Origin of the sequence: Salinivibrio siamensis (assembly GCF_001996005.1) — a bacterium.
GTDB lineage: Bacteria > Pseudomonadota > Gammaproteobacteria > Enterobacterales > Vibrionaceae > Salinivibrio > Salinivibrio siamensis.
This window is the reverse complement of record NZ_MUFB01000006.1, coordinates 1-115,343: the sequence shown is the minus strand read 5'-3', so window position 1 is coordinate 115,343 and position 115,343 is coordinate 1. Positions and strand designations below refer to the sequence as shown.

Sequence of the window (115,343 nt, the reverse complement as noted above, 5' to 3'; positions counted from 1 at the left end):
TTTGGTGCCTTCTTCTGAGATTGGCTTAATGCCTACACCGCACTGCTCAGGGAAACGGATTTTGTTGGCACCCATTTCTTCACGCAGGAACTTAATCACTTTATCCGCTTCGGCCGTGCCGGCTTTAAACTCAACACCCGCGTAGATGTCTTCTGAGTTTTCGCGGAAGATCACCATGTCAGTATCTTCTGGCTTTTTCAGTGGGCTAGGAACGCCAGTGAAGTAACGTACCGGACGCGCACAAATGTAGAGGTCGAGTTCTTGACGAAGCGCCACGTTCAATGAGCGAATACCACCGCCAACTGGGGTCGTCAGTGGCCCTTTGATTGCCACTTTGTATTCGCGGATAAAGTCGAGGGTTTCAGCTGGCAGCCACTGATCGTCACCATATACCTTGGTGGACTTCTCACCGGTGTAGATTTCCATCCATGAAATCTTACGCTCACCGTTATAGGCTTTAGCAACAGCTGCATCAACAACTTTGATCATTGCAGGGCTAACATCCATCCCGATGCCATCCCCTTCAATGTAAGGGATCACAGGGTGGTTAGGGACTACCAGTTTTGTGCCGTCGAGTGTGATCTTCTGACCTTCCGCCGGTACAACTACTTTACTTTCCATTTTAATCTCCTAGCGTCCATTTGTTATCTTTGTGTAAGATGCGAGTCGAGGATACTCGAATTCATACAACACGCCAAACAGATTATTACGTGTATAATACGGAAGTCTCATTTGCCGTTTAATCTATTTGACAGCCCTCATGCCATATAAAGCCCGCCCCCAGCCAGCGTCAAAGGCTGTTTCAAACACCCAAGCTCCATCGGCCAAGGGTGGAAAGGCTCCCCGAGCGGCCGCCCTCGCCACAAAAGTGATACTTGTTAACAAACCTTATAACATGTTGACCCAGTTTAGTGGCGAACCAGGCGACAGTACATTGGCCGACATTGTATCGGTGAAAGATGTGTACCCGGCCGGTCGACTTGATAAAGATAGCGAAGGCTTGCTGGTGCTCACCAATAACGGGGCTTTACAAGCCAGACTCACCCAGCCTTCATCCAAGTCGCCCAAAACCTATTGGGTACAAGTCGAAGGCGAGCCTAGCGATGAAGCAATTCAGGCGCTCTGTAACGGTGTCAAACTGAAAGATGGTCTCACCCTGCCCGCCGATGTCACCAAAATGGCACCACCCGCCGTTTGGGAACGCCACCCTCCGGTGCGTTATCGCGCTAACATTCCCACCACTTGGTTAAAGGTGGTACTGCAAGAAGGGCGAAACCGGCAAGTACGCCGCATGACCGCGCATATCGGCCACCCGACGCTGCGCTTGATTCGTGCCCAACTCGGCCCATGGCAGCTGGATGATTTGCAACCGGGCCAGTGGCGTGAGGTCGCTCCGCCGAAAGGCTTCGAGCAGTTCACTCCTAAACCCAAAGGCGCAAAAGGGAAAGCACCGCGTGGGCGCACTCGCTCGTCCAAGCGCGCACCGTCGAAGAAACGAGATAAGCGCTAGGAATACCTGAACATACCATCGTCCGATTTTCGCACACAGACCCTCCGCGCCAAGGATGGCGCGGCGGAGCCCCCAGGGATGGGTATACGGCGTGTCTGCGTGCGGGAGTCGGTCGATAAACCTAAGGGGTTCACAAGTCTTTGCGCGGCACCCAATCACAAATACTTACCCCCATTGATAGCAATAGTATTAATATAAGCTGCATCGGTCGCAGGCCACGCGACCATCTACCCACTCATCTACTCACTTTGGATAACGGCTAACATGTGAGCCCTATCACATCTGTATCCGGCGATTTGATTCTGTTAAACTCAGCGTCCGTTTATTGATAGCAGCATTTGTGATCACCATGTCAGATAACAGCAGCAAAAAAGTGATTGTCGGAATGTCCGGCGGTGTTGATTCCTCCGTTTCTGCCTACTTGTTGAAACAACAGGGTTATCAGGTAGAAGGCCTGTTTATGAAAAACTGGGAAGAGGATGACAACGAGGAGTATTGCTCTGCTGCAGAAGACTTGGCTGATGCGCAAGATGTGTGTGACAAGCTTGGCATCGAGCTCCACACCATTAACTTTGCCGCTGAGTACTGGGACAACGTCTTCGAGCACTTTCTAACCGAATACAAAGCGGGTCGTACGCCCAACCCTGACATTCTTTGCAACAAAGAAATTAAATTTAAGGCGTTTCTCGAGTTTGCCGACGAGGTGTTGGATGCCGATTATATTGCCATGGGGCATTATGTCCGTCGCACCTTCCCCGAAAACGGTGAAAAAGCGCAAATGCTGCGCGGCCTTGATAGCAACAAAGATCAGAGCTACTTCCTCTATACCCTCAGCCACGATCAGGTGGCACGAAGCCTGTTCCCTGTGGGCGATTTAGAAAAACCGCAGGTACGCCAAATTGCGGAAGAGCAAGGCTTGGTGACGGCGAAGAAAAAAGATTCAACCGGCATTTGCTTTATCGGCGAGCGTAAGTTTACTGACTTTTTATCACAGTATTTACCCGCGCAGCCCGGCCCTATCGAAACCACTGAGGGCGACGTCATTGGTGAACACCAAGGTTTGATGTACCACACCTTGGGTCAGCGCAAAGGCTTAGGGATTGGTGGCTTAAAGGGGGGCAACGGTAGTGAAGCCCCTTGGTATGTGGTCGATAAAGATGTCGCGCGTAATGTACTGCTCGTCGGTCAAGGCCATGATCATCCTCGACTCTATTCAGAAGGGCTCATCGCGGCGCAATTGCACTGGGTCGATCGTGAGATTGTGACCGAGACCCGCCGTTGCACGGTAAAAACCCGATACCGTCAACACGATATATCGTGTACTATCACGCCCGTTGATGATGATACAGTGAAAGTTATCTTCGACGAGCCGCAAATTGCGGTAACGCCGGGGCAATCCGCTGTCTTTTACGATGGCGATGTGTGCCTAGGCGGTGGCATTATCGAGCAACGTATTTAAGGAGCCGTGATCAGTGGCAGAGACGATTTATGATCGCACCCTGGCTTTTGCCAGCATTTGTCAGGCAGCAAAACTGGTGCAAGACGTATCTCGAAATGGGTATTGTGACCAAGACGCGTTAAATACGAGCCTGAGTAGCATTATCATCACTAACCCCTCTTCTACCCTAGACGTCTTTCGTGGAGAAGTGGGGAATGTCACCGGTGGCGGTGAGTCAGGCCTTCATGTTGGTTTAGAAACCCTCATTGGCCAACTCGATAATAGCCGCAACGGTAGCGAAACCATGCGCTACCTGATTAATTTGTTGGCGCTGGAGCGTAAACTGTCCAGCCGCCGTGATGCCATGGCACAACTGGGCGATCGCATTGAAACGATTGAGCGTCAAGTAAGCCATTTTGATTTGCTTGATGAGCAAATGATCAGCAATCTCGCCAGCATTTATCTCGACGTGATCAGCCCTCTAGGACCGCGCATTCAAGTGTCTGGTGACCCACAACATTTACAGCAAACTGGCGTGCAACACCGTGTGCGTGCCATCTTGCTTTCCGGTATCCGCAGTGCTGTCCTATGGCGTCAAGTAGGCGGTAAGCGCCGGCACCTTATCTTTGGTCGCAAACAAATGGTTGAGCAGGCCAAACTCATTCTAGCCCGAAGCTAATCAGATTGAACTCAGGAGACAAAAAATGGAACTGTCAGCGCTGACTGCTGTTTCACCGGTCGATGGCCGATACGGTACGAAAACGATTGCGTTGCGATCGATTTTTAGTGAATTTGGATTGCTTAAATACCGCACCATCGTGGAAATCCGTTGGCTGCAAAAACTGGCAGCGACAGACAGCATCGCAGAAGTGCCTGTTTTTAGTCATGACGCCAATGCCCAACTCGACCGCATTGCTGCTGAGTTTGATGAACAAGATGCCGCACGTATCAAAGAGATTGAGCGCACCACCAATCATGATGTCAAAGCCGTTGAGTATTTTCTAAAAGAAAAGATTGCCGATAACGCAGAACTCAACGCAGTCAGTGAATTCATTCACTTTGCCTGCACCTCTGAAGACATTAATAACCTGTCGCATGCACTGATGCTAAAAGAAGCACGCGATACGGTAATTTTACCAGAAATGCAACGTCTGGCGGACGCCGTCAAAGACCTGTCGCAACAATTCCGCGACGTACCCATGCTTTCACGTACCCACGGTCAGCCTGCGTCTCCATCGACCATGGGTAAAGAGATGGCAAACGTGGCGTACCGCATGGCACGCCAAATCAAACAGGTTCAAAGTAGCGAAATCCTAGGTAAGATCAACGGCGCTGTGGGTAATTACAATGCGCACTTGTCCGCTTACCCCGACATTGATTGGCACGCTTACAGCGAAGCCTTTGTGACCTCATTAGGTATTGACTGGAATCCGTACACCACTCAAATCGAGCCACATGACTATATTGCCGAGCTATTTGACGCGGTCGCACGTTTTAACACCATTTTGATCGACTTTGATCGTGATATCTGGGGCTATATCGCACTGGGTCACTTTAAGCAAAAAACCATTGCCGGCGAAATTGGTTCATCGACCATGCCACATAAAGTGAACCCGATTGATTTTGAAAACTCGGAAGGTAACCTCGGCCTGGCCAATGCCATTTTCTCTCACCTAGGGCAAAAGTTGCCGATTTCTCGTTGGCAGCGTGATCTCACCGACTCCACCGTATTACGCAACCTCGGTGTGGGTGTGGGCTACACCCTGATTGCTTATGCATCGACCCTTAAAGGGATCAGCAAGCTAGAAGTCAACCAGGCCGCACTCGAGGCGGAACTGGATCAAAACTGGGAAGTCCTTGCCGAGCCAATTCAAACCGTGATGCGTCGTTATGGGATAGAAAAGCCCTACGAGAAGCTGAAAGAGCTGACACGTGGCAAACGGGTTGATGGCGAAGGGATGCGTACCTTTGTTGATAGTCTTGATTTGCCTGAGCACGAGAAAGCACGCCTCAAGCAAATGACACCCGCCAATTATATTGGTGATGCGGTCAAGCTCACTGACAAACTGTAAGCAAAATGTGTCCAATGCTCACGGCCTCCATAATGGGGGCCGTTTTTTATCCCACTCGCACCACCCTGCTCGTCACGTTATACTGCCGCAAATTTCGTAAACTAAGTCGTTATGTATCAGTTTCAGTTCTCGCTCGCCGAATTTATGGCCGCACATTGGCATCAAAGCCCAACCGTTATCCGCCAAGGGTTAGCCAATTTTAACGATCCCATTGAGCCTGAAGAAGTCGCAGGACTCGCGATGGAAGAAGACATTGACTCACGTCTCGTGACCCAAGCCAATGGCCAATGGCAAGTCGCGAACGGCCCTTTCGAGCACTTCGATGATTTCCCAGCGACGCATGCGCAACTGGTGGTACAAGCCGCTAACCACTGGCACCCAGGCGTGCGTGATCTCGCTGAGGCATTTACCTCGCTACCACAGTGGCTATTTGATGATGTCATGGTGTGTTATTCCCAGCCTCAGGGCGGCGTTGGGCCTCATATTGATCAGTATGATGTGTTTATTGTGCAAGGCCAAGGGCGTCGCCGTTGGCGTGTGGGGCCAAAAGGTGATTACCAAGAAGCTAACTTAGACACCGGGCTCAAGCAGATCACCGGCTTTGACGCCATTATCGATGTGGAGCTAGAACCAGGCGATATTCTTTATATCCCGCCAGGCTTTCCACACGAAGGCGATACCCTTGAGCCCTCGCTCAGCTACTCGGTTGGCTATCGCTCACCAAAAGCCCGAGAGCTACTGAGCAGTTATGCTGACCAAGTGATTGTCGACGAAGCCGGAGACAATCATTTCCATTGGCCTGCCATGCCAGCGCAAGCCGATGCGCCTGCGGCATTGGATCCACAACATCTCGCGCAAATGAACGAGATGATGATGGCACTCATGCACGACGAGACCCGCAAAAAGCGCTGGATTGGCGAGTTTCTCTCTCAAGCCCGGCATGAGCTCGACTTACTCAGCCCCGATCCACAGTGGCAACCGGATAGTCTCAAAGCCGCGATGCAAGACGGGCTTTGTCTGGAAAAACTCAGTGGGTTGCGTGCGTTTTATCACCCAGATCAGCCTGAAATGATTTTTATGCTGGGTGAAAGCTTTGATTTACCCACAGGATGTGAGTCACTCACCCCAGCGTTATGCAATCAACGCTTTATTGATTGGGAAATCCTCGGCGATGCCGCCGACCATAGCCTGTTTTGGCCGATGCTGACGCTGTGGGTCAATCGCGGCTACTGGTATCCCCTCGAGGAAGCGCCAGAGTAACCGCGCATCACCAAGATTAGACTTTAAACTGGGCCGTTAGGGCACGCTGACGGCCAGCCAGCGCCTCCAATTGGCTGGCAATACTCGCCGCCGATTCGGCATGCGACAAGAGTTCATCGCTGCGTTCACGAATATGGGTCACGTTTTGCGTCACATCGCCTGATACCGCGCTTTGTTGCTCCGCCGCCGCGCTAATTTCACTGTTAAGCCCCATCATGTCTTGCATCGCGGTACGAATCTGGTCCAAGCTCGCCACCGTCTCTTGCACCTTTTCAGCGGTGTCATCCGCTAACTGATTCCCTTCATGAATCGCTGCTACCACTGACTCTGCCCCCGACTGCAACGAATCAATCACGGTACGGATCTGGGTGATTGACTGGTTAGTACGCTGTGACAGTTCACGGACTTCGTCAGCGACCACCGCAAACCCGCGCCCTTGCTCACCCGCACGCGCCGCTTCAATCGCCGCATTTAACGCAAGTAAGTTGGTTTGCTCTGACATGGTGTCAATCACCGTCAGGATCTCGGTGATATCCTGACTACTCTTTTGTAAGGTTTGCGCATCGTGGGTCGCGCCATTCAGCGTCTCCACCAAACGCGTCATCGCTTGCGACGAACCAGTCACAATTTTTTCACCCTTCTCCGTCGCTGTATTCACCGCGGTGGCCGCAGTTAGCGCCGATTCGGTATGACTGGCAACCTGTGAGGCAGTTTGCGTCATCTCTTCGGATGCTGTCGCCACTGCATCCAAGCTTGATACTTGTTCACGGCTACCATCTCGGGTTTGCACGGCCACGCGTGCGGCTTCTTTGGCTGTATGTTCCGCTTCTTCAACGCTATTAATCACATTCGCCATAATAGGCTGAAGCTTATCGAGGAAGCGGTTAAAGCGCCCCGCCAGTACCCCAATTTCATCACGATTTTTAAGCTGGATACGCTGCGTGAGATCGCCATCGCCGTCGGCAATCTCTGCCAATCGTTCCGCCAGTAGCTTCAGGGGTTTAACGATTTGGCGCGCCGCTAATCCGGCGATAACCAAGGCAAGCAGGGTTGCCACAACCCCTAAGCTACGTTCTGTCCACGCGGCTTGACTGCGTTGCGCGGTAATTTGTTGGCTTAATTGGTTTGCCTCAGAGAGCAAGACATCTTCCGGCAAGGTGATAAGGGCTCCCCACGTGGTGCCTGGCAAGGCAATCGGCACGTAGGTCATCAACTGGCTTTTTTGCCATACAGTCTGTGGCTGTCCCTGCGTCAGCCAGGAGCTCATCGCATCAGGGCTGGTGGGTAAATCGTCGACAGTGCCACCGCTCACTTGGGCGTTATCAGACGCCACTAAACGGCCACCTTGGCTCAATACACTGACATTGCCGGCACCGTCAAACAGGGCGTTATCTGCCTGTGCGATCACTGACTGTAACCCGCCAAGCGCAATATCAATGCCTAGTACCCCCAGCACTTGTCCGTCGCGCATCAGTGGTGAGGAAATGGTGACACTCAGGCTACTGCCCGCTTGTTTGGGCGCAGATACGCAAGCTGCGCCTTGGTTCAATGGGCACTGATACCAATGATTCGCCGCTTGCCCATTGCCATTTTTATTGCCGTTGTTAATTTGCTTCTCGCTCAGCACGGTACCTTGCAGCTCGCCATCCCGCTTTTGCCAGCGGCTGGCAAAACGCCCTGCGGCATTCGCGCCCCGTTCTGTATCGAGCTGATAAAAGTCATCTTCTTGGTCAAGCGCATTGGGTTTAAACACCACGAACGCAGCTTGAACCGTATCGAAGTTCTCCACTGAGCGACGCACCAGCTCATTGATTGAGCCGCGAAGTTCGCCACTGTCGGTAAAGTTTTGCTCAGCGTTATACTGTAGGTACACCACACTTTGCGCCAGCATTTGCGCGCGGTACACCGCTTCATCTAAAGAACGCTGAACATGGGTCGCTTGAACTTGAGCTTGACTGGTCGCAAGACGTTGAGCAGCGCTACGCAGCGTTTGGGTACTCGCCTGACCGACCGTTTGCTGAAACTGGTTATTGACGTAGGTTGAGAAGGTTAATAACGTCACCGCGGTCACAGCAACGCACAAACTGGTCACGAGGGTGACCTTCCATTGAATTGAGAGGGATCGCATGACAGCTCCTTTGTCACTCTATCGACAGCCACCACTGCTATCGATTCTCATCCTTGAAACACGCATTTAACAGTAACAAAAAAGCGCAGGAAATAAACCTGCGCTTTTCATATTATTGCGTTTTTTACGATGACAAAAAACGTCGCTTATCTGTCTTTTGGATCCAAGGCATCACGAAGCCCATCGCCGACATAGTTAAAACAGAACAATGTCATGACCATAAAGGCGGCAGGGAACAGTAGCTGCCAAATCGCAATTTCCATCGTTTGCGAGCCTTCTTGTAGTAAGGCGCCCCAACTGGTCATTGGCTCTTGTACACCTAAGCCCAAGAAACTCAAGAAAGACTCAAACAAGATCATGTTCGGCACTAGTAAGGTCGAGTAAACCGCAACAATCCCAAGTACGTTTGGCACGATGTGGCGCGTAATGATATGGCGCGTGCTCACCCCTGAAACGTGCGCGGCTTCGACAAACTCTTTGCTGCGTAAGCTGAGTGTTTGACCGCGCACAATACGTGCCATGTCTAGCCAAGCAATACAGCCAATGGCCACGAAGATCAGCACGATATTACGGCCAAAGAAGGTTACCAATACAATCACGAAGAACATGAACGGAATCGATTGGAGGATTTCCACCAAGCGCATCATCACCGCATCGGTGCGGCCGCCAATAAAACCTGATGTGGCACCATATAAGGTACCAATCAAGACGGCGACAAAGGCGCCCATGACGCCTACCATGATCGATATACGCCCGCCCATCATGGTGCGAGTAAAGAGATCTCGGCCTAACGCATCGGTACCAAACCAATGTCCGTCTACGCCCAATGAAGGCGCCGCATGAATGGCATACCAATCGGTCGCGTCATACGCGTAGGCACTGATATACGGCCCAAGGATCACGCTCAAACCAATCAATACCAGAATCACCAAGCTCGCCATCGCGGCACGGTTACGTTTAAAACGAATCGCCGCATCCTGCCAAAGGCTACGCCCCTTGACATCGACTTCTTCAGCAAAGTTTTCGAGGGCGTCAATGTTTTCTTTTTTCGTCAGCATCATGTCACCCCTAGTAACGAATCTTAGGATCGATATACGCCAGCAGGATATCGACGATCGCGTTGAAAAGAATGGTCAGCGTACCGATCAAAATGGTACAGCCAAGCACTAATGAATAATCACGGTTAAACGCGGCGTTCACAAACAGCTTACCGATACCAGGCAAGCCGAAAATGGTTTCGATCACCACCGACCCAGTAATAATGCCCACAAACGCGGGTCCCATGTAGGACACAACCGGTAGCATCGCAGGCTTGAGCGCATGTTTAACAATAATCTTAGGGTAACTGAGCCCTTTGGCACGCGCGGTGCGAATAAAGTTACTGTTTAGGGTTTCGATCATGCTACCGCGGGTCACACGCGCAAATGTGGCCACATACAGCAAGGACATACCGATCATTGGCAACACCATGAATTGCCAACCACCGCCTTGCCAGCCACCGGCGGGGAACCAACCAAGATTAATGGCGAAGATATAAATCAGCACTGGCGCGAGCACAAAGGATGGCATCACCACCCCTAACATCGCCGTGGACATGATGGTGTAGTCAATCCAGGTGTTTTGTTTGAGCGCAGCAATGGTGCCAATCGTGACCCCAAAAATCAGCGTAAAGATAAACGCCAACGCACCGATTTGTGCCGATACAGGAAATGCGTCAGCAATCAGCTCATTCACCGTAAAATCAATGTATTTAAACGATGGACCAAAATCCCCTTGTAGGATATTGCCCAAATAGGTGGTGTATTGCTCAAACACAGGCTTATCCAAGCCGTATTTGGCATTAATATTTTCCATTACGGCAGGGGGCAATGGACGTTCGCTTGAAAAAGGGTTGCCTGGCGCAAACCGCATCAAGAAAAAAGAGATAGTAATTAAGACCAACAACGTTGGAATAGCTTCCAAAAGGCGCTTGGCGATAAATTTCAACATAACTGTACCGTTTCGTTTTGAGCCTCACAGCGTCCGCTACCTAGGCTATACCTACATAACGACAACCAGCCAAGGGAACCGCGTGGTGCGGCTCCCTTATCAGCTGTGAATCAGGCGTTACTCAGCCTTGATATAAAGATCTTTTGAGTAGATCTTCTCTTCGGCGTTATTGGCAGGGAAGCCACCGACTTGTGGACTAAGCAGACGCGCTTTTACATACTGGTAAATCGGCGCAATCGGCATGTCTTTTGCCATCTGGGCTTCCGCATCCAAGTACAGTTGTGTGCGCTTGTCGTCGTCTGTGGTGGTCATGGCGTTTTCCATGATCGCATCATAAGCTTGGCTATCATAATGCACACCACCTGATGAGTTGGAGCTACGCATCAAGCTGAGGAAGGTAGACGCTTCATTGTAGTCACCACACCAACCGGCGCGCGCGACATCAAAATTACCTTCATCTTTGGTGCTCAGGTAGGTTTTCCACTCTTGGTTATTAAGTGCAACATCCACACCCAGCTTGTCTTTCCACATTTGACCGATTGCGACGGCCAGCTTTTTGTGGTTTTCGCTGGTGTTATAAAGCAGTGAGAAGTCGAGCGGGTTGTCTTCACCGAACCCAGCTTCTTTGAGCAGACGCTTGGCCTCCGCATCACGCTCTTCTTGTGTCATCTTGGCGTACGCTGGCAGCTCAGGATCAAATCCAGCGGTAATTTCAGGCGTCAAGAAATACGCGGGCTTTTGCCCTTGACCCAGTAGCGCATCGGTAATCACGTTACGGTCAATCGCATAAGACAAGGCTTTACGCACACGAACATCATTAAAGGGTTCACGCTTGGTATTAAAGATGTAGTAGTAGCTACACAGGTTACCCACGATAGACAAATCTTCTGGGTGCTCGTTTTTCAGGCGACGGAAATGCTCGTTCGGGATCTCATACGTCATGTCAATTTCGCCGGCCAAGTAGCGGTTCATTTCTGCGACTTGGTTTTCAATCGGCAAATAGGTCACTTTATCGAGCGTGGTATTTTCATTGTCCCAATATTGGTCGTTACGGGTTAACTCAATGCGCTCATTAATCACCCAGTTGTCCACGACATAGGCGCCATTACCCACGAAGTTCTCAGGTTTGGTCCATTGGTCACCATGTTTTTCCACCGTTTCTTTGTGTACCGGCTTCATGGTGGTGTGACCCATCATCTTCACAAGATAAGGCACCGCGGTATCTAACGTTACCTGAAGGGTGTGATCGTCCAGCGCTTCAACGCCCAATGTGTCTTTATCTTTGTCACCTTTAATAATGGCTTTGGCATTCTCCATGTGGGTGTAGCCTAGGTACCAAGAGTAAGGTGACGCTGTCATCGGATCAGCCACACGCTTAAAGCTGTACTCAAAATCTTGCGCAGTAACAGGATCACCGTTAGACCATTTGGCGTCTTCACGGAGATAAAAGGTAAACACCTTGTTGTCTTCGTTTTCCCAACGCAAAGCGACACCAGGGATAACATTGCCGTCTGCATCCTGGTTGACCAAGCCTTCTAGCAGGTCACGAATAACATGCGACTCAGGCACGCCTTGAGTTTTATGCGGATCCAACGACGCCACTTCGGCACCGTTACCACGCACGAGCTCTTGCTCTGCCGCCAGTTGCGGCTCGCCTGTCGCGGACTCGGCTTGTTGTTTGGTTTCAGGGTTGGATTGAGAGGTCTGTTTTTGCTCTGGTTCGCTGCATCCTGCTAGAGCCAGAGAAAGGCCAGCGCCCATAAAGAGGGTTCGGGTGATCGTGTTTAGCTTCATCGTGTAACTCCATAACAATCGCTATTGCATCCATGACAATCGACGCCACGTGGCGGGGGAATCCGTTTTGCACAATCTAAAAAGATGTACTACGCCTCGCTGCGCGATTAGAGGCAAAACATTACCAAGCAACGCTGTGTTTTGCCATAAATCTGAAGTATTTTGCCATAGAATGAGATTAAAAACTCATCTTTCACTACTTAAAAGTCGCATAAAGGAATTTTAAGCTGGTAAGACGAGGCCGCGTTAGCGCTTTATTCACCACAAGAAACAAAATACGGAACAAATTGCTATTTATACTGAATCTGGGGGCATTGGCACTAATGCTGAACTAGCTTGCGGTCGAAAAAACACACAAGCCTCTCTCTATCTTCGCAATCTCAGTGACTTTGACTGCCAATATGCGTCAAATGTTACTTAATTGTAAAGCCGATACTAAACGTTATTTGTCAAAAAAACTCAACAGAAACACATGCACGTGATGTCAGACAGCTATCACGGTCACAAAATCTGAATTGAATAAGCGGTAATGGTGTCTGTCAGAGGAAACGCTCACCGCGAATAGATGCGAGGATCAGGCACGGATGTCGAACGGAGGGAGAACGGAGGGAGAACGGAGGGAGAACGTAGAAACGGCTGCTTCGGTAGGCTTGAGTGGTGATAATGTCGCAACAAAGCCAGCTTCGCAGGCTGGCTTTGTTCTATAAACCACTATTTTTTGGCATCGTCGGGACTAAAAATGGGGCCACTATCGGATGAACGATCACTGGCCTGATCGCGCAGAACACGGTTGTCCTCACGTGCTTTTTCCATTTCTGGCATGACCTCGTTAAGCATTTCTTTGATTTTCTTGTTGCTATAGCGCTTGTGTTTCATTGTGTCCTCCTGAACTCATCAGTATTTGGCACAGTCACTCGCGGAACAACGACCGAGTCCACTCGGCTGTTACGCCAGTACAAACCGCTTGTGCAATTTTTAAGCTACACCTTCATCGTCAATAAAGCAAAATATTGCCGAAAAGGCACGCCAAACATCTTCGCCTCCACAACATCTCGACGTCTCAACCCAGAGCCATAGCGGATATCGGCCCGCTCTTGCCTTAGTTTAATAACATTTGCTGATAATAAGCGGCTGTTTAGACGAAATACCAATATTGACGCTTTTTTAAACAAACGATGTTGTTATTCGGCGCTCTATCCCCCATCATTGTGTTGTTGATGAGCTGTTCCCGATCATCAACCTAATTTTTCTTCCGACAAGAGAGTAAAAAGCAAGACTATGAGACCACAAAGCTCAACCTCGCGCCCTTTATGCGCACGCGTTCGCCATGGTTACAACCCAAATAAAGGAAAAAAACCACAGGTTAACCGCTAACGCGGTGTTGATGTTAAAAACACCTCTTTAATAGCCTCCAAATGGAGGCTATTTTTTTGTCTTTATATCGCGATGCTGACGACGAATCAGGGCGTAATCCTACTCACGGGCGACCGCAAAGCGAGCAAGTTAGCGTTTGCACAATGCGTTATCGCGAGCGGATTTGCGTTGCAAATTGCGAGTTCTCGCCCTCAAGCGCTACGCAATCGCGACATCACGATGCCGAACCGCTGGTATACGGGCGTTTCAAAAAGTAGGCACCCCTTTTGCAATATCTAGATTACTAGACCAACGCCATTGCTTGTCAGGGGGTGTCACATGGGACAATCCACACCAATTTTGTTTAATGATCGTCACATCTTGCCCGGGGGCCGGATACCTCTTCGGATCCCAGCAGGCGACTCGTTAGACACACTCGTATTCGCGTTAAAGCATGGACTCCCTATCGGAGTGTGTATGGCAGAAACACAAGCCCAGCGCTCTCACGTGGATATTGGCACCTTTATTGAAATTGAGGACTATACCCGAAGCCAAGAAGATGGCTGCTTAGTGATCACGGCACGGGGAACCGCACGCTTTGCGATTCATGCGTTTAACCAGCAGCACAACCAAATCTTGTTTGCCTCGGTCAACGCATTACCTCGGTGGCCTGATTGCCACGTCGACAAACAAAGCGAGCCTCTCGTGGAGCGCTTACAGTCGATGTTTGAGCGCTACCCTGAACTACAACAAATGCACCGAGAGACCGAGTTCTCCAATTTGGCGTGGTTATGCCAGCGCTGGTTAGAGCTGCTGCCGCTCCCCACCGGGGAAAAACAACAGTTAATGGCGAACAGCTCCTGTGTCGCCACACGGGATTATCTGTTGAGCATGATGCAAGATCCCCATTAAACCGTTTTTATTGCTGCCTTGCTATTTGCCCTTTTTATACATTTGCTTGATTGGGCGAGGTAACGCGACGCGTTACCTCTTTTTTTACCTTCACCCTTTTGTCCCACTTTCCTGACTTGCTCACACTTTACTGCTCTGGTAAATACCTAGTCGCTTGAGCTTCAGGTAAACTAGGCACATTGATTTTTTCTCAGGAAACGACGCAATGATCCAACAGGTTTCAGATCAGCATTCACAACGTATCGTCGCGATCGGTGGCGGGCATGGTCTGGGGCGCGTCTTATCGGCATTGGGAATATATGGTGAGCAGGTAACAGGCATTGTTACCACAACCGATAACGGGGGATCCACTGGCCGTATCCGTGCATGCCAAGGGGGGATAGCCTGGGGCGACATTCGTAACTGCCTCAACCAATTAATCACCGAGCCCTCGGTCGGCTCCATGCTGTTTGAATWTCGCTTTAAAGGGAAAGGTGAGCTGAACGGGCATAATTTGGGCAACCTGATCCTTACGGCACTGGATAACCTCTCAGTCCGTCCGCTTGAAGCCATCCAACTTATTCGCGATCTGCTAGATATCCGCCCTAATTTACTGCCGATGTCCGAGCACCCTGCTGAGCTTGCCGCGTTAACGCCAGAGGGTGAGACGGTGTCGGGAGAAACACATATTGATGAGCTAAGCGCTCCCCCGACGCGTCTCTTTTTGTCCCCAACCGTCCCCGCGACCCGCGAAGCCATTGAGGCTATCGAGCAGGCTGACTTGATTTTGCTCGGCCCTGGCAGTTTTTTAACCAGTGTAATGCCGCCGCTGCTCGTCCCCGAACTCAGCCGTGCGTTGAAACATACACAGGCCAAACTGGCGTTTATTAGAAACCTTGGCAAGGAAATCGGGCCGGCGGGTGACATGTCATTAGCCACTATGCTTGCTTGGTGCGAGCGTGCAATGGGTGGGAAAGAAATCGATATTGTGATCGGAGAACAAAACGCGTCGCAGCTCGCCACACGTTACCAACAAAAAGAGGCCAGCTTGGCCTCCTCAAATCATCATTGGCGTCATGACAGGGATAAACTACGTCAAGCTGTTGATGAAGTTTTGCTCGACGGCCATTTCTCGGTAGGTAGAGGCCGTTCCTCGTAACATCTCGGTCAGCTCATCTAAATGATGTGTCATCCACTCCTGTTGCCCTTGCTTGACGCGTGATTCACACTCACGCGCCATCTCGGCCAGATCATCCGCCCCAAAACTGGCAGCACTGCTTTTGATCGCATGGCTGATCTCGCGAACTTGCTCGATCGATGGCGAACCAGACAATTGAGAATGGTATTGGGATAGCTCGTCGCTAAATACAGTGAGCAAAACCGTCACCGTATCCTCGCCTACTTCTGATTTCAGTCGACGTAATGTTTCAGTATTTACTGTGGTGGCCATACATCCATTCCTATCATTCATGCGCCGCAGATTTTTGCCAAGCTTGTAGTTTTCGGTACAAGGTTGAAGGGCTAACTTCAAGTAACCCCGCCGCTTGCGGGATATTGCCATTACACACGTCGATCGCGACTTCAATAGCACGTTTTTCCGTTTTCCATAATGGTTCTATATCGGCTTTCATCACCACTGGCGATGCTGGCTTGACGGGCTCGTGAGTTGCTGATGCGCTGTTCGCCGCTTCCGATCGCGTGTTATCCCCTGTAGATGCAATTTCAGCACCAGAAACGCGAGCGACTGGCGATGGTAGCATCTCTTTGCTGACTTCTTCGCCGTTATGCAACACCACTATGTTACGGATCACGTTTTGCAGCTGCCGAACATTGCCTGGCCAGTCGTATCGAAGGAGCTGAGTGGTCACTTCGTCACTAAAACGACAAAAATCTTTGCCTTCTTCAGCGGAAAACAGCGCGAGTAAGGCGTTGGCAATGGCGATCACATCGTCTCCACGCTCTCTTAAAGGCGGCAGCTCGAGTGGAATAACGTGCAAGCGGTAGTAGAGATCTTCCCGGAATTTCCCCTGCTGTACTTGGAGCCAGGGATCGCGGTTAGTGGCACAGACAAACCGGACATCCACCGACTTTACTTGCGAGGAGCCGACTTTTTGAAAACTCCCCGTTTGAATGAAACGTAGCAGTTTGGATTGCAAATCCATATCCATTTCGCAAATTTCATCCAAGAATAAGGTGCCACCATTGGCCATTTCTGCGGCCCCTTCACGCTCAGACGCAGCGCCAGTAAAGGCTCCTTTCACATGACCAAATAACTCACTTTCAATCAAATCTTTCGGGATAGCCGCGCAATTCAGTGCAATAATTGGCTTGTTACTTCGCGTACTGGCAGCATGAATCGCTTCCGCGCATACCTCTTTACCGGTCCCGCTTTCACCGGTAATAAACACCGTGGCTTTACTGGGCGCAGCCGATTCGATCACACGGTACACCGCCTGCATCGGCAGACTGCGACCAATAAACCCGTGGTATTCACTTTCCTGTTTGGTCGCTTTCCCGGATGACTCGGCTTGGGTTTGAGCGACTTATTGACCGTGACACGCAACTGATCGGCTTCACAAGGCTTGATCAAAAAGTCATTGGCACCATGACGCATGGCATCGACAGCGGCATCAATCGAGCCATGAGCGGTCATAATAATCACGGGTAAATCGGGCGCGACTGCGCGCACTTTGGCAAGCACATCAATGCCCGACATATCCGGCAGGCGTAGATCTAAGATCATCAGTGCTAACTGATCGCCTTCTTGCTCGAAAAAAGCCATCGCATCCTGACCCGTCCCTACAATGGTGACATCCACATCTAAGGGGTTAAGGTAGGATTTATATAACGCCGCCACCGACGCCGTATCTTCCACCATCAATATTCGTTTACTGGGTGATAGTGCTGGCATGTATCCTCCAAGAATCGCATCGCGGCGTGTAGCGATAACTCACTCAGTTGCACGAGCGTATGCGAAATGCGTTGCATTATGCAATTGTGCCCTCATTGTAGCTGGGCGAGTCCGTTAAAACCACACGTTTTGTCGATGTAATGGCTATCTTTTATTTTTGGCACGCCAAATGCATCTATTCCAGTGACCCTCAGGGGTCACCTAGCCAACTGACGTTGTTTGTGAGTTTTCACTCACTGAAACACTGTAGCCAACCTGTCATTTAGGTTGGCTTTTTTTTACTTCACGCGGTGCTTTTTCATCCCATTAGCTGTTTACAATAAACTGCTCGCGCAGCGCTTGTAACTGATCTCGCAATTGTGCCGCGGTTTCAAACTCAAGGTTCTGCGCTGCCTCAAACATCTGACTTTCCAGTTTTTTGATTTCAGCATCAATTTGTTGTGGTGACTTCAACGCATAGTCCGCATCAGGCTCGGCAACGGCACGCAACGATTTGACTGCTGGTTTCGCGCTTTTACCCCGTTTACCCGTGCCTATCTCCATCACGTCCATCACTTTCTTATTGAGTTTCTGTGGCGTGATACCATGCGCCTCATTATGTGCAATTTGCTTCGCCCGGCGTCGCTCCGTTTCATCAATGGCGCGTTTCATCGACTTGGTGATCGAATCGCCATATAAAATCGCTTTACCGTGAAGGTTACGTGCTGCACGGCCAATGGTTTGAATTAATGAACGTTCAGAGCGCAAAAAGCCTTCTTTATCCGCATCCAAAATCGCGACCAAAGACACCTCAGGCATATCTAACCCTTCACGAAGCAAGTTAATCCCGACCAAGACATCAAACTCACCAAGACGGAGATCCCGAATAATTTCCATGCGCTCCACCGTATCAATATCAGAATGAAGGTAACGCACTCGCACATCATGCTCTTGCATGTATTCGGTTAAGTCTTCTGCCATACGCTTGGTCAAGGTCGTCACCAGCACGCGCTCGTCTCGCTCACGACGAGCACGTACCTCAGAGAGCAAGTCATCCACTTGAGTCGCGACCGGACGCACTTCTATTTCAGGATCAATAAGCCCCGTTGGACGCACCACTTGATCAATGATATCCGCGCCCGATTTCTCAGCTTCATAGTTACCCGGCGTGGCGGAAACATACACGGTTTGTGGCGCGAGTGCCTCAAACTCATCAAATTTTAGCGGTCGGTTATCCAACGCTGAAGGCAGCCGAAACCCATAGTCCACCAAGGTCTCTTTACGCGAGCGATCGCCTTTGTACATGGCACCAATTTGCGACACGGTGACGTGCGACTCGTCGATGATCAACAGTCCATCGGCGGGTAAATAATCAAACAAGGTCGGTGGTGGTTCGCCTTCTGCACGACCACTCAAATAACGCGAGTAGTTTTCGATACCCGAGCAATAGCCCAGCTCATTCATCATCTCAATATCAAACTGCGTTCGCTGTGTGATGCGCTGCTCTTCCAGCAGTTTATTATGCTCAAGCAGTGTTTTTTTACGTGCCGATAGCTCCGTTTTTATCTGCTCCACTGCTTCGAGAATACGCTCTCGTGGGGTGACATAGTGCGTTTTAGGATAGATGGTGCAACGGGGCATGTCTTTGACACTCACCTGCCCCGTTAAGGGATCAAACACGCTAATGGTTTCCACCTCGTCGTCAAACAGCTCCACCCGTATGGCATCTTTGTCCGATTCGGCCGGAAAGATATCGATGACTTCACCGCGAACGCGAAACGTTCCGCGCTCAAAGGCCATATCATTGCGGGTGTACTGTAATTCAGCGAGACGTTGCAAAATGGTACGCTGGTCGAGCAAGTCACCACGACGGATGTGAAGCATCATTTTTAAATATGAATCGGGGTCGCCCAAGCCATATATGGCAGAGACAGAGGCCACAATCACCACATCACGGCGTTCCATCAACGCCTTGGTCGCCGACAAGCGCATCTGCTCGACATGATCATTTATCGATGCATCTTTTTCTATGAAGGTATCCGTCGACGGAACATACGCCTCTGGTTGATAATAATCGTAGTAAGAAACGAAATACTCTACCGCGTTGTCAGGAAAAAACTCGCGCATCTCCCCATAGAGCTGAGCCGCCAAGGTTTTATTAGGTGCCAATATCATCGTCGGGCGATCGAGCTCAGCAATGACATTAGCCATTGTGAACGTTTTCCCCGACCCTGTTACCCCCAGCAACGTTTGATGGGCAAGGCCGGCCTCTAACCCTTCACACAGACGATGGATGGCCTCAGGCTGATCGCCTGATGGCTTAAAAGCAGAATGCAGCGTAAATGTTTTACTCATGAAACTATCCTGTTTGGGGCTGACCACGATGTCCAGCATGGGGCGCTAAAGCGAAACATCTATTGTCCTGACTCGCCCTACGGAGTCAACGATTGCGGTTAACTACTGACAAACCACCAATTGCGATCTTTTTCGTCTTGAGTGCTTGATCTCATGAGGGTGTCTAGGTAACCTATCGTTCCTCTTTTGGCATGCAGTCAATGCATCCAGCCTCTCTAAGCGAAGACAAAGCGCTAAGTAACTATAGTGCTATAAAGATAAAGCCTCTGAATCATGCGTTTTCGCGCACATTTCTACTGAACATTTTCCCTTATGACCTTTTTATCCCCGATACTCAAGGGTTGAATAAATAGCGACCTGTGCACAATCCACGATCGTTTTTTTTTCAAACTTATTGCGTTAAAAAAAACACACCTACTAAAAATCAACACCTTACAGTTATCTCCCTACCTACCATGGCTGCATCAAGCTTGTATAAAATCAGTCATATAGTCAGTTGATCAAGATCCACACACATGGTTATCCACAGAATCTGTGGGTAACCGCTGAGAGCCCTTTCAGAATCGGCTGTGTAAAAAGTCAAGACAAAATTAGCCTCTATGCTCAATCAATCGCCACTGTGATGTTTTTATCATCATCGCTGGCTAGCTTTTCAGCAGTCGATTGAAAAGACAGATTTTATTGCTTCTCATGAGTTGACACCTTTCGAGGTGCTCGCTAACATTCGCCCCGTTCTCAAGGCAATTCCCCCTTAGTTCAGTTGGTAGAACGGCGGACTGTTAATCCGTATGTCGCAGGTTCGAATCCCGCAGGGGGAGCCACTATCTTGAGATAAGATAGACATCGCAAAAGTGAGCACCCGTTCTGCTACGCAGAATATGTCGCAGGACTAGGCGTCCCCGTTAAATCCCGCAGGGGGAGCCACTATCTTGAGACCTCACAGAACACAATAGCGACACGATTCCCCCATAGTTCAGTTGGTAGAACGGCGGACTGTTAATCCGTATGTCACTGGTTCGAGTCCAGTTGGGGGAGCCAATTCTATGTCCGATGGCAAATTTAGTTCTTCAGTCTAATCGTTCCGCAATGCGGAATATGTCACTGGGCTGGGCGCCCCCGTTGAGTCCAGTTGGGGGAGCCAATTCTATGTCCGATGGCAAATTTAGTTCTTCAGTCTAATCGTTCCGCAATGCGGAATATGTCACTGGGCTGGGCGCCCCCAACTAGGCGTTCCCGATGAGCCCAGTTGGGGGAGCCAAATTTATGTCTCTGTTCTCCCTGACCTATCCTACTTTCTCCGTGATCTCATCACACACTCTTACCGTGATCGCACACGCTACGCTGCCACTACCCTTAGAATGAGGTACGTGAGTAAAGCGTCACTAACAGCTTACAGCGAACCAAGCAAAAACCCTGCTTGATGGCGGTTGTTATAGCCGCCTCAAAGGTCGATAATAGGCAGATCACAAAAACATTAAATGATTAAACAGCATGGCTGAGTATTTGTTGCTACTGGTGGGCACGGTATTGGTCAATAACTTCGTACTGGTGGAGTTTTTGGGCCTGTGTCCATTCATGGGCGTATCAAAAAAACTGGAAACAGCAATTGGGATGGGGCTTGCCACAACCTTCGTGTTGACCTTGGCATCAGTGAGCTCGTATCTGGTTGAAACCTATATTCTTATCCCACTTGATCTCGGATACCTCCGCACACTGAGCTTTATCTTGGTGATTGCCGTGGTGGTGCAGTTCACGGAAATGGTGGTGCATAAAACCAGTCCAACACTGCACCGACTACTGGGCGTATTCTTACCTTTGATTACCTCAAACTGTGCGGTACTTGGGGTGGCCTTGCTCAATGTGAAACAACAGCACAGCTTTATCGAATCGATTATTTACGGTTTCGGGGCAGCCAGTGGTTTCTCGCTGGTGCTGGTTTTATTCGCTGCAATGCGCGAGCGCATTGCAGCCGCTGACGTACCCGCGCCTTTCAAAGGCGCGTCAGTGGCAATGATTACCGCTGGATTAATGTCGCTCGCCTTTATGGGCTTTACAGGACTGGTGACTTTATCATGAGTGGAATAGTGATAGCGGTGGTCGTGCTTGCCGCGCTTGCCGCCATATTCGGTGCAATCCTAGGTTTTGCCTCGATTCGCTTCAAAGTGGAGGCGGATCCTATTGTCGATCAAATTGATGCCATTCTGCCGCAAACGCAATGTGGCCAGTGCGGTTACCCTGGCTGTCGCCCCTATGCCGAAGCCATTGCCAATGGCGATGAGATTAACAAATGTCCGCCAGGTGGCCAGCAAACTATTGAAAATCTGGCAGATCTCATGGGCGTAGAAGCCACCGAACTTGCTCATGATGAGGAAAAAAGCATTAAGACAGTCGCCTTCATCCACGAGGAAGATTGTATTGGCTGTACCAAATGCATCCAAGCCTGTCCGGTCGATGCCATTGTGGGTAGCACCAAAGCCATGCATACCGTGATCGAACAAGATTGTACCGGGTGTGATTTATGTGTCGCCCCCTGCCCGACCGACTGTATTGAAATGATCCCCGTTCAAGACACGCCTGAGACTTGGAAATGGCAACTTGAACAAATTCCCGTTGTAGATGTAACCGAGCGTCAGGGAGCACGCGCCTGATGGAAAGCCTGATAGAACAAATCAAACATGGTCAAATATGGGATTTTCATGGGGGGATTCATCCGCCTGAGCACAAAACCCAATCTAATCAGGGGGAAGTTTTACCAAACATCGTCCCTACTGAACTTGTGATACCGTTAAAACAACATATCGGAAGCAAGGGGAAATTGCGCGTTAGCCAAGGTGATCACGTACTCGCTGGTCAGGCGCTTACCGAAACAGATATTCAACAATGTGTGCCTGTACACGCGCCCACTTCTGGGGTAGTAGTTGCAATTGAAGATAGAACTATTGCACACCCTTCGGGCTTATCCGACCGTTGCGTAGTGATTCAGCCCGACGGTAAAGATACGTGGGGACCAAAAACAGCTTTACCCGCATACCGAACTCAACCACCCGAGCAGTTGATCGATCACATTCGCTCCATGGGTATCGCCGGGATGGGAGGTGCAGGCTTTCCAACCGCAAGAAAATTGCAAAGCGGCTTGGCGCGTACGGAAGTACTGATCATCAACGCCGCGGAATGTGAGCCTTATATCACCGCCGACGACCGTCTGATGCAAGACTGCGCAGACGAAATCGTCGCAGGCATACAAATCCTCAATCACATCGTGAAGCCTAAGCTATCCGTGATTGGCATTGAAGATAATAAGCCAGAGGCTATCGCGGCGCTTAAAGCCGCGGTGGAGTCCGTTGATGAGGACATCCTCATCCAAGTGGTGCCTACCAAGTACCCATCTGGCGGTGAAAAACAACTGATTCAAATCATCACCGGTAAAGAAGTCCCCGCCAAAGCTTTTCCCGCTAGTATTGGCGTGCTTATGCAAAACATTGGTACCACGTATGCGATCAAACGTGCTGTGTTAGATGGCGAGCCGCTGATCAAGCGTGTGGTCACTTTGACTGGGAAAACGCTTAAAACCCAGCAAAACCGGTGGGCACTTCTCGGTACGCCAATTGGCGAATTGTTGGCGCATCATGGCTATAAAGCAGAGAAAAAGCTGCCACGGGTGATCATCGGAGGCCCGATGATGGGCTTTACCGTTCCCCACACACAAGTGCCTGTCACCAAAACGACCAACTGTGTGCTGGTGCCCACACGTAAAGAAATTTCCCCAGCCAAGCAAGAAATGGCATGCATTCGTTGCAGTGCCTGTGCCGATGTCTGTCCCGCTCACCTTTTACCTCAGCAATTGCAGTGGTATGCCAAAGATCAGGATTACGACAAGTGCCAAGACTATGATCTCTTCGATTGTATTGAATGCGGCGCCTGTGCCTATGTGTGTCCGAGTGAGATCCCATTGGTTCAATACTATCGCCAGGCCAAAGCGGAAATTCGTGAAATTGAAGCGGAAAAAGAAGCCGCCGAGCGCGCACGTCAGCGCTTTGAAGCCAAAAAAGCGCGCATGGAGCGTGAAAAGCAGGAACGAGAGGAAAAACATCGCAAAGCTGCGGAGCGTCGCAAAAAAGCCGCGCAACAAAACACGGGCTCCGATGATGCACTGAACGCGGCAGTGGAGCGGGTGAAAGCGAAAAAAGCCGCACAAGCGGCATCGAGCGATGTCAAACCTGCCGTCGCGGCTGCGATCGCCCGAGCGAAAGCGAAACAGGCCGAAGCGGCGCAAGCAGGCAGTGATGAGCCAGATAACAGTGAAATGATGAAATTACGCGAAGAGCGTAAACGTCAAGCGCGTGAACGTAAGGCGGCGAAAGACGCGCAAAAAGCCTCAGCAACCGCTGATTCACAGGCAACATCCGACAACACCGACAGTCAAGACGGCAAGAAAGATGCGGTCGCTGCCGCGATTGCCCGTGCCAAAGCACGCAAGGCCGCACAGCAAAGTGATACCAACTCAGAGTCGACACCGGCTGCCGAACAATCATCCGCCTCAGAAGATGCTAAGGCACAAACGGATGACGCTGGCGATAAAAAAGCCGCCGTCGCTGCCGCGGTCGCACGCGCCAAAGCGCGTAAAGCCGCCCAGCAAGGTGATGCCAAGGCACAACCCGATACGGCTGCCGATACGTCATCCGATGCTGCGGACACCGCGTCTGCAGCTGACGAGACTAACGATAAAAAAGCCGCTGTCGCAGCCGCGGTTGCCCGTGCCAAAGCACGTAAAGCCGCACAGCAAGGTGACACCAAGACACAACCTGAGACGGCTGCCAATAAGCCACCCGACAACGCTGCGGACACCGCGTCGGCAACTGACGAGGCTAACGACAAAAAAGCCGCTGTCGCAGCCGCGGTTGCCCGTGCCAAAGCACGCAAGGCCGCACAGCAAAGTCATACCAACTCAGAGTCGACACCGGCTGCCGATACGTCATCCGACGATGCGAACACCGCGTCGGCAACTGACGAGGTTAACGACAAAAAAGCCGCCGTCGCTGCCGCGGTCGCACGCGCCAAAGCGCGTAAAGCGGCAAAACAAACACAAGAAGATAAGGAATAACCCACGTGGCGTTTTTCATTGCAAGTTCACCACACGCCCACAATAAACGCTCTACCAGCCATATCATGCTGACAGTGCTCCTTTGTGCTCTGCCCGGTTTGGCGGCACAGTGGTATTTCTTTGGCTGGGGCGTGCTTGTTCAACTAGCCTTGGCGGTTATCACGGCATGGTCAACCGAAGCGTTGGTCATGCGATTGCGCCGTCGCCCCGTAATGGCTTACCTTCGCGACAACAGCGCCCTCCTCACCGCGTTTTTATTAGCCGTCGCGATCCCACCGATGGCACCTTGGTGGGTGATCGTCATTGGTACCGCGTTTTCTATTATTGTTGCCAAGCATATCTATGGCGGGTTGGGACAGAACCTCTTCAACCCTGCCATGGTTGGCTATGTCGTACTCCTCATCGCTTTTCCGGTGCAAATGACCACTTGGTTGCCGCCGGAGAGCCTCGCCACCCATAGTTTGACCATTACCGATACCCTCGCGGCGATTTTTGGCGGCTATACCTTAGATGGTTTTAGCGTCAACCAGTTACGTATGACTGTGGATGGCGCCACCATGGCAACGCCTCTGGATACCATTAAAACCGCGCTCGCGGGCGGCCAAACCGTCAGTGAAGCCTTGCAGCAGCCCATTTTCTCAGCACTCGGTGGTAAAGGTTGGGCGTGGGTGAACACCCTTTACCTACTCGGTGGYTTGGTGCTTATCCAACGWGGCATTATCAATTGGCATATTCCKGTCGCGGTACTCGCTGCCTTGCTCTCATGTTCACTGCTCGGCCACTTGATCGCGCCTGATCAACTCGCCTCGCCCCTGATTCACTTGTTGTCTGGCGCGACCATGCTCGGGGCGTTTTTTATCGCCACCGACCCGGTGTCAGCCTCCACCACCGACCGTGGCCGCTTATGGTTCGGGGGCCTGATTGGGGTGTTGGTGTATTTAATTCGTACTTGGGGCGGCTACCCAGATGGTGTTGCATTCGCGGTGATCATTGCCAACTTGTGCGTCCCTTTGATTGATTATTACACCAAGCCAAGAACGTATGGGCACGCTAACCGCCGTGCGGAGAAGAAGTCACAGTCATGATTGATACCATAAAAAAACATGGGGGCATTCTCGCTGTTGCTGCCCTCTTGTCGACAGCACTGGTTGCGGTCACTCACGCGCTAACTGAAGATACCATTAAAGAGCAGCAGCAAATCCAATTATCAAAAGCGCTCAACCAGGTGATCCCTGAAAGCAAGCACGATAATGCGCTTCATCAAAGCTGCCGCCTTATCGAAAATAAGGAAGCACTGGGCACCGATGACGCCCAGCCTTTTTATGTTGCCACCTTAAGCGGTGAGGTCAGCGCCGTTGCCATTCAAGCCATCGCGCCTAATGGCTACAATGGTGCCATCAAGGTATTGATTGGCATGGATGCCACCAGCCATCAGGTGCTGGGTGTGCGGGTGCTCGAGCATAACGAAACCCCAGGGCTGGGAGATAAAGTAAGCTTGCGGGTGTCAGATTGGATCCGAAGCTTTAGCGGCAAAACGGTCACCAGCGAGGAGGATACACGTTGGGCGGTCAAAAAAGACGGCGGGCAATTTGATCAATTCACTGGCGCCACCATTACCCCGCGCGCGGTTGTCGGCGCTGTCAAAAAAGCAGCTTGGTTTGTGAGTCAACACCAAGAAGCTCTGATCAACCAACCGGTTAATTGCGGAGGAGCGTCATGAATAGCGCCCACAAAGAGCTAATGAAAAATGGCTTGTGGAGTAATAACCCAGCGTTTGTGCAGCTACTGGGGTTGTGCCCACTGTTGGCGGTATCCGCTACCGTCACCAATGCACTTGGCCTAGGGATCGCGACCTTGGCGGTACTGGTCGGCTCTAATTTAATTGTGTCACTGATTAGGGACTGGGTGCCCAAAGAGGTGCGCATTCCTATTTTCGTGATGGTGATTGCTTCATTGGTTACCTGTGTTCAACTAGTCATGAATGCGTATGCTTACGGCCTTTATCAATCACTGGGGATTTTTATCCCATTGATTGTGACCAACTGTATTATCATCGGCCGTGCCGAAGCCTTTGCCTCCAAAAACCCTGTTGGCTTGTCGGTGAGTGATGGTTTTTGGATGGGCACCGGCATGACCGTCGCCTTGGTGGTGCTCGGCGCTATTCGCGAAATCATCGGCAATGGCACCTTGTTTGACGGCGCCGATCTCTTGCTCGGAGATTGGGCTGCGGCATTGCGGATTGAAATTTTTCAATTCGACACCAAGTTTCTACTAGCGATATTGCCACCCGGCGCGTTCCTCGCGGTCGGCTTTCTGATCGCRTTGAAGAACATCATTGATACRCACCTTGCCAGTAAAACAGAAAAAGACGACAAGCCAGTGATTGAGCGCGCGCGTGTGACGGGTAGTCAATGATCCACAGGATAAGTTAAATGAATAAAGAAAAACGACGACACATTCTGGAGCGCCTGCGCGATAACAACCCAAATCCGCAAACGGAACTCAACTGGTCAACCCCTTTCGAGTTGCTAATCGCGGTGTTACTGTCTGCGCAAGCGACTGATGTGAGTGTCAATAAAGCCACCGATAAACTCTATCCGGTGGCCAACACACCAGAAGGGTTATTGGCACTCGGTGTTGATGGGGTGAAGTCTTATATCAAAAACATCGGTCTGTTTAATTCCAAAGCCGAGAACGTGATTAAAACCTGCCGCGCCTTGATTGAGCAACACAATGGTGAAGTGCCAGAGAGTAGAGAAGCGTTGGAAGCTCTGCCTGGGGTGGGAAGAAAAACCGCTAATGTCGTGCTTAACACGGCGTTTGGCTGGCCAACCATCGCTGTCGATACCCATATTTTTCGCGTGTCTAATCGCACCAAATTTGCGATGGGTAAAAACGTCAATGACGTGGAAGAGAAACTGATCAAGGTGGTGCCTAAGGAATTTAAAGTCGATGTGCACCACTGGCTAATTCTGCATGGACGCTACACCTGCCTAGCACGAAAACCTCGCTGTGGCAGTTGCATCATTGAAGATTTATGTGAGTACAAAGAAAAAGTTTATCCAGATAGCTAACGCCATCGAAGGCGAGCACTGGCAAGCAAAAAAGGAGCAACGTCATGTCAAACGGCAGAATTCTACACACCATGATCCGCGTCGGTGATCTAGACCGTGCTATCAAGTTTTACACCGAAGTAATGGGAATGCGTTTGTTACGCACCAATGAAAACGAGCAGTATAAATATAGCCTCGCGTTTGTCGGCTATACCGATGAATCAGAAGGTGCAGTGATTGAGCTGACCTACAACTGGGGCGAAAGCGAGTACGATCATGGTAACGCCTTTGGCCATATCGCGATCGGTGTGGATGATGTTTACGCGACCTGCGATCAAATTCGTCAAGCGGGCGGCAATATCACCCGCGAGCCAGGCCCCGTCAAAGGCGGTAGCACTGAAATCGCCTTCGTGACTGACCCTGATGGCTACAAATTGGAGCTTATCCAAAACAAAAGTGCCTCTGCGGGTCTGAACGGCTAATACAGCAAGACAGGTCACAAAGAAAAGCCCGGCATCGATCGTATGCCGGGCTTTTTCGTGCTGTCTTGGTTTTATCACCGCATGTGCTTTCTGCGATAACGTCTACGGCTATCGCCTACAACAAGGTTCTTCCCAACGAAATCACTACACGGCGGTTTTTACTGCGTCCAATCGGGTCATCGTTGTCGGCAATCGGGCGACGTTCGCCATAGGCCTCAACGGTAATTCTATCTTCAGGCAACCCCAGCGAGGTGAAGTAGTCGCGCAATTTCTTCGCTCGTCGCTCTGACATTTGCTGATTGGCTTCACGGGTGCCACGCGCATCAGAGTAGGTCGCCACTAGCACCAAATCGATATCATCGCTGTAACGAACAAACTCGGCTATCTGCGTCAATCGTTGGCGGCTTGCTTTGGTCAACTCATCGCTGTTTTCTTGATAACGCAAGACGGTAAAGGAAATGTCCTCAAACGCATACGGCAATAACTTATTCAGACACCGGCTAAATTCATTATATGGCGAGCCAAATGCCACCGCCGATAACGCCACATCCACCTGTCGCTGCTGACGCTGCCAGTCTTTAAAGCTAAACGTGGGGAATCGTCCCGCCTCAAGCTCGCTCAGCATCGCCCAAGCCGTTTGACCGCCCACATAGCCATCAAATTGTTTGAAGAACTGGAGTTGGTCCATATAGCGTGCCGGCTCTCCGGGCATCCAGTCAGCGGGCATGGAAAGCAGTGACACCTGCACGGTCTCACCCATAGGCCGCTGCATATCGAGTGAGAAATCGAGATTCATGTCCTTACTGGCTCGTGATGTGAACGATGCTTGCCCGTACCCTGGCACGTCATGCTCTAGACGGCACTCAATGGGCGTATCAATTGTCACGGTCCAGCTCGACTCCCCCAACGATGCCACGTATTGCTTGTTAGCAGACGCCTGGTTGGGCAAAAGAAGAGCAACACATGACACCACCACTGGGATAAAGCGCCATTTCATTAAATCAACAGGACAAAACGCCATTACAGACTCCGTACGTCGCGTGATTCTGTTTCACGCACAGTTTACTGCTTGAAAGGTTGCGCGAGTCACCGCTGCTACAGTGACCAAAACATGGCTTAGACAAAAACAAATGGTTATAAAGTTATCGACACGTTACACGCCGACTTTAGCTTAACGCCACTATTTGCGATAATCACCCTTTTCTTATTATTCGTAAAGTGACATCAGCATGAGCCAAGCAAGTGATCCAAATAGTCTCAAAGCCCGATTCCGTGGTTATTTCCCTGTCGTTGTCGACGTTGAGACAGCCGGCTTCAATGCCCAAACCGATGCACTGCTAGAGATTTGTGCTGTCACCTTAAAAATGGACGAGCAAGGCTGGTTATCGCCAGACAAAAAGCTGCACTTTCATGTCACCCCGTTTGAGGGCGCTAACCTTGAACCCGCCGCCCTAGAGTTCACCGGCATCCGTGACCCTTATAGCCCACTACGCGGCGCGGTTGATGAAGGCGAGGCCTTGCGGGAAATCTTTAAGCTTATCCGTAAAGAGCAAAAAGCAGCGGAATGCCAACGCACCATTATGGTTGCCCACAACGCTAATTTCGATCACAGCTTTGTGATGGCCGCCGCCGAGCGGGCGCAGTTAAAGCGTAACCCGTTCCATCCTTTCGCCACCTTTGATACCGCCGCCCTGAGCGGATTGGCGCTCGGGCAAACAGTGTTGGCGAAAGCTTGCCAAACGGCGCAAATCCCGTTCGATAATAAAGAGGCGCACAGTGCGCTGTATGATACCGAGCGTACCGCGGAGCTATTCTGTGAAATCGTCAATCGTTGGAAACGCTTGGGCGGTTGGCCCCTGCCTTCCACCTCGGAGAGCACAGCGTCCCCCTCTACCTAATCACGCTGGTGTAAAGACCGTATACGCACAGTCAGGTCGGCAACAACGCAACCTTTGCGTTGCTACCGACCCTGCAACTTGACGCCAAACGTGTTCACAAACCACAAAAAGTTCAGCTTATAGTTGTTAACAATTTGTTTGCGGTCACATTTTTATGATCTTATTTTGGTCTTTATTTCGTTATCAGACTAACCACTATTAAACAGGCACATAAGGAGTGAGCGACAAAATACGAGTGTAAAAATCACGTTAAATAGGGGCTGAGCATAGGTATAACTCAAATAGAGTTTTTACTTAAAACAACTGATAGAAACATTGTCAGCCCAACCAGGTGAAATATTGTGTTACCCGTTTTGAAACCAACCTTTAACAAACGTGAAATTGGTGCCACTATTGAACCTGTAGAACATCCGACCACTTCTCACGCCCACGTAAGATGGGCACTGAAGCGGCGGCCCCAAAGAACAAGAAGCTAATTAACAAAGGAGTGAGGCGCGTTATGTCATCACTATTTAAGAAATCGCTAGTGGCAACCAGTTTATCTTTGTTAGCCGTGCAAGCACACAGTGCCGGCTTCCAAGTATCAGAAACCTCGGTATCCGGTTTGGGGCGTGCTTTTGCCGGTGAAGCCGCTATCGCAGATAATGCCGCAGTGGGCGCACGTAACGCCGCTGCCCTAACCCGTTTTAACACCACCGCTTTCTCGGGCGGCTTGACGATTATAGACCCCGATGTGCATGCGGACGTGGAAAGTGCGAGTACAAGTAGCGGTACATTATCTAAAAGTGTTCTAGAGGCGCAAGGCTTATCTACAGAAGAAAAAGATCTAGCACCGACAGAGTACGTCCCTAACTTTCACTTAATCCAACCTTTAGGTGACAAATTAGCATTCGGTTTTTCCGCGTTTTCTAACTTTGGCTTATCTACAGAGTATTCAGGTGATTTCGCGGCAGGGCCTGGCGCCGGTGAAACAGCTCTGATCACTATGAATTTTAACCCCAACATAGCCTACAAGCTTAATGAACAGTGGAGTATCGGTGCCGGTATCAGTGCTATCTACGCTGATGCAGAATTAACCAGAACCGCAGGCGCTTTAAAGCTAGCCCCTACTATCAATGGTCAACCGAACCCATTATTTAACGAACCAGCAAGTACAGAAGTTGCAAATCTAAAAGGCGACGGATGGGGCTTTGGCTGGAACTTAGGCGTTCTATGGGAAATAGACGAATCTAATCGTCTAGGCGTATCCTATCGCTCTCAGTCTGACATCACTTTGGAAGGCGACTATAAAGGCACCGCTACTACCGCTGTAGGTAAAACGGGGCAAACCGTTCCTGGTGAGCTCGAACTAAACCTTCCTGAGATTATTGAGTTCTCAGGCTTCCATCAACTTAATCAACAAATTGCAGTCCACTATAGTGCAATGCACGTTGGATGGGACACTTTTGAAGAGTTAAAAGCAACGAGTGCAGCGACTAACTGTAATGATGGTACAGCTGGCCAGTGTCTCCAAAAAGATGAAAACTGGAATGACAGCTGGCGTTACGCATTAGGTGCGACCTATACCATGGACGATCATTGGGCATTCCGTGCAGGTTATGCATACGATGAGAGCCCGGTAGATGCTGAAGATCGTACGCTAAGTATTCCTGATTCTGACCGTCATTGGTGGAGCTTGGGTACGACCTATACCGCGAACGAAAACCTCTCTGTTGACGCGGGTTTCGCTTACCTAGATGGCGACCAAGTTGACGGCACTGAAGACGGGTTTGCGTTCTCAGCCGGTGGCGATGCGTACATCTACGGTTTGCAGCTGAACTACTTGTTCTAATCCCTGCAACTTAGCCATCACCCAATAAGTCGGCCTACATAGGCCGGCTTTTTTCGATCTATGTTCTGCCCTGAATGACATTAGAAGCGATGGCTGGCCGCTATGATGGAATAACGCGACCAAGCCCCGCACACAGACATGCCGTGAACCCATCCCTGGGGGCGTCGCCGCGCCCTTTTTGCCTACTTTACTGGTCGCGACTTTCAGCAACGCTGACAAGCATGAAAGAAAGTAACCAAAAAAACCCGATTACCCCTCGACACGGACAAAATTTTGCGCAAACTGGGTAGCTTAATTACAAAACCATAGATAATCCCTGCAGTGAAGCTGCAGTCACCACACCCATAACAGGAATGTTTAATGAACCCGGTAGTCATTTCAGTCTGCGTCATGCTGGCATTGGCGCTTATGCGTGTAAATGTCGTTGTCGCGCTCACGTTCAGCGCCGTCCTTGGCGGCTTGGTCGGTGGTCTTAGTATTTCCGACACCATTAGTGCCTTTGAGGGCGGACTGGGTGGCGGTGCCACCATTGCCCTGAGCTATGCGATGCTCGGCACCTTTGCCGTCGCTATCAGCCGTTCTGGGATCACGGATGTGCTTGCGCACTCGGTGATCCGCAAGTTAAACGCGCGTCCAACCGATGCCAACACCGCCACCTTTAAATATGTTGTTTTAGTCCTTTTAGGCCTTTTAGCAATTTCGTCGCAAAATGCGATTCCGGTCCACATTGCCTTTATCCCTATTGTGATCCCTCCACTATTGCATGTGTTCCAACGCTTAAAGCTCGACCGTCGATTGGTCGCTTGTGTGCTTACTTTTGGCTTGATCATGCCCTATATGGTGTTACCGGTCGGTTTTGGCGGCATCTTTTTGAACAACATTTTGCTCAAAAATCTCAATGACAATGGCTTAGATGTGGTCGCGAGCCAGGTTCCTACCGCGATGCTGTTGCCTGCTGCGGGTATGGTCGTTGGCCTGTTAATCGCCACCTTTATCAGCTACCGTCAGCCACGCCAATACAGTGAAAAAGACGTCTTAAGCGCTGAGCCGGAAAACCAAGGCATTCAATCGCGCAACTTGTGGGTCGCCGCCATTGCGATTGTTGCCGCATTAAGCGTACAGCTAATGGCCGGCTCAATGATTGTGGGCTCGTTGGCTGGTTTTATGGTGTTTACCTTTGGTGGCGTGATCCGCTGGAAAGACACCCAGGATGTGTTTACCAAAGGCGTGCACATGATGGCGATGATTGGCTTTATCATGATCACCGCCGCGGGCTTTGCCGCCGTCATGAAAGCCACGGGTGGCGTGGAATCCTTGGTCGCGTCCCTATCTGGCTCAATTGGTGAGAATAAGCCACTGGCGGCCTTTTTAATGCTGGTGGTAGGACTTCTGGTCACCATGGGGATTGGCTCGTCATTCTCGACCATTCCCATTATCGCTACGATTTATGTGCCACTCTCACTGGCATTCGGTTTTTCACCGATGGCAACAATTGCGTTGGTTGGCACCGCAGCAGCGCTAGGTGATGCAGGCTCGCCTGCGTCTGACTCCACCTTAGGCCCCACATCGGGGCTGAATGCCGACGGTCAGCACGAGCATATTTGGGATACAGTCGTCCCCACCTTTATTCATTACAACTTGCCCTTGATTGTCTTTGGTTGGCTTGCCGCCATGGTGCTCTAAGCGGATGATCTAAATCCATAAAGTGTGTTTTAACGCATTGATGAAGACGAAAAAGCCACGTCCATGACGTGGCTTTTCAATGTCTGTCACATCAGTAACAGCGTTATTCGTTTTCGCTCGCATCACGGCGCTCGGCCGCTTCTTTGACCAATGGCTGTAGCTCACCTTTTTGGAACATTTCCAGAATGATGTCACAACCACCGACCAATTCACCTTCAATCCAAAGTTGTGGGAAGGTTGGCCACTGCGCGTATACAGGCAGCTCTGCGCGGATATCTGGGTTTTGTAACACATCCACATAAGCAAATTTTTCGCCACACGACATAAGCGCTTGAGAGGCTTGTGACGAAAAACCACAGCTTGGCAGTTTTGGCGACCCTTTCATGTAAAGCAGAATCGCATTTTCTTCGATTTGCTGCTTGATTTTGTCCGTTGTTTCCATTGCTTCCTCGAACACTGTCTGTGAATCTTGCCTTGATTCTACTGGTTAACAAGCCGGAAAAAAATGCCTAAATCTTTTGTGGGATTAGGCATAAAAATTTTACTGCGATCCTTTTAATAAAGTAAAAACTTGCTAAACTACACTCAGCAAAACGAAAATAGTAGCCACACCCGATGCTTAGGTGCTGAGTTGTTCGCGTGAGCATTCATGGCCAACAACACACATGAGCGCCGGTGATGGACTACAGGAAGCACTCTCACGATAAAAACGGAGATATAAGCRATGTCATTCCAACTACCAGAACTCCCTTTCGCAAAAGATGCACTAGAACCACATATCTCAAAAGAAACCTTGGACTATCACTACGACAAGCACCACAACACCTATGTAGTGAAGCTTAATGGTCTGATTGAAGGGACTGATTTTGAAGGTAAGTCACTGGAAGAGATCATCAAAACCTCTTCAGGCGGCGTATTCAACAATGCCGCGCAAGTGTGGAACCACACCTTCTACTGGCACTGCCTAAGCCCTAACGGTGGCGGTGAGCCAACCGGTGACGTTGCGGACGCAATCACTAAAGCGTTTGGCTCTTTCGACGAGTTTAAAACTCAATTCACCAACGCAGCAGTTACCAACTTTGGCTCTGGCTGGACCTGGCTAGTGAAAAAAGCAGATGGTTCAGTGGCGATCGTCAACACATCGAATGCCGAAACCCCACTGACTCACGACGGTGAAACGCCACTACTGACTGTGGACGTTTGGGAGCACGCTTACTACATCGATTATCGTAACGTACGTCCAGACTATCTGGCTGCCTTCTGGAAGCTGGTTAACTGGGACTTCGTCGCGAAAAACTTCGCAGGCTAAGTCAACTGACGACAACAAGCTCGAAGCTAGGAGGCGTTTATCGCCTCCTTTTTTATGCGCGCTTAATAGACTGAAACTAAGCGACAAAGAAAATCGGACACAAAAAAGCCGCCAACTCTGTTGACGGCTTGCTACGGTTATCGCTCGGTGATTAGTCTTGCGCTTTTTCCGACAAGATAATACGCAACGTACGACGCAGAGGCTCTGCCGCGCCCCACAACAGCTGGTCACCCACGGTAAAGGCATTAAGGAAATCGTCACCCATTGCCAGTTTACGTAAGCGACCCACCGGCACAGACATGGTGCCTGTTACTTTGGCCGGACTCAGATCCGTCATGGTGACATCGCGCTCATTGGGAACCACACTGACCCAGTCGTTATGTGACGCAATCATGTCTTCAATTTCATCCATTGGCACCGCTTTTTTCAGCTTAATGGTCAGTGCCTGGCTGTGACAACGCATCGCCCCCACACGGACGCATGTGCCGTCGATAGGGATCGGATTGTTGTCTAGCCCTAAGATCTTGTTGGTTTCAACCGAGGCTTTCCACTCTTCTTTGCTTTGACCATTGTCACGCTTCACGTCAATCCAAGGGATCAGTGAGCCGGCAAGCGGCACGCCAAAGTTGTCACTTGGGAAGTCGCTCGAGCGCATGGTTTGCGCGACTTTGCGGTCAATGTCCAAGATAGAAGTGGCAGGGCTGGCCAAATCAGTATTAACGGCATCGTTGATCACGCCCATTTGGCTGATCAGCTCGCGCATATGCTTAGCGCCTGAGCCTGACGCGGCTTGATAAGTCTGGGCGGTCATCCACTCGACCAACCCGTTCTGGTACAAACCGCCCAGGCCCATTAGCATCAAACTAACAGTGCAGTTACCACCAACAAAGGTGCGCGTGCCTTTATGAATACCCGCTTGGATTTGTTTGAAGTTAATCGGATCCAAAGTGATGATACTATCATCTGCCATTCGTAGTGATGACGCCGCATCAATCCAATAGCCTTTCCAACCTGATTCACGCAGCTTCGCGTAAACATCGTTGGTGTAGTCTCCGCCTTGGCAGGTGATAATAGCATCGAGGGTTTTTAGCATCTCAATGTCATAAGCATCTTTGAGGGTACCTGCATCCTTACCGTAGTTCGGTGCGTCAATCCCAACCTGAGACGTACTAAAAAACACAGGTTCGATATGGTCGAAATCTTTTTCTTCCACCATACGCTGCATCAGCACAGATCCCACCATGCCACGCCAGCCAACTAAACCTACTCGCATCATAATTTTCACACTCCATGTTGTGTGACCGCCGTTTAAAGTTCGACAATCAGTGAAAAAACGTTTTTGATACTAACACGTCTTTTCACAGTCGTCAGGTTAGCCCCTTTTTCTGCTCAATTATCCACCATTTTTTAACCGTTCCATCACTGGTACCCACCTTGATTTAACGTACATACGTCGAAAAACACCGCCTCTAGACACATAAAAATCATCAATATAAAACAGATAATTAACCGTAAAACCACAATGAAACAACATATAGCAATGGCAATTAACCTCGCTCGCGTTCGACTCACATAAGCGACAAAAATGTTTCCCATCTCATTGTTCTGTTAGCTAGAGTATGACGCCTCACAAATGGAACAAAGGATACTGACACACGGACAGTGATGTGAGTTTGGTTGTTGCTAGTTGCATCGCTAAATCGCGCAGGGAGTAGTCGCGCAATCACAGACGATCCACCTTCCGATAATGATATTGATACGTTCGCCCTATCGGTTGTCACCGAGTGCGACGTGAAGAAGGTTCAGTTATGACAACACATCAAATTCGATTACCATCCATCGTTCAGGTCATTCTGGCGCTTGGTGCATTTTTGGCGCTCGCGTTTTCGTTTACCGCAAAACTCGATTTACCCATCCAACTGGCATTATTTATTGGCTGGTTTGTGATCATGGGCTTGGGGCTCAAATTAGGCCACCAATACAAAGACCTTGAATCGGCAGCAACCAAAGGTATTTCCAATGGTCTTGGGGCGGTGTTAATCCTCCTGTCCGTGGGCGCTCTCGTGGGTACCTGGATTGCAGGCGGCATTGTCCCCACCATCATTTATTATGGTCTGAAAGCTATCCACCCTTCTATCTTCCTTTTAGCGACCATGTTGATTTGCTCATTAACCGCTTTGGCGACAGGAACCTCTTGGGGCGCAGCCGGTACCGCGGGGATTGCAATGATGGGCATTGGTCAAGGCCTAGGCATTCCAGCGCCAATGACTGCGGGTGCGGTGCTGTCAGGGTGTTATTTCGGCGACAAAATGTCTCCGCTGTCTGATTCGGTGATCCTGGCATCATCGATGTCAGGGGTGGAAATTGTCGAGCATATTAAAGGCATGCTTCCGATTGCGCTTATCAGCTACATCATTACCGGCATTCTGTTTACCCTTGTTGGCTGGCACTATGCCGGCAATGTCGATATGAGCCAGGTAGATATGGTGAAACAAGCGATGCAAGATCAGTTTGTCATCACCCCGATGTCATTTATTCCTGTCCTCATTGTCCTTGCCCTGCTCGCCATGCGCCTTCCATCCTTCCCGGTGATTAGCTTTGGCTCGTTACTGGGCGTAGTGTGGGCAGTCATGCTGCAAGACATGGCCCCTGTTGCGGCGATTAATACCGCCTGGGCCCCCTTCTCTGTCGCGTCAGGGGTGGATTTCATTGATGCCATTCTCAATCGCGGCGGTATGTCATCCATGCTTGGTTCTGTGGCCGTGATTGTGTTTGGTCTCGGTTTCGGTGGCTTGTTGGAAAAAGTGGGCGTACTCCATACCATCGCTAATCTCTTTGAGCGCCGCGTCAATAGTGCTGGAAGCTTGGCCACCTCAACCATTGGTACGGCCTTTATGGGGAACATTTTTGGCTCAGCGATGTATGTATCACTGATCTTAACCCCCAAAATCTGTGCGAAAAACTACGACCGCTTGGGTTATCAGCGCAAGAACTTATCCCGTAACGCCGAGTTCGGTGGCACACTGACATCTGGGATGGTGCCTTGGAGTGACAATGGTATCTACATGGCAAGCATCTTGGGTGTCGCGACCTTGTCGTATGCGCCGTTTATGTGGCTAAGCTTTGTTTGTATCGCTGTAACTATCGTAACTAGCTACATGGGTTGGTTTGTCGACAAAGTCGAGCCAGCACAGAACGCGCACGCTGACGACGCAGCGACCCTAGACGCCGCGCCCGAGCGCGCATAAAAACGCAGATCACATATTGTGGTCAATGCGTCGCTAAGCGAAGTAAAGAAAAAGCGGGACACCATCAGGTGTCCCGCTTTTTATCATATAGATCACACTGACCCAGCCATGGTCAATGCTCTAGACGCTAGTCATCATCTCGGCTCGATAAACGACGCTGAAGCTGGTCACGCAAGTTTGGCGGCGTGCCTTTAATGGTCAGCGTATCTGTCTCTGGATCATAAAACACACGCTCTCCTAACAGCATGGCATCAAAGTTGACCGACAGACCGCCACCGGCTCCGACAAACTTAGTGAGCTTTCGCATCGTGGTTCTATCAGCCGGGAACTGCGCTTCAAGTTCATACCCTTGCTGGTTAGCGTACTGATAAAAGTCAGTGCCGTCAGGCGTCGCTGGCAGTTCACCGGCCAGCTCTTTCACCACCACTTCATCACCGGCTTTGAGCTGATCATTGCAATAATCAAACACTTGCTTACGGGTATTATGCTTTTCTTCCTTGTCGAGGCGGACATCGTCGCAGTAGTCTTCTACCGCTTGCATCAGCACCTGATTTTGCTGCTTACTATCCATTCCCACTTCCGCTTGCAGAAAGTCGAGGAAGAAATCAGCGACTTTGCGACCCACGCGGCCTTTGATAAAGGAAAGATAGCGATTTGATTCGGCATCTGTCTCCCACGTCGATAAGTCAATGCGCGCAGCGATATCCATCTTGCTGACATCGAGATACTCGGTGGCATTCACCTCCAACTCGTCGGTGACGCGTAAACTGTGCTTGGACTCGAGGACACCAATAAACAGATAATCTGTCGCTAGCGCCCGGTAGTGCGCCATCACCAGGGTGCCATTATCGGCAAAAGGATACTTTGAGAGTTCAGCACGCAAGCGCTCCACCGCCTTTTCCGACAGCGCTTGAAAGTCGAGCTCACCAGTACGATAGGCCTTTAACCACTGCTGGAAGTCACTCTCGGTGTCAAACAAAGCAAACCCTTTGCCTGCTTTTGCATGATAAACCCGGTGAATGTCTCCCATCAGGTTTTCGGTCTGCTCAGTCAGCGGCAACGGGCCGTCTCGAAGGTGAACGTTAAGCGAATCATCATCTTGCTTAACGATTTGATGCAATATTACGTTAGAAAGCGTGAGGGTCATGATTGAAAAGATTTTCAGTAAGACTAAAGTGTGAGTTATTATACGCTGCTTTGGTTTTAAGAAGAAAAGACGAATTTATGCCTGTAACTTCAAAATATGACGACGAGCAAGTGGAACGTATTATCAACGATGTTGTCAACGTGTTAGAACAACACGATGCCTCTACGGATTTATCGCTGATGGTGATCGGGAATGTCGCCACTAACATCCTTAATCACAATATTCCTGCCGCCCAACGCCAGGCATTTGCCGACAAGTTTGCCCAGGCATTAATGGCATCCATCGATAAGCAATAATGCAAAAAGCAGCAGTCGCTAATAAGAGAAGAATAAATTTGTATGGTTGATAGCGGAACATCGTATCGTGACAAAGTATCCCAGCTAATCAGTTGGGGGCATTGGTTTAGCTTTTTTAACATCATTGCCGCTATGTTGCTGGGAACGCGCTACATCAGCCAATCGGGATGGCCTGAAACCCTACTAGGGCAAAGCTACTTGGTGTTCAACTGGGTTGGACACTTTGGCTTTCTGGTGTTTGCGCTGTATATTCTGATTATTTTCCCAGCCAGTTTTCTTATCCCCTCCCAGCGGTTAATGCGGCTGTTTGCCGTACTGGTTGCCACCGTTGGGATGATGGTGCTGCTGCTTGATATTTACGCTTACCAAACCCTGCACCTTCACCTTAACCCATTGGTGTGGGAGCTGCTGTTAAGTGGCGAAAAAACCGATATGAATGCGCATTGGCAGTACTTGTTTATTGCCGTGCCCGCCATTTTTATCTTAGAGCTGATTATTGCCGAATGGGTGTGGCGCAAACTGCGCAAACTGACGCGCAAGCGTATTGGTATCCCCGTGGCTGCCGTCTTCGCGCTTTGCTTTATCTCTAGCCATCTTATCCATATTTGGGCTGACGCCTTCATTTATAGCCCGGTCACCGCACAACGCTCCACCTTCCCGGTCTCCTATCCGATGACCGCGAAAACCTTTATGGAAAAGTACGGCTTGCTCGACAGGCAAGAGTACCAACGTTTGCGTGAACAACGTGGACAAGAAACCAGCGAAGTGATCCGGTATCCCCTTCAGCCGCTTGCCTTTGCACCGGATGCCAACAAATACCAGAAAAACTTACTGATGGTGATGGTAGAGGGACTGCGTGCGGACATGGTAAACCCAGTCACCATGCCTCACCTCAACCAGTTTGCTAATCAAAACCTGTGGTTTAAAAATCACTTTAGCAGCAGCAATGACGACATGGCGGGGTTGTTTGGCTTTTTCTACGGCTTGCCTGGCAGTTATGCGCAAAGCGCCCGTACCGAGGGACTGCGTCCGGTACTGATAGAAACACTCAAACAGCGTGATTATCAACTGGGGTTGTTTAGTGGCGATCATTTTGCCAATCCCATTTATTATCAAAGTATTTTCAGCCAAGCGCTTGAACGCGATAGCCAATCGGACAAACCCGCTTGGCAAGCCGATGCCGAGGCCGTCAGCACGATGCAAAACTGGCTGGGAAGTCGCGAAACCGACAAGCCATGGTTTGGTTACCTGGAATTGGCAACGGTGAATGAATACGAGCAAGGTGGGGACTACCCACAGCCTTTTCAGCCGGCGCTTGACAGTGCCATGGCAGGGGTCGATACCCAGACAAGCTTGGTACTAAAAAACAGTTATAATAACGCTGCACATTACGTTGACGAGCAGCTTGGCCGCTTGCTTGAGCTCCTAGACCAGTCAGGGCAGCTGGACAACACCGTGGTGATGATCACCGCTAATCACGGAATGGAGTTTAACGAAACCGGACTCAACAGCTGGGGCTCAAACTCAAACTACAGCCGATATCAGTTACAAGTCCCTATGATTATGCATTGGCCCAACCAAGATGCTGAGCAAATTGCGCATTACAGCAGCCACCTAGACGTGGCCCCTACATTGATGGAGTCAATGCTATCGGTCAGCTCTCCGGCGGAGACGTATAGCAGTGGAACCAACTTGTTCGAGCTTAAAAACCGTCCACGCAAGTGGGTGCTTGCCGGCGATAGCCGAGATATCGTGGTGGTACAACCGCAAAAAACCACTGTGGTGGATAAGTTTGGCAACTATAAGGTGTTTGATAAGCACTACACCCCGCTGCCAGAGGGGAAACCGCAGTTGTCACTGCTGATGCAAGTGATGCATGAACTGAAACGCTTTTATTATCCCGAAGAACCGTCGTCGTGATTAGCAAGGCGCAGAGGAAAACGTCACTTCGCCATGTTATGTTGACGCTTTAATAGCCAAACGGTTGAAAAACCGAAAAACAATCCCCCTTGGCAATTGACACCCACTAGGCCGATTCGTAATATAGCGCTTAGTCGGTCTGTAGCGCAGCCTGGTAGCGCACTGTCATGGGGTGTCAGGGGTCGCTGGTTCAAATCCAGTCAGACCGACCAATATTTAAGCCCACCGTTCATCGAACGGTGGGCTTTTTCGTACACGGCTTTTTCTGTACACGTATGTATACTGTGCAGGCTATTTATCGGCCTGTCGCCCGATAAATGCCGCAACCACGGTATCTTCGCCTAGTTGACGAGAGAACACATAGGCACCCGCTTGGGGGATGGCTTGATGCTTGCCTGCACCAATAGCCGGATGATCTTGCCTAAACTGGCCCACTTTACGCCAATGGTTCAGCAAGTCAGCTTGCATCGCGTTGCGCTGCCATATCATGTCTGAACGAGTGCCTTGATGGAAATCGTCCCCGTAAGGGCCCAAGTCACGCCCGACTTCATCACCATAGAACACTTGTACCGCACCGGGCGCTAGCAACAGTGCGTTGGCGGCACCACGCTGCATGCTGGCGTCTTTAAAGCGACTGAAAAAGAGCTCAGTATCATGGGAAGACATATAGCTTACCGGAATGAAATCCGCCTCTTTTGCCATGGTGTCTGCATACGCTTGATAAGTGTCTTGCATTTCACTCAAACAGTACGCTCCCTTATCCATTTGCTTTTGCAAATCAAAATTAATCAACGCATCAAAGCCTTGGTCAAAGTAAGGGCTGCGATAAGCACGGTGGCCCCATACTTCTCCCATCATCCAGAACGGCTCTCCCGTTTTGTCATGCTGACGCCGCCAAGTCTCTAGCGCCGCCGAAGCTTGCGATTTCAATGCTCGCCAAACCTCGCCATCGACATGCTTGACCGTATCCACCCGAAAACCATCAATACCGAAACGCTCTACCCATTGGGTTTGCCATTCAAGTAAGTAATCACTCACGGTATAGTTATCACGCGCTTCAACGCGGGTACCTGGATTGTTTAGCAGCCATTGCGGTGGCGTCACTGGCTGATCGGATTCCGTTTTAAAATCCGGTAGCCCTGCCAGTGTCAGGGTTTTATCACTGCTACCGGGCTGATCATAACCCGGTAACCCAGCACGCACCCAGTCTTTGCCCCACCATTGGTGCCAGTGGGTGCTCTTGTAGTCAATGGCATCATGAAAGTCATGCCAACTTTGCCCCTCATCGGGCTGCCAATCTTGCCATTTTTCTGGCAACTCAGCGTCATTGACGACGTTAATTCCATCTTGCTGTAAGTCCGCGAGCGTGGCATAACCTGGATGGTTGACCACAGCGTCTAGGAACACTTTTAGGCCGCGCTGATGCGCTTCATCCACGAGGGTTTTGAGCACGGCATCATCACCAAAGTTGTTGTCCACTTGAGTAAAATCACGTGACCAGTAACCGTGGTAAGCATAAAAAGGAAAACTGCCTTGGCTACCACCGCCGACAAAGCCATGCACTTGCTCGACAATCGGGGATAGCCAGATCACATCTGTGCCGAGCGACTGGATATAATCCAGTTTATCAATCACGCCTTGCAAATCCCCACCATGAAAAGTGCCGATGTTCTGTGCATCATCTTGATGACGCCCATAACTGTGATCGTTGCTCGGATCGCCATTGTTAAACCTGTCTACCATCACAAAATAGATATTGGCATTCCGATAACTAAACGCAGAAGAAGGCACGTCAACGGGGGCCAGCAGCACCAAGCCACCGCTGTTCGCTGCCGGTGTCAGCGTGACACTGTGATCCTTTACACGCACCACTTGGCCACTGAGTGCTTCTTTTAGCTGAGTACCTTCAGCAAAGCTATCGCCAAGCTGCAAAGTGACAGGCCCGCCTTGATACTGCTGGCATTGCACATCCGGCAAAGGCCGTTTAAAGGTGGAGGCCGTTTTTTTCGGCTCTCGTTTTACCCGTAATGTGCGCGTATCCGCTTGATAATAAAACCCATAGTCACCGGCAAAACGAATGGTGAGATCAAAGGTGCTGGCCGTGCCGCACCCCAGCGGTATCGGCGTATTAAACTTGGCGCTCGAGGGTGTATTCGCTTGGCACTCGCCATCCACACCGTCCACCGTGATTTGGTAAGTGTTTTTTCCCAATGCAAAGACCGCCGGTGCGTCTGCGTTGAGTGGCTTATCGGCTTGTGTGGTTGAGGTGGTCACCGTGATATGGGGAGAGGCTGCGGCTGTCATTGACAGCGAAGCGGCTATCGCGATAGCGAGCCGCTGCCAAGTAAAAACAGGGGTCATGATCGTGCTCCTTGCGATTTTCTTTTAGGGTAAAAAAACCACAAGCGATTGACATCATTCCTGCTTCTGCGCCCTAAAACTGTGAGCAATGACCATCAAAGGATGAGCTAAGCCAGTTATCCCTTGCGCGCGTAATCGGCAACCGCATAGTGAGACATTAATCATTGTCCACCCCCAAAAGCTCGCCAATATCGGCAGCAGGGGCTGGACGACGATATAAATAACCTTGCCCAAAGGTGCAGCCTAGCTCATGCAATATGGCTTGTTGATGTAGCGTTTCTATTCCTTCTGCCACCACGCCGATCCCGAGACTATCCGCCATCGCTATCATCGCTGACACAATCGCGACTTCTTCTTCGTCGGGAGACTGGCTTTGAATATCTTTGATAAAGTGACGGTCAATTTTTAGTTTCGAGATCGGATAACGTTTTAGATACGCCATGGACGAGTAGCCCGTCCCAAAATCATCGATCGCTATCCCGACACCTTTCTCACGCAATTGTTCGAGAACACGCAGCGCATTGGCTTGGTTTTCGATCAAGGTGTTTTCCGTGATTTCCAGCTCTAAAAAGCGTGGATCGGCGCCGGTGCATGCGATGGCTTCGGCCACCACCTGGATGAAAGTAACATCCGCGAGGTTACGCGGTGAAATATTCACGGCCATGGAGATCGGCGCCCCCGCATCATGCCAAGCCTTTAGTTGGCGACAGCCGGTTTCCACCACCCATCGCGTGATATCATGAATGATTGAACGCTCTTCGGCGACCTCGATAAAATGAATGGGAGACAGCAAGCCGCGCTCAGGATGATGCCAGCGCAATAATGCCTCGACACCCACAATCTGCCCCGTCACCAGATCCACTTGCGGCTGGTAAAAGAGCTCCAGTTCTTCATTTTGCACACATTGGCGTAACTCCACCGCCAAACGTAGCTTGTGGTTGGCATCAATGGTCAACGCATCATCATAGAACGCATAGGTGTTGCGGCCCGATTTTTTGGCGTGATACATGGCCGAATCGGCGAATGTGAGGAGCTCTTCCGTACTCGACGTATCGTCTGGGTATCGCGCAATACCAATGCTTACCCCGATTTGCGCATCAATGCCGCCATCGAGGACAAACAAACGGTTCATGGCATGGATCACGTTTTCAGACAAGCGAATACACGCGGTGTCATCAGTGTGAATCAAACGAAGAATGACAAACTCATCGCCCCCCAAACGAGCCAAGGTGTCACCTTCATCAAGCAAACCATGCAGGCGCTCACTGACCAACTTCAATAGTGCGTCGCCCACCGCATGGCCATGGCTGTCATTAACGAATTTAAACTGGTCGAGATCCAGAAACATCAAGGCTATCTGATTGCGCTGAACGGACTGCATGTTCATCGCTTGACGAACACGGGATGTTAGCAACAGACGATTCGGTAACCCAGTCAGCGCGTCATAATGGGCCAAATCAATCAACTTTTTCTCCGAGTCCTTAAGTTTAGTGATGTCAGAGAAGACACCAATATAGTTAACGACCTCCCCGCTATCGTCTTTCACTACGCTAATAGAAAGCAATTGGGGATATACCACGCCATCTTTACGTCGATTCCATATTTCGCCTTTCCAACGCCCTTCGTCGGCGATTTGTTGCCACATCTCACTGAAAAACGCGTGATCATGACGCCCTGAGTTCAAAATGGCTGGCGTGGCACCCAGCACTTCTTCCTCTTTATACCCAGTAATCGCGCTAAATCCGCCATTTACCGTGACAATCCTTCCCGCCGCATCGGTAATCAGCACCCCTTCACTGGACTGCTCAAATATTTTTGCATTCAGCATGAGCTTTCTCTCTACTTCAAGACGTTCTGACACATCATGAATGACAGAAAAAAGCAGCTTGGCATGGCCAATGGTGATCGGTGAAGAATGGACTTCCACTTGCCGCACCTCACCACTTTTAAGCCGATGCGAGAAGATAAAACAATTTTTCGCACGCTGTTGCGCCTGAGAAAGGCTTTCTTTAAGGGTACTATCGGTTTGAGTATTGATATCACTGATCCGCATCGACGTCAGAGCAGCATGGTCATAGCCATAAAACTGCTGCGCGCTGTCATTAGCATCAAGAATGTCGCCCGTTTTCGCATCGAGGAGCATCATCACCGCGTCGTGACGTTTAAAAATGCTTCTGAAGCGGTAGCTATCATCCACCACACGCCCTATTGATTGGGCAAAACTACGCCCCGCGTTGTAGCGGCCATACAGGCCACCCAGCCAAAAAAGCAAAATAATCGTACCGACAACCCATACCGTGGGGTGAGGATGCAGCCCTTTCCATCCCGATTGCGGTACCCCCAGTAAACGCCAATCCCCCGAAGGCAAATTGACCGTGACCGTCTCAGGCGACTGGCTTAGTACCGACGTGTCACCATAAACCGTGGTAAATACCTGGTCAGATTCGCGTTTTTCCTGTAATACCGCGCGGACAGGATAGTTTTCTCCTTGCTTAAAACTAGCGGAGAACAAACCATCGATATCTAATACCGTGGATAACACCCCCCAAGGCAGACCGGTGTTTTGGTTGACTATTGACTGCCTGGCAATCAACGCCGTCCCACCTTGTATGAGCTCAACAGGGCCCGAAATGACAGGCTGTCTCGACCCATAAGCCGCACGAACACTCTCTAATTGCTCGGGAATATCATGATAATGAGTGCCCAATAAGGAGGACTCTAACGTGTTAGGGTAGACGTGGCTGATCACCCAGTTTCGCGCCGCGCCAAAATTAAGAATATAGGGGGTTTTGTCTTTGAGCTGGCCCGCAAATCGGGAAAAATCCTTTTGGTCCAAATCAGGGTTAAGGCTGATGTAAGTAGCGAGTCCGTGACTTAAATCCAAATTCTGTGTCACTTTCAGCTCAATACGCGAGCGATAAGCCAGCAGCGCCCGTTGCACCTCTTTCACTTCTTGGTCATGCGCTTGTTGGTAGAGCCAAAACTCCACTGAGGCCACTGAGAAAGCAAAGACCAAAATGGAAATAAGCACATTATAAACAAACCCCACTCGCGCGGAGCGGCGTGCAACTTTATCAAGCGCTGAGGGAACAGCTTGCTGCATGACGTGATATAACCTTATTTCGCGCGGCTAGCGGAGCGAAAAGTAACCAAATTTCAGATGTAGCACGTGATTATAAAGGGCGTGAATAGTTTCGCCAGTATTACTATTAGGTTTCACAACATTGCGCATAAACAGTATGCTTGATGGGGCTTTTCTATCAATCGGTTACGCCTCTCACTTAACGTAACCACACCAACGCCGATGGCAAACAAGGAGTGTGCATGGCAATCACCATCGAGTACGGCGTACTACTGGTCAGCTTAGGGCTGATCGCAGGGATTATTAATACGCTGGCGGGCGGCGGCTCGAACTTAACCTTACCCGCGTTGATGGTGATGGGCATGCCGGCTGATGTCGCTAACGCCACCAATCGTGTAGCGGTTTGGTTACAGTGTGTATCTGGCATGTCAGGCTTTCGCCAACACAATAAGCTAGAGACACAAGACATTATCCCCGTTTTGATCCCCAATTTACTCGGTGGCCTTTGCGGTGCATTAGCCGCCGCTTGGCTCCCGACCAGCTGGGTGAAACCCTTGTTGCTTGGTACCTTACTGACCATGACGCTGGTGATGCTGATTAAACCTGCGACCTTTGGCCCCCCAGAGGGAACACCGACAAAACGCGTGAAAGATACGCCCATGGCTTGGTTGGGTCTCTTACTGGCTGGCTTCTATGGCGGCTTCGTGCAAGCCGGGGTAGGATTTGTACTACTGGCAGCGCTGTGCGGCACACTGCACTACGACTTAGTGCGTGGCAATGCGCTCAAGCTGGCCTGTACGCTCGCTTTTACGACGTTATCCTTAGTGGTGTTTATTGCCGATGACCTGGTGCGCTGGGTTCCCGGATTAATATTGGCATTGGGCGCCATGCTAGGGGCACGGGTTGCGGTACGCTTTGCCATTTCCGCCAACCCCAAGGTGCTAAAAGTCTTCTTATTTGTGATGACCTTGATCGGCTGCATCGCCGCCTATGCGTTCTAACGCCCGGCCTGTGTGTCAGGTGGCCGCATGACCAGGCGCGACACTTGCTCACCGGCTACGCAATATACCGCTGCATGAGGCTATCTCGTGGCTTTGCGTGTGCGTTTTGTGGCACGCGTTGATGTCGCCGTTGACTTTTGATTAGCAGCCGGCTTTGCTTTCGTTGTTCGCTTTCGGTAGCCGGACGTACGCCGCCCTTTACGCGTGAAAGATTTAGAGGGGGCGGCAGGCAAGTCGCTTAACGAGGCCGGCGGTGGCGATGTTTTCACGGTTTCAATTAAGCCTGTCACTTGTGCCGTTAATCCTTGCATAAAAGGATGATATCCACACTGACGATCCGCCATATCTTGCAGTTGCCGCTCCCAATCCGCCGTCATATCCGGATATGTGGCACTGTCTGGCAGTGCGGCGATAAGCCCTTTACCACTGGCGCTGGCGTGTAACGTTTTTCCTTGCCGCGTTAATAACCCACGTTTCACCAATAACTCAATGATACCCGCACGGGTTGCTTCGGTGCCTAAGCCGTCAGTCTCACGCAATATCTCTTTCAGGGCTTTGTTTTGTACATAGCGACCAATGCCTGTCATCGCTTGCAGCAGGGTCGATTCCGTAAACGCCGCAGGCGGCTCTGTCATGCAATCTTTAATCTCACCGCGTTCACAGCGTTCTTGATCGCCTTTATTCATCAGCGGCAAGGGGGCGGCGTCACTGTCAGCCGTTTGTCGAGTCGGCAACAAAGCACGCCAGCCTGCTAACGTCAGCACCTTCCCTTTGGCGATAAAACAGCCGCCTGCGATATCAAATATGAGCTTGCCTTCCGCGTATTCGGCAGCAGGGTAAAACTGCATCACGTATTGGCGTGCGATGAGCTGATAAATCTTTGCTTCATCGGCTGACAAGCTTGTCGGCGCGACTTTCGCCGTGGGGATAATCGCATGATGAGCGCCTACTTTACTGTCGTTCCATGCCTTACCTTTACGCTGAGGATCAGCCTCATCACATGCCTGGCTAAGCGCCTCACAGCCTTGCTTAATGGCACCGAGTATCTTATTTGCCTCGGCGAAATGGCCTTTGGGCAAATAACGACAGTCTGAGCGCGGATAAGTGATCAATTTGTGGCGTTCGTAAAGCTGTTGGCACACATCCAGTGCTTTTTGCGCACTAAAACCAAACCGCTTTGAAGCGTCAATTTGTAATGCCGACAAATTGTACGGCAACGGCGCGGCCTGTTTGCGTTGTTGACGCTCCGCTTCAGTGACGGTCGCGATTTGTCCTGCGATGCGTTGTGCGACATTTTCTGCCAAGGGACGAGACAGGACGCGTCCCTGTTCATCTTGCCACTTTGCACATGCCTCACTGGGCTGCCAACGTGCCCGTATCTCTCCCTCTGGATGAGCAATGATCGCATCCAGTTGAAAAAATGGGTGTGGCACAAAGCTGTCTATCGCCTGATCACGGCGCACCACCAGCCCTAACACTGGCGTTTGCACACGTCCGACTGATAACACGCCTTGGTAGCCGGCCTGTTTCCCTAACAAGGTATACGCGCGAGACAAATTCATCCCATACAACCAGTCGGCGCGTGAGCGCGCTAAGGCAGATACGGACAGAGGCATATAGGCTTTGTTGTCTTGCAGTTGCGCGAGGGCCTTTTTCACCGCAGAAAGGTTTAAATCACTGATTAGAAGGCGTTTTATGTTGGATTTTTTGTTAGCACTGACCTTGGCGTAATCAATCACTTCATCAACCAACAGCTGCCCTTCTCGATCGGGATCGCCCGCGTGCACCAATTGGTCAAACTGCTTGATCAGCTTTTTAACAATAGCCAGTTGCGCCGCGGCGGCTTGACGAGGACGGAGCTGCCATTTTTCAGGCACAATAGGCAGATCAGCCAGATCCCACTTTTTATAGCGGCTGTCATACGCATCCGGCTCAACCTGCTCCAGTAAATGGCCGATACACCAGGTCACCACGTCGCCTTGAGCGGTCTCGATGTAACCTTTGTGATTTTTGTGCGGTTTGGGTAATCCAGCCGCAATTGCGCGTCCGAGACTGGGTTTTTCCGCTATAAACAATCGTGCCATGACAAAGCCTTTTTAACCGTCGCTGAGCGCATGGTATGCAAAGGCCGATCAGGGCGCAATAAAAAACCTGTACATATGCACAGGTTTTTCGAGGTGAGCGCGATGGGTATTCACTCAGAGATAAGTGACATACTTGCTGGCATCGCGCTTTGGGGCATTGGCTGGGGCGCAATCAGGCGTCCCTAAGTATAAAAAGCCCACAATCTGATCGTCACCTTCTACCGACAGCGCGTCGCGCACAGCAGGATGATAAGCAAAGGCGCCAGTGCGCCAAAACCCTTGAAAGCCCTGCGCGACAGCGGCCATTTGCATCGCTTGCGTGGCACATCCCGCCGAGATATGTTGCTCAATGGTAGGAACTTTATCGTGCGGACGCGTACGGGCAATCACTGCGACCACCATAGGCGCTCGAAACGGGGCGTTACGCGCTTTCTCAATCGCCGCCTCATCCGCGCCATTGGTTTGTGCGGCGTCGGCAAGAATGGTGGAAAGCCGGGTGAGCCCCTCACCTTCACAGATCACAAATTGCCATGGCGTCAACGCGCCATGATCAGGGGCGCGCAGCCCTGCTTGAATAATGTTTTCAAGCACGTCACCGCTCGGTGCGGGCGCGGCGAGACGCGGTATCGAGCGGCGCTGTAAGAGCAATTCAAGTGCGTCCATGATTCATCCTTTTTACCGTTAAACGGCCATGTATAACTCGGTGATCACAGGTTAACACAGCCAGGAACGGATAAAATCGTGCAAAGTGTATGGATTTAGAGCGCCAACGCCGTTTCAATCCCTTGGCGAATCGCACGTTTCGCGTCCAATTCGCCCGCATGCTCTGCGCCGCCAATCAAATGGTAAGACACCTTCGCCTCATCCAACTGCTCAGCGAGCTGGTTAACGGACTCTTGCCCTGCACACAAGATGATCTCAGTGGCAGGAATCAAGTGCGCCTCGTCTTTGATACTGACGTGCAGCCCCTCATCATCAATTTTGTGATAGGTCACCCCTCCTACAAGATTCACACCCCGTTTTTGCAAGGTTTTACGATGGATCCAGCCAGTGGTTTTGCCCGGCCCTTTGCCAACACGTCCCTCGCGGCGCTGTAGCACCCACACCTGCTTATCGCTATGGGTATCATGGCCAGGATACAAGCCGCCTTCGTGGCTTATGGTTTTATCAATGCCCCACTCTTTAAGCCAATCATCCAAGCTTTGATCGCTGGGCTCGGTGATCATGGTGGCAACATCGACCCCAATGCCTCCCGCACCAATGATGGCAACATGGCTGCCAAGGGCTGGCTTCTCGCGAATAAACGTTTGGTAATCAATCACTTTTGGATGGTCGATACCTTCAATCGCGGGGCGACGCGGTTTGACGCCTGTTGCGATAACAATGTCGTCGAATTCGCGCAAGGCGTCCACATCCACAGACTGATTGAGTGTCACCGTCACCCCCGCTTTTTCTAGCCTTCGAAGGTAATAGCGAATGGTTTCTTTAAACTCTTCTTTTCCTGGAATGGCCATCGCCAAATTAAATTGCCCGCCTAGACGATCCGACTTTTCGAATAGGGTCACGTCATGACCCCGCTCAGCCGCTTCGGTGGCACAGCTAATCCCTGCCATGCCTCCCCCAATCACCGCTACTCGTTTCACTTGCCGAACAGGCGTCGCCACTAGTTCCGTTTCGTAACAGGCTTTCGGGTTCACCAGGCAGCTTGCCCGTTTTCCTTTGAACACGTGATCTAAGCAGGCTTGGTTACAAGCAATACACGTATTGATGTCATCCGGCTGTCCCGCCTTAGCTTTGGCAACAAACTCCGCATCGGCCAAAAAGGGTCGTGCCATCGATACCATATCCGCCTGCCCGCTCGCCAAAATCGATTCGGCGACCTCCGGTGTATTAATGCGGTTACAAGTGACTAGGGGCACCGACACTTCACCTTTAAGTTTTTCGGTCACCCAGCTAAACGCACCACGTGGTACCTGGGTGGCAATGGTGGGCACGCGCGCTTCATGCCAACCGATCCCCGTATTGATAATGGTCACGCCCGCTTGTTCAAGGCCTTTGGCTAAGGCAACCACATCCTCGAAGGTATTGCCTTGCTCGACCAAGTCCAGCATCGATAGGCGGAATATCACGATAAAGTCGTCGCCAGCAGCCTGACGGACCGCACGCATCACTTCAACGGCAAAGCGCATTCGATTGTCAACCGCCCCGCCCCACTGGTCATACCGACGATTAGCGCGGTGACAGAAAAATTGGTTAATGAGGTATCCTTCCGATCCCATGATCTCGACGCCATCATAGCCCGCTTCTCGGGCGAGCGCGGCACTGCGACCAAAGGCTTTAATCGTGCGCCAAATCGCCCGCTCACTCATTTCAAACGGGGTGAATTTACTGATAGGTGCGCGAATGGCTGACGCACTTTGCGCGAAAGGATGAAAGGCATAACGCCCCGCATGCAGAAGCTGAAGCGCAATTTTCCCGCCATTGGCATGGACCGCTTCAGTGATGGCACGATGTGCACGTGCCGCGCGTCCGGAGCTAAATTGCGCGCTAAATGGGGTCAAGCGACCGCGAAAATTGGGCGAGAAGCCACCTGTGACAATCAACCCTACATCGCCTTTCGCACGCTCGGCGTAGAAGGCCGCTAGCTTTTTAAAACCATCGTTTGCTTCTTCAAGCCCAGTATGCATAGAGCCCATTAGAACCCGATTTTTTAGGGTGGTAAACCCAAGGTCGAGTGGGGCTAGCATGTGGGGATAAGGGTGCTGTTCCATTGCTTGCTCACTTATTGTTTGTGGTCTGACCAGACTATAGCGCTGACAGATACGTGATTTCAAACATTCGTTTACAAGTTAGCAACATGGTGTCGCGATTTATGATCTAGGTAGGACTTTCACCCAGTATTAGCGTATATCGACAATCGCTAGCACCTATCGCTCTTGGCTCTGATCAGCTAGGATATCAGCGACATGCACCGATGGACTCAAGTATGAAAAAACTGTTCCGCTTTATTGCATCCCTTTTTAAATGGCTGTGGCGTGCGCTCAGTTTCGCGCGGCAGCTTTTGTTAAACGTCCTTTTCATAGGCGTGATTGTTGCCATCTACTTTGCGCTCACCTCAGAAACACCCCTAACGCCCAAAAAAGAGGCAGAGTCCGTGAAGGTGGCACAGTCTGATCCCGAGCCACGCGCGCTTTTGCTGAATATTGATGGCCCGATTGTTGAACAGCGTCAACGGCTTAGCCCAATTGATACGCTGTCGCGCAACGCGCTCGGCCAGCCGGTTGAAAGTGAAAATGTGTTGTTTGACATTGTCGACACCATACGCCATGCCGCCACCGACGAGCAGATCAATGGGATTGTACTCAGCCTAGGCGACATGCCGTCCACCAGCTTGACCAAGCTGAGGTATATCGCCAAAGCCATCAATACGTTTAAAGAGAGTGGCAAACCCGTGATTGCCATCGGCGGCACCTATAGCCAAAGCCAGTACTATTTGGCCAGCTATGCCGATGAAGTGTTGATGTCACCTGATGGCATGGTGATGCTGCAAGGCTATGGCAGCTACAACCTTTACTGGAAGGACTTACTCGATAAATTGGATGTCTCTACCCATGTGTTTCGTGTGGGGACGTATAAATCGTTTGTTGAGCCTTACACGCGCAACAACATGTCTGATCCCGCCCRCGAGGCGAATCAAGCCTGGCTATCTCAGCTGTGGGATGCTTATGTGCGCGATGTCGCTGAGAACCGCGGTATCCAAGCCGATATGCTGTCTCCCAGCGCTGAGCAACTCCTCACTCGATTACGCCGTTTCGAAGGTGACTTCGCCGCATTATCTAAAGACGTGGGAATCGTTGATAAGTTAATGACACGCCAGCAAATCCGTCGCTATCTCGCCGAGACGTTCGGGAGCGATGGCAAAGACAGCTTTGAATACACAGGTTATTACGATTACCTGCCGAAGATACAAAATGGGTTTAGCTTGCCAGGCAACAATAACATTGCCGTCGTCGTCGCCAGCGGCCCCATCATGGACGGGCAACAACGCCCGGGTACGGTGGGGGGGGATACCACCGCAGCCTTGCTTCGCGATGCGCGCCTAGACAACAGTGTTAAAGCCGTGGTGCTACGTGTTGATAGCCCGGGAGGCAGCGCTTTCGCCTCTGAAGTCATTCGTAATGAGGTGGATGCATTGCGTGAGGCAGGCAAACCCGTGGTGGTTTCCATGTCAAGCGTCGCCGCCTCCGGTGGATATTGGCTATCGGCCAGTGCCGACCAAATCATAGCTCAACCGACGACGATCACTGGTTCAATTGGTATTTTTAGCCTATTCACTACCTTTGAGAACACGCTAGATGATTTGGGTATCCAGTCGGATGGTGTGGGCACCACCCCGTTTGCCGGAGTGGGGCTGACTCGCGCTCTCCCTGATGAGGTAGGAGAAATCATGCAACTCGGCATCGAGCACGGCTATCACCGCTTCCTCTCCGTTGTCAGTAACCACCGTAACATGTCGATGGAACAAGCCGATCAGGTCGCGCAAGGCCGCGTCTGGACGGGACAAGACGCATTGAATCTCGGCCTAGTGGATAAGTTAGGTGACTTTGACGATGCGGTATCAACCGCTGCCGAACTCGCTGGCATTGAGAACTACCAGCTCGATTGGATGCAACAGCCACTCACACCCTTCGAGCAGTTTATTAATGACATGCTCGGACAAAGTGCGAGTGTACTTGGCAAGACGGTCCAGGCGAACATGCCATCGATAGCGCAACAACTGGCGTCGTCACCACAGTGGCAGTCATTGACCTTGTTGGAAAAATTTAACGACCCGCAAGGGCGTTACTTATTCTGCTTGAACTGTCAGTACCAATAAAATCGACTAGCCCTGACCAGACAGTCAGGGCTTTTTCCTGTTTTTCTTCTATTCTGTGTGCCGCTCGGTGTTATCGATGTAATCGTTACATGTATACTGTGCCCACGCTCATTTAATGCAGATTTGACATGATGGAACGTAAACACATTTATATCGCTTACACAGGTGGCACGATCGGTATGCAAAAATCCGATCATGGGTATGTCCCTGTGTCAGGTTTTCTTCAACAACAATTGGAGAAAATGCCCGAATTCCATCGTCCAGAAATGCCGCTTTTTACTATTCATGAGTACGAACCACTCATTGATTCATCGGATATGACGCCAACGGATTGGCAACGGATTGCGGACGATATTGGCGAGAATTATCATCAGTACGATGGCTTTGTGATCTTACATGGTACCGACACCATGGCTTACACCGCGTCAGCCCTGTCGTTCATGCTTGAAAACCTAGAAAAGCCAGTGATCGTGACCGGCTCGCAAATTCCGATCGCAGAGTTACGCTCAGATGGGCAAGCCAATCTATTAAATGCACTTCATATTGCGGCCAATTATCCGGTCAATGAAGTGACCTTGTTTTTCAATAACCAGTTATTACGTGGCAATCGCAGTACCAAGTCCCATGCCGATGGCTTTAATGCCTTTACCTCGCCCAACCTACCCGCGCTGCTTGAAGCCGGCATTCATATCGAGGTAAAAGCAGATAAGCTTAACCAGCCATCCGTCGGCCCGTTTAAAGTGCATACCATCAATGATCAACCGGTTGCGGTGATCATGATGTACCCCGGTATCTCTCCCGATGTGGTGAAAAACGCACTCAAGCAGCCGGTCAATGCCATGATTTTGTTAACCTTTGGAGTGGGCAATGCGCCCCAGCAGCCCGAACTACTGGACTTGCTCAAACAAGCCACCGATCGTGGCGTCTTGGTGCTTAACTTGACCCAGTGCTTGGCGGGACGCGTGAATATGGGCGGTTATGCCACAGGCTGTGCATTGGCTGACGCTGGCGTATTGAGCGGCTACGACATGACGCCAGAAGCGGCGTTGGCTAAGCTTCATTTCCTGCTTAGTCAGTCCTTGCCGTTTGAGACCCTACGTACCTTGGTACAAAAAGATCTCCGCGGTGAACTCAGCTATTACTGATGCGTTGCTATCCAAGCAAATCACTCAGTGTGTGACGCCGGCAAGGTTGCCGGCGTTTTTATTTGCTAACGTATAGACAGAGCCAATCATTTTATATTGGTTGCTACTCAAAGGAGCGCAAAATGAGGGTATTACATGGTGACTCATTGTCGCCGCATACAAGGAAGATCGCACTCGCATTGAGATTGAAACATCTCACCTATCAACTCGCGCCTACCTCGCCCTTTGAGGCGCATGAACGTGTCATTCATCACCCACCGATGCAAACGGTGGTCGCGCTCGCCGAAGCATCACATACCATTTACCAAGACACAGTGATTACGGCCTACCTAGATGATGCCTATCCTGATCCGCTGCTTTATCCCGGTAACCCCACCCATCGCGCCGAGATTCGCTGGATTGAATGGTTTTGTCGCTATCAGCTTGATCCCTTAATCACAGATACCTTGTTTTATCAGCGGGTAGTACGCGGGCATATTTTAGACAAAACGGTGGATCACCAAGCGGTGAACCAAGCCCTGCAAACATTACCCGCATGCTGCCAATATTTAGGTGAGCAGGTAAAGGCAATGCCCACCCAGACAGTGACGATGGCGAGTATCAGTGTGTGGAGTCTGTTTCGTTGCGCAAAAATGGCAGGATTGGTGCTGGACGACCGATTCGCCGCACTGAGTGATTACCTCTCAGCCCTCGACCAACACCCTTTGTTCGATGCCTATGCGCAGGAAGAAAATCATCAATTAACGCCGTTTTTCGCCAGCCCGATTAGCCTAGCGACAATCTAGGTATCAGCATGCTAATGGCCGATTCAATGATAGATGCGGCCATCGCCGTGATCGCTGATCGCTAGTGCTTTGTGTGACTGTCCTGAGTCGTAACCTCAATTCGAGCTTCGTCTGGACGAGCGAATTCACGCTTCAGTTCCGCTTTCGATTTCCACGTCACATTGCCCCCTTTCGCGACGGTCATGTGTTGGGGCTGGCTGTTGTGACGTGATTGATACAACATAACGGCTTGCAAGGCCTGGTCACGTTGCGCTTGGTTTAAGCTGGTACCGTCTGGCCATTTGCCCGTCTCCACGGCATAGCACAACCGATCATATACTTCAGGCGTCATTGCCTTTAACACTTGTTCAATATCCATGATTACCTCTTGGCGATCCTCATTAGACTATTATGCCTGAACTTGGTGGGTGGACGGCATGCTTGGTTCAGTGCGCTTTATCACGCTTTAGACCATCAACTACACTCAAAGATCACGTATACTCATCGCAACTGACTCAGGATACGATAAACCATGGATTTACGATTACTCACGCGTTGTTTTTACCCATTGGGTCTGATTGCGAGTTTACTGCTACTCGCCGGCTGTGAAGGTGAACCGACCACGAATCAAGTCTGCGAAACCCACCCAGAGCTATGTGCAGGACTGAACACCGGTGATGGGCAATGCCGATTTGAGCGCTCTGATTTGATTTTCGATCGCTTATCTGTCTATCAAAACCCCACCGATATGAACAAGCTGGCCGAGCTTAAACAAACCAAAGTCTACCTGCGCTGCATGGAACTGGTGGCAGAAATTGAGCCCACCACCTTAAAAGAACGCAAAACTAAGCGTACCGAGGCGGTATATCATGCTTACGACGCCATTGAGCGACTAGAGAACGAACTGAAAGAATCTTACCAACCGCCCGTGATTTACTATCGCTGGTCTCAAGGCGATAACAGTGCGTTACCACAGTTTTTAAAGCTAGAGGGAACACGCCACCTCGAAACGCCACAATTGCAGCTCGGACTTGCCACCTATTATGTGTCACGCAACAAAGCGAAAACGGTAGAGATCCTACTCCATGCATTGTCGCTTTATGACGGTGACAATGACACGGTTCGCAAAGAGGTGATCCCAGAAGCAATTAAGTCACTGGCGACCACTAATCATGCGCTAAAACGCTTTGAACATGCTTACTTGTGGGCAAAAGTGGGGGAAAGTTACAATCTTCCGATTGCGCGCGGTGATCGCCTCGCTCGGCTCTATCCATTGACAGAGCAGCAGCAAAAATCGCTACAACGTCTGGCGTTCGAGATCGCCGCCGCCATCGAAGACGGTGAGTTCGAAGCAACCTTGCTACAAGCAATCGACAAAGAGACTCAAGCATCCTCGTAGACAGCTAGCCTCACCACTTCCGTGCAGCCCTTGTACCCGCATGCTGCACGGATGAGGCCGCCTTTGTTCCCGACTATCGCTTGTCATACCAGTTTAACTTTCACGATCGCGGTTCTACTTCTACGCTAACAATTACCAGCAGTCGCTCCGTGTCTGCAGCCGATGCGTTAATCGCTCGCGATTAAAGCGCATACAGACATGGCCGCAAGGGCGTCAAATGTTTAGGCGATGTAAAAAAAATCCGTACTTTTTTTTGACTTTAAACAATTTTGGCTGCGATTACCCTTGCATGGCGGGGTCCTATTCTGTAATTTTACTACCAGTTTCATCTCACTAGAAATTAAGTTGTGGAGCAACATAATGACTATCAAAGTAGGTATTAACGGTTTTGGCCGTATCGGCCGTTTCGTATTCCGTGCATCTGTCGAGCGTAACGACATCGACGTAGTAGCAATCAACGATCTTATCGACGTTGAGTACATGGCTTACATGCTGAAGTACGATTCAACCCACGGTCGCTTCAACGGCACAGTTGAAGTAGAAGGTGGTAACCTTATCGTTAACGGTAAAACCGTACGCGTCACTGCAGAGCGCAACCCAGCAGACCTTAAGTGGGATGAAGTGGGTGTTGACGTTGTTGCTGAAGCAACCGGTATCTTCCTAACTGACGAAACCGCGCGTCAACACATCCAAGCGGGTGCGAAGAAAGTGGTTCTAACCGGCCCATCTAAAGATGCGACGCCAATGTTCGTTATGGGTGTTAACCACAACGACTACGCGGGTCAAGACATCGTTTCTAACGCTTCTTGCACCACCAACTGCCTAGCACCTGTCGCGAAAGTACTGAACGACAAGTTCGGTATCGTATCTGGCCTGATGACCACCGTTCACGCCACTACTGCGACGCAAAAAACCGTTGATGGTCCGTCTGCGAAAGACTGGCGCGGCGGCCGTGGTGCTTCTCAGAACATCATCCCATCTTCAACCGGTGCTGCAAAAGCGGTTGGTAAAGTATTGCCAGTACTAGACGGCAAACTGACTGGTATGGCGTTCCGCGTACCAACTGCCAACGTGTCTGTTGTTGACCTGACTGTAAACCTTGACAAAGCAGCGTCTTACGACCAAATCTGTGCGGCGATGAAAGAAGCGTCTGAAGGTGAGCTGAAAGGTGTTCTAGGTTACACCGAAGATGCCGTAGTTTCTCAAGACTTCATCGGCGAAGTACAAACATCAGTATTTGATGCCAAAGCAGGTATCGCACTGACTGACAACTTCGTGAAAGTGGTTTCTTGGTACGACAACGAAATCGGCTACTCAAACAAAGTATTGGATCTGGTTGCACACATCGCTAAGTAATGCGCATGTAACCCTATCCAACGTAAAGGCGGCCATTGGCCGCCTTTTGTTTATCAGGCCCCATGACTCGGGACCGCGCTTTCTGTGAACGTGTCTTCGATAACTGATTAAGGAACACTTACCCAAGAGGATCAGGCTATGACTTCTCCCACTCTGCTTGTTGAGCGTCAACTTTCTGCATCTGTCGATCTGTGCTATCGCCAGTCCGTTCCGATTCTTCGTGTTACTCACCCTGCGTGTTCAGCCACTATTAGCCTATTCGGCGGACACCTCATCACGTTTGCTCCTGCAGGTGAAAAGTCACTGACTTGGATGAGTGATAACGCTATCTATGATGCCAACACCCCCTTACGAGGTGGTGTACCCATTTGCTGGCCATGGTTTGGTCACACCGGGCAACCTTCTCATGGCTTTGCTCGTCGTCAAATGTGGCAGTTAGCGAACATTGAAGAAACAGCGAAAGGCGTCACCATTCAACTGCAGTTATCCGACTCAGACGCTTCGCGAGCACTATGGCCACATTGTTTTCAGGCGACAGTGACCTTTACGCTCACTCATCACGCCGACATCGCCCTAACCGTGACCAATACAGACCAACACCCTTGGACCATGGGTGGCGCCTTGCACAGCTACCTTGCGGTAGAAGACAGCGAGCAAGCCAACGTGGAAGGGCTCGGTTGTCAGTATCTTGACAACTTTGCGGCAGGCAACGCCGTGCCAGCGACGGGGAAAGTGACCTTCGAGGAGCCAGTTGATAGGATTTATACGGGGGCTAACGACACCCTCACCTTAACCGATCCAGTGGGAAACCGCCGTCTCAAGGTCAACAACCAAGGGGCAACCAGCGCCGTCGTCTGGAATCCAGGCCAAGCGGCGTCCATTCAGATGGCGGATATGGACGATAACGGATACCTCAAATTTGTCTGTGTTGAAGCGGCGATTGAACAGCCCACACAAGTTGTCCATCCAGGACAAAGCTACACGTTAGCAACCAGGTTAATGGATGAGCGCCACTCAAGCTAAGCGCGCGTCACAGGCCGCTATACACCCAAGCGGCCTGTTTTAATGGGTAAAACTACATAAAAATATAGTTTACCCCCAAGTAACCCGACGCGGCGGTAGATTGATCCACCATTGGGCTATCGGCAATATCATCATCCAAATTGGTGTAGCGCACACCACCCATTAGCTGAATACGCTCGGTCAGCATAAAATAACCACTGGCACCAATAAAATAATGGCCAGCCGAACCCGGCTCATAAGCAGATAACCCCGACCGTGCCGCTTCGTCTTCGCTGATCCCATACAAGTGCTGATTGAGCTCATGGCTGTTATAGGAGTAACCCACTTCCGGTGATACGCCCCAACGAGCGTGGTTAAAGCCATATTTCCAGCTTACTTCGCCATACACCCCGTCTCTGTCATGCGTGACGCCTTCCCCAGCCAGCACCTGGAAACGACCTATCGGCGAGTGGTACTGATAAGCTAACGCCGCCACAATCGACGTATCACGTTTGTCGAGCTGGCTCAGTTGCGGATCATCGGTATCGGCGGGGTCAAAACGGCGTGGATCATAGGTCGCTGATAAAACAAGATTGTGTGTTGAATCTTTCGGGGCTAGCCTTGCACCTGCCGTCAGCCCGCGAAAATAAAAATGGTCGGTATCAACATTGACCGTGGGGACCACAAGCGGGTCGGTATCCGTGTCTTTATAGACCTGAGGTGAAAATGCGCCTATCACACCAGCAGAAACACGCGTCTCCGCGTAAGCACTGCCGGTGGCTAGCATAAAGGCGCAAGCGACCCAAGCCGTTTCTCTCGCTATGTTCATCATCTATTCCCTTCTTGTTTGACGGCTGGCAACCGTCAGCCTAATCGCCCTAACGGGTAAAACTATCACCGTTAGCATACCTCACTCGCTTGAACGCCAGCTGTCAATATCTTGACAAGACAAGTGTACGGATACGGCAACAAAAATTATCGAAAAAACAAACAATTCTTTCACGCAAAATCGGCAAATCAGGTCTAACCTTATTAAAAGGAAAGGGACCATTCAGCCAATTTTGCACCTTTTCTTTTTGAGTTATTAGACGATTTAGGGGGCAGGACCATGACTATTTTCGATCACTATCGTCAGCGTTACGAAGAAGCGAAAGACGAGGAAATGAGCCTTCAGGAATTCTTGGATCTTTGCCGAGAGGATCGCGGCGCGTATGCCAACGCGGCAGAGCGTTTGCTGATGGCAATTGGCGAACCTGAAAAGATTGATACCTCGCTTGATCCTCGACTCAGCCGTATTTTTTCCAACCGAGTGATTTCCCGCTATAAAACCTTTGAAGACTTTTATGGCATGGAAGACTCGATTGAGCAAATCGTCTCTTACCTCAAGCACGCCGCCCAAGGGTTGGAAGAGCGTAAACAAATTCTCTATTTGCTGGGCCCGGTCGGGGGCGGTAAGTCGTCCTTGGCTGAAAAACTGAAAAGCTTGATGCAGCAAATGCCTATCTACGTGCTGACGGCGAACGGCGAACGTAGTCCAGTGAACGATCACCCATTTTGTCTGTTTGATGCCGAGGAAGACGGCCATCTACTCGAGAAAGAGTACGATATTCCCCATCGTTATATTCGCCATATTATGTCACCTTGGGCGGCGAAGCGGTTGAAAGAGTTTGGTGGGGACATTAGCCAGTTTAAAGTGGTGAAACTGCGCCCATCGATTCTCAACCAAGTCGGGGTGGCCAAAACAGAACCTGGGGATGAAAACAACCAAGATATTTCTTCACTGGTGGGTAAAGTTGATATCCGTCAGCTTGAACACTATTCACAAGACGATCCTGATGCCTACTCCTACTCTGGTGCGCTGTGTCGCGCCAACCAAGGGATGATGGAGTTCGTCGAAATGTTCAAGGCGCCTATAAAGGTGCTCCACCCGTTATTGACCGCCACCCAAGAAGGCAACTATAACGGGACAGAAGGCCTATCGGCTCTGCCATTTGATGGCATCATTCTCGCACACTCAAACGAGTCCGAGTGGCAATCGTTCCGCAACAACAAAAACAACGAAGCCTTCCTCGACCGTGTCTATATCGTCAAAGTGCCCTATTGCTTGCGCGTGTCAGACGAAATTCGAATCTACAATAAGCTGCTGTCTTCCAGTGAGCTACGCCATGCGCCTTGCTCACCCAGCACACTGGATATATTGGCGCGCTTCTCTGTGCTTTCACGGCTAAAAGATCCTGAAAACTCTAGCATTTATTCAAAAATGCGCGTGTATGATGGCGAAACCTTGAAAGATACGGATCCCAAAGCCAAGTCCTATCAGGAGTATCGCGATTTTGCTGGGGTCGATGAAGGGATGGACGGGCTCTCGACACGCTTTGCGTTCAAGATCTTGTCGCGAGTCTTTAACTTTGACCACGCAGAAGTCGCCGCAAACCCCGTGCATCTTTTTTATGTGCTGGAACAGCAAATTGAACGTGAGCAGTTTCCGCAAGAGATCGCTGAACGCTATCTTGAGCACCTCAAAGGCTACTTGATCCCCAAATATATCGAGTTTATCGGCAAAGAAATTCAAACCGCGTATCTCGAGTCCTACTCAGAGTACGGGCAAAATATTTTTGACCGCTATGTCACCTATGCTGATTTCTGGATTCAAGACCAAGAGTTTCGCGATCCAGACACAGGTCAATTGTTTGATCGCTCAGCGCTCAATGCGGAACTGGAAAAAATCGAGAAGCCCGCTGGTATCAGTAATCCAAAAGATTTCCGCAACGAAATCRTCAACTTTGTCCTCCGCGCGCGCGCCAATAACGAAGGCAAAAACCCAGCTTGGACCAGCTATGAGAAGTTGAAAACCGTCATTGAGAAGAAGATGTTCTCCAATACCGAAGATTTGCTTCCAGTGATTTCCTTCAATACCAAAACGTCGAGCGAAGAGCAGAAGAAACACGACGACTTTGTCGCTCGTATGATGGAAAAAGGCTATACCCGCAAGCAAGTTCGCTTGCTCGCAGAGTGGTATTTGCGCGTGCGTAAATCATCGTAGCCCTCGGGCTGACGCAGATGACGGGAGAGAGATATGGCGCATTTTATTGATCGTCGTCTCAATGGCAAAAATAAAAGCACTGTCAATCGACAACGCTTTTTACGCCGACACAAGCGGCAAATTAAAGAGTCCATTGCTGACGCCGTCAACAACCGCTCGATCACGGATGTTGAAAGTGGAGAGGATATTTCTATCCCTTCTCGTGACATTCGTGAACCGACTTTCCACCAAGGCAAAGGGGGACAGCGTGATGCTGTCCACCCTGGTAATGATCAGTTTAGCCCAGGGGATCGTATCGCTCGTCCCCCTGGTGGCGAAGGGGGCGGTGCCGGAGAAGGACAAGCCAGTCCTGATGGCGAAGGTCAAGATGAGTTCGTCTTTCAAATATCAAAAGACGAATATTTGGATCTCTTGTTCGAGGATCTTGAGCTTCCGAACCTGAAGAAAAACCAAATGAATAAAATGGTGGAGTACAAAACGCATCGCGCGGGGTACACCTCAAATGGGGTGCCCTCGAATATTGCCATTGTACGTTCACTACAAAACTCACTGGCACGACGCACGGCGATGTCAGCCGGCAAACGCCGAGAGCTGGCAGAGCTTGAAGAGGCGCTTGAGCGCGTGCGCGAGGCCGAGCCTGCACAACCACTTGAAGTGAAACGACTCGAAGAAGAAATCACGGCATTGAAGCGCAAAATCGCCGCGGTTCCGTTCATCGATACCTTTGACTTACGGTATAAAAACTACGAAAAGCGGCCACAGCCGAGTAGCCAAGCCGTGATGTTTTGCTTAATGGATGTGTCCGGCTCGATGGATCAAGCGACCAAAGATATCGCGAAACGGTTTTATATCCTGCTTTATCTTTTCCTTACACGCACCTATAAAAACGTGGAGGTGGTCTTTATTCGCCACCACACGCAGGCGAAAGAAGTCGATGAGCACGAGTTTTTTTACTCACAGGAGACCGGCGGCACAATTGTATCCAGTGCCCTACGTCTGATGGATGAAATCATCAAAGATAGGTATGACCCGACAGAATGGAACGTCTATGCGGCACAAGCCTCGGATGGCGATAATTGGGCCGATGACTCACCCGGTTGCCGAGAACTACTGCAAAACACTCTGTTGCCGGTCAGCCGTTATTACGCCTATATCGAAATCACCCGCCGCGCGCATCAAACACTGTGGCGTGAATATGAGGCGTTGGCGCAAAGCCATGACAACTTTGCAATGCAAAACATTCGCTCAGCGGAGGAAATTTTCCCCGTGTTCCGCGAATTGTTTAAGCGTCAGGTCGAAGCCTGACGCCATACCGGCATAGACGTATTTTATCAGGGAGACATGGTATGGCTGTCACCAAAGGTAAACGTAACACTCCACTTCATGATGGACCCGATTGGACCTTTGACCTGCTCGAGCAGTATCACAAGGAAATCAAACGCGTCGCTGAACACTACAAGCTGGATACTTATCCAAACCAAATCGAAATCATTGCCGCTGAGCAAATGATGGATGCTTACTCAAGCGTCGGGATGCCCATCAATTACAATCATTGGTCGTTTGGTAAAAAATTTATCGAGACCGAACGCAACTACAAACACGGGTACATGGGGCTCGCGTACGAGATAGTGATTAACTCCAATCCGTGTATTTCTTATTTGATGGAAGAAAACACCATCACCATGCAAGCGCTGGTGATGGCACACGCCTGTTATGGCCATAATTCCTTTTTCAAAGGCAATTACCTGTTTCAAACTTGGACAGACGCAGGCTCCATTATTGATTACCTGCTGTTTGCAAAAAATTACATCAGTGAATGTGAAGAAAAGTACGGCCTGGCAGAAGTAGAAAACCTGATCGATTCCTGCCATGCCCTGATGAACTATGGGGTCGATCGCTATAAGCGGCCACAAAAGATCTCTCTTGCCGAAGAAAAAGCACGCCAAAAAGCCCGAGAAGACTACCTGCAAACGCAAGTCAATGAACTCTGGCGTACCATCCCGAGTGGCCAAAAAGAGCAAGAAGAAGAAAAACGCCGTTTCCCTGCCGAGCCACAAGAGAACCTGTTGTATTTTTTTGAAAAGCACTCTCCACTGCTTGAGCCATGGCAGCGAGAAATCGTGCGGATAGTGCGCAAGGTCAGCCAGTATTTTTACCCGCAAAAGCAAACTCAGGTGATGAACGAAGGCTGGGCGACATTTTGGCACTACACCATCCTGAATCACCTTTATGATGAGGGGTTGGTGACTGATAGCTTTATTATGGAGTTTTTACATAGCCACACCAATGTGGTGGCACAACCGCCTTACAACAGTCAGTTCTATTCCGGCATTAACCCCTACGCACTCGGGTTTGCCATGTTCCAAGATATTCGTCGCATTTGCGAAAATCCCACTGAGGAGGATAAGTACTGGTTTCCTGATATCGCCGGGAAAGACTGGCTCGACACCGTTCATTTTGCGATGGCCAACTTTAAAGATGAAAGTTTCATCAGTCAGTTTCTCTCGCCTAAAGTAATGCGGGATATGAAGTTTTTTGCCGTCAATGACGATGACCGGCAAAGCTACATTGAAGTGACCAGTATTCATAATGAACAAGGTTATCGCCAATTACGTGAAGATCTCTCCGCGCAGTACAATCTCAGTAATCGCGAACCGAATATTCAAGTCTTCGATGTCGATTTACGTGGCAACCGTTCACTCACGCTTCGCTATGTCCCTCATAACCGGATCCCACTCGCGAAGTCTTATGAAGAGGTGCTCAAGCACGTCCATCGTCTGTGGGGGTTTGAAGTGATCCTCGAAGAGGAAACCAGTGAAGGACGCGGAAAAATACTGAGTAGCTGCCCCAAGCGGCCGCAGTTTGATCCTGACATCTTGATGGGCAGCCACTAACCTTGTCGAGCCATCCATAAAAAAGCCGCCATGGTCATCAGCATGGCGGCTTTTCTTATACACATGGTTTCACTCATTGGATCGCGTTAGGCTTCTTCTTCAGCCATATGTGCCGCAATTGTTTCACGGTTACTAAACCACAAGCCACCGCACTCACGTCCGTATTGTTTGACTCGATCACCAATCATTGGGTGCTGATTATTGGCTATCATATCACGTAAGTCATTGTAAAAGCTCAATGCATTTTCACAGGCGCGGCGATCCATAAAGTAATATCCGCCCACACGCGAATAAATCTGACGCATGCCATTAATGGTTAACACATACACCTTGTTGCCAGAAAAATGCGCCATCCCTTGGAACAAACGATAGTCAAAGTGATTAAACGCGCGCCCCATACAAATACGCTCGCACAAGGCGGGATCTTGCTTACCGTATTTGTCCTGGATCTTTTTAACGTCTTTTAAGACTTCACCTTGTTCATCGATAAGTCCCAAGAACTGCTCAAAGCTTTCGCACTCAAGCACTTGCTCACAACGTTTAATCACATGGTCAATAAGGTTTATGCAGTCATCAGCACGGTTTTTCGCTGCATAACGCATGTACACGCCACTGATGTCGGTGCGCGCCGCGAGTAAGTCCTCAAGCACACCATGCACATCTTGCCCCTCTAGGGTGACCAGCGTATCAAGAATGCTCAGTCCTGATGTACGCATATAATCATTTACGCGTGTTGGTTTGCCATGTTGAATGGTTAACCAGCCATCACGCGCCAGGCGCTGCAACACTTCACGTAAGGTGGTGCGAGTGACCCCAATCAGTTCAGACAGTTCACGCTCTGCAGGTAAAATGGACCCTTTAGGAAAGTGATTATTCCAAATACTTTCAATTATATATTTTTCAGCAAATGTTGCTGGGCTATCCGCCTTTATAACCATTGAATCTAAATTCCAATTTGCTTCTTGCTTTGATTAATAACTCATCATACCACTAGACGCCACCGGCAGAAACCGCTGAGTGAGATCACGGGATATCACGTGACATCTGCTATCTTTTTGTACCAGATCAATGAAAAACTGGGCATAAATCGCAAAACTGATCCATACAAGATGTAACAAAATATGTCTGAGGCAAACTAGCGCACACTTATGCGTGACGAAGCTATCCATCTACGTATTGTGGTTAAACCACGCGTCCCGATAACCCTTCGTCACTGATATCTGTCACCCTCTTACTGTGCCCATGCATCCATTCGCCGATTGGGCGTTTGTGTCGGTGCACGTTACTCGCCCATCCGCGCGCTAGGTAGGCATAGATAACAATGAGACTTTCACTATGGCGAAGACCATGACACTCAGAACTGCGTTTCTTAAGAATTTTCTCGGCAAAGCACCTGATTGGTACAAACTAGCCATTGTTGGCTTTTTGATCCTTAACCCAATTGTTTTCGCGATCGACCCTTTTATCGCTGGCTGGCTACTGGTGGTCGAGTTTATTTTCACCCTCGCGATGGCTCTGAAATGCTACCCGCTGCAACCCGGTGGCTTATTAGCGATTGAAGCGGTCGCCATCGGCATGACCAGTCCCGCACAAGTCAAACATGAATTAGTGGCCAACGTTGAGGTTCTGCTACTCCTCGTCTTTATGGTGGCCGGGATCTATTTTATGAAACAGCTACTGCTGTTTATTTTCACCAAAATCCTGTTGGGCATCCGATCGAAAATCGCCTTATCATTGGCCTTTTGTGGCGCGGCGGCGGCGCTCTCTGCCTTTTTGGATGCCTTAACCGTGATTGCCGTGGTGATCAGTGTCGCCGTGGGCTTTTACTCCATTTACCACCGCGTCGCGTCCGGAAAAGAGTTCGGCGCTAACCATGATCATACCTCGGATGAAAGCTTAAGCGACGAGCTTAGTCGCAACGATTTGGAAAACTATCGAGCGTTTTTGCGCAGCCTACTAATGCATGCCGGCGTGGGTACCGCACTAGGCGGGGTGATGACCATGGTCGGCGAGCCGCAAAACCTGATCATAGCTGACCAAGCCGGCTGGCATTTTGGCGAGTTTATTTTACGCATGTCTCCGGTCACGCTACCGGTTTTCTTTGCCGGCTTGCTGACCTGTGCGCTGGTCGAAAAGTTTGGCTGGTTTGGCTATGGCGCACACCTACCGCAAAACGTATTAAAAATTTTGGTGGGATACGATAACGCACAGCGGGCCAAACGCACACCACAGGATGTCGCCAAGTTGGTGGTACAAGCACTCATTGCTGTTTGGCTGATCACTGCATTGGCTTTACATTTGGCCGCCGTCGGTTTAATTGGCTTAAGTATCATTATCCTTGCCACCGCGTTTACGGGCGTCGTCGATGAGCACCATATCGGTAAAGCCTTTGAAGAAGCGCTGCCATTCACCGCGCTATTGGCGGTCTTTTTCTCTGTGGTCGCAGTAATCATTGACCAGCACTTATTTACACCGGTGATTGATCTCGTGTTGTCACTGGACGGGCATTTGCAATTGACCATGTTTTATATCGCCAATGGCCTGCTTTCTATGGTGTCAGATAACGTGTTTGTCGGCACCGTGTATATCAACGAGGTGAAAACCGCCCTGCTCAATGGCGTGATTGGCCGCGAGCAGTTCGATATGTTAGCCGTTGCGATTAACACAGGTACCAACTTACCCTCGGTCGCCACGCCCAATGGCCAAGCGGCTTTCTTATTCTTACTCACCTCAACCCTCGCGCCGCTGCTGCGTCTTTCTTACGGGCGCATGGTATATATGGCTTTGCCTTATACCATTGTCATGGGCGTATTGGGCGTGATTGGCATTGAGTTTTTCTTGGTGCCCGCTACCGAGTGGATGCTACACCAAGGTTGGATTTCCGAAACCATCCACATGGGCCAGCAAGCCATACCGAGCGCTCACTAACGCACTTCTATCATTGACCTTCGTCTCAACAAACGATTGAATAGCAAGGCTCTCAATATAGGGCCTTGTTTTTTATCAGGAGTGAGTTATGTGGCGCGCCTTAAACCAGTTTTCTCGCAGCCGAGCGTCCTGGCTGTTGTTGCTTCTATGCGTTGTGGGGCTGGAAGCCACCGCGCTTTACTTTCAACATTATCAAGGGCTGGCACCTTGTGTGATGTGTATTTATGAACGCGTTGCCCTATTTGGAATTGGCGTGGCTGCCTTGCTGGGTTTAATCGCGCCCAACGATCCTTTTTGGCGTACTCTCGGCTTGCTTGGCTATGGCGTCACAGCTGGGTGGGCGCTCAAGCTCTCATTAGAGCACGTCAGTTATCAATTTCCTGATCCGAACCAACTGTTCGGTGCCACCTGCGATGTGGCGGTGAACTTCCCTACTTGGGCGCCACTCAACCAATGGCTGCCATCCGTCTTTGAAGCATACGGTGATTGCAGCAAAGTGGTGTGGCAGTGGCTAGGCTGGTCGATGCCCCAATGGCTAGTGGGGATCTTTTCCGCGATGTTAGTTGTCTGGGCGTTAGTGGTAATTGCCCAGTTTATTGGCCGTCCTCCACGCCGCATTTTTTCATAATGGCGGGTGACGGATCGTGCAAGATAGCGTCGGCTTCATCGGCGCTTTCGCTCCTTGCGACGCGGTTGAACCGCTCACAAAGCAACTTGATTAAGGGGCGATCTGCGCCACTAAAAACCCCAGCATCAAGGCGATGAGGCTCACACCAATAGATGGCCTGATGTTGGTGTAGCACAGGCGGTCCATCAAGGATGTCACACCAAAAACTGCACAATAAGATCACCTTGTCGCCGTAATCGAATTCGGTTTCCACAATCGGTGCCCCGACATGGATCTCTACCCCAAATTCTTCACGCCACTCGCGTTTGAGAGCCTGCTGGTCAGTCTCGTCTTGCTCGACTTTGCCGCCGGGAAATTCCCACCAACTAATAAACTGCGCATCTGGCTGCCGTTGGGCCACCAGCACTTGCTTGTCGCGCATGGCAACGCCGGCCACAACACGTATTGGCGAGGATTGTTTTAACGATTTCATGTCATTAACGCCCACAGCACTTTTTGAACTTGGCACCACTGCCACATGGGCAAGGATCGTTGCGACCTATCGACTTAAATGGGTTAACCTGGTGCGCACCATGCGTGCCTTGTTGCGCTTCATCCGCCGCTTTCGCCACGTCTTGGATCATTAAATCCAGTTGATCCATATATTGGCCCGGCTCAACATCAATGCCAACCTCTTTCATCTGCGCTAACGTACCTGCTTCATCGTGTAGCAGCAGCATGCTAGTGACTAAGGCGGATAACATCCGGCGACTGCCATCATTCATGCTCACATCGTGCCAGTGTGGCTCAACATAGGGCCACACCGCTAAAAAACCCTCGGCGAAAGCTTGGGCGTGCTCACCGCGCATCGACAACATTAAGCTATCCGGCAATACATAATCATTACGCATCAAGGCGTGATATTGCTGCTCAAGGTGTGCCAGCACCACCTGCTTATCGTCTTGATCGAGGCTAACTACCTCCCCATCTTCTTCAACCCCTGCAGTCACTAGCACCGACAGCCAGGTATCAGGATCTAAAGGAGCCGGACATATATTCGCGGCCAGGAGGGCACCTTCAATAAAACTGGCAGGCATACCGTCCCAGTGCTCAGAGAGCGTCATTAGTGTTGACATAAACTTTCCTGTGTCATCAATTCTGTTTGTTCACGTGCTTTATCGAGTGCACGCACTATCTCATCGGCGCGATTAAGAACACGAATCACCTTAAAGCAGGCATCCGCCTGGGGATAATATTGTCGCAAATACTTGAACCATTGCTTGATGCGGTTGGGGAAATACTGCGCCTTATCACCTTGGCGTTCTTGCTCGGTATAGCGAACCAGCAATGCTAGCACCGCAGGCCAAGGCATCGGTGCAACGCCATCACGGATGTGCTGGCCCAAATTGGGCATGTTTAACGCACCACGGCACACCATTAAGGTATCGCAGCCTGTCATTGCTTGGCAGCGCAGTGCATCCTCACGGTGCCAAATATCGCCATTGGCCGTGACTGGGATGGGCACGTGTTGATTAATGTCAGCAATTAAATCCCAACGAATGGTACCCGCTTTATAACCATCGCGCTTGGTACGTCCGTGAACCACTAACTCATCAGCGCCTGCCTTTGCCACGGCCTCGGCAATGAACAAGTAATCATCAAGATCATTAAAGCCAAGACGTATTTTGGCGCTCACCGTATAGACAGGATCCACCGTATCGCGCACCGCTTTAACCACATCAAACATGTGCTCCGGAGTTTTGAGCAACGCCGCGCCCCCACGGTTGCCATTCACCGTTTTCGACGGACAACCAAAATTGATATCAATGCCTTGCGAGCCCAGTTGGATCGCGCGGACGGCATTGCTCGCCATCGCCGTTGGATCTTGGCCCAATAGCTGTACACGAACCGGGGTCCCCGCCGCAGTGGTACCCCCATGCGCTAACTCAGGGCAAAAACGATGAAAGACTTTTTCCGGCAAGCGTTGGTCAACCACGCGCACAAACTCAGTGACACAGAGGCTGTAGTGATTAATCTCCGTGAGCAGCTTGCGCATCAAGGGGTCCAGGACACCTTCCATCGGGCCTAATACAATGCGTGGGGATTGATAATTCGTGTGACTCATGCCGTACCTTTACCGTTAAGGCGCGCTATTTTGCCAGCTTTTACACCAAAGCGCAGCTAACAAAAAAAGCCAGTCGCAATAGGACTGGCTTTCAACGCGTTAGCGACGCCAATAAGGGCTTAGCCTTCGGCTCTCGCCGATTCAACCATGGCTTCGAGCTGTGGATAAGGCAAATAGCCGGGCGCGACCTGATCGCCAATGATCATCGCGGGCGTACCTCTTAGCCCTAGCTCAACAAACGCGCGATAGTTCTCTGCGACCGCTTTTCCGGTCATTTCTTTGCCGGCAAGCAATGCTTCGGTACCGGTTTTCTGCGCGATTCTCTCTAACGAGCGCGCATCATGCATACCGCGCTTTTTCATCAATAATTCATGGACCTGCGCAAATGTCTGTGGCTGTTCTAGCCACACGTTCATCGCATACACCGCGGAATTAGTGCCGAGCGATTCGATACTCTGCTGTTTGAGTGGTACAGCAATATTAATCACCTTGATATCGTCATGCGCGGCCACCAGTTTCTGCAATTCTTCTTCCAGTTTTTTACAGTAAGGGCAGTTGTAATCCATAAAGTTCACCACGGTGACCTCAGGGTTTTCAGCGCCAATCCAGCTGTGGGTGTCCGATTCAAACCAGTCACGACGTGCGGCAAGGTTTTCCTTTAACGTTTTTTGCTGTTCAACAAACTTTTGCAAACTCTGGTTGAGGTTGGCGATCAGTTTGGGGTTCTCTTCTAACAAGCTGACAATCTCATCCAGTTGTGCTTGCTCCGTATCCGACAACGCGTGGGCACTGACCGGCAGCGCTAAAAGCAGTAGAGCCCACATTGGGGCGATATAGCGAGATAAGGACATTGGGTTTCCTTTTGATAAATGTAAATTCATAACACCAGCCTTAACCATAGGCCAAACGGTGTTGTGAAGCCTGTTGTTATTGATGTGATTTCTCCTTGCTCGACCACCATCACGGTAGGCGTCACTTTCACCGCAAATGCGTTAGAAAGCGCCCCGCTTTGATCGTTCACTACAGGAAAATCATAACCATGATGCGCAAGGTATCCGGCAATGTGTTTGTTTGAGCCTGAGCGTAACGCGATCGAGACCACCTGCGCATGACCACTTAACCAATCTACCGAGGGGGTCACAAAACGGCATACACCGCACCAGGTTGCCCATACATAGACAAGCACGGGTTCGTGTTGCGACATCGCCACCAAATCCTGTTGGCGGCCATCCAGCAGACGCATTGACGCGACGGGGACCTCACTGGTATCGATATCGCGGCTTCGCCACCAATCCACTGTGGTGCTAGATATCAGTACAAACACGGTGAGCCAGCACAGGTCACGCGCACCGCGTTTGACCCGCATACGCCAAGACCGTTTTGTTTGCTTGGCCGTCATGGCGTTTTCGCCTGCTCAATGGCCGCCATCACCGCCTTGTCAGTCAAAATGACGGGTAAGGGGATCCCTTCTGGTGCACCGGGGCCGTAGACAATGTTAAACGGCACACCATAACGCTGGTGCTTTTGCAAATACTGAGTCACGCTATCACTCGGACGGGTCCAATCTCCTTGCATCGTCACCACATTCGGCGCGGTGATGGCGTCATACACGGGGGATTGTAGAATCACTCCCACTTTGTTGGCATGACAGGTAATGCACCAATCCGCCGTCACATCAACAAATACCACTTTGCCCTGATCCACCGCTTGATCGATCGCGGCTTCATCCAGACTCACCCAATCCGGGTCAGGATTGAGCGGCGTTGCCCACCGCTGTGCTGTCAATGATGCGCCGATAAGCCCCAGCACGATGACCAGCAGCAGTCCTGCCGCGCCTTTAATTGCAGCCATCTTGCCGAGGGCACGATACGTCAGCCAGATACTGGCAGCCAGCAACAGCGTCCCCATTAAGATTGCGCCTAACACACCGAGGTACGGCATCCACAGCCAGAATAGCCACACCGTGGTGCCGGCCAGCAACAGCGCAAAGACCCGTTTGACATGATTCATCCACGGGCCAGGCTTGGGTAATGCGCGCGTCAGCCCTGGAAAAGCGGCGACCAGCAGCCACGGTAGCGCCATACCAACCGCGAGCGCGGTAAAGATCAGCCAAAGCGCCGTCAACGACCCACCCAGCGCGTACGCCACGGCCGTGCCGAGGAAAGGGGCCGAACACGGTGTGGCCAGTAATGTGGCAAACACGCCTTGAACAAAATGCCCGCTACGGGTGTGACCACCACGTGTCGCTAGCCACGTCTGCCAACTGGGCGGTAAATCAATACGCAGCACATCAAATAAGCTCAGGGCGAACAGCCAAATCACCAGCGTCATCACCCCAATAAATATCGGGCTTTGGAACTGGATCCCCCAACCCACGGCTTGTCCCGTCAGTTTTAAGATCATTAACAGCCCAGCAATCGCCCAAAAGGACACCAGAATCCCAGCGGCTGACGCCAAAAACTGACCACGAATGGTGCCACGTGTCGCATCTGGGTTGGCAACGATACTGTTGAGCTTAAGGCCCAGCACCGGGAGCACACAGGGCATCACGTTAAGGATCAATCCACCCAAAAGTGCGATACCGCCAATCATCCAGATCGAGAATCCGGTTTGCGAAACCACACTCCCCGCCCGCACGGTAATGCTGTGCTCAGCCAGCAGCTGCTTATCCATGACAGTCACATGAATGGGTTTATCGGTAAGGTTGGGGGGCTCAATCCAATTGGTGACATCAAAGGTCGCGGTCAAGGTATCGCCATCACGGTGGATACTGGGCACGCCAAAGGTATCATCGATAACGGCATCACCATCCACCAGCATATCGGGTTGCTGCCAAGCTTGGCTCCCAGTCACAGTGACCGCGAGCTGTTGCTGGTTGGCATCCCACACCGCGGATTCAATTTGCACACTGGGAAGTGGCTTAGGCACCTGACTCATCGCTTGGTTGAACTGATACATCCGCTCGCCATCCGCCTCAAGCGTGCTCGGGGTAAAGTCGAGCGAGATAGGATAATCAGTGATCACACACACACTGGTGCACGAGGACAAGCGCAAGGTGGCATCGAGCGAAACCGGCTGTTGCCAGGTTTCAACCTCAAAGGTCAGCGGGAAAGTCACCTGCCCTTTGTAGCCCAGCATGGTCAGGCCAAGTAGCTCATGGCGACTAGGCGCCGGCCAGTGCCAGGTAATATCACCCAGGTTTTGGCTGTCGTTGATGATAAGTTCCGGTGCGACTCCGCCCTCACCTGGCGAGCGCCAATAGGTTTTCCAGTCGCCTTGTAAACGGATAGAGAGCAACCCATCGAGGTGCTGAGTCTGTGGATGACCTTGTCCGGTTAAGGCGAGGCGCGCCTTAACGGGTGGATGGTCGGGGTTACTGAGCCAACCTGTATCAGGCGCAGTGGCCCGTACCGCCGGGCTGAGTAGCAGTAAGCACAAAAACAAAAGCGGCAGTAAAGCAACGCCTTGCCAAACATGACCGTGTTTAAAAGCGTGCCAATAGTCATTGAGTCGATTCATAAGTCTGTTCCTTGTTAAGAATAAATACGCTATTTAGGAAGCAGGCGCTTTATTCTCGGAACACACAAAAGCAAAGATGCCGTCGTCGATAGGTAGGCGGGTCATGGGTGGGTAACACCACCAAGAGGCGGAACGTTGCCATCACCGCAAGTAACACAATCAGCCACCAAAGCGGTGACGGTAGCCAGTCTAACGCCAACGCAGAAGGGTGCATTAATTGCTCGGAAAGCGCACATTTTTTATCCAGTGCGCTTTTTGCTCCCTCTACGTCACTAATATTGACTGCTTGGCAAGTCGCTTGTACCCCTGATTGCCAACTCAGTTGGTTTTGCAAAGCACACACCGCCAGTACCCAAAGCGCAATGGCGAGGGCCCAGCCAGCTTTTGAACGACGCGTGTACCTTTGCATGTCACCTCCTGTCGAGTTGGCCATCATTATGCCCAACAACAGAAATTAAACAATGGGGGAGTCTGCGCCATAGGGTGACAATGTGCTGGGGTTATCGTGCTGGGGTTATCGCAGTTGCTGAGTCAGCTGGATATGATCTTCCCAATCAATCACATCGATTTCATACACCACGCTGTCTTTTACCGAGATCCCCGCTTTATGCATCGCCGCCTTTGATCCTGTGATCAGCGGATGCCACTCGGGTAAGGGTTTATGTTCAGCCAGCAAGCGATAGGCACAGGTTTCCGGCAACCAATAAAACTCATCAATCTTATCGCGGGTAAGCTTCAAACATGACTCTTCATACGAAAAGCGGTTCGGATAATCTTTGCACGAGCAGGTTTTATCATCGAGCAAACTACAGGCGACATTGGTGTAGTAAAGCTCGTCTGTCTCTTCATCAATCAATTTGTGTAGGCAGCAGCGGCCACAGCCGTCACAGAGTGACTCCCACTCCTCATCACTCATTTGTGCCAGGGTTTTTTGTTGCCAAAAAGGCGTGCTCATGGTGTTTAATCTCTTTTTTTATTGCCGCCTTTTCACGGCAACGACATTGCGCGCTTGTTATAACCATCATAGCCGTAAAGTGCAAGCAAGCCTTTGCGTGGGTTGGATAGTCCAAAAGTGAGTGGTAGAGTGCCCGACTTTGCACGTTGACGGAGGCTATGATGATGCCAACTTCATCGCCATTTTCGTGCCGTCTTGGCTGCGGCGCTTGCTGTATCGCGCCTAGCATTTCGTCACCGATCCCCGGTATGCCAAACGGTAAACCTGCTAATACCCGTTGTGTACAGCTGGATGAACGCAACCTCTGTCAGCTGTTTGGATCCGACGACCGCCCCGAGGTGTGTGCCGCATTCGATGCAGATCCCGAGGTATGTGGTGATACGTACCAGCAAGCGCTCGATAACCTTATTTATCTGGAAGCGGCGACATAAAAAACGCTGGCTTATCTTAGCCAGCGCTTTATCTATCAGCGTGTTTTCACCGCGAGCTTGTTAGCTTTGAATCCCCACAATCAACCAAGGCGCATTGGGCTGGCTTAAGTCACGTTCTAAGTGCCAAATATCCGTAATGTCTTCTTCGACCCCCTCCACGCGGTCACAATAACGACCGGTGAATTTTAAGCTCAATTGTGCCCTGCGGCTGTCATAATCGGCGCGAACAATCTCGGCATCCACATACATGACTTCAGTGTGTTGTTCACTGCCCAATCGTGCACGCTCGGCCGCGAGATCGTTATAAAGCTCAGGCGTCACATACTCTTGAATTTTCTCAAGCTCGTTATGGTTCCATGCTCCTTGCAAAATCCGATAATGCTCACGGGCTCCGCTCAAGAAACTTTGCATGTCGAACTGAGGCGGAAAGTTAAATGGCACATCGTTTTGCATGCCCCCAAACCCACCTGACGTCGCGCCTGTGCCTGCCGCGTTTTGTCGAAATGCATGAGGCTTTTCATGGTAATAACCTTTGTGTTGCCCCGCGTAGGCCGGCCCTTGCGCCTGAGCCCCTGCTTTGGCTTGGGTGAGCCCGCGGAGAAACTTCATGGCAAAGTAGGCGATCAGGCCCAGAATCAAGATATCCATAAATTGGATACCCTCAAACGCCCCGCCGAAGAATGCGGCCAACAAACCACCGGCGAGCAAACCGCCGAGTAAACCACCGGCGAGCCCTTTTTTACTTGTTTTCGAGGTATTCTGTTTGAGGGTGTTGGTATTAGTGGTGGTATTTTTTGGCGCAGGCGCGGTTTTAAAGCTTTTACCAAAAGACTTGCCGCCGCCGAAGCGTTTCGCTTCTGCGTAAGGCGCTGTCACAACAAAGACAACCATCAAGGCTGCAACAGAGAGTAATTTTTTCATCATCGCATCATCTGTGGTTTAAGACCGTTATCATGCTAGAGTCTCTGGTGGTGAAGTCAATTGGCAGAGCGGGAATAATTGTTACCAAACGTCATCCAAACACCACTGTTTTGGCGTCAGTAGGAACCATTTGCCACGCAGGCACTCCAAGCCATTAGTATTCTTTTCACTGCAATAGGACCAAGCCATGAATGATACCCACAGTAAATTTGTTGGTTACTTACTCTGGATCTTTGGTTTTCTCGGATCCCACCGGTTTTACTATGGAAAACCAGTAACTGGCACCCTCTGGTTTTTCACCCTAGGCCTGTTCTTCGTTGGCTGGATTGTGGATTTGTTCTTGATTCCTTCCATGGATAAAGAAGCCGATCTCCGTTTTCGCAGTGGCCCCACGGATTTTACCATTGCCTGGCTATTACTGACCTTTCTGGGTGTGTTTGGCATTCACCGTATGTACATGGGTAAATGGATCACCGGCTTTATTTACCTATTTACCGGTGGCTTTTTCTTAATTGGTGTGCTGTATGATTTTTGGACACTCAATGAGCAAGTGTCGATTAAAAACATGCAAAAATTCTCTTAGTCCTCCTTGTTTAACAACTAACTGAATGATGCGCAACGTATTCAAGGTTGCGCATACCTCGCTCGCTGCTAGTATAAGTCGCTTATTGCAACGCGAAATGGATCTGCCTAAATGAGCCAACAGTTTCAGCTTTTACGCGAGCGACGTTTTTTGCCTTATTTCATTACCCAGGCATTGGGCGCGTTTAACGATAACGTCTATAAGAATGTGTTGGTGATCATGGTCGCGTTCGCCTCGGCCGATCAACTGCCGATGGATGCCACGCTGTTTATCAACGCCGCTGCTGGGCTGTTTATTCTGCCTTTTTTCTTGTTTTCTGCCTTTGCTGGCGAGCTTGCAGACAAATACGACAAAGCCCTTATTATGCGACGGGTGAAATGGTTAGAAGTGGTGATCATGTCGAGTGCCGCTGTCGCGCTGTATTTTCACGCTTGGAATGTGTTACTCGGCTTACTTTTTTTGATGGGCACCCAATCGGCTTTTTTTGGCCCGGTGAAATACGCATTACTACCACAAACGCTCAATGACAAAGAGCTTGTTTCAGGCAATGCCTTGGTGGAAACCGGCACCTTTTTATCGATTCTGCTCGGTACCTTGCTGGCGGGCTTTATTGCCCATCACCCTGACTCTAACCTGATATCTGGGATAGCCGTATTTAGTTTTGCGTTGCTCGGCGTCATGTCTGCCCATGCCATCCCTCCCGCCCCCGCGGGTAACCCTGGACTCAATTTACGTTACCGACCCGTTGCTTTAATGCGACAAACGCTGCGTTTCGCGCGTAAAGACAAGGTCACCTTACAAGCGATTCTCGGGATCAGCTGGTTTTGGTTTCTAGGTGCCAGCTATTTAACCCAGTTTCCCAAATTCACCGCCTCGATCGGTGGCGGTGAAATTGGCGTATCATTTCTGCTCACCTTGTTTTCTGTTGGCATCGCTGTGGGAGCATTGCTGTGTGATAAGCTTTCTGGTCATCGTATCGAGCCCGGCATTGTCCCCTTGGGCAGTTTAGGATTAACCGGCTTTGGCTTACATTTGTTTTTTGCCACGCCGGCGGCCCCGACCCTTCATAGCAACCTGCTTGCTTTTATCACTGATCCAGCCCTGACCTGGGTGTTTATCGACCTATTGATGATTGGCGTGTGTGGCGGGATTTTTATTGTGCCACTGTACAGCCTGATGCAACAACGCGCCGATAAAGCCGCGCGTGCGCGTGTGATTGCCGCCAACAATATTTTCAATGCCTTGTTTATGGTGGTCAGTGCGATACTCGGTATCACTCTCTTGGTCGTGGTTGAGTTATCTATCGCGGAATTCTTCTTAGTATTGGCGGTGCTCAACTTCTTGGTGGCTATCTATGTCAGCAAGCTGGTACCGATTTTCGCCTTGCGCTTTTTTACCTGGATGGTCACCCATACCCTGTATCGAGTAAAACACCAAGACTTACACCATATTCCTGAAAAAGGCGGTGCCTTGCTGATTTGTAACCATGTCAGCTATATGGACGCGCTCTTGTTAGCTGGCGCGTGTCATCGCCCTATCCGCTTTGTAATGTTTGAAGATTTATATCAATTACCCGTGCTACATTGGTTCTTCCGTACCTCAAAAGTGATCCCCATTAGCCATCGGGGCCGCACGATCCGGGCCGCCATGAACGAGATTCAAAAGGCGCTTGATAATGGCGAAGTGGTACTGATTTTCCCAGAAGGGCATCTTAGTTATGACGGCGAAATCGACCAATTCCGCCGCGGGATGGATATGATTTTGCAACGCTCTCCGGTGCCTGTGGTACCGATGGCGTTACAGGGCCTTTGGGGCAGCTATTTTAGCCGTCATGGCGGGAAAGCCATGTTAAAACTGCCCAAGCGGTTTTGGTCTAAAGTCACCGTCGTCGCCGGTCCAGCCGTTGAGCCTGAGCAAGCGACCTCAGAGCATATGCGCAATGAAGTCATTCGCCTGCGCGCCGACCGACCTTAGTCAATCGCTTGGCGTTGAGCCCATTGGGTTAATTGCGCTCGAGACGGTTTAATCCCCGCCTCGGGTGATAAAGATGGCCAAGGTAAAAACGCGACCGGGCGTTGATAAGCGGGCAAGCGCCGACAATAGTCAGCCAGCTGCTGGGCGTTGAGAAGGCACCGACTCTGGATAATCGCCAACGGACGCGCCCCGAATTCGCGATCGTCAACCGGAACGACCATGGCCTGACGGATCTCGGCACACTGTTGCAAGTGTGCCTCAATCACCTCGGGCTGAACGTTCTCCCCACCGCAGATAAATTGATTATCCTTACGCCCGATGATACGTAGCGTCGGCGGGTGAACGTCTGTACACCAACTCGCTAAATCGCGCGAGGCCAGTCCTTTGGACGCATCAAGCGGTTGCAATGCGCCCGCTTGCCAAACCCCTAAGGCTAACGTCTCCCCGCGGTGGATTACCTCACCGTCATCCGCCACCATCACATCGCGATAGGGCAAGATGGTGCCCACATCATCCTGTACATCGGCTCGCTTTAAGGTGACCGTCGATGCCGTTTCCGTCATCCCATACCCACACCAACAGCTTATCCCTTGTTGTTCTGCCTGCTCCGTCAGTGCACTTGAAATCGCAGCGCCACCGAGCAACACGTGAGATAAGGTGGAAGTATCTGGGCATTTTCTCAGTGCAGGCAACACGCGATAGAGCTGCGTGGGCACTAACGAGGCGTGGCTAACATGTGTGAGCGCCGATGCCATGCTTTCCCCACGACATGGATAGATAGCCAGCTGTGCGCCTTTATACAACCAACGCCATACAATGGCTAAGCCGGATATATGAAACAGTGGCAACGATAAGAGCCAACGATCGACGCGGTTTTCTAGAGAGGTCGTCTTATCCGCCAAGCCCAAAAAAGGCAGCATTTGGGTTAAACCGGCAGCACTGGCGAGATGCTGATGAGCCGCGTGAGCAATCACCTTAGGCGTACCGGTTGACCCGGAAGTTAAGGTTAACGTCAGAGGCTTATCGGGTTGCCAATGGGTGGCAATGGGCAGCACATTGACACGCGGTTGGCGCGAGCGGTCAGGCAAAAATTGATAGACGCCAAGTTGACTCAGCACGGAGGCTTGCACCTCGTCACTTAAAGCTTGATTCAATACCAGCGTTTTTTTCCCCGCCTGCCAAGCCGCGAGCATCCCCACAATCAGTTCCCTTAGTGACAATGCGCTGTCGAGCACCACAATGGGCGCCTCACCCAGTCGAGCTTGCTGGCCATCCACGAGCGTACTGAGTGCACCCCATGTGAGCGGCATCTCGCTATCAATCGCTTTCGCGTTCGGTGCTACAGCCGCCCAATGGCGCCATGGCCACGTATCAAACCCAAACATGCGTTGACTCACAAGGTGTTTATCCACACGAGTGGCTGGTCGTGGAGCGGGATCAAGGGCTGCGACGCCCCTGGCCAAGTGCGATCGAGTTGATGCTGATAAATCCCCAATGTATCAAGTCCTGGCACGACACCTGGGGTCAACCAATCGGCCAATCGTGATAATTGCGTTAAGCCCAAACTGGTTTCTAATGCCGAGCTAATCACTGCCGTTTTGCCCAACGCATGCGCCCGGCTCACCCATTGCTCAATGGTGGCCAGATCGCCGAGTAAACTGGGCTTAATCACCCAGGTCGAGACCCGATCGTTTTCAAGCAACGCCATATCTTGGCTATCGATTAAGCTCTCGTCCCACGCCAGGGGGTAGCCTAATGCCTGTGCCTGTACGAGCGATTGGTTAGGATCGCGACAAGGCTCTTCAATCCAGTGAATTCGCGCTTGGTGGGCTTCACTGAGCCCATTCCAAAAGCTGGCAAGTTGCTCAGGTTGCCAACGACGGTTCGCGTCAAGGCGCAGCCTCAAATCCGGCAACGCCTCTAACATGGTCGCTATCATTAACCGATCGCGGGCGACCTCATACTCCCCCACTTTAATTTTTGCCTCATAAGGCTGGCCCGCCGGTTGTTGCCCCAGCGTCACCAACAAGGCATCAGGATCCCCCGTACACACGGGCACATGACGAAAGCCTGACTGAGTGGGCAAATGCTTGTCTAACTCGGCTTGCGCGATACTTAGCCCCCATGCCACAGAAGGAGGCAGTTGTGGCATGGCAATATTACGATGATCACACCAAACCGCGGTGGCAGCAATTAACGCATGACGTGCCTCAGCAAAGGTTTCTTGGCTAAAACCGGGGAGCGGCGCTACTTCGCCCCAACCACGTTGTGCTCCCTCGCTTAATTCAACCACCAAGCCCTCTCTCTCCGTTAACGGCTGATCACGGACAAATAAACCAGCATTGACTGGCAAGGTGTAGTGATAAATCCGTGCCTGTCTCATAGTGACCTCTATGGATTACGTGGGAAACGATCAAATTCAGGGCGGCGTTTTTCATTAAAGGCATTGCGCCCTTCTTGCCCCTCATCGGTCATGTAAAACATCATGGTGGCGTTACCGGCCAGTTCTTGTAGACCTGCCTGCCCATCGCAGTCTGCATTCAACGCCGCTTTTAAGCAGCGCAACGCCATGGGGCTGTGTTGGAGCACTTCCCGGCACCAACGCACTGTCTCTCGCTCAAGCTCATCCAGTGGCACAACGGTGTTCACCAATCCCATGTCTACGGCTTCTTGCGCATTGTAGAAACGGCACAAGAACCAGATTTCACGGGCTTTTTTCTGACCCACAATCCGTGCCATATAAGACGCCCCCCAGCCACCGTCAAAGCTGCCGACCTTGGGACCCGTTTGCCCAAACTGGGCGTTGTCGGCGGCGATGGTTAAATCACACATCATATGCAATACGTGGCCACCACCGACGGCATAGCCTGCAACAGCGGCAATGACGGGTTTGGGGCAGGTGCGGATCTGACGCTGAAAGTCCAGCACGTTCAAATGGTGCGTGCCTTCATCATCTTGATACCCGCCGTAGTCACCCCGCACGGACTGATCGCCGCCGGAACAAAACGCCTTCTCTCCCAGTCCAGTGAGGATAATCACGCCCACTCGGCTGTCATAGCGCGCATCAGCCAACGCTTGCATCATTTCTTTTACCGTTTGAGGCCGGAATGCATTGCGTACCTGAGGGCGGTTAATGGTGATCCGAGCGATACCGTCGGTGGATTTATGGTATAGGATATCGCTAAACGCATGCTCAGTCGGTTCCCACTCAATCGGCGCGTAAAGCTCTTTTTCTGTCATTCCCGGCGTGACAGCCATAGTGTCTCCCCTTCCTCGGTTGCTTGGGACAAAGCCCGTCATAAAGATCAAAAGTCAAGCGAGTGCGTGACTTTGCGTGAGTACCTGCACAAACCTATCTGGATTTTCAACATGGCTGTTGTGCCCTGCCCCTTCTATCGGCGTGGCGGGGATCCCGGTGTGTTGCCATAGTGAATGTGCAAGTGAGGTAAATTTGTTGTCGTGCTCTCCACAAAGGTAGTCAATCGTGACGCCTTGTCGAAAGGCTTCACCCAGCCCCGCGCGTAAATTCGCCTGTCGGCCCAAAGAGGTCGCCAACAGCATTTTCGCCACGGCGGGGCCGTGATTATTTCCCCGCTCAAGCACTAAAGCGGTACGCTGGTCAGACGTGAGTGACTGGAAGACGGTTTGCTGGTACCAATCGTTTAACACCTCTGACAGGGTTTGATGCGCAAAGCGCGCCGCCCACTGGCTATCTTGTGCCAGCCGCTTGCGTCGTTGATGGCTATCCGCCAAACCTGGGTGACCCGCTTCCAAGAAGACCGCGCGCCAAAGACTGGGGTGAGTGCAGACAAGATGCATGGCAAGGCGCGCGCCGAGCGAGTATCCGACTAAACATGCCTTTTGATGCCCCCACACCTGGTAACACGTTTGTCGTATTGCTGCGACTGTCGTGGCAAAGTCAACGGCTTGATAGCTCACACTGCTACCATGACCAGGCAAATCAATGCACAGCCAATGACAATGGTGCATTTTATCGGTCACCGTACGCCAATCTTCTCCGCTACCTAAAAAACCATGGAGAAACACCACTTTCTTTCCATGCCGATCGCCGCCTTGTTGGTAACTAAGCATGTGTCCCCCTGGCTGCCATGGCAGCTAAGCACTCGCTGAGTACCTGTCCCGCTTCTCCGGCCGGTGTCACCACTTCAATCACATCAGCCCCAGGGGTGGTGAGTGCCTGATTCACGCTTCGCACGAGATCATCTGGGGTCGCGGGTTGATGGAAACCCAAAGAGAATTGCGCCGCGATGTGTTCAAAACCAAGATTATGCGGCATTCGGTAGTAGGTATCACAAAGGGTTTGATCAACCGGCAGCGCATCAAAAATGCCACCGCCATTGTTATTCAAGATAAGGATGGCGGCCGGCGCACACGTCTCCCGCCATAATGCAAGGCTATTAAGATCGTAAAGTGCACTGGTATCACCCAACACCACTAACATAGGCTGAGCGCGGTATCGCTGCACCCCAGCGGCACAGGCGAGTAAACCATCAATGCCCGAGGCGCCACGGTTGGCAAATACCCGATGGTGAGCAAGGTGAGACCAAATATCCGCTAAGCGGATCGCCAAGCTATTACCGATAAAAACATCCGCGTGGTGAGGCAACATCGCCGGCAGAGTTTGAAAGACATTGTGTTCCGACAAAGGGGAAGTCGGTATGGCGGCGGCCGCCAGTTGCATTTGATACTTGGCACCGTTGACCAGGGCGCATTGCCACGCGCTCACATGCGTCGAATCAGCTATCGCGTCAGAATGTGCACTGTCGACAGCATCAGTCAATGCGTTTAACCATAACCGCCACTGGGACGGCGGCACGACAAACTGTTCGACAGACAAATGATGAGGGGCAAGTGACTGTGTGTGTTCGCTGATCAGCCAGTAGTGAGCTTGCGTTTGCGCCAGCCATTGGCCAAGGCGTTTAGACACCAACCGCCCACCGAGCTGAATTACCCATTGGGCTTGATTCAATTGCTGGAAAAGATCGGGATGGTTAAGCCACAGATCGTAGCCAGGTGCACTGCTCGCCACCCCTGCCTGCGGATCGGCCAAGATAATGGCATGAAGCGCACTCGCTAACCGCTCCACGGCCTCGGACAGCCCCTCTGGCACGGCACCAAGTACAATTACCGTTCGTGGTCCTCCATCAGTCGGCGTCCACCAAGGCGGCCATTCAGGCATCGCAGAACAGCGAGCTTGATGGTGGCGGGTATAACGCTGGCCGCTTTGCCACCAGTGGGCAACAGACTCGCGAAGCTTTTCCTCCTCTGTCTCATCGCGATTGCCATAAAAAGGCTCACGAAACGGACAGTTAATGTGGACGCTCCCCCCTTGCTCAGCCTGACGTGCAAGTAGCTGATCCACTTTGGTGAGTAACGCCGGCAAAGGGATCTCAGCGGTCGGCGCCGGAAGCGCCAATTCAGCGGTCACATGAGAAGAAAACAGGCCTGATTGGGTAATCGCTTGGTTCGCGCCACAATCCATTAATTCAAACGGGCGGTCAGCAGAAAGAATCACTAACGGTTCACCGGTTAAGCCACTCTCTACCACGGCAGGCAGCAAATTTGCCACCGCAGTGCCTGAGGTCACAATCACCGCGACAGGCTCACAGATACTCTTGGCCAAACCAAGGGCAAGGTAACCCAGCCCGCGCTCATCAAAGTGACGGTGGATTGTCACCGGACGCTGGGGATGCTGACTTTGTTTCACCGCGGCCAGCGTCAAGGGTGTGGAGCGTGAACCGGGCGCGACACAAATATGCCTGATGCCTAGGCGCGATAGCTCTTCTATCACAACCTCTGCCCAGGTGTGTGTGAGAGAAAGCGACATTAGCAGGCTCCGAGTCTGATGGCGTCTTTTTCAGGCACCGTGCAAGCAGGCAAACACTGACGGAGAGTCGTGAGCTTATTGTCCAGCTCTTGCCACTCAGCATCCGGATCCGAGCCAGGGACAATACCGGCGCCGGCATATAAGTCCACGGTATTCTCTGTCACTTGTGCACTGCGTATCGCCACACAAAACTGGCTTTCACGCTGAGACAGATAACCGACCGCACCGCTATAACGGCCACGTGCAATGCCTTGCTCGGCTAAAAAGGTACGCGCATTTTCACGGGGCAACCCGGCCACCGCGGCGGTGGGCTGTAAGGCACTGAGCAGCACAGTATCATCAACACCAGGCCCGATGATGGCGCTGATTCGACGACGTAAATGCTGAAGATGGCGAAGCACAATCAGATGCGGTTCAGGGTCAACCGTAATGGTTAACGCATGACGGCGAAGTCCGGCGAAAATATCGTCCACCACCAGCTGATTCTCGTGCACGTTTTTCGTGTCACTTAATAGCCACTCGCCAAGATGGTGATCTTCACTAAAGCTTGCGCCACGACGAACTGTCCCTGCCACCGCTTCTGTGGTCACACGACAATCGCGGCGGCGGTATAGCCGCTCTGGGGTTGAGCCAACAAAAGCGTCATCAGGGCCGGTGGCAAAAAGGAAGTGAAAACTCTCGACATTGTGCTGTTGGCTATGCTGTAACAGCTGGCCGGCACTGATCGGCGCATTGAGCGACAGACGCGTTTGACGTGCCAGCACCACTTTTTGTAGTGCGGTCTGCTCCATGTGTGTCAACGCACAACGGACAGATTGACACCATTGAGCGTGGTTGGGGGTATGTGTCTCTTCACGGACAACCGCTTGCCCTGCCGCCAAAGGACGGCCTTGCCAAATCACCTGATTAAGTACCGCTTGGCTGTCACACGCCGTGGTGAGATTAATACTCAGCTGCCATTGCTGGTCACGCCTGACGAGCTCAACCACTGGCAAGAAAAAATCACCACAGCCGGGTGCATCATCAAAGGCCACACAGCCCCAAATGCGCTGGTCAGGCAACAGACTGGCTTGGGCCGCTTGTAGCTGAGAAAACTGATGGCTAGCGCCCAGTGCCAATACCTCTTCACGACCATCGCGTGATTGCCAGTAGGTTTTCGGGTAAATAGGCTGTGCATCCAACCAAGCAACGGGCGACAAATCACCTGGCCAAGTAAACGCCATGGTCAATTGTGCAGGCGCTTGACTGATCGCTACTTGGCTTTGTAAATGATTAGCCGCTTGAATCAAGGTAGTCACGACATCCTCCAACCGCCTAGGCGGCAGTGCTCTTTGCAAGTCAATCCGTACTCTTTTATGTAGCACGTTATTCTTGCTTATCAGTCTACCTGTGAGCGTCTTTTACAAATATGCGCTAGATCAGTTATCTGTCAAACTTGGTCGATTTTTTTGCGCCATTCCTGGCAGTGAAACTTTATCTGCCCAAGTCTTTCGAATTGGCAAACAAATAGTGTAAGTTACCAAAAAAGCCTAATAACAATTTTCACCTTTTTATTTACAGGAACGTTAATGCAACCTATTGGAATGTCCGCCAAGCTGGATGATGTCTGCTACGACATTCGCGGTCCAGTGATGAAAGAAGCGAAACGCCTCGAAGAAGAGGGCCACCGCATTCTTAAGCTGAATATTGGTAACCCCGCCCCGTTCGGCTTTGATGCCCCCGATGAAATCTTGGTGGATGTGATCCGCAACCTCCCCACCTCGCAAGGATATTGCGATTCAAAAGGGCTCTACTCCGCCCGTAAAGCCGTGGTGCAACACTACCAAAAGCGCGGCTTGATGGACTTAGACGTTGAAGACGTCTATTTGGGCAACGGTGCCTCCGAGCTTATCGTGATGGCCATGCAAGCCCTGCTTAATAATGGTGACGAGTTACTGGTGCCCTCACCTGACTATCCACTTTGGACGGCGGCGGCATCTTTATCAGGGGGCAAGCCTGTCCATTACCTTTGCGATGAAGAGTCGGACTGGTATCCAGACTTAGACGATATCAAACGTAAAATCACGCCCAGCACCCGGGGGATTGTCCTGATTAACCCCAATAACCCAACGGGGGCTGTCTATAGTCGCGACTTTTTGTTGCAAGTGGTGGAGATCGCGCGCCAGCATAATCTGATCATTTTTGCGGACGAAATCTACGATAAAATTCTCTACGACGGGGCGCAGCACTACTCTATCGCCACCTTAGCACCGGATGTACTGTGCTTGACCTTTAATGGCTTATCCAAGGCCTACCGAGTCTGTGGCTTTCGCGCCGGCTGGATGCTGGTCACAGGGCCGAAACAACATGCACGCGGTTACATAGAAGGCCTTGAGATGCTGGCATCGATGCGGCTTTGTGCCAATGTCCCGATGCAGCATGCGATTCAAACGGCGTTGGGGGGATACCAGAGCATCAACGAGCTTATCTTACCCGGCGGTCGGTTGCTGGAGCAGCGCGACAAAGCCTATGAGCTTATCAACCAAATTCCAGGGGTGAGCTGTAAAAAGCCGAAAGGCGCGCTCTATCTCTTCCCGAAAATCGACACCAAGCGGTATAACATTCATAACGATGAAAAGTTAATGCTCGACTTTTTATTGCAAGAGAAAGTGCTCATGGTGCATGGAACGGGCTTTAATTGGCATCAACCCGACCATTTCCGGCTTGTCACCTTGCCGCGCGTCGATGACTTGGAGATGGCTATCAGTCGCTTTGAACGCTTTCTCAGCGGGTACAGCCAAGAGAGCTAGTGGGTGTTACCTGTCGATAACGCAAGCACGTGCGACACGGCTTGCGTTATGTTATTGATCACCGTATTCCGTTTATAACGCCCTTATTCGTATGTCTCGATACTGCTCTCGCTGCCATAAAGCCCACGCCATCTGCATTTGCGATGCCATCACCAAGATTGATAATCCCAATCCCGTGATCCTGCTTCAGCACCCTGATGAAGTCTCGCACCCAAAGAACAGTGCCTGCCTGCTGAGCCTTTCGCTACAACATAGCGTGACCTTCGTCGGAGAAGATTTTAGCCAGCATTCCCCACTGAATGCGTTATTGGCGGACCCGGACATTACTTATGCCGTGCTCTACCCCGGTGAAAACGCGATGGCACTCAGTGAGATGACGGCCCAAGGTGCGAGTGCCAAACAAGGGGTTATTTTGCTGGATGGGACCTGGAAAAAAGCCTACAAAATGTATCAGTTGTCGACCAATTTACAGGCACTTCCGAGTATCCGTATTGACGCCTGTGCGCCAAGCCAGTATCAGATTCGTAAAAGTCGGAAGCCGGGTGCCCTGTCCACCCTCGAGGCCGGCTATATGGCACTGAGTCAACTCAGTGGCGACCCCACACTCTATCAGCCGTTGCTCGACAGTTTTGACCTTCTCGTTCAGCGCCAGCTCGCCTTTATACCCAATGCGAGCAAGCGCCACGACTGAGAGAGCGACTGGCTTAGTGTCCCGCACACTGAGGGCGTCATCACCCACGCTCGTCCCCGATCGCTAGCGAATCGCGTACAGCGGACCATTACTGGCAGCGGTAAACATGGTGCTGTGGAGCTTTTGCGCAAAGCTGTCAGTCATCGACGACAGGTAATCGGCAATCACTCGCATCCCTGATTGGCCGTTCGCTCGAGCGGCCAGCCAGTCGCGTCGATAATCCGTCGGCAACAAACGCTCGGGATCAGACGCAAAGGCATCAAACAACTCCATGACCAACTGTTGGCCCTTGTACTCCACCACCTGAAGCTCTGGCTGTTTAACCACAAATTCACTGACAAAGCGCTTTAGCACCTCCAAAACACCGGCCATGACCTCAGTCAAATAGGCATTCCACGCCAATAGCGGAGAGGTAAAACTGTGGGTGCCATCTTGATTGGTCGGCGCGATCTCCACTGAGGTCAATAACGTATTGACCAGGGCGCCAATCGCGTCCTTACGCTCGTACGGAGGACCAAACATTTGCTCACTTAGCTCACCAATGTTGGCCTCGAGCCATGGGTCACCACACTCTGCCAAATGGCTTGCTACTGACTCTTGCCATTGCTCCCTCGTCACTAGGCCCATCACGATGGCATCTTCCAAGTCATGGACGCCATAAGCGATATCATCGGCCAGCTCCATGATGGAGCAATCGAGTGATTTATAGCGTGTTTTGCGGTGTTGATCCGTGGCCGTGTGATCGCGAAACGCTAAAAATAACGCGCGATCCGCCTCATTTAATGGCGCGAGCACCCAATCTCGCCGCGCTTTATCATCATCATAAATGCCCTTGGCGGGTTGCCACTCCCGCGCTTTGAGATGGCGAAAGTCGTTAACGGGCGCAGGCTGATTGCCATTGTGAGCGGCACTGATCAATGCGGGGTACTTCATCACACCAAGCAAGGTGCGACGTGCCAAGTTCATCCCATGATCTTGTGTATAAGGCTCAAGCAGCGTGACAATGCGAAAGGTTTGCGCATTACCCTCAAACCCTCCGTCATTGCGCATCATGTAATTCAGTGCGATTTCGCCGCCATGACCGTAAGGAGGATGACCGATATCGTGAGCCAAACAGAGGCTTTCCATCAAACCGGTCGACGGAAGCAGTGGGCGAAATGCTGGTTGTTTCTCTTTGAGCTGCGCGACGATGCCGGTACCAATTTGCGAGACCTCAAGTGAATGGGTTAACCGAGTCCGATAAAAGTCGCTGTGCTCGGCACCGAGCACCTGGGTTTTTGCTTGCAAGCGTCGAAAGGCAGCTGAGTGCAGAATCCGCGCACGATCGCGTTGGTACGCCGTGCGTTTATCATGACGACGCTTTTTCTGCTCATTTGTCATCTGGCGAATTTGCCAGGCGTCAGATAGATCAAAATCCATCATCACTGATCTCATCCAACGACAGTGTAAAACTATCCACAAAAGTGGCCATAAAGTAATCGCTCGCCGGAGAGCGCCTTTTCTCTAACGAGGCTTCCAGCCGCTTCTTCGCTTGCTCAAACTCATGGTTCCCTGCTGCAATCTCTTCCAGGCATTTTAAATAAGCACATAAGGTGTCGGCCTGTTTCACCAGTTGGTAATCATCCGGCGCGATGTGGTCTGAGTCTATTAGCCCGCTATATTCCTCTTGTAACTCAGGCGGCAGCATCGCGATAAGCTTTTTCTCGGCCATTTTCTCTATTTTTTTATACTCCCCCGCAATGGATGGATTGAAGTACTTTACTGGGGTAGGCAAGTCACCCGTGATCACTTCGCTGCAATCATGGAACATCGCTAATACTGCGATACGCTCGGGTTGATAGTGACCATTGAAGCGTTTGTTATTGATTAACGCTAACGCATGCGCCACAAAGGCAACCTGTAAACTATGTTCAGAGATATTTTCGGCGGAAACATTGCGCATCAGTGGCCAACGATAAATCAGCTTCATTCGCGCAAGGTGGGCAAAAAAGTGGCTTTGTTTTTGAGTCATCGCATCCTGCTACCATGCTACACATCGCTGTCATTGTGTGCATTCAAGCCAGCAGACACAAGTATTATTCGCGCAAAGCGCCAAACACCACTTTGCGCGAGCGTGGTTACACCTTTATGAGGTCTCGGTTTTTATCCAATGTTGAGGGACCAATGCCTTTGACCTCCATCAGTGCGTCTGGCGAGCTAAATTCACCGTGAGCTTGGCGATACTCAATAATGGCCTTGGCCTTCGCCGGACCAATCCCCTTGAGTTGCTCTGATAACTGCTGCTCACTCGCGGTATTGATGTTAACGGAAAGACGTTCAACTTGCTCAGTCGCTTGAACGGCGTTTTCATCAGCACTCCAACTCACCGGCGCCGTCACCAACGCAAGGGCAAAGAACAGACAGGATAAAAGGTGTTTCATGATTTCACTCCTTGTAGAAATGTCAGCCTCACCCTAAGTCCGCGCTCGCCTATTTGCATGTGAGCGATAAAAGAAAAACGACGCAGGACAAAGTCCTAGCGCCGTTTTTCTTACTCAAGCAAAGAGGGTGCGAGAGAGATCGAACTCCTGCTGCCCACTCGCTTACTGGGTATCTGACTCCGCGTAAGTCACATCCACCTCTTCGCGCAACGCTTGTAAGGTCGCAGACAGTGACATGTTACTCATCGCGCGTTGAACACGCGCCGCCATTTGGCTTTGCGGGCTGATATCTGGCACCTCAGGCACCATCACCTTATCCAGTGCGACAACCACCACATCACCTTGACGGTTTTGCGTCACGCCATAGCTGGCGTTGTCAGATGCTGGCTGTGGCAGAGAAAACGCCAGCTCAGCGATGGCTTGTTGCTGAGAAACACGGTTGAGTGTGATGGGGGCACTGAAGGTGTAATCGCTCCCCGTTACCTCACCGCTTTCTTCGAGTTGGGCAATCAAGTCACCGGCGGTTTCTTTTGCTTGCTCTTGGCCTTTCTCGGCGGCGAGCGTTTCGCGAACTTGGTCTTTCACTTCCGCAAAACTAAGCTGTTTTTCCGGCTTCACATCATCAAGGCGCACAACAATCGCATGCTCACCAGACAACTCAATCAACTCTGAGTTAAGCCCGTTTTCACGTACGTCATAGCTGTCAAGTGCTTGCTGGATCTGAGGACGAGCCATCAAGCCAGTCGCCGCGTCTAACGCAAAATAATCGGTATACTGCACCTTGCTGTTCACCGCATCAGCCGCAGGCTCCAAACCATTCGCCTCTTCAAAAGCGACTTCAGCCAGTGTGGTAGACTGCGCGTAGAAACGATCCGCCGCGCGCGCTTGTTGCAATTCGGTACGGATATCGTCTTTTACCTCTGCAAGCGGTGTCACATCCGCCGGATCAATATCGTCTAAACGGATAATATGATAGCCAAAGTCAGATTGAACGAGCCCAGAGACATCGCCTTTCTCTGACAGCGCATACGCCGCTTTCTCGAACGCCGGATCCATCACATCAGGTTCAATCCAGTCCAGCGACCCACCCTGCTCAGCACTGAAGGTGTCATCAGACATTTCCTTCGCTAAAGCAGCAAATGCGGCGCCTTGATTCAGGCGCTCTAGCGCTTGCTGGGCTTTGGCTTTAGCCTCATCACCTGTCCCTTCAATCAGGATGTGGCTCACTTTACGACGTTCTTGTGAGCCATACTGAGACTGATTATCTTGGTAATAAGTCGCGATGGCTTCATCCGAGATCTGAACCTCATTAGCCAGTCCCTCTCCCGTGAGCTCTACATAAGCGACTTTGACCATGCGAGGCTGGATATAATCGTCTCGGTTAGCTTGATAGTATGCTTCCAGCTCGTCGTCCGTTAGCGATACCTGCTCTGCAAAATCAGCCACTGGGAGCGTGATGGTGCGCACTTGGCGGCTTTGCGCCTCTAAGCGATACAGATTCTCTAACTCACTGGGCAAGACAAAGCCTGAGCCTTGTAGGCCATTAACCAGCTGCTGACGCATTAAGTCTGTGCGCATATAGTTGGCAAATTCATCGGCACTCATGCCCGTTTGGCGCAGAGCGGCTTGATAACGATCGTTATTAAACTGCCCGCCTTGACGGAACTGTGGCATCGCTCTAATCGCTGCTTTGACTTGCGCATCACTCACACGCAAACCGAGTTCGCTAGCCGCCTGCTCTAACAGCAAGTCATTGATCATTCGATCTAAGATGTTTTGACGAAAACGCTTCACATACTCTGGGTTGCCCAGCAGTTGGTTAAACTGCTCTCCGGCTTGTTGCTGCATACGAGCACGTTCGTTTTGATAAGCTCGATCGAGCTCTGCACGGCTGATTTCTTTATCACCGACGGTTGCAGCGGGCGGGTTGGAACCGCCTGCCAGATAGCTGCCGACACCGGCAAAAGCAAAGGAAAAGATGATAAGGCTTAAAATGATCTTCACCGCAAGACTATTGGTGCCTTCGCGTATACGTTCCATCATAACTGGCCGGTACTCCAACTGGTTTGGGCTGGTTGTCTTTCAACTAAAAAGGCGCATCATGTGATGCGCCTTTACGCTCTTGTGCGCCGAATTATACGCGGTTGTTAGTGGCTTTGCAGCTCTAGCGCCCCGTCAAACGCGAATAATTCGGCAGCGAGTCACGAGGATTACTCGTTAACGGCGTCTTTTAACGCTTTACCCGCTTTAAAGCCTGGTACTTTGGCCGCCGCGATATCAATTTCAGCGCCCGTTTGTGGGTTACGGCCCTTGCGTGCAGCGCGTTCGCGTACAGAGAAGGTGCCAAAGCCCACTAGCGCGACCTGGTCGCCTGACTTCAATGTGTCAGACACCGCCTCTACGAAGGCATCCAATGCACGGTTTGCTGAGGCCTTAGAAATATCCGCACCTTCTGCAATATGATCAATCAGTTCCGACTTATTCACTTTTTCATCCCCTTAGATTACATCTCCGCAAACCTATCAATGTTGCGGTATTCAATAACAGACGCTTTGTCGACGAAAGACGTTGAAAGCGCGCTTGCCCGCCCCATGCAGGCAATGCGTCAAAGCAACGTTAGCGAGCAAAAAAAACACTGACAAGCCTTTTACTGCCTGTCAGCGTTTTACGTTGCTTAATTTTGCTGCATGTCACTCTTTTCGGCGTTAACCAGCTCAATTCCGAGCGGATTATTCTCTAGCGCAATGGTCAAAACATCATCAATCCAACGCACAGGGTGAATAGATAAGTCCTCTTTGACGTTGGCAGGAATATCCTCTAAATCGCGCTCGTTTTCTTTTGGGATAACCACCGTTTTTATGCCGCCGCGACGTGCCGCGAGTAGCTTTTCTTTCAAGCCACCAATCGGGAGCACTTCACCGCGTAAGGTGATTTCTCCCGTCATCGCGACATCGGACCGCACTGAGTTACCGGTTAAGCTTGAAACCAAGGCAGTACACATCGCGATGCCCGCACTTGGGCCATCTTTGGGCGTTGCGCCTTCTGGGACGTGGACATGAATATCACGCTTCTCGTAAAAGTCGCTGTTGATACCCAGCTTCTCAGCACGGCTGCGCACCACGGTCATCGCAGCCTGCACTGATTCTTGCATCACATCGCCCAGCGAGCCTGTGTGCGTCAGTTTGCCTTTACCTGGCATCGCTTCCGTCTCGATAGTGAGCAAGTCACCACCCACTTCGGTCCAAGCAAGCCCAGTCACTTGGCCAACCCGGTTTTGCTCATCCGCTTTACCATAATCAAAGCGGCGGACGCCTAAGTAATCTTGCAAGTTCTCATCCGTCACCGTCACTTGCTTGAGCTCGCTATTAAGCAGAATTTCTTTGACCGTCTTGCGACAAAGTTTAGAAATCTCGCGCTCAAGGTTACGCACGCCCGCTTCGCGTGTGTAGTAACGAATAATGCCTACAATGGCCGAGTCTTCAATCGTGATCTCATGCGGTTTCAAGCCATTACGAGCCACTTGCTTGTCAATCAAATGCTGCTTAGCAATGTTGAGCTTCTCATCCTCGGTGTAACCAGACAGGCGGATCACTTCCATCCGATCCAGCAGTGGGCCGGGGATATTCATCGAGTTAGACGTGGCCACGAACATCACATCCGAGAGATCGTAGTCAACCTCTAGATAATGATCGTTAAACGCATTGTTCTGCTCAGGATCAAGCACCTCAAGCAGCGCGGATGAGGGATCGCCACGCATGTCAGACGACACCTTATCGATTTCATCGAGCAGGAACAGCGGGTTACGGACGCCCACTTTCGACATCTTCTGGATAAGCTTGCCAGGCAATGAGCCGATATAGGTGCGACGATGGCCACGGATTTCCGCTTCATCACGTACGCCACCTAATGCCATACGGGTATATTTACGCCCAGTGGCGCGAGCAATAGACTGCCCTAGCGAGGTTTTCCCCACCCCTGGCGGTCCCACTAAGCAAAGAATCGGGCCTTTCAGCTTCTTCATCCGATTTTGTACCGCGAGGTATTCCAAAATACGGTCTTTGACGCGCTCAAGGCCATAGTGGTCGGCATTGAGCACTTCTTCCGCGCGGGCTAAATTCTTTTTCACTTTTGAGCGTTTTGCCCATGGCACACTAATCATCCAATCGATATAGCTGCGTACCACGGTGGCTTCCGCCGACATCGGAGACATCATTTTCAGCTTTTGCAGTTCTTGCTCGGTTTTTTCCCGCGCCTCCTGCGGCATTTTTGATTCTTCGATTTTCTGCTTCAGCGCTTCAAACTCGTCCGGCGCATCATCCAGCTCACCCAGCTCTTTCTGAATGGCTTTCATTTGCTCATTGAGGTAGTACTCGCGCTGGCTCTTTTCCATTTGCTTTTTAACGCGTCCACGAATGCGCTTCTCAACCTGAAGCAAGTCAATCTCAGACTCCATCATGGTCATCAGGTATTCGAGACGCTCGGAAATATCAACGATTTCCAACACGTTTTGCTTGTCTTCAAGCTTAAGCGGCATGTGGGCAGCAATGGTATCAGCAAGACGCGCCGCCTCTTCAATACCATTTAAGGATGTCAGTACTTCTGGCGGGATCTTTTTGTTGAGCTTGATAAAGCCTTCAAACTGGCTGATCGCCGTGCGAACCAACACTTCCTGCTCACGCTCATCCAAGCTTGGCGTGGTCAAATACTCGGCCTGCGCAGTGAAGAAATCATCTTCACTAAACTGATCGATGCGCGCACGCTGCATCCCTTCAACCAGCACTTTCACCGTGCCATCTGGAAGTTTAAGAAGCTGGAGAATGGTTGCCACCGTCCCAACGGTGTATAAATCTGAGATACTTGGATCATCAGTGGCGGCATCTTTTTGCGCAACCAGTAGAATCTGTTTGTCGTTGTCCATCGCCGCTTCAAGGCAGCGTATCGACTTTTCCCTTCCCACAAAAAGCGGGATCACCATGTGAGGATAAACCACCACATCCCGAAGTGGCAGCACCGGAATGTCAATGCGCTCGGAACGCTCCAAGTTCATATGCTTCTCTCTTCCGTTCAATCTGATTATGAGTATATGGGGTCTGTTGGACAGGTTTCAACGGCTCAACCGTCAGAAAATAAAAAAGGGAGTTGTCACTCCCTTTTTCTATATCACTGATAACCTTGTGTAACGATATTACTCGCCACCCGCCGCTTGGTTATCCGTGTGTTCATACATCAGTAGAGGTGCAGATTCGCCTCGGATCACTGAATCGTCAATCACCACTTTGCTCACGTCTTTCATTGACGGTAAGTCGTACATGGTATCCAACAAGACAGCTTCGACAATCGAGCGTAGGCCACGTGCACCCGTTTTACGCTCCATCGCTTTTTTGGCGATAGCACGCAGTGCGTCGTCTCGAAACTCCAGCTCCACCCCGTCGAGTTCAAGCAACGCGCCATACTGCTTGGTCAACGCGTTTTTCGGCTCGCGCAGAATTTGCACCAAGGCATCTTCGTCAAGCTCTCTCAACACCGCGGTGACGGGTAGACGGCCAATAAATTCAGGGATCAGGCCATACTTCACCATGTCCTCGGGCTCAACTTTGCCAAAGAACTCATCGGCTGAACGGTCCGTGGCGCCTTTGACCTGCGCACCAAAGCCAATGCCAGAGCCTGTATCGACACGCTGCTCAACCACTTTATCGAGCCCCGCAAACGCACCGCCACAGATAAACAGGATTTTCGACGTGTCCACTTGCAAAAATTCCTGCTGTGGATGCTTACGTCCTCCCTGAGGAGGAATCGACGCGACTGTCCCTTCTACCAATTTAAGCAGTGCTTGTTGCACCCCTTCCCCAGAAACGTCTCGGGTAATAGATGGGTTGTCGGATTTACGAGAGACCTTGTCAATCTCATCGATATAGACGATACCACGCTCCGCTTTGGCGACATCATAATCGCACTTTTGCAACAGCTTCTGGATAATGTTTTCCACGTCTTCACCGACATAACCAGCCTCGGTCAATGTGGTGGCGTCTGCCATGGTAAATGGCACATCCAAAAAGCGCGCAAGCGTTTCGGCCAGTAATGTTTTACCACTACCGGTAGGGCCGATCAGCAAGATGTTACTCTTGCCCAGCTCCACGCCATCTGCGCTTTTGTCACCGTTTCGCAAGCGTTTGTAGTGGTTGTAGACTGCAACCGAGAGCACTTTTTTCGCTTGCTCTTGGCCAATGACATAATCGTCAAGGTGTGCACGAATTTCACTCGGCGCGGGTAAGCTATCTCCCTCGCGCTTTGGCATCACTTCTTTAATTTCTTCACGGATAATGTCATTACACAGGTCAACACACTCATCACAAATGTAGACCGATGGCCCGGCAATTAACTTACGAACTTCGTGTTGGCTCTTACCACAGAATGAGCAGTAAAGCAGCTTTCCGCTTCCACCGTCTTTTCGCTTGTCTGTCATTCGCTAACCTCTTTGGGGCATTTGCCCGTCGTTGCCTTATGTTGAGTTTACAACAAATCGGCCACTTTTTCCGACCCAACCACTGACAAGCTTTGCGCTTGTTCACGCAGCTTGCTTGATTTCAACGCCCTAAGGCATGTTGGGTTTAGTCTCGTTGACTTAATACGGCGTCAACCAAGCCATAGTCCACCGCTTCCTGTGCCGCCATGAAGTTATCACGGTCGGTGTCACGTTCAATCACTTCCATCGGCTGGCCTGTGTGCTCAGCCAACAGGGTGTTGAGGCGGTGCTTGGTTTTGATCATTTCTTGGGCATGAATTTCAATATCAGACGCTTGGCCTTGGAAGCCCCCCAGCGGCTGGTGAATCATGACCCGTGAATTCGGTAGGCAATAACGTTTGCCTTTGGCACCACCCGCCAACAGGAACGATCCCATTGAGCACGCTTGGCCAGTACACAGGGTGCTGACATCAGGCTTGATAAACTGCATGGTGTCATAAATCGCCATGCCTGCCGTGACCACGCCACCTGGCGAGTTGATGTACAAATAAATGTCTTTTTCTGGGTTTTCTGACTCTAAGAACAGCATCTGCGCCACAATCAAATTTGCCATTTGATCTTCCACTTGCCCAGTGAGGAAGATGATGCGTTCTTTTAGCAGGCGAGAGTATATATCGTAAGAGCGCTCGCCGCGCGAGGTTTGTTCCACCACCATAGGAACAAGGGCGTCCATAATTGGCGGCATGGCATTATTGTGTTGTTGGCTCATAGCGTAATATCCCTAATCGAATTCGTTATAACTCTTGCCTTAACCAAGGTTTAGCACAAAACGCTGTAACAGGTCACTAAAATCTTAAATCGATGCACGCAGCTTAATGATCCAGCGAGGTTTTTTATGGCTAAAACGTCTCGCACTCTTGACGGTTAAGCGGCCAATATAGCGACTCAGTAGATGGAAAAAATGGCCCAAATGACAAGTCATTAGGGCCATTGTAAGCAAATCCATTTACGCAGTGTCAATGCGACACAAACGTTTTTTAACCTTGATTAAGCTTGCTGAGAAGCGTTCATCAAGTCACTAAAGCCGACTTCAGCTTCGGTGACAGTGGCTTTTGCCAGTAGCGCATCAATCGCTTGCTCTTCTAGCGCGACGTTGCGCATGTTTTCCATCAGCTTCTCGTCTTTCTCGTAGTAAGCGACAACTTCTGATGGATCTTCATACGCCGATGCCATTTCTTCGATCAGTGCTTTAACACGCTCATCATCCGCTTCAAGCTCTTCTGACTTGATCACTTCCCCAAGCAGAAGACCGACGCTTACACGGCGTTTAGCTTGCTCTTCGAACAGCTCACGTGGTAGCTGAGAAGCGCTATCCATGTTGCCGCCAAAGCGTTGTGCCGCTTGCTGACGCAAGGTGCCAATTTCTTGCTCAATCAGCGCAGACGGTACGTCGATTTGGTTTTGCTCAACCAAGCCGTCAAGTACCTGCTCTTTCACCTTGTTCTTGATCGCTTGCTTGAGCTCGCGATCCATGTTTTTACGCACTTCCGCTTTCAGGCCTTCTACGCTGCCATCGGCAATACCAAAGCGCTGTACAAACTCTTCTGTCAGCTCAGGCAGCTCTTGCTCTTCCACCTTGTGCAGTTTAATCGCAAACTGCGCCGCTTTACCTTTTAGGTTCTCAGCGTGGTAGTCGTCTGGGAAGTTCACATCGATAGTGAATTCTTCACCCGCTTTTTTACCCACTAGGCCGTCTTCAAAGCCTGGGATCATACGACCTTGGCCCATTTCTAGTTGGAAGCCTTCAGCTTTACCGCCTTCAAACTCTTCACCGTCGATGGTACCAACAAAATCCAAGGTGACACGGCTGTTTTCTTTCGCTTCACCCTCTGCTTCAACCCAGCTCGCTTGTTGCTTGCGCAGGGTATCAAGCATCTCGTCCACATCACTTTCTTGAACGTCTGCTTTTGGCTTCTCAACGCTGATAGCATCTAGGCCTTGAAGCTCAACCTCTGGGTACACTTCAAAGTCAGCTTTAAAGACCAAATCTTTACCCGCTTCGTTTTCAACGGGTGTAAAGCTTGGCGCCCCTGCTGGGTTCACTTTTTCTTGAATCATGGCTTCGATGAAGTGACGCTGCATCACTTCGCCCAGCACGTCTTGGCGTACTGTGTCACCGTACATGCGTGACACCATCTTCAATGGAACTTTACCTTTACGGAAACCATCAAAACGACGATTCTTAGCGATATTGCGTAGCTCTTTAGTGACTGCGTCATCGATGTTGGCAGCAGGCACTGTGATGGTCATTTGGCGCTTAAGGCCTTCGGTGGTTTCAACGGTAACTTGCATTATAAATTTAACCTCAAATTTACTCAGGGGTACTGAGTGATGTTTACCAGTTTTACTGGTGGCATCATCTGAGCTATGAATCCGTCATAGCCCCTGCGAATCCGGATACACGCAACTGGCGTATCGAGCTATCTCATCCGAGACTGAAAATTAAGACGCGCTATTATAGCGGCACCCGTCAACTGAGTCGAGACAAGGGGCGACCGATGGCGTTTCAATATCAAAATTGGGGTGATATCTCACAATTCAACCGCGTAGGATCACACTTTTTACGGTTTTATGTGTGTTTGGTTATTTTCAGAGCAGTTCGGTGAGACAAACAGGGAAGAAAGCAGAATGGCGCGCCCTACAGGATTCGAACCTGTGACCCACGGCTTAGAAGGCCGTTGCTCTATCCAACTGAGCTAAGGGCGCACTGTCTTTACGCAGCGTGGATTATAAAGCGACGTTAGGCGTCGTCAACGCTTTTCCCTAAAATATTGACGTGGTTGCTCAAAACCACATCATTTACTGGCTATGTATTCATGCCACGCGGTGAGGCGAGAACGCGAAATTAATGCTTTTTGTGTTTCAGTCTCGTCAAGCATCGTGCGAGCATGATCGGCTGAGTGCTTTTTTTGCCTTCCCCCTCATTAAACTGCATTAGCAAACGTTTGCGTAATAGCTTTTAGGTGCGTTTTTTGTCACACTATTGCCAACATTGCTTTAGCCGAAGGATAGTTATGGCCGCACAACTCATTGATGGAAAGCTGATCGCGCAAACCGTGCGTCGAGAGGTTGCCGCCCGCGTTTCCGCTCGCACTCAAGCGGGACGTAGAGCCCCCGGATTGGCGGTAATTCTGGTCGGAGACGATCCTGCCTCCCAAGTTTATGTTGGCAGTAAACGTCGTGTCTGCGATGAGGTCGGGTTTGTGTCAAGGTCTTACGACCTCCCGGCTTCGTGCTCTCAACAAGAGTTACTCTCACTCATTGACACCTTAAATGCGGATGACAGTATTGATGGCATTCTCGTCCAACTGCCCTTACCTGCAGGGATTGATGCCACGTCCGTATTGGAGCGCATCCGCCCAGACAAAGATGTCGATGGGTTTCATCCCTACAATGTCGGTCGCTTGTGTCAACGCATGCCAACCCTGCGTTCTTGCACACCAAAAGGGATTATTACCCTCCTAGACCGCTACAATGTCCCTCTTCGTGGTAAACATGCGGTGATCGTGGGTGCCTCCAATATTGTTGGCCGCCCGATGACGTTAGAACTGCTATTGGCGGGCTGTACAACCACAACGTGCCACCGGTTTACCCAGGATTTAGAAGCCCATGTTCGACAAGCCGATGTGCTGGTTGTCGCGGTCGGTAAGCCTAAGTTTATTCCTGGCGACTGGATCAAGCCCGGCGCCATTGTGATTGATGTGGGCATTAACCGCATGGAAAACGGCAAGCTTATCGGCGACATCGAATATGAGCTCGCCTATGAAAAGGCTAGCCATATTACCCCTGTCCCAGGTGGCGTGGGCCCGATGACTGTCGCGACCTTGATTGAAAATACGCTCATGGCCTGTGAGCAATACCACGATGGTCACTAGCATGAGAGAGGGTCAAACTGGCCCTCTTTTTTTTCAGGATACTAAATCCGTTTGTCCATCTTGGATGAGCTGATTTCGTCCCCCTGCCTTGGCTTGGTACAAACACCTATCTGCGCGCTGAACAAGTTCATCAATACGGGCATCGGCATGGACCATCCCTATACTGATGGTGATTGAAAACGCCTTATCATAGGGTGACCAAACGGTCTTTTCCAATTCTTCTCGCATCGCCTCAAGCCGGCGCACAAAGCTCTGCTCGTCATTGCCGTAGAGGATACAGAATTCCTCCCCACCGAAGCGAGCGACCATGTCCTCCGGAAAATAGCGTTTCATCATCTTTGCCAGCTCAATCAGCGTAATATCGCCGATATGATGACCAAATTGATCATTGATCTTTTTAAAATGATCGACGTCGACCAGCGCCAAACTCCTTGGTCCCTTGTGTGAGCGTGTGTGAGGGTGCTCGAAAAAGTAACGTCGATTCCACACTTGGGTTAAATAATCCGTATTGGCCATATTGAATAGGCGACGCTCGGTATCGAGCGCATTCAGTGTGCTGTGCAAGCGACAATAAAATTCCTCTTGGTTAAACGGTTTGGCCAAAAAGTCATTCGCACCCGCTTTTAAAAACCGCGCCGTTAAGCTGGGATCTTCCTCACCCGATAAGCCTATAATCGCCAACTGGCCGTCTGTTTTCAGTTTGCGTAATGCCTTAACCACACTCACTCCATCCATTTCTGGCATGGTGTAATCGGTAATCACCAAAGAAATTCGCTTATCGCGCCGCACCATAGCCAATGCCTCTTGGCCATTTTGGGCCTCAAGGACATTGAGGTATTGCCGCTCTAATAAGCTGCGCACGTAACGACGGGCTGTCAGCGAATCATCCACAACTAGCACATGGTGCTGATGGTTCTTTTCTAGGCGGTTGAGTAACGGCGCTATCGATGACACGCACGAGGGACTATCTTTGGGGATGTAATCAATCACGGTTTTGGCTAGCACACGCTCCCGAGTCCGAGCATCCATCATCGCAGTGAGTACAATCACTTTTATGTCCAACGACAAACATACGTCAATGATTTCACCGTCCTGCCCATCAGGCAGGCAGTAGTCGAGGATAGCACAAAGAAAGTCGGTCTCTTGGTTGAGGATCGTCTCTGCTTGTTCGATTGAGTTTGCTATACATGGGATGTATCCGGCCTTTCGTATCTCGGCTTCAAGTAACCGCCTGAAAGGTCGACTATCTTCCACAACCAACACTTTATATTCCATCTGCAACGCACCACGTCTTCACGTTAATTTTGCGCGACAATGCACGCAACGGGGCAAGAAGCGGTACAGAGTAAGGGCAATTGAGTGCGTGTAGACAGAAATTGCGCAAATTTCTCAACAATGACACACATCTCGCAGATATTTGACGCAACACCAACAACCGAACGCACACTTTATGCGTTATTTCGTGTCACTTTTTAGACAAAATAGACATTTACCCTTGATGCACCACCATTTGATTCCGGCCAGATGCTTTTGCCTGATACAAGGCTTGATCTGCCATATGTAAAAGGCGAGAGAGCGAGGCCGCTTGAGAGTCCACGCCAATGCTCACCGTTACTTTCAGCGTCTGATCTGACACCCGTACGGGGCGTTCGGCGACTGATTGGCGATAAGAGTCTAGCGATTGCTGAAATACCGTCAAATCACGAAGCGATAATACACAAAACTCTTCTCCTCCCAATCGGGCGACCGTGTCTTCCGGAAAGGCGTCTGCCAGCATTTGCGCGACCTCAACCAACACATCGTCACCGATATGATGACCAAAGTCATCATTGATACGTTTAAAGTAATCAATATCAATAATCGCCAAATGCTTACGCGCTTCATTTGCAAGCTGGTCACCCCGCTCAAAAAAATAGCGTCGATTCCAAAGCTGCGTGAGAAAATCTGTATTCGCCAAGAGAAATAACCGCCATTCGGTATCAATCGCATTCAAACAGCTATGCACGCGGCAGAAGAACTCTTCCTGATTAAACGGTTTGGGCAGATAATCGTTCGCCCCTGCTTTGAGAAAACGTGCCGTTAGCGCACTATCATTATGTCCAGACAACCCTATGATCGCCTGTGAGCACTCGGTATCTTTCTTACGAAGCGCATACACAAGCTGAAGGCCATCCATTTTCGGCATTTCATAATCAGTGATAATCAGCGATATATCTGGCGTTTTTTCCAGCACGTCAAGTGCCTGCTCACCATTTTCAGCTTCCAATACGGTTAGATACTGACGCGCTAACAACGCAGAGATGCGTTTACGTATCGAGGCAGAGTCATCAACCACCAGCACACGGTGCCCTTGATTGTCAGCCAATCGCTTAACGAGTCGGCAAACCGCATCAATACAATGACTACTGTCTTTGGGGATATAATCGATAACGGGCTTTGATAGTATCTCATCACGCGTTTTCTCTGTTTGCGAGGCGGTGAGGACAACCACTTTAAGCCCGACGGCTAAACAGAGATCGATGACTTCGCCGTGGTGAGCATCCGGCAAATTATAGTCGAGGATCGCACAGAGAAAGGTTGTGTGGTGATCTAGCACATCCCTCGTTTCTGCTAGGCAGGTACAGGTCACAGTGGCAAAACCCGCTTTTCTCACCTGTTGTTCAGCCAGCATGCGAAACGACCGGCTGTCTTCAACGATAAGCACCGACTCCAACGACTGCCTCCCTCATTCAAAGCTATACCTTGATGAGTGTAGCAGCCAAACCTGGAGAGCGTGTTAACTGGAGGCGCTGATATCGGAGTTATTGATACAAAGTTCAGTTTGCTTGCTAAGTATATTTATCAGCAAAATGCAGCGTTTCTCGCCGTCCTTTTCTTTGAAGATCGCTTCCGTTCCAGCAAACTGCCCCTGCTCAATCATCACCGACTGTCCAGGCTTGAAGCCTTGGTAGAGTGCGTCACGTTGTTCGTCACAATCTTCCATCGTCATCAGCTGTTGGATCAATGCCAAGTCGACCTTGACCGGGTACGCACCTTGGCGAACGAAATCAACCACACCACGCGTGGAGCGAACACTTGTATACTGCACAAGGTCGGGATCAAAGCAGGCAAACACATAGTTGGGGAAGAGTGGCTCTTCAACTTGCTGACACTTGCCACGACGCAACTTTTCCACCGTCACGGTCGGGTAGTAACAATCAACGCCTTGGCGCTTCAAATTTTGCTCTGCGCGTTGCTGTTCCGCGCGCTTACAATAAAGTAAATACCAATGTTTCATGTCGTTCTGTCCCTGATGTCTATTGACAGTGGCAGCCTGTCCAGAGCGACGAGAGTATACGGATGTTAGGCCCACACAGCAACAAAGGCGAGCGCTAATCAAAGCCACTCACCTTTGCTTAGAGTTAACGATTCGACATGGTACCGCTGAATCGTTAGGCGATTTTTTGAATATCGACGCTAAAACTGTTCAAGCCAACTTCATTCAGCGACACACGCGCATCACCTGATTGAAGATCGACGCTTTGAAATTGGCTCGAGAACGCATCGCGCCCCAACCAATGATCACTGTGAACAAGGCTTGTCGCTCCACAGCTATCGACCGTGGCTTTTATCCCCGCCGGTAAAATATCAAGCTGATTATCGGTGGTGTTTAATACACCGAACATCGCACGAACCGGCGATGTGTAGGCTGAGGCTCGAATCGCATCCTCAATCCGTTTTACCAAGGTGAGAAATCCCCTTTCATTGACATCACCTGAGCGGACAAAATCATTAAAAAACGCACGGATCATCAAGGTGGTCGCGGTGCCGTCTTCCTCTGCGGAGGCAGAGTCGACCACATAAAAGGCCATTTTCCCGCCCATCAACCACGCATAATCCAATACAATGGGGTTGGCATCTGCCGATTGCAGTGAGTGGTAAGAAAGACGCCAAGCACCTTGTTGCGAATCGGGCTCTGGCATCAGCCCCATTAATAACTCACGTGCGCTGCCTGGGTTATGGCGTAAGGCATCAAGGTGCCACTTGAGCTCTGTCTCTGATGCCCCGCGATCCGTATCTTCGTTCACTTTAAACCATTGCTGACTAAAATCATCGCTGGCGTGAACGTCGTCGTTCGCATCATCAACCACCGCCTCGATAGCTTTTTTAACCACATTAATATCTTCAATCGGTTTGATCAGAAAGTCTTTCACCCCAAAGCGAAGCGCTTGGGCGACGTCAGCCATCCCCCCAGTGCCAGAGATCACGATCATAGGTAGCATTGGATATTCAAGGCTCACCTCCTCAACGAATTCTAAGCCTGTCATCACTGGCATCGACAGGTCACTGATCAATAGGTCAGGAATCGACTGTCTTAGCGCTTGCAACCCTTCTAAACCATTTTCAACCTCACGTACTGCCGCTCCCTCTCTTTCGAGAAAAGACGCAATCATCCGACTGAAGACGGGATCATCTTCAACGATTAAGATCTCTTTATTATGCAACACGACGCTCTCCTCCAGGACTGCAAAGCAGCGGCTGTTTTCATTCTCACTGCACTAATCGTAGTTGAATTCAGACACACCTGTGACCGCTAATGAGATTTAATTCAGTAGCGCTCTATAAACAGCTGTTTAAAATAATAATTTTCTTAGCATTCAAGCAGGTGAATCGTCAAAGCCATTTATCGGCAGCATAAAAAAGGCTTGAAAATCAATGACACTATAAGAGTACGCTACTCTGTATTAAAAGTAAGACTTATAACAATTAATACATGATGTCTATCACAAGAATGTATATCGGTATTGTCTAAATATCGAGCCAGTCAGAAAAGCGCAGCAAGGCGATTTTTTGTCGGGAGGAAAACTTGCCAATTGAGACACCAACAACTATTCCTTATTAAAGGAGAGTGTATACGGCATCTGTCTCCGCACGCCAGCAGAGAAGACGTTTTACTTGAGGCGTCGTGCGCCGACCGTTGCACCTGACTTCACTGAGGGAATAACGAGCGGGGTTACTATGATATTAAGTCATTTATTGGGGTTATATACCCATCCCAAAAAGGAATGGAAAGCGATTGGCGAGCGCCACGAGGCCGCCTCAAACAGCATTGGTCACGCGTTGTTACTTGCGTTAATCCCGCCTGTTTGTGCCTATTACGCGAGCGTCCACATTGGCTGGCAGATCGGCGCAGGGGATCCCATCTTTATGACCCCACAAAGCGCACTGTTCATCGCCAGTGCCATGTATCTCGCGTTATTGGGTGGTGTGGCCGCGTTGGCCTATCTCACATTGTGGATGAGTCGCACGTTTGGCTCTGCCCCAACTTACACTCAGTGTCTTGAACTGGCAGCCTATACCGCGACGCCCATTTTTATGGTAGGACTGGCCACGCTCTACCCGGTGGTGTGGTTTGTGATGATAGTCGGCTTGATTGGCATTGCCTACTCTGTCTACCTCCTCTACACGGGGGTACCGATATTGATGGAGATCCCTGAAGAGCGAGGGTTTATCTATGCGAGCTCTGTCGTCACTTGCGGGTTAGTACTGCTGGTCGCGATCCTTGCTGCCTCTGTCATCCTTTGGAATGTCGGCATGGGCCCAGTCTTTACCCATTAATCGACATACACTCAACGGGCTAACACTGAAAAACGCCGCGATAGATATCGCGGCGTTTTCAATTAATCCTCGTTATGTATCTCTAAGTTAGCCAGCTCTTGCTGCTGCTCGCGTACCGTTTTCGCATCGTCGTTCCGCAAGCTTTGTATATACTCGAGGTAAGCTTGATCGACATCCTGAGTGACGTATTCACCGCTGAATACGGACGTCTCAAAGCGCTCAATAGCCGGGTTCGCTTCGCCAACCGCTGCCACCAAGTCAGAAAGATCTTGGTAGACCAAGCCGTCCGCACCAATCAATTGACCAATTTCATCGACTTCACGACCATGGGCGATCAGCTCGTTAACGCTGGGCATGTCGATGCCATAGACGTTAGGAAAACGCACTTCGGGGGCGGCTGATGCCATATACACTTCTTTTGCCCCGGCCTCGCGCGCCATTTCAATAATTTGCTCCGAGGTGGTGCCGCGGACTATCGAATCATCGACTAACAGAACGCGTTTGTCTTTAAATTCAGAACGAATAGCATTGAGTTTACGGCGCACCGATTTCCGACGCATTTGTTGCCCGGGCATAATAAAGGTCCGACCGACATAACGGTTTTTGACAAAGCCTTGGCGGTAAGGCTTACCGAGCACTTGGGCAATCTCCAAGGCGATGTCACAGGAGGTCTCTGGAATGGGGATCACTACATCAATATCAACATCATCCCACTCTCGTTGGATTTTAGCCCCCAGTTTTTGTCCCATACGGATGCGTGCACCGTATACGGAAACCTTATCTATAAAGGAGTCAGGGCGAGAGAAGTAGACAAATTCAAAGATGCAGGGGTTTAAACTCGGCGCATCCGCACATTGACTGGTATGCAGTTGTCCATCCAGCGTGATATAGATAGCTTCGCCGGGTGCCACATCACGGACAAAATCAAACCCAACCGCATCCAACGCCACTGTCTCCGACGCCACCATGTATTCAGTGCCGGCCTCCGTATCGCGTTTACCTAAACAAAGTGGCCGAATGCCCTTAGGATCACGAAACGCTATCACACCGTGGCCAATGACCATGGCCACGACCGCATAAGCCCCCGACACTTGTCGATGCACTGACGCCACCGCGGCAAACATATCGTCAACCGTTAATGGATGCGATGTCGCGGTTGATAACTGGTGGGCAAGGACGTTAAGAAGGATTTCAGAATCAGAGGTGGTATTAAGGTGGCGACGATCTTTCTCGAATAGCGACTGACGCAAGTCTTGCGCGTTGGTGAGGTTGCCATTGTGCGCCAGGGTAATACCGTAAGGAGAATTCACATAAAAAGGCTGCGCTTCTGACGCACTCGAACTCCCCGCGGTTGGATAACGCACATGCCCAATGCCAACTTGGCCTTGTAAGCGCTGCATATGCTTAAGTTGAAACACATCCTTTACGAGGCCATTGGCTTTTCTAAGCCGGAAACGATTGTCGTCAATAGTGACAATCCCGGCTGCATCCTGTCCCCGGTGTTGTAGCACCGTCAGTGCATCATAAATGGACTGATTGACCGGGGTGTTACCAACGATTCCAACAATACCACACATGTCAGCGATTCCTTGTTACGCGAATATCATCCTAAGATCCGGCGATCTCAGGTAAGAAACTGGAACTGTTCTCGAGATAGTGGAAAAACCATTCAATCACTACCGCAAAGTTAGGAATAAGTTGCGACCGCCCCCATGCTTGGGTGTGAGCCACCGACGTAAAGGCATCCAGAAAGAAGAGCATCGCGGCAATAATGAGTACACCACGCACACTCCCAAACACCATACCCAGCACCCTATCGGTACCAGACAACCCGGTTTTCTCTACCAACTGAGCAATCACATAATTGACCACCGCCCCCACAATTAAGGTGGCAATGAACAACAAGGCTATTGCGCTACCATTACGAATAACGGCATCTTCGATATTGGTCAGGTAAACCGCCAGTTGCGTATAAAACTGACTGGCGATAAAAAACGCACCAAACCATATCACCAATGACAATGCTTCTTTAACAAAGCCTCGAATCACACTAACTAGCGCCGAAAAACCAATGACGCCAATAATGAGGTAATCAATCCAATTCATCGTATTCACTTGCTCGAGACGTGCGCATTCTAACAGAAAAAATGCTCACGCAAACGTTTTCTTATTGGGTGAGTGGGTCAAATTTACGCAATTGACCCTTCAATCCTGTCAAAGATTGCAAATCAGTCAGTTGCGATTCTAGCGCCGATTTGGAGACGTGAGGCCCTACGACCACCTTGGCTAAGTCATCTGGCTGAATGTCTTTGGGTAAGATATGTGCTTGGTAACCTTTTTCGCGTAATTGTTTGACCAAACGTCGTGCGTTGTCTTGGTTGCGAAAGGTACCGAGCCGGATCATCCACGCCCCTTTTTGGTCACTGACTGACGAAGAGGCTGTTTCACTAGACACCGGTTTAGACGCAGGCTCGCTGTCCGTTGCGTTTGTTTGATGCTCTTTAACCTTGGTGTCTGGCGCCTCGACCTCAACCACTTGTGGTGCTTGAATCGGTGTTTGGCTCACCTCACTGTCAAAATCATCCCGTAGCGGGATACTCTCATAGCTCTCTTGATAATGCTCTTTTTTGCCATCAAGCACATCTGGCAGCACTATCACACCGATAGACACCAACACCAAGGTACCAACGATTCTTTTTTGTAACTTACTGGCCACAATGACTCCGTTTTAGTTAAGCTCGCTCATTACCTGTCCAACGGTATGAAACGACCCAAATACGACCACACAGTCTCGCGCAGGTTCAGCGTGTTTTAACGCCTGCTGATAGGCCTCGCTGGGTGACGCAAACTGTTGTGATGCCGATACAGGCAAGCTGTCGGCGGGGGCGCCTCGGGGCACAGATAACGATGCGGGATACCAGTGATCCACGATACCGTCCAGGCAGGCTAAGGTACCCGCCATGTCTTTATCGGATAACATGGCCACCACCGCATGCACGTGCCCGCCGCGTTCCGCTTTGCACTCAGCCAACTTCTCTGCCAAATAAGCGGCCGCGTGCGGATTATGAGCAACGTCAAACACAGTGTAAGGCGCCTTGGCGACAACCTGCATTCGCCCCGGTACCGATACCGAGGCTAACCCGTCAGAGATGTGCGTGTCTGCAATCTCCAAATCGGCAACGCCCAAAGCCATCAATGCAGTGGCGGCATTTTGTAATGGTATTGCAGGGATAGGCAACGCAGTCAGTTCAAACGCCCCTGCCGCCCAACACCAGGTATCATCAGTGAGCGTATAGTGATATTGATAACCCAGCTGGTGTAGCTCGGCGCCAATACTGTCAGCGTGTGCAGCCACGCTCGCCGGTGGAGAAGGCTGACCGCAAACTGCAGGTTTATCCGCTCGGAAGATACCTGCTTTTTCGTAGCCGATTTGGTTAATATCATCACCTAACCAATCACAGTGATCGAGCGCAAGGCTGGTGATCACCGATACGTCATGCTCAACCACATTGGTAGCATCAAGGCGTCCACCAAGGCCAACTTCTAAAATCACGACGTCCAATGCGTGCTGCTTGAACAGCTGCAGTGCAGCCAAAGTGCCGAACTCGAAAAAGCTCAGGCTGGTCTCACCACGCACTTTTTCAATCGTCGCGAACGCTTTACTGTGCGCAGCATCGTCGAGCCATTTGCCATCAATGCGTACTCGCTCATTATAGTGAATGAGATGCGGGGAGCTATAGACACCTGTGCGATAACCCGCATGCTGCAAAATTGATTCCAGCAACGCACAGGTTGTGCCCTTACCATTGGTTCCCGCGACGGTAATCACTGTCGGCGCAGGCTTAGTCAGTTGCGCGCGGTCAGCCACAGCGGCGACGCGTTCAAGGCCAAGATCGATGGCACTGGTATGGATACTTTCGAGATAAGACAGCCACGTCGTTAAAGAGGACGTGGCTGTTAGATGTTGTAGTTCAGACATTGACTTGGTCAGTTACTCCATGATGGGCAAATGATACCAAGGATAGCGCCGTGGGACACGGTCAATTATTGGTCTTGAGAAGGCGGTGCCGCTTCGGGCTCAAGATCAGGCTTGTCTTGCTCTACATCGACCACAAGCGGTGAGTGAATATTATTCAATTTGGCAAGCAGCCCCGCCAAGCGTTGACGCATTTCTCGGCGGTCGACAATCATGTCAATCGCGCCATGCTCAAGCAAGAACTCACTGGTTTGGAAATCTTCAGGGAGGTTCTCACGCACGGTCTGTTCAATGACTCGGCGCCCCGCGAAACCGATAATCGCTTTAGGCTCGGCCACATTGATATCACCTAACATGGCAAAACTTGCCGTCACACCACCGTATGTCGGATCAGTTAATACCGAGATAAACGGCAGGTTGTGGCGAGAAAGGCGTTCCAATGCGGCACTTGTTTTTGCCATTTGCATCAGTGACATTAGCGCTTCCTGCATACGCGCACCGCCACTGGCAGAAAAACACACCAAACCGCAGTTGTTTTCGATCGCAGCATCCACCGCTTTCACAAAGCGAGCGCCCACAACGGCCCCCATCGAGCCGCCCATGAATTTAAATTCAAAGGCACAGGCCACCACGGGTACATCAAACACGCTGCCTTTCATGACCACAAGGGCGTCTTTTTCACCACTCGCTTTTTGCGCCGACACTAAGCGATCTTTGTACTTTTTCGAATCGCGAAACTTCAACACATCTTTAGGTTCAAGCTCACTGGCAATCTCTTCACGCCCGTCTTTATCCAAAAACACGTCGAGCCGGCGGCGTGCTGGCATGCGCATATGGTGTTCACACTTTGGACAGACTTCCAAGTTACGCTCGACATCAGCGTGATAGAGGACTTGATCACACGACGTACACTTGGTCCACACACCTTCTGGAATCGACGCCTTGCGTGATGAACCAATATTACTTTTGGTTAATATTTTTTCTAGCCAGCTCATGGACAACCTTTACTTAGTGATAACTCTCGCGAACGGACAGCTATCTTGGATTCGTAACAAATTAGACCGAATTAAATCACAAGTCCGTCAGACTTGGGATAAAAAACTGGTACTACCTATTCTGTCTCCGTGCTGTATGCGTACAGCGTACTTGCCGACACAATCACCTAATCCGGCAAAAACAAGGGGCCAATGGGTGAGCGAGGCAACCCAAATGTTTCGGGGTAGTCCACCTCAACCAAATACAAGCCTTCAGCTTTCGCGGTCGCAGCAGCCTGGGTTCGATCTTTTTGTGCCAGCAGCCAAGCCATCCACTCAGGAGGCTGCTCTTGACGACCGACCGCCATTAAACTCCCCACTATGTTGCGCACCATATGATGCACAAACGCATTGGCTTTAATATCAATCACGATAAAGCGCCCTTGACGGTTGACCGATAAATGCATCAAATTCCGCCACGGGGATTTCGATTGACACTGAGCGGCACGGAATGAGGAAAAATCATTCTCCCCAAGTAGATACTGACCGGCTCGGTGCATTAAGGTTTCATCAAGTTCAGCGTGATAGTGACTGACTCCCTTGGCTAAGATCGCCGGGCGCAAGGGATGATTATAAATCACATAACGATAGCGTCGCGCAGTGGCACTAAAACGGGCATGAAACTCGTCTGTCACGGGCTTAGCCCATCGCACTGCAATCGGATCCGGCAAATTCGCATTGACACCCATCGTCCAAGCTTTTAAAGGACGTTGATTGTCAGTGTCAAAGTGCACCACCTGTCCTGTTCCATGCACGCCAGAGTCGGTACGTCCCGCACACTGTACGGCGACAGGGTGATTGGCAACCGTCGATAAAGCACGCTCGAGGTGTTCCTGCACACTGGTGACTTCTCGTTGCCTCTGCCAACCGTAAAACTGAGCACCATCATACTCAATGCCTAACGCGAATCTCATGCCCTGCCTTCTCGTTACTCGTCTATAAGGCGCCGCATTATACCCATAAAGCCTTCGAGTTGCAGGTTAAAAGCGCGTGCTTCGCCATCACTGCCGTCATAAAGAAACAGGCAGCTCTCGCTACCTGTTTTTTTCACTACCTCAGCTGTTCTAACAACTGACGCGCTTCTTGCTGCAAGGTCTTGTTGCCCGATTGCATCACTTTTTCAAGCAAAGAAATCGCCCCATCGACATCGTTCATTTCCAAATACGCTTTGGCGAGGTCAAGATTCGTTGATGCTTCAGTACTTGCAGTATCACCGTCCACATCAATGGCACTAATATCTTCTAACACATCAGGAAACTCATCTAAACCCACATTCAGGTTCATTTCCGCTTTATCAGGATCGATATCTGGCGTGGAACCATCATCTCGCATGAGCTCTTCAATGCTGATGTAGTCATCTTCTTCTTGCTCTTCACCAATCAGCTCACTTTCTGCTTCCCCCTCACCCAGTAGATCCTCGTCTAAGGCTTCTTCGAGTTCAAAGGTTTCCAGTGAGGCAGGATCTATTGCGGGTTGCTGACTCCAGTCTTCACTCTCTGCTTCAGGCTCAGGTTCATTATCAGCCTGCCACACTGCCGCTTCTTCATCGGACAGTGAGGAAAGATCCAGTGGCGTGTCATCGTCTGACTCGGAGAGCAGTGCCTCCATGTTTAAGCCACCCACTTGGTGATCGTCATCGTCGAGATCACTGATATCTCGCTCATCACGCTCAGGCGTTTCCGTTTCCTTGGCGGCGTCACCCTCTTGCTGCTCATCTAAATAAGATTCTAGCTCGCGCTGCTCTTCAAGCGCAGCGCTTAGTGCGTCATCCTCGCCAAACTCGCCCAACTCATCAAGTGAGAAGGAGTCAAACTCATAGTCACGCTCATTGCTTGGCTCTGGCTCTGGCTCTGGCTCTGGCTCTGGCTCTGGCTCTGGCTCTGGCTCTGGC

General features: G+C 50.8%; 98 protein-coding genes and 4 tRNA genes (1 of these 102 running past the window's edge). 44 read left to right on the top strand and 58 right to left on the bottom strand.

The genetic code is table 11. The features are described from left to right. On the bottom strand, positions 1–621 hold the beginning of the coding sequence (gene icd, locus BZG73_RS04890) for an NADP-dependent isocitrate dehydrogenase (protein ID WP_046075328.1). 630 nt of this gene lie to the left of the window's left edge; only the first 621 of its 1,251 coding nucleotides appear in the window; the start codon lies at positions 619–621; its stop codon lies beyond the left edge, outside the window. Positions 622–895: 274 nt separating this feature from the next. Between icd and BZG73_RS04885 the strand changes: the two genes are divergently transcribed. The 5 genes from BZG73_RS04885 to BZG73_RS04865 all read left to right on the top strand — a co-directional run bounded on the left by BZG73_RS04885 (position 896) and on the right by BZG73_RS04865 (position 6,280). Further along, the gene (locus BZG73_RS04885) at positions 896–1,510 is read left to right on the top strand and encodes a pseudouridine synthase (protein ID WP_407690281.1); all 615 of its coding nucleotides are present in this window, start codon (positions 896–898) and stop codon (positions 1,508–1,510) included. A gap of 349 nt (positions 1,511–1,859) precedes the next feature. Then, positions 1,860–2,969 carry a tRNA 2-thiouridine(34) synthase MnmA gene (mnmA, locus tag BZG73_RS04880; RefSeq protein WP_046075467.1) on the top strand — a complete coding sequence of 370 codons (1,110 nt, stop codon included), beginning with the start codon at positions 1,860–1,862 and terminating at the stop codon, positions 2,967–2,969. Between the two features lie 13 nt (positions 2,970–2,982). After that, positions 2,983–3,627: a high frequency lysogenization protein HflD gene (hflD, locus tag BZG73_RS04875; RefSeq protein WP_046075327.1), complete on the top strand. Its 645-nt coding sequence runs from the start codon at positions 2,983–2,985 to the stop codon at positions 3,625–3,627. A 25-nt stretch (positions 3,628–3,652) separates the two neighbouring features. Continuing rightward, complete coding sequence (gene purB / locus BZG73_RS04870; protein WP_046075326.1) at positions 3,653–5,020, top strand: adenylosuccinate lyase; 1,368 nt, start codon at positions 3,653–3,655, stop codon at positions 5,018–5,020. 111 nt (positions 5,021–5,131) lie between these two features. After that, the gene (locus BZG73_RS04865) at positions 5,132–6,280 is read left to right on the top strand and encodes a ribosomal protein uL16 3-hydroxylase (protein WP_077667740.1); all 1,149 of its coding nucleotides are present in this window, start codon (positions 5,132–5,134) and stop codon (positions 6,278–6,280) included. A gap of 16 nt (positions 6,281–6,296) precedes the next feature. Here the strand turns inward: BZG73_RS04865 and BZG73_RS04860 are convergent, their stop codons facing one another. The 5 genes from BZG73_RS04860 to BZG73_RS16000 form a co-directional block, all read right to left on the bottom strand. Beyond that, positions 6,297–8,408 carry a methyl-accepting chemotaxis protein gene (locus tag BZG73_RS04860; RefSeq protein WP_077667739.1) on the bottom strand — a complete coding sequence of 704 codons (2,112 nt, stop codon included), beginning with the start codon at positions 8,406–8,408 and terminating at the stop codon, positions 6,297–6,299. Positions 8,409–8,554: 146 nt separating this feature from the next. Continuing rightward, positions 8,555–9,466, bottom strand: coding sequence for an oligopeptide ABC transporter permease OppC (oppC, locus tag BZG73_RS04855; protein ID WP_046075323.1), 912 nt, complete (start codon positions 9,464–9,466; stop codon positions 8,555–8,557). Positions 9,467–9,476: 10 nt separating this feature from the next. Continuing rightward, on the bottom strand, positions 9,477–10,397 hold the full coding sequence (gene oppB / locus BZG73_RS04850; RefSeq protein WP_046075322.1) for an oligopeptide ABC transporter permease OppB: 921 nt from the start codon (positions 10,395–10,397) through the stop codon (positions 9,477–9,479). A gap of 117 nt (positions 10,398–10,514) precedes the next feature. Beyond that, positions 10,515–12,191, bottom strand: coding sequence for an ABC transporter substrate-binding protein (locus tag BZG73_RS04845; protein WP_077578077.1), 1,677 nt, complete (start codon positions 12,189–12,191; stop codon positions 10,515–10,517). A 711-nt stretch (positions 12,192–12,902) separates the two neighbouring features. Continuing rightward, positions 12,903–13,067: a hypothetical protein gene (locus BZG73_RS16000; protein WP_158075269.1), complete on the bottom strand. Its 165-nt coding sequence runs from the start codon at positions 13,065–13,067 to the stop codon at positions 12,903–12,905. 816 nt (positions 13,068–13,883) lie between these two features. On the opposite strand from BZG73_RS16000, the gene BZG73_RS04840 reads away from it, so the two are divergent. Beyond that, positions 13,884–14,456, top strand: coding sequence for an LON peptidase substrate-binding domain-containing protein (locus tag BZG73_RS04840; protein WP_046075320.1), 573 nt, complete (start codon positions 13,884–13,886; stop codon positions 14,454–14,456). Between the two features lie 205 nt (positions 14,457–14,661). After that, positions 14,662–15,594, top strand: coding sequence for a uridine diphosphate-N-acetylglucosamine-binding protein YvcK (gene yvcK, locus BZG73_RS04835; protein ID WP_077667738.1), 933 nt, complete (start codon positions 14,662–14,664; stop codon positions 15,592–15,594). Here yvcK and BZG73_RS04830 read toward each other — a convergent pair. The 4 genes from BZG73_RS04830 to uvrB form a co-directional block, all read right to left on the bottom strand. Continuing rightward, a complete protein-coding gene (locus tag BZG73_RS04830; RefSeq protein ID WP_046075318.1) occupies positions 15,526–15,885 on the bottom strand; it encodes an Hpt domain-containing protein in 360 nt (119 codons plus the stop codon). The genes yvcK and BZG73_RS04830 overlap by 69 nt on opposite strands. 13 nt (positions 15,886–15,898) lie before the next feature. Then, positions 15,899–16,894, bottom strand: a complete 996-nt coding sequence (locus tag BZG73_RS04825; RefSeq protein ID WP_407690280.1) for a sigma-54 interaction domain-containing protein — start codon at positions 16,892–16,894, stop codon at positions 15,899–15,901. Next, positions 16,873–17,346 (bottom strand): response regulator, encoded by a 474-nt coding sequence (locus BZG73_RS16320; protein WP_407690279.1) that lies wholly within the window; start codon positions 17,344–17,346, stop codon positions 16,873–16,875. Before BZG73_RS16320 ends, BZG73_RS04825 begins: the two co-directional genes overlap by 22 nt. Positions 17,347–17,652: 306 nt before the next feature. Then, on the bottom strand, positions 17,653–19,680 hold the full coding sequence (gene uvrB, locus BZG73_RS04820; protein ID WP_077667737.1) for an excinuclease ABC subunit UvrB: 2,028 nt from the start codon (positions 19,678–19,680) through the stop codon (positions 17,653–17,655). A 745-nt stretch (positions 19,681–20,425) separates the two neighbouring features. Between uvrB and BZG73_RS04815 the strand changes: the two genes are divergently transcribed. From BZG73_RS04815 to gloA, 10 genes are all read left to right on the top strand, one after another. Next, a tRNA-Asn gene (locus BZG73_RS04815) sits at positions 20,426–20,501 on the top strand. A 141-nt stretch (positions 20,502–20,642) separates the two neighbouring features. Continuing rightward, a tRNA-Asn gene (locus BZG73_RS04810) sits at positions 20,643–20,718 on the top strand. A 453-nt stretch (positions 20,719–21,171) separates the two neighbouring features. Further along, positions 21,172–21,756 (top strand): electron transport complex subunit RsxA, encoded by a 585-nt coding sequence (gene rsxA / locus BZG73_RS04805; protein WP_077667736.1) that lies wholly within the window; start codon positions 21,172–21,174, stop codon positions 21,754–21,756. After that, a complete protein-coding gene (gene rsxB, locus BZG73_RS04800; RefSeq protein WP_077667735.1) occupies positions 21,753–22,328 on the top strand; it encodes an electron transport complex subunit RsxB in 576 nt (191 codons plus the stop codon). Before rsxA ends, rsxB begins: the two co-directional genes overlap by 4 nt. Further along, entirely contained in the window at positions 22,328–24,781 is a 2,454-nt protein-coding gene (gene rsxC, locus BZG73_RS04795) for an electron transport complex subunit RsxC (protein ID WP_077667734.1), read from the top strand. The genes rsxB and rsxC overlap by 1 nt, the downstream gene beginning before the upstream one ends. A gap of 5 nt (positions 24,782–24,786) precedes the next feature. After that, on the top strand, positions 24,787–25,866 hold the full coding sequence (gene rsxD / locus BZG73_RS04790; protein WP_077667733.1) for an electron transport complex subunit RsxD: 1,080 nt from the start codon (positions 24,787–24,789) through the stop codon (positions 25,864–25,866). Further along, entirely contained in the window at positions 25,863–26,501 is a 639-nt protein-coding gene (rsxG, locus tag BZG73_RS04785) for an electron transport complex subunit RsxG (RefSeq protein ID WP_077667732.1), read from the top strand. The genes rsxD and rsxG overlap by 4 nt, the downstream gene beginning before the upstream one ends. Further along, on the top strand, positions 26,498–27,196 hold the full coding sequence (locus BZG73_RS04780; protein ID WP_077667731.1) for an electron transport complex subunit E: 699 nt from the start codon (positions 26,498–26,500) through the stop codon (positions 27,194–27,196). The genes rsxG and BZG73_RS04780 overlap by 4 nt, the downstream gene beginning before the upstream one ends. 17 nt (positions 27,197–27,213) lie before the next feature. Beyond that, on the top strand, positions 27,214–27,855 hold the full coding sequence (gene nth / locus BZG73_RS04775; protein WP_077667730.1) for an endonuclease III: 642 nt from the start codon (positions 27,214–27,216) through the stop codon (positions 27,853–27,855). A gap of 44 nt (positions 27,856–27,899) precedes the next feature. Next, positions 27,900–28,316 carry a lactoylglutathione lyase gene (gene gloA / locus BZG73_RS04770; RefSeq protein ID WP_077667729.1) on the top strand — a complete coding sequence of 139 codons (417 nt, stop codon included), beginning with the start codon at positions 27,900–27,902 and terminating at the stop codon, positions 28,314–28,316. Between the two features lie 115 nt (positions 28,317–28,431). Here the strand turns inward: gloA and motY are convergent, their stop codons facing one another. Then, positions 28,432–29,313, bottom strand: a complete 882-nt coding sequence (gene motY, locus BZG73_RS04765; RefSeq protein WP_077667752.1) for a flagellar protein MotY — start codon at positions 29,311–29,313, stop codon at positions 28,432–28,434. Between the two features lie 232 nt (positions 29,314–29,545). Between motY and rnt the strand changes: the two genes are divergently transcribed. The 3 genes from rnt (at position 29,546) to BZG73_RS04750 (ending at position 33,728) form a co-directional block, all read left to right on the top strand. Next, positions 29,546–30,214, top strand: coding sequence for a ribonuclease T (gene rnt, locus BZG73_RS04760; RefSeq protein ID WP_046075307.1), 669 nt, complete (start codon positions 29,546–29,548; stop codon positions 30,212–30,214). Between the two features lie 499 nt (positions 30,215–30,713). Continuing rightward, entirely contained in the window at positions 30,714–32,045 is a 1,332-nt protein-coding gene (locus BZG73_RS04755; RefSeq protein WP_077667728.1) for a porin, read from the top strand. 360 nt (positions 32,046–32,405) lie between these two features. Continuing rightward, the gene (locus BZG73_RS04750; protein ID WP_077667727.1) at positions 32,406–33,728 is read left to right on the top strand and encodes a Na+/H+ antiporter family protein; all 1,323 of its coding nucleotides are present in this window, start codon (positions 32,406–32,408) and stop codon (positions 33,726–33,728) included. A 103-nt stretch (positions 33,729–33,831) separates the two neighbouring features. Here BZG73_RS04750 and grxD read toward each other — a convergent pair whose 3' ends face one another. After that, positions 33,832–34,170 carry a Grx4 family monothiol glutaredoxin gene (gene grxD / locus BZG73_RS04745; RefSeq protein WP_077599178.1) on the bottom strand — a complete coding sequence of 113 codons (339 nt, stop codon included), beginning with the start codon at positions 34,168–34,170 and terminating at the stop codon, positions 33,832–33,834. Between the two features lie 282 nt (positions 34,171–34,452). On the opposite strand from grxD, the gene sodB reads away from it, so the two are divergent. Next, entirely contained in the window at positions 34,453–35,037 is a 585-nt protein-coding gene (gene sodB, locus BZG73_RS04740; RefSeq protein ID WP_074212241.1) for a superoxide dismutase [Fe], read from the top strand. A gap of 151 nt (positions 35,038–35,188) precedes the next feature. On the opposite strand, the gene asd is transcribed toward sodB, so the two are convergent. Beyond that, complete coding sequence (gene asd, locus BZG73_RS04735; RefSeq protein WP_101494465.1) at positions 35,189–36,310, bottom strand: aspartate-semialdehyde dehydrogenase; 1,122 nt, start codon at positions 36,308–36,310, stop codon at positions 35,189–35,191. A 535-nt stretch (positions 36,311–36,845) separates the two neighbouring features. Between asd and nhaC the strand changes: the two genes are divergently transcribed. Then, entirely contained in the window at positions 36,846–38,285 is a 1,440-nt protein-coding gene (gene nhaC / locus BZG73_RS04730; protein WP_077667725.1) for a Na+/H+ antiporter NhaC, read from the top strand. Positions 38,286–38,412: 127 nt separating this feature from the next. Here the strand turns inward: nhaC and yejK are convergent, their stop codons facing one another. Further along, positions 38,413–39,432 (bottom strand): nucleoid-associated protein YejK, encoded by a 1,020-nt coding sequence (gene yejK, locus BZG73_RS04725; protein ID WP_077667724.1) that lies wholly within the window; start codon positions 39,430–39,432, stop codon positions 38,413–38,415. Positions 39,433–39,509: 77 nt separating this feature from the next. Between yejK and BZG73_RS04720 the strand changes: the two genes are divergently transcribed. The 3 genes from BZG73_RS04720 to BZG73_RS04710 all read left to right on the top strand — a co-directional run bounded on the left by BZG73_RS04720 (position 39,510) and on the right by BZG73_RS04710 (position 41,860). Continuing rightward, complete coding sequence (locus BZG73_RS04720; protein ID WP_069362013.1) at positions 39,510–39,728, top strand: YejL family protein; 219 nt, start codon at positions 39,510–39,512, stop codon at positions 39,726–39,728. A 42-nt stretch (positions 39,729–39,770) separates the two neighbouring features. Beyond that, positions 39,771–41,648, top strand: a complete 1,878-nt coding sequence (locus tag BZG73_RS04715) for a DUF3413 domain-containing protein (protein ID WP_077667723.1) — start codon at positions 39,771–39,773, stop codon at positions 41,646–41,648. A gap of 135 nt (positions 41,649–41,783) precedes the next feature. Beyond that, positions 41,784–41,860 (top strand) — tRNA-Pro (locus tag BZG73_RS04710). 79 nt (positions 41,861–41,939) lie between these two features. Here BZG73_RS04710 and BZG73_RS04705 read toward each other — a convergent pair. After that, complete coding sequence (locus BZG73_RS04705) at positions 41,940–44,009, bottom strand: alpha-amylase (RefSeq protein ID WP_077667722.1); 2,070 nt, start codon at positions 44,007–44,009, stop codon at positions 41,940–41,942. Between the two features lie 157 nt (positions 44,010–44,166). Beyond that, the gene (locus BZG73_RS04700) at positions 44,167–47,112 is read right to left on the bottom strand and encodes a bifunctional diguanylate cyclase/phosphodiesterase (protein WP_077667721.1); all 2,946 of its coding nucleotides are present in this window, start codon (positions 47,110–47,112) and stop codon (positions 44,167–44,169) included. 221 nt (positions 47,113–47,333) lie between these two features. On the opposite strand from BZG73_RS04700, the gene BZG73_RS04695 reads away from it, so the two are divergent. Further along, positions 47,334–48,092, top strand: a complete 759-nt coding sequence (locus BZG73_RS04695) for a sulfite exporter TauE/SafE family protein (protein WP_077667720.1) — start codon at positions 47,334–47,336, stop codon at positions 48,090–48,092. Positions 48,093–48,172: 80 nt separating this feature from the next. On the opposite strand, the gene BZG73_RS04690 is transcribed toward BZG73_RS04695, so the two are convergent. The 3 genes from BZG73_RS04690 to BZG73_RS04680 all read right to left on the bottom strand — a co-directional run bounded on the left by BZG73_RS04690 (position 48,173) and on the right by BZG73_RS04680 (position 52,947). After that, entirely contained in the window at positions 48,173–50,176 is a 2,004-nt protein-coding gene (locus BZG73_RS04690) for a DNA topoisomerase III (protein ID WP_077667719.1), read from the bottom strand. A 114-nt stretch (positions 50,177–50,290) separates the two neighbouring features. Then, entirely contained in the window at positions 50,291–50,839 is a 549-nt protein-coding gene (locus BZG73_RS04685) for an NAD(P)H nitroreductase (RefSeq protein WP_077667718.1), read from the bottom strand. A 95-nt stretch (positions 50,840–50,934) separates the two neighbouring features. After that, on the bottom strand, positions 50,935–52,947 hold the full coding sequence (locus BZG73_RS04680; protein ID WP_077667717.1) for an NADPH-dependent 2,4-dienoyl-CoA reductase: 2,013 nt from the start codon (positions 52,945–52,947) through the stop codon (positions 50,935–50,937). A 215-nt stretch (positions 52,948–53,162) separates the two neighbouring features. Here BZG73_RS04680 and sppA point away from each other — a divergent pair, with 215 nt between their 5' ends. The 3 genes from sppA to BZG73_RS04665 all read left to right on the top strand — a co-directional run bounded on the left by sppA (position 53,163) and on the right by BZG73_RS04665 (position 56,982). Further along, positions 53,163–55,052, top strand: coding sequence for a signal peptide peptidase SppA (sppA, locus tag BZG73_RS04675; protein ID WP_077667716.1), 1,890 nt, complete (start codon positions 53,163–53,165; stop codon positions 55,050–55,052). 131 nt (positions 55,053–55,183) lie between these two features. Further along, positions 55,184–56,197, top strand: a complete 1,014-nt coding sequence (ansA, locus tag BZG73_RS04670; protein WP_046075464.1) for an asparaginase — start codon at positions 55,184–55,186, stop codon at positions 56,195–56,197. Between the two features lie 122 nt (positions 56,198–56,319). After that, on the top strand, positions 56,320–56,982 hold the full coding sequence (locus tag BZG73_RS04665) for a glutathione S-transferase family protein (protein WP_077578062.1): 663 nt from the start codon (positions 56,320–56,322) through the stop codon (positions 56,980–56,982). Between the two features lie 61 nt (positions 56,983–57,043). Here the strand turns inward: BZG73_RS04665 and BZG73_RS04660 are convergent, their stop codons facing one another. After that, positions 57,044–57,340: a YeaC family protein gene (locus tag BZG73_RS04660; protein WP_046075290.1), complete on the bottom strand. Its 297-nt coding sequence runs from the start codon at positions 57,338–57,340 to the stop codon at positions 57,044–57,046. 153 nt (positions 57,341–57,493) lie between these two features. Between BZG73_RS04660 and BZG73_RS04655 the strand changes: the two genes are divergently transcribed. The 3 genes from BZG73_RS04655 (at position 57,494) to BZG73_RS04645 (ending at position 60,739) form a co-directional block, all read left to right on the top strand. Further along, entirely contained in the window at positions 57,494–58,360 is an 867-nt protein-coding gene (locus BZG73_RS04655; RefSeq protein ID WP_077606897.1) for a DUF2989 domain-containing protein, read from the top strand. 360 nt (positions 58,361–58,720) lie between these two features. After that, positions 58,721–59,716: a type I glyceraldehyde-3-phosphate dehydrogenase gene (gene gap, locus BZG73_RS04650; protein WP_046075288.1), complete on the top strand. Its 996-nt coding sequence runs from the start codon at positions 58,721–58,723 to the stop codon at positions 59,714–59,716. A gap of 138 nt (positions 59,717–59,854) precedes the next feature. After that, the gene (locus BZG73_RS04645) at positions 59,855–60,739 is read left to right on the top strand and encodes a D-hexose-6-phosphate mutarotase (protein ID WP_077667715.1); all 885 of its coding nucleotides are present in this window, start codon (positions 59,855–59,857) and stop codon (positions 60,737–60,739) included. A gap of 52 nt (positions 60,740–60,791) precedes the next feature. Here the strand turns inward: BZG73_RS04645 and BZG73_RS04640 are convergent, their stop codons facing one another. Continuing rightward, complete coding sequence (locus BZG73_RS04640; protein WP_046075286.1) at positions 60,792–61,550, bottom strand: MipA/OmpV family protein; 759 nt, start codon at positions 61,548–61,550, stop codon at positions 60,792–60,794. A 276-nt stretch (positions 61,551–61,826) separates the two neighbouring features. Between BZG73_RS04640 and BZG73_RS04635 the strand changes: the two genes are divergently transcribed. Genes BZG73_RS04635 through BZG73_RS04625 form a run of 3 tightly spaced genes read left to right on the top strand, consistent with a single transcriptional unit; the run spans position 61,827 to position 66,655 of the window. Next, a complete protein-coding gene (locus BZG73_RS04635; RefSeq protein ID WP_077667714.1) occupies positions 61,827–63,761 on the top strand; it encodes a PrkA family serine protein kinase in 1,935 nt (644 codons plus the stop codon). Between the two features lie 33 nt (positions 63,762–63,794). Next, positions 63,795–65,066, top strand: a complete 1,272-nt coding sequence (locus BZG73_RS04630) for a YeaH/YhbH family protein (protein WP_046075284.1) — start codon at positions 63,795–63,797, stop codon at positions 65,064–65,066. Positions 65,067–65,107: 41 nt separating this feature from the next. Beyond that, positions 65,108–66,655, top strand: a complete 1,548-nt coding sequence (locus tag BZG73_RS04625) for a SpoVR family protein (protein ID WP_046075283.1) — start codon at positions 65,108–65,110, stop codon at positions 66,653–66,655. Between the two features lie 86 nt (positions 66,656–66,741). Here the strand turns inward: BZG73_RS04625 and fadR are convergent, their stop codons facing one another. Continuing rightward, the gene (fadR, locus tag BZG73_RS04620; protein WP_077667713.1) at positions 66,742–67,593 is read right to left on the bottom strand and encodes a fatty acid metabolism transcriptional regulator FadR; all 852 of its coding nucleotides are present in this window, start codon (positions 67,591–67,593) and stop codon (positions 66,742–66,744) included. A 409-nt stretch (positions 67,594–68,002) separates the two neighbouring features. On the opposite strand from fadR, the gene nhaB reads away from it, so the two are divergent. Together nhaB and dsbB are read left to right on the top strand one after the other, a co-directional pair. Then, entirely contained in the window at positions 68,003–69,583 is a 1,581-nt protein-coding gene (gene nhaB / locus BZG73_RS04615; protein WP_077638847.1) for a Na(+)/H(+) antiporter NhaB, read from the top strand. Between the two features lie 88 nt (positions 69,584–69,671). Next, entirely contained in the window at positions 69,672–70,211 is a 540-nt protein-coding gene (gene dsbB / locus BZG73_RS04610; RefSeq protein ID WP_077578060.1) for a disulfide bond formation protein DsbB, read from the top strand. Here dsbB and BZG73_RS04605 read toward each other — a convergent pair. From BZG73_RS04605 to BZG73_RS04570, 8 genes are all read right to left on the bottom strand, one after another. Beyond that, entirely contained in the window at positions 70,177–70,683 is a 507-nt protein-coding gene (locus tag BZG73_RS04605; RefSeq protein ID WP_077667712.1) for a (deoxy)nucleoside triphosphate pyrophosphohydrolase, read from the bottom strand. The genes dsbB and BZG73_RS04605 overlap by 35 nt on opposite strands. A 4-nt stretch (positions 70,684–70,687) precedes the next feature. Beyond that, positions 70,688–71,326, bottom strand: coding sequence for an SEC-C metal-binding domain-containing protein (locus BZG73_RS04600; protein ID WP_077667711.1), 639 nt, complete (start codon positions 71,324–71,326; stop codon positions 70,688–70,690). Beyond that, complete coding sequence (dusC, locus tag BZG73_RS04595; RefSeq protein WP_077667710.1) at positions 71,314–72,315, bottom strand: tRNA dihydrouridine(16) synthase DusC; 1,002 nt, start codon at positions 72,313–72,315, stop codon at positions 71,314–71,316. The genes BZG73_RS04600 and dusC overlap by 13 nt, the downstream gene beginning before the upstream one ends. Before the next feature lie 119 nt (positions 72,316–72,434). Next, complete coding sequence (locus BZG73_RS04590; protein ID WP_158075268.1) at positions 72,435–73,166, bottom strand: DsbA family protein; 732 nt, start codon at positions 73,164–73,166, stop codon at positions 72,435–72,437. Positions 73,167–73,192: 26 nt separating this feature from the next. Beyond that, positions 73,193–73,681 (bottom strand): protein disulfide oxidoreductase, encoded by a 489-nt coding sequence (locus BZG73_RS04585; protein ID WP_158075267.1) that lies wholly within the window; start codon positions 73,679–73,681, stop codon positions 73,193–73,195. Positions 73,682–73,710: 29 nt separating this feature from the next. After that, positions 73,711–75,834, bottom strand: a complete 2,124-nt coding sequence (locus tag BZG73_RS04580) for a protein-disulfide reductase DsbD family protein (protein ID WP_077638792.1) — start codon at positions 75,832–75,834, stop codon at positions 73,711–73,713. 49 nt (positions 75,835–75,883) lie between these two features. Beyond that, a complete protein-coding gene (locus tag BZG73_RS04575) occupies positions 75,884–76,243 on the bottom strand; it encodes a hypothetical protein (RefSeq protein WP_077667707.1) in 360 nt (119 codons plus the stop codon). A gap of 105 nt (positions 76,244–76,348) precedes the next feature. Beyond that, positions 76,349–76,789, bottom strand: coding sequence for a YcgN family cysteine cluster protein (locus BZG73_RS04570; protein WP_077667706.1), 441 nt, complete (start codon positions 76,787–76,789; stop codon positions 76,349–76,351). A 164-nt stretch (positions 76,790–76,953) separates the two neighbouring features. Between BZG73_RS04570 and BZG73_RS04565 the strand changes: the two genes are divergently transcribed. Then, positions 76,954–77,220 (top strand): YkgJ family cysteine cluster protein, encoded by a 267-nt coding sequence (locus tag BZG73_RS04565; protein WP_077638845.1) that lies wholly within the window; start codon positions 76,954–76,956, stop codon positions 77,218–77,220. 60 nt (positions 77,221–77,280) lie between these two features. Here the strand turns inward: BZG73_RS04565 and BZG73_RS04560 are convergent, their stop codons facing one another. Continuing rightward, positions 77,281–78,141, bottom strand: a complete 861-nt coding sequence (locus tag BZG73_RS04560; protein WP_077578052.1) for a Tim44 domain-containing protein — start codon at positions 78,139–78,141, stop codon at positions 77,281–77,283. A 187-nt stretch (positions 78,142–78,328) separates the two neighbouring features. Here BZG73_RS04560 and BZG73_RS04555 point away from each other — a divergent pair, with 187 nt between their 5' ends. Beyond that, positions 78,329–78,724 carry an NINE protein gene (locus BZG73_RS04555; RefSeq protein ID WP_046075271.1) on the top strand — a complete coding sequence of 132 codons (396 nt, stop codon included), beginning with the start codon at positions 78,329–78,331 and terminating at the stop codon, positions 78,722–78,724. A gap of 111 nt (positions 78,725–78,835) precedes the next feature. Then, complete coding sequence (locus tag BZG73_RS04550; protein WP_046075270.1) at positions 78,836–80,698, top strand: MFS transporter; 1,863 nt, start codon at positions 78,836–78,838, stop codon at positions 80,696–80,698. Here BZG73_RS04550 and BZG73_RS04545 read toward each other — a convergent pair. The 6 genes from BZG73_RS04545 to BZG73_RS04520 are packed head-to-tail and all read right to left on the bottom strand — an operon-like array spanning position 80,695 to position 87,844. Further along, positions 80,695–82,083: an AMP-binding protein gene (locus BZG73_RS04545; RefSeq protein WP_077638790.1), complete on the bottom strand. Its 1,389-nt coding sequence runs from the start codon at positions 82,081–82,083 to the stop codon at positions 80,695–80,697. The two genes, BZG73_RS04550 and BZG73_RS04545, sit on opposite strands and share 4 nt — an antisense overlap. Before the next feature lie 8 nt (positions 82,084–82,091). Continuing rightward, the gene (gene menC / locus BZG73_RS04540; RefSeq protein ID WP_077578048.1) at positions 82,092–83,081 is read right to left on the bottom strand and encodes an o-succinylbenzoate synthase; all 990 of its coding nucleotides are present in this window, start codon (positions 83,079–83,081) and stop codon (positions 82,092–82,094) included. An 8-nt stretch (positions 83,082–83,089) separates the two neighbouring features. Beyond that, complete coding sequence (menB, locus tag BZG73_RS04535; RefSeq protein WP_077638789.1) at positions 83,090–83,956, bottom strand: 1,4-dihydroxy-2-naphthoyl-CoA synthase; 867 nt, start codon at positions 83,954–83,956, stop codon at positions 83,090–83,092. Between the two features lie 54 nt (positions 83,957–84,010). Next, positions 84,011–84,790, bottom strand: coding sequence for a 2-succinyl-6-hydroxy-2,4-cyclohexadiene-1-carboxylate synthase (menH, locus tag BZG73_RS04530; protein ID WP_077638788.1), 780 nt, complete (start codon positions 84,788–84,790; stop codon positions 84,011–84,013). Then, a complete protein-coding gene (menD, locus tag BZG73_RS04525) occupies positions 84,783–86,546 on the bottom strand; it encodes a 2-succinyl-5-enolpyruvyl-6-hydroxy-3-cyclohexene-1-carboxylic-acid synthase (RefSeq protein WP_077638787.1) in 1,764 nt (587 codons plus the stop codon). The genes menH and menD overlap by 8 nt, the downstream gene beginning before the upstream one ends. After that, complete coding sequence (locus BZG73_RS04520) at positions 86,546–87,844, bottom strand: isochorismate synthase (RefSeq protein ID WP_235606015.1); 1,299 nt, start codon at positions 87,842–87,844, stop codon at positions 86,546–86,548. Before BZG73_RS04520 ends, menD begins: the two co-directional genes overlap by 1 nt. A 270-nt stretch (positions 87,845–88,114) precedes the next feature. On the opposite strand from BZG73_RS04520, the gene BZG73_RS04515 reads away from it, so the two are divergent. Further along, positions 88,115–89,335, top strand: a complete 1,221-nt coding sequence (locus BZG73_RS04515; protein WP_077578044.1) for a pyridoxal phosphate-dependent aminotransferase — start codon at positions 88,115–88,117, stop codon at positions 89,333–89,335. Positions 89,336–89,426: 91 nt separating this feature from the next. Further along, positions 89,427–90,026 (top strand): tRNA-uridine aminocarboxypropyltransferase, encoded by a 600-nt coding sequence (locus BZG73_RS04510; RefSeq protein WP_077667705.1) that lies wholly within the window; start codon positions 89,427–89,429, stop codon positions 90,024–90,026. Positions 90,027–90,089: 63 nt separating this feature from the next. Here the strand turns inward: BZG73_RS04510 and BZG73_RS04505 are convergent, their stop codons facing one another. From BZG73_RS04505 to BZG73_RS04460, 10 genes are all read right to left on the bottom strand, one after another. Next, positions 90,090–91,448, bottom strand: a complete 1,359-nt coding sequence (locus BZG73_RS04505) for an anti-phage deoxyguanosine triphosphatase (protein WP_077667704.1) — start codon at positions 91,446–91,448, stop codon at positions 90,090–90,092. Further along, positions 91,435–92,037 carry a 5'-deoxynucleotidase gene (gene yfbR / locus BZG73_RS04500; protein WP_046075260.1) on the bottom strand — a complete coding sequence of 201 codons (603 nt, stop codon included), beginning with the start codon at positions 92,035–92,037 and terminating at the stop codon, positions 91,435–91,437. Before yfbR ends, BZG73_RS04505 begins: the two co-directional genes overlap by 14 nt. A gap of 106 nt (positions 92,038–92,143) precedes the next feature. Then, entirely contained in the window at positions 92,144–92,446 is a 303-nt protein-coding gene (locus tag BZG73_RS04495; RefSeq protein ID WP_046075259.1) for a ComEA family DNA-binding protein, read from the bottom strand. A gap of 162 nt (positions 92,447–92,608) precedes the next feature. Further along, positions 92,609–94,489 carry a peptidylprolyl isomerase gene (gene ppiD, locus BZG73_RS04490; RefSeq protein ID WP_077667703.1) on the bottom strand — a complete coding sequence of 627 codons (1,881 nt, stop codon included), beginning with the start codon at positions 94,487–94,489 and terminating at the stop codon, positions 92,609–92,611. A gap of 167 nt (positions 94,490–94,656) precedes the next feature. Then, positions 94,657–94,932, bottom strand: coding sequence for an HU family DNA-binding protein (locus tag BZG73_RS04485; RefSeq protein WP_046075257.1), 276 nt, complete (start codon positions 94,930–94,932; stop codon positions 94,657–94,659). 188 nt (positions 94,933–95,120) lie between these two features. Beyond that, positions 95,121–97,493, bottom strand: a complete 2,373-nt coding sequence (gene lon, locus BZG73_RS04480) for an endopeptidase La (protein ID WP_046075256.1) — start codon at positions 97,491–97,493, stop codon at positions 95,121–95,123. A gap of 138 nt (positions 97,494–97,631) precedes the next feature. Beyond that, positions 97,632–98,909, bottom strand: coding sequence for an ATP-dependent protease ATP-binding subunit ClpX (gene clpX, locus BZG73_RS04475; RefSeq protein ID WP_046075255.1), 1,278 nt, complete (start codon positions 98,907–98,909; stop codon positions 97,632–97,634). Between the two features lie 145 nt (positions 98,910–99,054). Beyond that, positions 99,055–99,678: an ATP-dependent Clp endopeptidase proteolytic subunit ClpP gene (gene clpP, locus BZG73_RS04470; protein ID WP_046075254.1), complete on the bottom strand. Its 624-nt coding sequence runs from the start codon at positions 99,676–99,678 to the stop codon at positions 99,055–99,057. 278 nt (positions 99,679–99,956) lie between these two features. After that, positions 99,957–101,261, bottom strand: coding sequence for a trigger factor (tig, locus tag BZG73_RS04465; RefSeq protein ID WP_046075253.1), 1,305 nt, complete (start codon positions 101,259–101,261; stop codon positions 99,957–99,959). A 337-nt stretch (positions 101,262–101,598) separates the two neighbouring features. Continuing rightward, positions 101,599–101,675: transfer RNA gene (locus tag BZG73_RS04460), tRNA-Arg, on the bottom strand. 308 nt (positions 101,676–101,983) lie between these two features. Between BZG73_RS04460 and folD the strand changes: the two genes are divergently transcribed. Then, entirely contained in the window at positions 101,984–102,844 is an 861-nt protein-coding gene (folD, locus tag BZG73_RS04455; RefSeq protein WP_046075252.1) for a bifunctional methylenetetrahydrofolate dehydrogenase/methenyltetrahydrofolate cyclohydrolase FolD, read from the top strand. Positions 102,845–102,877: 33 nt separating this feature from the next. Here folD and BZG73_RS04450 read toward each other — a convergent pair whose 3' ends face one another. From BZG73_RS04450 to BZG73_RS04435, 4 genes are all read right to left on the bottom strand, one after another. Continuing rightward, positions 102,878–104,119 carry a response regulator gene (locus BZG73_RS04450; protein WP_046075251.1) on the bottom strand — a complete coding sequence of 414 codons (1,242 nt, stop codon included), beginning with the start codon at positions 104,117–104,119 and terminating at the stop codon, positions 102,878–102,880. A gap of 214 nt (positions 104,120–104,333) precedes the next feature. Next, positions 104,334–105,548, bottom strand: a complete 1,215-nt coding sequence (locus BZG73_RS04445) for a response regulator (RefSeq protein ID WP_231637444.1) — start codon at positions 105,546–105,548, stop codon at positions 104,334–104,336. Positions 105,549–105,620: 72 nt separating this feature from the next. Continuing rightward, complete coding sequence (gene rfaH, locus BZG73_RS04440; protein ID WP_046075250.1) at positions 105,621–106,121, bottom strand: transcription/translation regulatory transformer protein RfaH; 501 nt, start codon at positions 106,119–106,121, stop codon at positions 105,621–105,623. A 154-nt stretch (positions 106,122–106,275) separates the two neighbouring features. Continuing rightward, a complete protein-coding gene (locus tag BZG73_RS04435; RefSeq protein WP_077578037.1) occupies positions 106,276–107,331 on the bottom strand; it encodes a response regulator in 1,056 nt (351 codons plus the stop codon). 511 nt (positions 107,332–107,842) lie between these two features. Here BZG73_RS04435 and BZG73_RS04430 point away from each other — a divergent pair. After that, positions 107,843–108,442 (top strand): Yip1 family protein, encoded by a 600-nt coding sequence (locus BZG73_RS04430; protein ID WP_046075248.1) that lies wholly within the window; start codon positions 107,843–107,845, stop codon positions 108,440–108,442. A gap of 62 nt (positions 108,443–108,504) precedes the next feature. Here BZG73_RS04430 and purF read toward each other — a convergent pair whose 3' ends face one another. The 7 genes from purF to BZG73_RS04395 all read right to left on the bottom strand — a co-directional run. Continuing rightward, positions 108,505–110,019, bottom strand: coding sequence for an amidophosphoribosyltransferase (gene purF, locus BZG73_RS04425; RefSeq protein WP_046075247.1), 1,515 nt, complete (start codon positions 110,017–110,019; stop codon positions 108,505–108,507). 31 nt (positions 110,020–110,050) lie between these two features. Next, complete coding sequence (locus BZG73_RS04420; RefSeq protein ID WP_046075246.1) at positions 110,051–110,548, bottom strand: CvpA family protein; 498 nt, start codon at positions 110,546–110,548, stop codon at positions 110,051–110,053. 61 nt (positions 110,549–110,609) lie between these two features. Then, positions 110,610–111,158 carry an SPOR domain-containing protein gene (locus BZG73_RS04415; protein WP_077665876.1) on the bottom strand — a complete coding sequence of 183 codons (549 nt, stop codon included), beginning with the start codon at positions 111,156–111,158 and terminating at the stop codon, positions 110,610–110,612. A 12-nt stretch (positions 111,159–111,170) separates the two neighbouring features. Continuing rightward, positions 111,171–112,421 carry a bifunctional tetrahydrofolate synthase/dihydrofolate synthase gene (gene folC / locus BZG73_RS04410; protein ID WP_077667702.1) on the bottom strand — a complete coding sequence of 417 codons (1,251 nt, stop codon included), beginning with the start codon at positions 112,419–112,421 and terminating at the stop codon, positions 111,171–111,173. Between the two features lie 65 nt (positions 112,422–112,486). Beyond that, complete coding sequence (gene accD, locus BZG73_RS04405; RefSeq protein ID WP_046075243.1) at positions 112,487–113,413, bottom strand: acetyl-CoA carboxylase, carboxyltransferase subunit beta; 927 nt, start codon at positions 113,411–113,413, stop codon at positions 112,487–112,489. 167 nt (positions 113,414–113,580) lie between these two features. Continuing rightward, positions 113,581–114,366, bottom strand: coding sequence for a tRNA pseudouridine(38-40) synthase TruA (gene truA / locus BZG73_RS04400; protein ID WP_077578034.1), 786 nt, complete (start codon positions 114,364–114,366; stop codon positions 113,581–113,583). A gap of 136 nt (positions 114,367–114,502) precedes the next feature. Continuing rightward, positions 114,503–115,343: FimV/HubP family polar landmark protein (locus BZG73_RS04395; RefSeq protein ID WP_327294417.1), on the bottom strand; the 841-nt coding region annotated here is incomplete at its 5' end.

Bases quoted from the DNA above. Each gene is read 5' to 3' on its own strand.
- nhaC (WP_077667725.1), top strand. From the start codon at position 36,846: ATGACAACACATCAAATTCGATTACCATCCATCGTTCAGGTCATTCTG.
- rsxB (WP_077667735.1), top strand. From the start codon at position 21,753: ATGAGTGGAATAGTGATAGCGGTGGTCGTGCTTGCCGCGCTTGCCGCC.
- purB (WP_046075326.1), top strand. From the start codon at position 3,653: ATGGAACTGTCAGCGCTGACTGCTGTTTCACCGGTCGATGGCCGATAC.
- BZG73_RS04510 (WP_077667705.1), top strand. From the start codon at position 89,427: ATGTCTCGATACTGCTCTCGCTGCCATAAAGCCCACGCCATCTGCATT.
- BZG73_RS04630 (WP_046075284.1), top strand. From the start codon at position 63,795: ATGGCGCATTTTATTGATCGTCGTCTCAATGGCAAAAATAAAAGCACT.
- rsxC (WP_077667734.1), top strand. From the start codon at position 22,328: ATGGAAAGCCTGATAGAACAAATCAAACATGGTCAAATATGGGATTTT.
- oppC (WP_046075323.1), bottom strand. From the start codon at position 9,466: ATGCTGACGAAAAAAGAAAACATTGACGCCCTCGAAAACTTTGCTGAA.
- BZG73_RS04640 (WP_046075286.1), bottom strand. From the start codon at position 61,550: ATGATGAACATAGCGAGAGAAACGGCTTGGGTCGCTTGCGCCTTTATG.
- BZG73_RS04720 (WP_069362013.1), top strand. From the start codon at position 39,510: ATGCCTGTAACTTCAAAATATGACGACGAGCAAGTGGAACGTATTATC.
- rsxA (WP_077667736.1), top strand. From the start codon at position 21,172: ATGGCTGAGTATTTGTTGCTACTGGTGGGCACGGTATTGGTCAATAAC.
- BZG73_RS04695 (WP_077667720.1), top strand. From the start codon at position 47,334: ATGGCAATCACCATCGAGTACGGCGTACTACTGGTCAGCTTAGGGCTG.
- menB (WP_077638789.1), bottom strand. From the start codon at position 83,956: ATGGCTGTCACGCCGGGAATGACAGAAAAAGAGCTTTACGCGCCGATT.
- clpX (WP_046075255.1), bottom strand. From the start codon at position 98,909: ATGACAGACAAGCGAAAAGACGGTGGAAGCGGAAAGCTGCTTTACTGC.
- uvrB (WP_077667737.1), bottom strand. From the start codon at position 19,680: ATGAGTAAAACATTTACGCTGCATTCTGCTTTTAAGCCATCAGGCGAT.
- BZG73_RS04715 (WP_077667723.1), top strand. From the start codon at position 39,771: ATGGTTGATAGCGGAACATCGTATCGTGACAAAGTATCCCAGCTAATC.
- BZG73_RS04865 (WP_077667740.1), top strand. From the start codon at position 5,132: ATGTATCAGTTTCAGTTCTCGCTCGCCGAATTTATGGCCGCACATTGG.
- BZG73_RS04605 (WP_077667712.1), bottom strand. From the start codon at position 70,683: ATGAAATCGTTAAAACAATCCTCGCCAATACGTGTTGTGGCCGGCGTT.
- folC (WP_077667702.1), bottom strand. From the start codon at position 112,421: ATGTCTGAACTACAACATCTAACAGCCACGTCCTCTTTAACGACGTGG.
- BZG73_RS04645 (WP_077667715.1), top strand. From the start codon at position 59,855: ATGACTTCTCCCACTCTGCTTGTTGAGCGTCAACTTTCTGCATCTGTC.
- gloA (WP_077667729.1), top strand. From the start codon at position 27,900: ATGTCAAACGGCAGAATTCTACACACCATGATCCGCGTCGGTGATCTA.
- accD (WP_046075243.1), bottom strand. From the start codon at position 113,413: ATGAGCTGGCTAGAAAAAATATTAACCAAAAGTAATATTGGTTCATCA.
- BZG73_RS04845 (WP_077578077.1), bottom strand. From the start codon at position 12,191: ATGAAGCTAAACACGATCACCCGAACCCTCTTTATGGGCGCTGGCCTT.
- dusC (WP_077667710.1), bottom strand. From the start codon at position 72,315: ATGAGTCACACGAATTATCAATCCCCACGCATTGTATTAGGCCCGATG.
- BZG73_RS04545 (WP_077638790.1), bottom strand. From the start codon at position 82,083: ATGTTTGGGTTTGATACGTGGCCATGGCGCCATTGGGCGGCTGTAGCA.
- yejK (WP_077667724.1), bottom strand. From the start codon at position 39,432: ATGACCCTCACGCTTTCTAACGTAATATTGCATCAAATCGTTAAGCAA.
- mnmA (WP_046075467.1), top strand. From the start codon at position 1,860: ATGTCAGATAACAGCAGCAAAAAAGTGATTGTCGGAATGTCCGGCGGT.
- BZG73_RS04580 (WP_077638792.1), bottom strand. From the start codon at position 75,834: ATGAATCGACTCAATGACTATTGGCACGCTTTTAAACACGGTCATGTT.
- purF (WP_046075247.1), bottom strand. From the start codon at position 110,019: ATGTGTGGTATTGTTGGAATCGTTGGTAACACCCCGGTCAATCAGTCC.
- rfaH (WP_046075250.1), bottom strand. From the start codon at position 106,121: ATGAAACATTGGTATTTACTTTATTGTAAGCGCGCGGAACAGCAACGC.
- asd (WP_101494465.1), bottom strand. From the start codon at position 36,310: ATGCGAGTAGGTTTAGTTGGCTGGCGTGGCATGGTGGGATCTGTGCTG.
- BZG73_RS04550 (WP_046075270.1), top strand. From the start codon at position 78,836: ATGAGCCAACAGTTTCAGCTTTTACGCGAGCGACGTTTTTTGCCTTAT.
- BZG73_RS04570 (WP_077667706.1), bottom strand. From the start codon at position 76,789: ATGAGCACGCCTTTTTGGCAACAAAAAACCCTGGCACAAATGAGTGAT.
- BZG73_RS04840 (WP_046075320.1), top strand. From the start codon at position 13,884: ATGGGACAATCCACACCAATTTTGTTTAATGATCGTCACATCTTGCCC.
- tig (WP_046075253.1), bottom strand. From the start codon at position 101,261: ATGCAAGTTACCGTTGAAACCACCGAAGGCCTTAAGCGCCAAATGACC.
- grxD (WP_077599178.1), bottom strand. From the start codon at position 34,170: ATGGAAACAACGGACAAAATCAAGCAGCAAATCGAAGAAAATGCGATT.
- BZG73_RS04420 (WP_046075246.1), bottom strand. From the start codon at position 110,548: ATGAATTGGATTGATTACCTCATTATTGGCGTCATTGGTTTTTCGGCG.
- yfbR (WP_046075260.1), bottom strand. From the start codon at position 92,037: ATGACTCAAAAACAAAGCCACTTTTTTGCCCACCTTGCGCGAATGAAG.
- nth (WP_077667730.1), top strand. From the start codon at position 27,214: ATGAATAAAGAAAAACGACGACACATTCTGGAGCGCCTGCGCGATAAC.
- BZG73_RS04450 (WP_046075251.1), bottom strand. From the start codon at position 104,119: ATGGAATATAAAGTGTTGGTTGTGGAAGATAGTCGACCTTTCAGGCGG.
- oppB (WP_046075322.1), bottom strand. From the start codon at position 10,397: ATGTTGAAATTTATCGCCAAGCGCCTTTTGGAAGCTATTCCAACGTTG.
- BZG73_RS04690 (WP_077667719.1), bottom strand. From the start codon at position 50,176: ATGGCACGATTGTTTATAGCGGAAAAACCCAGTCTCGGACGCGCAATT.
- BZG73_RS04515 (WP_077578044.1), top strand. From the start codon at position 88,115: ATGCAACCTATTGGAATGTCCGCCAAGCTGGATGATGTCTGCTACGAC.
- menC (WP_077578048.1), bottom strand. From the start codon at position 83,081: ATGAGACAGGCACGGATTTATCACTACACCTTGCCAGTCAATGCTGGT.
- dsbB (WP_077578060.1), top strand. From the start codon at position 69,672: ATGTGGCGCGCCTTAAACCAGTTTTCTCGCAGCCGAGCGTCCTGGCTG.
- menH (WP_077638788.1), bottom strand. From the start codon at position 84,790: ATGCTTAGTTACCAACAAGGCGGCGATCGGCATGGAAAGAAAGTGGTG.
- BZG73_RS04755 (WP_077667728.1), top strand. From the start codon at position 30,714: ATGTCATCACTATTTAAGAAATCGCTAGTGGCAACCAGTTTATCTTTG.
- BZG73_RS04680 (WP_077667717.1), bottom strand. From the start codon at position 52,947: ATGGAACAGCACCCTTATCCCCACATGCTAGCCCCACTCGACCTTGGG.
- BZG73_RS04885 (WP_407690281.1), top strand. From the start codon at position 896: ATGTTGACCCAGTTTAGTGGCGAACCAGGCGACAGTACATTGGCCGAC.
- BZG73_RS04625 (WP_046075283.1), top strand. From the start codon at position 65,108: ATGGCTGTCACCAAAGGTAAACGTAACACTCCACTTCATGATGGACCC.
- menD (WP_077638787.1), bottom strand. From the start codon at position 86,546: ATGTCGCTTTCTCTCACACACACCTGGGCAGAGGTTGTGATAGAAGAG.
- BZG73_RS16000 (WP_158075269.1), bottom strand. From the start codon at position 13,067: ATGAAACACAAGCGCTATAGCAACAAGAAAATCAAAGAAATGCTTAAC.
- rsxG (WP_077667732.1), top strand. From the start codon at position 25,863: ATGATTGATACCATAAAAAAACATGGGGGCATTCTCGCTGTTGCTGCC.
- sodB (WP_074212241.1), top strand. From the start codon at position 34,453: ATGTCATTCCAACTACCAGAACTCCCTTTCGCAAAAGATGCACTAGAA.
- BZG73_RS04600 (WP_077667711.1), bottom strand. From the start codon at position 71,326: ATGTCAACACTAATGACGCTCTCTGAGCACTGGGACGGTATGCCTGCC.
- BZG73_RS04660 (WP_046075290.1), bottom strand. From the start codon at position 57,340: ATGGATATTGAACAAGTGTTAAAGGCAATGACGCCTGAAGTATATGAT.
- BZG73_RS16320 (WP_407690279.1), bottom strand. From the start codon at position 17,346: ATGCCAGCACTATCACCCAGTAAACGAATATTGATGGTGGAAGATACG.
- clpP (WP_046075254.1), bottom strand. From the start codon at position 99,678: ATGAGCCAACAACACAATAATGCCATGCCGCCAATTATGGACGCCCTT.
- BZG73_RS04825 (WP_407690280.1), bottom strand. From the start codon at position 16,894: ATGCAGGCGGTGTACCGTGTGATCGAATCGGCTGCGCCCAGTAAAGCC.
- BZG73_RS04575 (WP_077667707.1), bottom strand. From the start codon at position 76,243: ATGCAAAGGTACACGCGTCGTTCAAAAGCTGGCTGGGCCCTCGCCATT.
- BZG73_RS04430 (WP_046075248.1), top strand. From the start codon at position 107,843: ATGATATTAAGTCATTTATTGGGGTTATATACCCATCCCAAAAAGGAA.
- BZG73_RS04860 (WP_077667739.1), bottom strand. From the start codon at position 8,408: ATGCGATCCCTCTCAATTCAATGGAAGGTCACCCTCGTGACCAGTTTG.
- BZG73_RS04830 (WP_046075318.1), bottom strand. From the start codon at position 15,885: ATGGCCACCACAGTAAATACTGAAACATTACGTCGACTGAAATCAGAA.
- BZG73_RS04590 (WP_158075268.1), bottom strand. From the start codon at position 73,166: ATGTCCTTATCTCGCTATATCGCCCCAATGTGGGCTCTACTGCTTTTA.
- BZG73_RS04685 (WP_077667718.1), bottom strand. From the start codon at position 50,839: ATGGACGCACTTGAATTGCTCTTACAGCGCCGCTCGATACCGCGTCTC.
- BZG73_RS04560 (WP_077578052.1), bottom strand. From the start codon at position 78,141: ATGAAAAAATTACTCTCTGTTGCAGCCTTGATGGTTGTCTTTGTTGTG.
- ansA (WP_046075464.1), top strand. From the start codon at position 55,184: ATGGAACGTAAACACATTTATATCGCTTACACAGGTGGCACGATCGGT.
- nhaB (WP_077638847.1), top strand. From the start codon at position 68,003: ATGACACTCAGAACTGCGTTTCTTAAGAATTTTCTCGGCAAAGCACCT.
- truA (WP_077578034.1), bottom strand. From the start codon at position 114,366: ATGAGATTCGCGTTAGGCATTGAGTATGATGGTGCTCAGTTTTACGGT.
- fadR (WP_077667713.1), bottom strand. From the start codon at position 67,593: ATGGTTATAAAGGCGGATAGCCCAGCAACATTTGCTGAAAAATATATA.
- BZG73_RS04665 (WP_077578062.1), top strand. From the start codon at position 56,320: ATGAGGGTATTACATGGTGACTCATTGTCGCCGCATACAAGGAAGATC.
- motY (WP_077667752.1), bottom strand. From the start codon at position 29,313: ATGAAATGGCGCTTTATCCCAGTGGTGGTGTCATGTGTTGCTCTTCTT.
- BZG73_RS04750 (WP_077667727.1), top strand. From the start codon at position 32,406: ATGAACCCGGTAGTCATTTCAGTCTGCGTCATGCTGGCATTGGCGCTT.
- BZG73_RS04505 (WP_077667704.1), bottom strand. From the start codon at position 91,448: ATGATGGATTTTGATCTATCTGACGCCTGGCAAATTCGCCAGATGACA.
- BZG73_RS04585 (WP_158075267.1), bottom strand. From the start codon at position 73,681: ATGCGGGTCAAACGCGGTGCGCGTGACCTGTGCTGGCTCACCGTGTTT.
- BZG73_RS04705 (WP_077667722.1), bottom strand. From the start codon at position 44,009: ATGACCCCTGTTTTTACTTGGCAGCGGCTCGCTATCGCGATAGCCGCT.
- lon (WP_046075256.1), bottom strand. From the start codon at position 97,493: ATGAACTTGGAGCGTTCCGAGCGCATTGACATTCCGGTGCTGCCACTT.
- BZG73_RS04700 (WP_077667721.1), bottom strand. From the start codon at position 47,112: ATGCAGCAAGCTGTTCCCTCAGCGCTTGATAAAGTTGCACGCCGCTCC.
- BZG73_RS04655 (WP_077606897.1), top strand. From the start codon at position 57,494: ATGGATTTACGATTACTCACGCGTTGTTTTTACCCATTGGGTCTGATT.
- folD (WP_046075252.1), top strand. From the start codon at position 101,984: ATGGCCGCACAACTCATTGATGGAAAGCTGATCGCGCAAACCGTGCGT.
- BZG73_RS04495 (WP_046075259.1), bottom strand. From the start codon at position 92,446: ATGAAACACCTTTTATCCTGTCTGTTCTTTGCCCTTGCGTTGGTGACG.
- BZG73_RS04555 (WP_046075271.1), top strand. From the start codon at position 78,329: ATGAATGATACCCACAGTAAATTTGTTGGTTACTTACTCTGGATCTTT.
- BZG73_RS04565 (WP_077638845.1), top strand. From the start codon at position 76,954: ATGCCAACTTCATCGCCATTTTCGTGCCGTCTTGGCTGCGGCGCTTGC.
- rnt (WP_046075307.1), top strand. From the start codon at position 29,546: ATGAGCCAAGCAAGTGATCCAAATAGTCTCAAAGCCCGATTCCGTGGT.
- ppiD (WP_077667703.1), bottom strand. From the start codon at position 94,489: ATGATGGAACGTATACGCGAAGGCACCAATAGTCTTGCGGTGAAGATC.
- gap (WP_046075288.1), top strand. From the start codon at position 58,721: ATGACTATCAAAGTAGGTATTAACGGTTTTGGCCGTATCGGCCGTTTC.